Annotated in this window: 108 protein-coding genes, 1 tRNA gene and 1 other RNA gene (2 of these 110 cut by a window edge); 72 read left to right on the top strand and 38 right to left on the bottom strand. The window is 64.1% G+C overall.

Annotation, left to right across the window (positions count from 1 at the left end):
• Positions 1–15, bottom strand: the beginning of a protein-coding gene (locus EKN06_RS10825) for an RluA family pseudouridine synthase (RefSeq protein ID WP_127612920.1). It extends 939 nt beyond the left edge of the window; the window shows 15 of its 954 coding nt (coding positions 1–15); its start codon is at positions 13–15; its stop codon lies off the left edge, out of view.
• Positions 16–32: 17 nt separating this feature from the next.
• On the opposite strand from EKN06_RS10825, the gene EKN06_RS10820 reads away from it, so the two are divergent.
• The 5 genes from EKN06_RS10820 (at position 33) to EKN06_RS10800 (ending at position 3,523) form a co-directional block, all read left to right on the top strand.
• A complete protein-coding gene (locus EKN06_RS10820; protein WP_127612919.1) occupies positions 33–473 on the top strand; it encodes a M67 family metallopeptidase in 441 nt (146 codons plus the stop codon).
• Positions 474–937: 464 nt separating this feature from the next.
• Complete coding sequence (locus EKN06_RS10815; protein ID WP_127612918.1) at positions 938–1,615, top strand: histidine phosphotransferase family protein; 678 nt, start codon at positions 938–940, stop codon at positions 1,613–1,615.
• A complete protein-coding gene (locus tag EKN06_RS10810) occupies positions 1,608–2,336 on the top strand; it encodes an N-acetylmuramoyl-L-alanine amidase (RefSeq protein ID WP_127612917.1) in 729 nt (242 codons plus the stop codon). The genes EKN06_RS10815 and EKN06_RS10810 overlap by 8 nt, the downstream gene beginning before the upstream one ends.
• 27 nt (positions 2,337–2,363) lie before the next feature.
• Positions 2,364–2,804, top strand: an RNA gene (gene rnpB, locus EKN06_RS10805) — RNase P RNA component class A.
• A 125-nt stretch (positions 2,805–2,929) separates the two neighbouring features.
• On the top strand, positions 2,930–3,523 hold the full coding sequence (locus EKN06_RS10800) for an enoyl-CoA hydratase-related protein (RefSeq protein ID WP_338068093.1): 594 nt from the start codon (positions 2,930–2,932) through the stop codon (positions 3,521–3,523).
• Between the two features lie 115 nt (positions 3,524–3,638).
• Here the strand turns inward: EKN06_RS10800 and EKN06_RS10795 are convergent, their stop codons facing one another.
• Entirely contained in the window at positions 3,639–4,952 is a 1,314-nt protein-coding gene (locus EKN06_RS10795) for a UDP-glucose dehydrogenase family protein (RefSeq protein WP_127612916.1), read from the bottom strand.
• A gap of 60 nt (positions 4,953–5,012) precedes the next feature.
• A complete protein-coding gene (locus tag EKN06_RS10790) occupies positions 5,013–5,798 on the bottom strand; it encodes a metallophosphoesterase family protein (RefSeq protein ID WP_240654807.1) in 786 nt (261 codons plus the stop codon).
• A 282-nt stretch (positions 5,799–6,080) separates the two neighbouring features.
• Here EKN06_RS10790 and EKN06_RS10785 point away from each other — a divergent pair, with 282 nt between their 5' ends.
• Together EKN06_RS10785 and EKN06_RS10780 are read left to right on the top strand one after the other, a co-directional pair.
• Positions 6,081–6,815: a TorF family putative porin gene (locus EKN06_RS10785; protein ID WP_127612915.1), complete on the top strand. Its 735-nt coding sequence runs from the start codon at positions 6,081–6,083 to the stop codon at positions 6,813–6,815.
• Positions 6,816–6,953: 138 nt separating this feature from the next.
• Positions 6,954–7,391: a VOC family protein gene (locus EKN06_RS10780; RefSeq protein WP_127612914.1), complete on the top strand. Its 438-nt coding sequence runs from the start codon at positions 6,954–6,956 to the stop codon at positions 7,389–7,391.
• A 66-nt stretch (positions 7,392–7,457) separates the two neighbouring features.
• On the opposite strand, the gene nhaA is transcribed toward EKN06_RS10780, so the two are convergent.
• Positions 7,458–8,690: a Na+/H+ antiporter NhaA gene (gene nhaA / locus EKN06_RS10775; protein WP_127612913.1), complete on the bottom strand. Its 1,233-nt coding sequence runs from the start codon at positions 8,688–8,690 to the stop codon at positions 7,458–7,460.
• Positions 8,691–8,864: 174 nt separating this feature from the next.
• Here nhaA and EKN06_RS10770 point away from each other — a divergent pair, with 174 nt between their 5' ends.
• The 6 genes from EKN06_RS10770 to EKN06_RS10745 all read left to right on the top strand — a co-directional run bounded on the left by EKN06_RS10770 (position 8,865) and on the right by EKN06_RS10745 (position 16,905).
• Complete coding sequence (locus tag EKN06_RS10770) at positions 8,865–10,328, top strand: glycosyl transferase family protein (protein WP_127612912.1); 1,464 nt, start codon at positions 8,865–8,867, stop codon at positions 10,326–10,328.
• On the top strand, positions 10,328–11,443 hold the full coding sequence (locus EKN06_RS10765; protein ID WP_127612911.1) for a hypothetical protein: 1,116 nt from the start codon (positions 10,328–10,330) through the stop codon (positions 11,441–11,443). The genes EKN06_RS10770 and EKN06_RS10765 overlap by 1 nt, the downstream gene beginning before the upstream one ends.
• An 83-nt stretch (positions 11,444–11,526) precedes the next feature.
• Positions 11,527–12,444 carry a sulfite exporter TauE/SafE family protein gene (locus tag EKN06_RS10760; protein WP_127612910.1) on the top strand — a complete coding sequence of 306 codons (918 nt, stop codon included), beginning with the start codon at positions 11,527–11,529 and terminating at the stop codon, positions 12,442–12,444.
• Between the two features lie 5 nt (positions 12,445–12,449).
• Positions 12,450–13,223: a TIGR02186 family protein gene (locus EKN06_RS10755; protein ID WP_127613035.1), complete on the top strand. Its 774-nt coding sequence runs from the start codon at positions 12,450–12,452 to the stop codon at positions 13,221–13,223.
• Positions 13,224–13,616: 393 nt separating this feature from the next.
• Positions 13,617–15,485 (top strand): ATP-binding protein, encoded by a 1,869-nt coding sequence (locus tag EKN06_RS10750; RefSeq protein ID WP_420810792.1) that lies wholly within the window; start codon positions 13,617–13,619, stop codon positions 15,483–15,485.
• Between the two features lie 397 nt (positions 15,486–15,882).
• Positions 15,883–16,905 carry a sensor histidine kinase gene (locus EKN06_RS10745; protein WP_127612909.1) on the top strand — a complete coding sequence of 341 codons (1,023 nt, stop codon included), beginning with the start codon at positions 15,883–15,885 and terminating at the stop codon, positions 16,903–16,905.
• 92 nt (positions 16,906–16,997) lie between these two features.
• Here the strand turns inward: EKN06_RS10745 and EKN06_RS10740 are convergent, their stop codons facing one another.
• Positions 16,998–17,744 carry a 7-carboxy-7-deazaguanine synthase QueE gene (locus EKN06_RS10740; protein WP_127612908.1) on the bottom strand — a complete coding sequence of 249 codons (747 nt, stop codon included), beginning with the start codon at positions 17,742–17,744 and terminating at the stop codon, positions 16,998–17,000.
• A complete protein-coding gene (locus EKN06_RS10735) occupies positions 17,745–20,480 on the bottom strand; it encodes a valine--tRNA ligase (protein WP_127612907.1) in 2,736 nt (911 codons plus the stop codon).
• A gap of 128 nt (positions 20,481–20,608) precedes the next feature.
• On the opposite strand from EKN06_RS10735, the gene EKN06_RS10730 reads away from it, so the two are divergent.
• From EKN06_RS10730 to EKN06_RS10715, 4 genes are read left to right on the top strand one after another with little or no spacing between them, the layout of a single operon-like run.
• Positions 20,609–21,715, top strand: coding sequence for an MlaE family ABC transporter permease (locus tag EKN06_RS10730; protein WP_127612906.1), 1,107 nt, complete (start codon positions 20,609–20,611; stop codon positions 21,713–21,715).
• 26 nt (positions 21,716–21,741) lie between these two features.
• Entirely contained in the window at positions 21,742–22,590 is an 849-nt protein-coding gene (locus EKN06_RS10725) for an ABC transporter ATP-binding protein (RefSeq protein WP_127613033.1), read from the top strand.
• Between the two features lie 22 nt (positions 22,591–22,612).
• Positions 22,613–23,551 (top strand): MlaD family protein, encoded by a 939-nt coding sequence (locus EKN06_RS10720; RefSeq protein WP_127612905.1) that lies wholly within the window; start codon positions 22,613–22,615, stop codon positions 23,549–23,551.
• Between the two features lie 14 nt (positions 23,552–23,565).
• Positions 23,566–24,180: an ABC-type transport auxiliary lipoprotein family protein gene (locus EKN06_RS10715; RefSeq protein WP_127612904.1), complete on the top strand. Its 615-nt coding sequence runs from the start codon at positions 23,566–23,568 to the stop codon at positions 24,178–24,180.
• A 35-nt stretch (positions 24,181–24,215) separates the two neighbouring features.
• Here EKN06_RS10715 and EKN06_RS10710 read toward each other — a convergent pair whose 3' ends face one another.
• The 6 genes from EKN06_RS10710 to crcB are packed head-to-tail and all read right to left on the bottom strand — an operon-like array spanning position 24,216 to position 28,265.
• The gene (locus EKN06_RS10710) at positions 24,216–24,917 is read right to left on the bottom strand and encodes an ATP12 family chaperone protein (protein WP_127613032.1); all 702 of its coding nucleotides are present in this window, start codon (positions 24,915–24,917) and stop codon (positions 24,216–24,218) included.
• Positions 24,914–25,141 (bottom strand): hypothetical protein, encoded by a 228-nt coding sequence (locus tag EKN06_RS10705; RefSeq protein WP_127612903.1) that lies wholly within the window; start codon positions 25,139–25,141, stop codon positions 24,914–24,916. Before EKN06_RS10705 ends, EKN06_RS10710 begins: the two co-directional genes overlap by 4 nt.
• Positions 25,138–25,809: an HAD-IA family hydrolase gene (locus EKN06_RS10700; RefSeq protein ID WP_127612902.1), complete on the bottom strand. Its 672-nt coding sequence runs from the start codon at positions 25,807–25,809 to the stop codon at positions 25,138–25,140. The genes EKN06_RS10705 and EKN06_RS10700 overlap by 4 nt, the downstream gene beginning before the upstream one ends.
• A 16-nt stretch (positions 25,810–25,825) precedes the next feature.
• Complete coding sequence (locus tag EKN06_RS10695; protein ID WP_127612901.1) at positions 25,826–26,422, bottom strand: FMN-binding negative transcriptional regulator; 597 nt, start codon at positions 26,420–26,422, stop codon at positions 25,826–25,828.
• Entirely contained in the window at positions 26,422–27,852 is a 1,431-nt protein-coding gene (locus EKN06_RS10690) for an RluA family pseudouridine synthase (protein ID WP_127612900.1), read from the bottom strand. The genes EKN06_RS10695 and EKN06_RS10690 overlap by 1 nt, the downstream gene beginning before the upstream one ends.
• On the bottom strand, positions 27,849–28,265 hold the full coding sequence (crcB, locus tag EKN06_RS10685) for a fluoride efflux transporter CrcB (RefSeq protein WP_127612899.1): 417 nt from the start codon (positions 28,263–28,265) through the stop codon (positions 27,849–27,851). Before crcB ends, EKN06_RS10690 begins: the two co-directional genes overlap by 4 nt.
• Positions 28,266–28,519: 254 nt before the next feature.
• On the opposite strand from crcB, the gene rpsU reads away from it, so the two are divergent.
• The 6 genes from rpsU (at position 28,520) to gatB (ending at position 32,937) form a co-directional block, all read left to right on the top strand.
• A complete protein-coding gene (gene rpsU, locus EKN06_RS10680) occupies positions 28,520–28,726 on the top strand; it encodes a 30S ribosomal protein S21 (RefSeq protein ID WP_127612898.1) in 207 nt (68 codons plus the stop codon).
• 164 nt (positions 28,727–28,890) lie between these two features.
• On the top strand, positions 28,891–29,424 hold the full coding sequence (locus EKN06_RS10675; protein ID WP_127612897.1) for an FKBP-type peptidyl-prolyl cis-trans isomerase: 534 nt from the start codon (positions 28,891–28,893) through the stop codon (positions 29,422–29,424).
• Positions 29,425–29,496: 72 nt separating this feature from the next.
• Positions 29,497–29,799, top strand: a complete 303-nt coding sequence (gene gatC, locus EKN06_RS10670; protein WP_127612896.1) for an Asp-tRNA(Asn)/Glu-tRNA(Gln) amidotransferase subunit GatC — start codon at positions 29,497–29,499, stop codon at positions 29,797–29,799.
• On the top strand, positions 29,799–31,295 hold the full coding sequence (gene gatA / locus EKN06_RS10665; protein WP_127612895.1) for an Asp-tRNA(Asn)/Glu-tRNA(Gln) amidotransferase subunit GatA: 1,497 nt from the start codon (positions 29,799–29,801) through the stop codon (positions 31,293–31,295). The genes gatC and gatA overlap by 1 nt, the downstream gene beginning before the upstream one ends.
• Positions 31,289–31,450 carry a hypothetical protein gene (locus EKN06_RS15690; RefSeq protein WP_164844043.1) on the top strand — a complete coding sequence of 54 codons (162 nt, stop codon included), beginning with the start codon at positions 31,289–31,291 and terminating at the stop codon, positions 31,448–31,450. The genes gatA and EKN06_RS15690 overlap by 7 nt, the downstream gene beginning before the upstream one ends.
• Positions 31,447–32,937 carry an Asp-tRNA(Asn)/Glu-tRNA(Gln) amidotransferase subunit GatB gene (gatB, locus tag EKN06_RS10660; protein WP_127612894.1) on the top strand — a complete coding sequence of 497 codons (1,491 nt, stop codon included), beginning with the start codon at positions 31,447–31,449 and terminating at the stop codon, positions 32,935–32,937. Before EKN06_RS15690 ends, gatB begins: the two co-directional genes overlap by 4 nt.
• 101 nt (positions 32,938–33,038) lie before the next feature.
• Here the strand turns inward: gatB and EKN06_RS10655 are convergent, their stop codons facing one another.
• Positions 33,039–33,344 (bottom strand): hypothetical protein, encoded by a 306-nt coding sequence (locus EKN06_RS10655; RefSeq protein WP_127612893.1) that lies wholly within the window; start codon positions 33,342–33,344, stop codon positions 33,039–33,041.
• A gap of 195 nt (positions 33,345–33,539) precedes the next feature.
• On the opposite strand from EKN06_RS10655, the gene clpB reads away from it, so the two are divergent.
• A complete protein-coding gene (clpB, locus tag EKN06_RS10650; protein WP_127612892.1) occupies positions 33,540–36,125 on the top strand; it encodes an ATP-dependent chaperone ClpB in 2,586 nt (861 codons plus the stop codon).
• A gap of 93 nt (positions 36,126–36,218) precedes the next feature.
• A complete protein-coding gene (locus EKN06_RS10645) occupies positions 36,219–37,748 on the top strand; it encodes a tryptophan halogenase family protein (protein ID WP_127612891.1) in 1,530 nt (509 codons plus the stop codon).
• 121 nt (positions 37,749–37,869) lie between these two features.
• On the opposite strand, the gene EKN06_RS10640 is transcribed toward EKN06_RS10645, so the two are convergent.
• Positions 37,870–40,920: a TonB-dependent receptor gene (locus EKN06_RS10640; RefSeq protein WP_127612890.1), complete on the bottom strand. Its 3,051-nt coding sequence runs from the start codon at positions 40,918–40,920 to the stop codon at positions 37,870–37,872.
• Between the two features lie 471 nt (positions 40,921–41,391).
• Between EKN06_RS10640 and EKN06_RS10635 the strand changes: the two genes are divergently transcribed.
• The gene (locus EKN06_RS10635) at positions 41,392–41,844 is read left to right on the top strand and encodes a MarR family winged helix-turn-helix transcriptional regulator (RefSeq protein WP_127612889.1); all 453 of its coding nucleotides are present in this window, start codon (positions 41,392–41,394) and stop codon (positions 41,842–41,844) included.
• 108 nt (positions 41,845–41,952) lie between these two features.
• Here EKN06_RS10635 and EKN06_RS10630 read toward each other — a convergent pair whose 3' ends face one another.
• The 7 genes from EKN06_RS10630 to EKN06_RS10600 form a co-directional block, all read right to left on the bottom strand.
• Positions 41,953–42,954, bottom strand: a complete 1,002-nt coding sequence (locus tag EKN06_RS10630) for a type II secretion system F family protein (RefSeq protein WP_127612888.1) — start codon at positions 42,952–42,954, stop codon at positions 41,953–41,955.
• 19 nt (positions 42,955–42,973) lie between these two features.
• Complete coding sequence (locus EKN06_RS10625) at positions 42,974–43,945, bottom strand: type II secretion system F family protein (RefSeq protein WP_127612887.1); 972 nt, start codon at positions 43,943–43,945, stop codon at positions 42,974–42,976.
• A 53-nt stretch (positions 43,946–43,998) separates the two neighbouring features.
• Positions 43,999–45,309 (bottom strand): CpaE/TadZ family protein, encoded by a 1,311-nt coding sequence (locus tag EKN06_RS10620; protein ID WP_127612886.1) that lies wholly within the window; start codon positions 45,307–45,309, stop codon positions 43,999–44,001.
• A 15-nt stretch (positions 45,310–45,324) separates the two neighbouring features.
• Complete coding sequence (locus tag EKN06_RS10615; RefSeq protein ID WP_127612885.1) at positions 45,325–45,990, bottom strand: CpaD family pilus assembly protein; 666 nt, start codon at positions 45,988–45,990, stop codon at positions 45,325–45,327.
• A gap of 16 nt (positions 45,991–46,006) precedes the next feature.
• Positions 46,007–47,530: a type II and III secretion system protein family protein gene (locus EKN06_RS10610; RefSeq protein WP_127612884.1), complete on the bottom strand. Its 1,524-nt coding sequence runs from the start codon at positions 47,528–47,530 to the stop codon at positions 46,007–46,009.
• Positions 47,531–47,596: 66 nt separating this feature from the next.
• Positions 47,597–48,631 (bottom strand): Flp pilus assembly protein CpaB, encoded by a 1,035-nt coding sequence (cpaB, locus tag EKN06_RS10605; protein WP_127612883.1) that lies wholly within the window; start codon positions 48,629–48,631, stop codon positions 47,597–47,599.
• Between the two features lie 99 nt (positions 48,632–48,730).
• A complete protein-coding gene (locus EKN06_RS10600; RefSeq protein WP_127612882.1) occupies positions 48,731–49,246 on the bottom strand; it encodes an A24 family peptidase in 516 nt (171 codons plus the stop codon).
• 129 nt (positions 49,247–49,375) lie between these two features.
• On the opposite strand from EKN06_RS10600, the gene EKN06_RS10595 reads away from it, so the two are divergent.
• The 3 genes from EKN06_RS10595 to EKN06_RS10585 all read left to right on the top strand — a co-directional run bounded on the left by EKN06_RS10595 (position 49,376) and on the right by EKN06_RS10585 (position 51,698).
• Complete coding sequence (locus tag EKN06_RS10595) at positions 49,376–50,353, top strand: alpha/beta fold hydrolase (RefSeq protein WP_338068092.1); 978 nt, start codon at positions 49,376–49,378, stop codon at positions 50,351–50,353.
• Positions 50,350–51,447: an NAD(P)/FAD-dependent oxidoreductase gene (locus tag EKN06_RS10590; protein WP_205693875.1), complete on the top strand. Its 1,098-nt coding sequence runs from the start codon at positions 50,350–50,352 to the stop codon at positions 51,445–51,447. The genes EKN06_RS10595 and EKN06_RS10590 overlap by 4 nt, the downstream gene beginning before the upstream one ends.
• Positions 51,448–51,515: 68 nt before the next feature.
• A complete protein-coding gene (locus EKN06_RS10585) occupies positions 51,516–51,698 on the top strand; it encodes a YegP family protein (protein ID WP_127612881.1) in 183 nt (60 codons plus the stop codon).
• 21 nt (positions 51,699–51,719) lie between these two features.
• Here the strand turns inward: EKN06_RS10585 and rnhA are convergent, their stop codons facing one another.
• The 3 genes from rnhA to ispH are packed head-to-tail and all read right to left on the bottom strand — an operon-like array spanning position 51,720 to position 54,160.
• On the bottom strand, positions 51,720–52,160 hold the full coding sequence (gene rnhA, locus EKN06_RS10580) for a ribonuclease HI (RefSeq protein ID WP_127612880.1): 441 nt from the start codon (positions 52,158–52,160) through the stop codon (positions 51,720–51,722).
• Positions 52,157–53,158 (bottom strand): homoserine kinase, encoded by a 1,002-nt coding sequence (gene thrB, locus EKN06_RS10575; RefSeq protein WP_127612879.1) that lies wholly within the window; start codon positions 53,156–53,158, stop codon positions 52,157–52,159. The genes rnhA and thrB overlap by 4 nt, the downstream gene beginning before the upstream one ends.
• A gap of 12 nt (positions 53,159–53,170) precedes the next feature.
• Complete coding sequence (ispH, locus tag EKN06_RS10570; RefSeq protein WP_127612878.1) at positions 53,171–54,160, bottom strand: 4-hydroxy-3-methylbut-2-enyl diphosphate reductase; 990 nt, start codon at positions 54,158–54,160, stop codon at positions 53,171–53,173.
• Positions 54,161–54,394: 234 nt separating this feature from the next.
• On the opposite strand from ispH, the gene EKN06_RS10565 reads away from it, so the two are divergent.
• From EKN06_RS10565 to tatC, 9 genes are all read left to right on the top strand, one after another.
• Positions 54,395–55,051 (top strand): hypothetical protein, encoded by a 657-nt coding sequence (locus tag EKN06_RS10565; protein WP_127612877.1) that lies wholly within the window; start codon positions 54,395–54,397, stop codon positions 55,049–55,051.
• A gap of 87 nt (positions 55,052–55,138) precedes the next feature.
• Positions 55,139–56,884 (top strand): arginine--tRNA ligase, encoded by a 1,746-nt coding sequence (gene argS, locus EKN06_RS10560; RefSeq protein WP_127612876.1) that lies wholly within the window; start codon positions 55,139–55,141, stop codon positions 56,882–56,884.
• Positions 56,885–56,896: 12 nt separating this feature from the next.
• The gene (locus tag EKN06_RS10555) at positions 56,897–57,559 is read left to right on the top strand and encodes an SPOR domain-containing protein (protein ID WP_127612875.1); all 663 of its coding nucleotides are present in this window, start codon (positions 56,897–56,899) and stop codon (positions 57,557–57,559) included.
• Between the two features lie 96 nt (positions 57,560–57,655).
• Positions 57,656–58,684, top strand: coding sequence for a beta-N-acetylhexosaminidase (nagZ, locus tag EKN06_RS10550; protein WP_127612874.1), 1,029 nt, complete (start codon positions 57,656–57,658; stop codon positions 58,682–58,684).
• A complete protein-coding gene (locus EKN06_RS10545; RefSeq protein ID WP_240654802.1) occupies positions 58,681–59,523 on the top strand; it encodes a segregation and condensation protein A in 843 nt (280 codons plus the stop codon). The genes nagZ and EKN06_RS10545 overlap by 4 nt, the downstream gene beginning before the upstream one ends.
• A complete protein-coding gene (gene scpB, locus EKN06_RS10540) occupies positions 59,520–60,170 on the top strand; it encodes an SMC-Scp complex subunit ScpB (protein WP_127612873.1) in 651 nt (216 codons plus the stop codon). Before EKN06_RS10545 ends, scpB begins: the two co-directional genes overlap by 4 nt.
• Before the next feature lie 45 nt (positions 60,171–60,215).
• A complete protein-coding gene (gene tatA, locus EKN06_RS10535; protein WP_127612872.1) occupies positions 60,216–60,491 on the top strand; it encodes a twin-arginine translocase TatA/TatE family subunit in 276 nt (91 codons plus the stop codon).
• A 47-nt stretch (positions 60,492–60,538) separates the two neighbouring features.
• On the top strand, positions 60,539–60,961 hold the full coding sequence (gene tatB, locus EKN06_RS10530; RefSeq protein WP_127612871.1) for a Sec-independent protein translocase protein TatB: 423 nt from the start codon (positions 60,539–60,541) through the stop codon (positions 60,959–60,961).
• Between the two features lie 11 nt (positions 60,962–60,972).
• Positions 60,973–61,773, top strand: a complete 801-nt coding sequence (gene tatC / locus EKN06_RS10525; RefSeq protein WP_127612870.1) for a twin-arginine translocase subunit TatC — start codon at positions 60,973–60,975, stop codon at positions 61,771–61,773.
• On the opposite strand, the gene EKN06_RS10520 is transcribed toward tatC, so the two are convergent.
• Positions 61,770–63,530: an amidohydrolase gene (locus EKN06_RS10520; protein WP_127612869.1), complete on the bottom strand. Its 1,761-nt coding sequence runs from the start codon at positions 63,528–63,530 to the stop codon at positions 61,770–61,772. The genes tatC and EKN06_RS10520 overlap by 4 nt on opposite strands.
• Before the next feature lie 85 nt (positions 63,531–63,615).
• Here EKN06_RS10520 and EKN06_RS10515 point away from each other — a divergent pair, with 85 nt between their 5' ends.
• The 4 genes from EKN06_RS10515 to EKN06_RS10500 all read left to right on the top strand — a co-directional run bounded on the left by EKN06_RS10515 (position 63,616) and on the right by EKN06_RS10500 (position 72,417).
• A complete protein-coding gene (locus EKN06_RS10515) occupies positions 63,616–64,848 on the top strand; it encodes a threonine ammonia-lyase (protein WP_127613028.1) in 1,233 nt (410 codons plus the stop codon).
• Positions 64,849–65,133: 285 nt separating this feature from the next.
• Positions 65,134–66,012, top strand: a complete 879-nt coding sequence (locus tag EKN06_RS10510; protein ID WP_127612868.1) for an arginyltransferase — start codon at positions 65,134–65,136, stop codon at positions 66,010–66,012.
• Between the two features lie 34 nt (positions 66,013–66,046).
• Positions 66,047–68,215, top strand: coding sequence for an autotransporter assembly complex protein TamA (locus tag EKN06_RS10505; RefSeq protein ID WP_127612867.1), 2,169 nt, complete (start codon positions 66,047–66,049; stop codon positions 68,213–68,215).
• Entirely contained in the window at positions 68,215–72,417 is a 4,203-nt protein-coding gene (locus EKN06_RS10500) for a translocation/assembly module TamB domain-containing protein (RefSeq protein ID WP_127612866.1), read from the top strand. Before EKN06_RS10505 ends, EKN06_RS10500 begins: the two co-directional genes overlap by 1 nt.
• 59 nt (positions 72,418–72,476) lie before the next feature.
• On the opposite strand, the gene EKN06_RS10495 is transcribed toward EKN06_RS10500, so the two are convergent.
• The 7 genes from EKN06_RS10495 to EKN06_RS10465 form a co-directional block, all read right to left on the bottom strand.
• A complete protein-coding gene (locus EKN06_RS10495; protein ID WP_127612865.1) occupies positions 72,477–73,031 on the bottom strand; it encodes a fasciclin domain-containing protein in 555 nt (184 codons plus the stop codon).
• An 11-nt stretch (positions 73,032–73,042) separates the two neighbouring features.
• Positions 73,043–74,035, bottom strand: a complete 993-nt coding sequence (locus tag EKN06_RS10490; protein ID WP_127612864.1) for a hypothetical protein — start codon at positions 74,033–74,035, stop codon at positions 73,043–73,045.
• A gap of 150 nt (positions 74,036–74,185) precedes the next feature.
• Positions 74,186–75,304, bottom strand: coding sequence for a patatin-like phospholipase family protein (locus EKN06_RS10485; protein WP_127612863.1), 1,119 nt, complete (start codon positions 75,302–75,304; stop codon positions 74,186–74,188).
• Positions 75,305–75,417: 113 nt separating this feature from the next.
• Positions 75,418–76,827: a type I glutamate--ammonia ligase gene (glnA, locus tag EKN06_RS10480; RefSeq protein WP_127612862.1), complete on the bottom strand. Its 1,410-nt coding sequence runs from the start codon at positions 76,825–76,827 to the stop codon at positions 75,418–75,420.
• An 85-nt stretch (positions 76,828–76,912) separates the two neighbouring features.
• A complete protein-coding gene (locus tag EKN06_RS10475) occupies positions 76,913–77,251 on the bottom strand; it encodes a P-II family nitrogen regulator (RefSeq protein ID WP_127612861.1) in 339 nt (112 codons plus the stop codon).
• Between the two features lie 246 nt (positions 77,252–77,497).
• The gene (gene argC / locus EKN06_RS10470; RefSeq protein ID WP_127612860.1) at positions 77,498–78,445 is read right to left on the bottom strand and encodes an N-acetyl-gamma-glutamyl-phosphate reductase; all 948 of its coding nucleotides are present in this window, start codon (positions 78,443–78,445) and stop codon (positions 77,498–77,500) included.
• The gene (locus tag EKN06_RS10465) at positions 78,445–78,816 is read right to left on the bottom strand and encodes an SH3 domain-containing protein (protein ID WP_127612859.1); all 372 of its coding nucleotides are present in this window, start codon (positions 78,814–78,816) and stop codon (positions 78,445–78,447) included. The genes argC and EKN06_RS10465 overlap by 1 nt, the downstream gene beginning before the upstream one ends.
• Positions 78,817–78,933: 117 nt before the next feature.
• Here EKN06_RS10465 and EKN06_RS10460 point away from each other — a divergent pair, with 117 nt between their 5' ends.
• Complete coding sequence (locus tag EKN06_RS10460; RefSeq protein WP_127612858.1) at positions 78,934–79,398, top strand: MEKHLA domain-containing protein; 465 nt, start codon at positions 78,934–78,936, stop codon at positions 79,396–79,398.
• A gap of 26 nt (positions 79,399–79,424) precedes the next feature.
• On the opposite strand, the gene EKN06_RS10455 is transcribed toward EKN06_RS10460, so the two are convergent.
• Positions 79,425–80,810, bottom strand: coding sequence for a leucyl aminopeptidase family protein (locus tag EKN06_RS10455; RefSeq protein ID WP_127612857.1), 1,386 nt, complete (start codon positions 80,808–80,810; stop codon positions 79,425–79,427).
• 32 nt (positions 80,811–80,842) lie between these two features.
• On the opposite strand from EKN06_RS10455, the gene EKN06_RS10450 reads away from it, so the two are divergent.
• Positions 80,843–81,700, top strand: a complete 858-nt coding sequence (locus tag EKN06_RS10450; RefSeq protein WP_127612856.1) for a PdaC/SigV domain-containing protein — start codon at positions 80,843–80,845, stop codon at positions 81,698–81,700.
• 89 nt (positions 81,701–81,789) lie between these two features.
• On the top strand, positions 81,790–82,617 hold the full coding sequence (gene map / locus EKN06_RS10445) for a type I methionyl aminopeptidase (protein WP_127612855.1): 828 nt from the start codon (positions 81,790–81,792) through the stop codon (positions 82,615–82,617).
• Between the two features lie 176 nt (positions 82,618–82,793).
• Here map and EKN06_RS10440 read toward each other — a convergent pair whose 3' ends face one another.
• Positions 82,794–83,111 (bottom strand): 2Fe-2S iron-sulfur cluster-binding protein, encoded by a 318-nt coding sequence (locus EKN06_RS10440; protein ID WP_127612854.1) that lies wholly within the window; start codon positions 83,109–83,111, stop codon positions 82,794–82,796.
• Positions 83,112–83,256: 145 nt separating this feature from the next.
• Here EKN06_RS10440 and EKN06_RS10435 point away from each other — a divergent pair, with 145 nt between their 5' ends.
• Complete coding sequence (locus EKN06_RS10435) at positions 83,257–83,874, top strand: DNA-3-methyladenine glycosylase family protein (protein ID WP_127613027.1); 618 nt, start codon at positions 83,257–83,259, stop codon at positions 83,872–83,874.
• A gap of 37 nt (positions 83,875–83,911) precedes the next feature.
• Here the strand turns inward: EKN06_RS10435 and EKN06_RS10430 are convergent, their stop codons facing one another.
• Both EKN06_RS10430 and EKN06_RS10425 read right to left on the bottom strand, forming a co-directional pair.
• Entirely contained in the window at positions 83,912–84,328 is a 417-nt protein-coding gene (locus tag EKN06_RS10430; protein ID WP_164844042.1) for a cupredoxin domain-containing protein, read from the bottom strand.
• An 82-nt stretch (positions 84,329–84,410) separates the two neighbouring features.
• The gene (locus tag EKN06_RS10425) at positions 84,411–84,710 is read right to left on the bottom strand and encodes a 4a-hydroxytetrahydrobiopterin dehydratase (RefSeq protein ID WP_127612852.1); all 300 of its coding nucleotides are present in this window, start codon (positions 84,708–84,710) and stop codon (positions 84,411–84,413) included.
• Positions 84,711–84,756: 46 nt separating this feature from the next.
• Here EKN06_RS10425 and ccmA point away from each other — a divergent pair, with 46 nt between their 5' ends.
• The 19 genes from ccmA (at position 84,757) to ftsA (ending at position 104,646) form a co-directional block, all read left to right on the top strand.
• On the top strand, positions 84,757–85,353 hold the full coding sequence (gene ccmA / locus EKN06_RS10420; RefSeq protein ID WP_127612851.1) for a heme ABC exporter ATP-binding protein CcmA: 597 nt from the start codon (positions 84,757–84,759) through the stop codon (positions 85,351–85,353).
• A 25-nt stretch (positions 85,354–85,378) separates the two neighbouring features.
• Positions 85,379–86,029, top strand: a complete 651-nt coding sequence (ccmB, locus tag EKN06_RS10415; protein ID WP_127612850.1) for a heme exporter protein CcmB — start codon at positions 85,379–85,381, stop codon at positions 86,027–86,029.
• Positions 86,030–86,157: 128 nt separating this feature from the next.
• Complete coding sequence (locus EKN06_RS10410) at positions 86,158–87,159, top strand: cysteine synthase A (protein WP_127612849.1); 1,002 nt, start codon at positions 86,158–86,160, stop codon at positions 87,157–87,159.
• Positions 87,159–87,554: a hypothetical protein gene (locus tag EKN06_RS10405; RefSeq protein WP_127612848.1), complete on the top strand. Its 396-nt coding sequence runs from the start codon at positions 87,159–87,161 to the stop codon at positions 87,552–87,554. Before EKN06_RS10410 ends, EKN06_RS10405 begins: the two co-directional genes overlap by 1 nt.
• Positions 87,555–87,559: 5 nt before the next feature.
• Positions 87,560–88,354 (top strand): Gldg family protein, encoded by a 795-nt coding sequence (locus EKN06_RS10400; protein ID WP_127612847.1) that lies wholly within the window; start codon positions 87,560–87,562, stop codon positions 88,352–88,354.
• A 356-nt stretch (positions 88,355–88,710) separates the two neighbouring features.
• Entirely contained in the window at positions 88,711–89,214 is a 504-nt protein-coding gene (locus tag EKN06_RS10395) for a division/cell wall cluster transcriptional repressor MraZ (RefSeq protein WP_127612846.1), read from the top strand.
• On the top strand, positions 89,211–90,185 hold the full coding sequence (rsmH, locus tag EKN06_RS10390) for a 16S rRNA (cytosine(1402)-N(4))-methyltransferase RsmH (RefSeq protein WP_127612845.1): 975 nt from the start codon (positions 89,211–89,213) through the stop codon (positions 90,183–90,185). The genes EKN06_RS10395 and rsmH overlap by 4 nt, the downstream gene beginning before the upstream one ends.
• On the top strand, positions 90,182–90,808 hold the full coding sequence (locus tag EKN06_RS10385; RefSeq protein ID WP_127612844.1) for a hypothetical protein: 627 nt from the start codon (positions 90,182–90,184) through the stop codon (positions 90,806–90,808). Before rsmH ends, EKN06_RS10385 begins: the two co-directional genes overlap by 4 nt.
• Entirely contained in the window at positions 90,808–92,580 is a 1,773-nt protein-coding gene (locus EKN06_RS10380) for a peptidoglycan D,D-transpeptidase FtsI family protein (RefSeq protein ID WP_127612843.1), read from the top strand. Before EKN06_RS10385 ends, EKN06_RS10380 begins: the two co-directional genes overlap by 1 nt.
• On the top strand, positions 92,580–94,055 hold the full coding sequence (locus EKN06_RS10375; RefSeq protein ID WP_127612842.1) for a UDP-N-acetylmuramoyl-L-alanyl-D-glutamate--2,6-diaminopimelate ligase: 1,476 nt from the start codon (positions 92,580–92,582) through the stop codon (positions 94,053–94,055). Before EKN06_RS10380 ends, EKN06_RS10375 begins: the two co-directional genes overlap by 1 nt.
• The gene (locus tag EKN06_RS10370) at positions 94,052–94,999 is read left to right on the top strand and encodes a hypothetical protein (RefSeq protein WP_127612841.1); all 948 of its coding nucleotides are present in this window, start codon (positions 94,052–94,054) and stop codon (positions 94,997–94,999) included. The genes EKN06_RS10375 and EKN06_RS10370 overlap by 4 nt, the downstream gene beginning before the upstream one ends.
• A gap of 181 nt (positions 95,000–95,180) precedes the next feature.
• Positions 95,181–96,242: a phospho-N-acetylmuramoyl-pentapeptide-transferase gene (mraY, locus tag EKN06_RS10365; RefSeq protein ID WP_127612840.1), complete on the top strand. Its 1,062-nt coding sequence runs from the start codon at positions 95,181–95,183 to the stop codon at positions 96,240–96,242.
• 17 nt (positions 96,243–96,259) lie between these two features.
• The gene (gene murD / locus EKN06_RS10360) at positions 96,260–97,603 is read left to right on the top strand and encodes a UDP-N-acetylmuramoyl-L-alanine--D-glutamate ligase (protein ID WP_420810791.1); all 1,344 of its coding nucleotides are present in this window, start codon (positions 96,260–96,262) and stop codon (positions 97,601–97,603) included.
• Positions 97,600–98,826: an FtsW/RodA/SpoVE family cell cycle protein gene (locus tag EKN06_RS10355; RefSeq protein ID WP_127612838.1), complete on the top strand. Its 1,227-nt coding sequence runs from the start codon at positions 97,600–97,602 to the stop codon at positions 98,824–98,826. The genes murD and EKN06_RS10355 overlap by 4 nt, the downstream gene beginning before the upstream one ends.
• A 25-nt stretch (positions 98,827–98,851) precedes the next feature.
• Positions 98,852–100,024 carry an undecaprenyldiphospho-muramoylpentapeptide beta-N-acetylglucosaminyltransferase gene (murG, locus tag EKN06_RS10350; RefSeq protein WP_127612837.1) on the top strand — a complete coding sequence of 391 codons (1,173 nt, stop codon included), beginning with the start codon at positions 98,852–98,854 and terminating at the stop codon, positions 100,022–100,024.
• Complete coding sequence (murC, locus tag EKN06_RS10345; protein ID WP_127612836.1) at positions 100,021–101,457, top strand: UDP-N-acetylmuramate--L-alanine ligase; 1,437 nt, start codon at positions 100,021–100,023, stop codon at positions 101,455–101,457. The genes murG and murC overlap by 4 nt, the downstream gene beginning before the upstream one ends.
• Positions 101,457–102,425 (top strand): UDP-N-acetylmuramate dehydrogenase, encoded by a 969-nt coding sequence (gene murB, locus EKN06_RS10340; RefSeq protein ID WP_127612835.1) that lies wholly within the window; start codon positions 101,457–101,459, stop codon positions 102,423–102,425. The genes murC and murB overlap by 1 nt, the downstream gene beginning before the upstream one ends.
• The gene (locus EKN06_RS10335) at positions 102,422–103,372 is read left to right on the top strand and encodes a cell division protein FtsQ/DivIB (RefSeq protein WP_127612834.1); all 951 of its coding nucleotides are present in this window, start codon (positions 102,422–102,424) and stop codon (positions 103,370–103,372) included. The genes murB and EKN06_RS10335 overlap by 4 nt, the downstream gene beginning before the upstream one ends.
• A 5-nt stretch (positions 103,373–103,377) precedes the next feature.
• A complete protein-coding gene (gene ftsA, locus EKN06_RS10330) occupies positions 103,378–104,646 on the top strand; it encodes a cell division protein FtsA (protein WP_127612833.1) in 1,269 nt (422 codons plus the stop codon).
• Positions 104,647–104,665: 19 nt separating this feature from the next.
• Here the strand turns inward: ftsA and EKN06_RS10325 are convergent, their stop codons facing one another.
• Positions 104,666–105,763, bottom strand: a complete 1,098-nt coding sequence (locus EKN06_RS10325; protein WP_127612832.1) for an acyltransferase — start codon at positions 105,761–105,763, stop codon at positions 104,666–104,668.
• A gap of 435 nt (positions 105,764–106,198) precedes the next feature.
• On the opposite strand from EKN06_RS10325, the gene ftsZ reads away from it, so the two are divergent.
• The 7 genes from ftsZ to EKN06_RS10290 all read left to right on the top strand — a co-directional run bounded on the left by ftsZ (position 106,199) and on the right by EKN06_RS10290 (position 112,216).
• Positions 106,199–107,698 (top strand): cell division protein FtsZ, encoded by a 1,500-nt coding sequence (gene ftsZ, locus EKN06_RS10320; protein WP_127612831.1) that lies wholly within the window; start codon positions 106,199–106,201, stop codon positions 107,696–107,698.
• Positions 107,699–107,798: 100 nt separating this feature from the next.
• The gene (locus EKN06_RS10315; protein ID WP_127612830.1) at positions 107,799–108,542 is read left to right on the top strand and encodes a tetratricopeptide repeat protein; all 744 of its coding nucleotides are present in this window, start codon (positions 107,799–107,801) and stop codon (positions 108,540–108,542) included.
• 178 nt (positions 108,543–108,720) lie between these two features.
• The gene (locus EKN06_RS10310; protein WP_127612829.1) at positions 108,721–109,227 is read left to right on the top strand and encodes a type III secretion system chaperone family protein; all 507 of its coding nucleotides are present in this window, start codon (positions 108,721–108,723) and stop codon (positions 109,225–109,227) included.
• A gap of 24 nt (positions 109,228–109,251) precedes the next feature.
• Positions 109,252–110,040 carry a pyrroline-5-carboxylate reductase family protein gene (locus EKN06_RS10305; RefSeq protein WP_127613026.1) on the top strand — a complete coding sequence of 263 codons (789 nt, stop codon included), beginning with the start codon at positions 109,252–109,254 and terminating at the stop codon, positions 110,038–110,040.
• A 161-nt stretch (positions 110,041–110,201) separates the two neighbouring features.
• Positions 110,202–110,960, top strand: a complete 759-nt coding sequence (locus EKN06_RS10300) for a Bax inhibitor-1/YccA family protein (RefSeq protein ID WP_127612828.1) — start codon at positions 110,202–110,204, stop codon at positions 110,958–110,960.
• A 285-nt stretch (positions 110,961–111,245) separates the two neighbouring features.
• Positions 111,246–112,049, top strand: coding sequence for a hypothetical protein (locus EKN06_RS10295; protein ID WP_127612827.1), 804 nt, complete (start codon positions 111,246–111,248; stop codon positions 112,047–112,049).
• 91 nt (positions 112,050–112,140) lie between these two features.
• Positions 112,141–112,216 (top strand) — tRNA-Ala (locus EKN06_RS10290).
• Positions 112,217–112,409: 193 nt separating this feature from the next.
• On the opposite strand, the gene EKN06_RS10285 is transcribed toward EKN06_RS10290, so the two are convergent.
• On the bottom strand, positions 112,410–113,690 hold the 3' portion of the coding sequence (locus tag EKN06_RS10285; RefSeq protein WP_127612826.1) for a recombinase family protein. The gene runs 390 nt beyond the window's last position; only the last 1,281 of its 1,671 coding nucleotides appear in the window; the start codon falls outside the window, past its right edge; the stop codon is at positions 112,410–112,412.

The raw sequence follows: 113,690 nt of genomic DNA, 5'->3' as shown, positions 1-113,690 counted from the left end.
TTCGACTTCCCCCATCGCTAGGTAGATGGGTGATGGAAAGGCAAACGACAAGCTGGCTTCACGCGCGCCTGATCGCAGAAGCGAAAGCGGCGCATCCGCATGAATGTTGCGGCCTGTTGCTGGGCCGCGACGGGAAGGTCGGCGAAGTCCGGTCCTGTCGCAACGTGCACCCGGAACCTGCACGCCATTTCGAAATCGACCCGGCCGCGCTGATCGCCGCGCACCGGGCGGCGCGGGCGGGTGGCGTAGAAGTGATCGGTTATTATCACTCGCACCCTGTGGGTTTGCCCGAACCGTCGGCAACCGATCGCGCAATGGCGCCGGGTGACGGGAGGCTTTGGGCGATCGTGGCGGGCGAGGCGATAGGGTGGTGGCGGAACGACAAGGCCAGCATATCGGATGGCGGTTTCACACGAACCTGCGCCCCAAACTCGTACGGGAGCGGCCTATCCCCCGAGAGGCCGCTCCCGTGACATCGATCCGGACCTGACCGATGTTGTGCCGCGGCATGGAACTTGCCGCGGTTACCAACGCCGATGTTCTCGCGGGAAATCGAACGCTTGGAAACCTAGAAGAACCTATAGGAGCCTCTGGGATGCTTAATAGGATCGCTCGCGCCACTACCGAACCAGTATTTTTTACAGATACGTCCGTATCCGATCTTTCTGTCGCCGCGCGGCCTCGCCCTCGTTTCCCGGTCAGGTCCGGAGTCGGGCAGCGACGCCCGATACTTACGCGGCTTTCCTCAACTCGTAGGCGCGGCTATGGACTTGGCGATTATGGTTGAACCTGCCGCGCGCCCCATCATGACGCCGCCATCTCGGGCGATTGCCGGCTCTGGGCCGGTCACCGGCACGGAGGCGTTTTTTCTCCGGTGCACCTGGTTCGTAAACGTATTCAGGTTATCGGTCCTCGACGTGAAAAGGAGAGCCGCCGCATGAGCATCGACCCCACCCTTCTTGCCAACCTGATGTGTTCGCGGCTGTGCCACGACCTGCTTTCGCCGGTTGGTGGAATGAACAACGGGATCGAGCTGCTGGTCGACGAAACCGATCCGGACATGCGCGAACAGTGCATCGATCTTTTGGCGCGAGGGGCGCGGCGCACCGCGACGAAGCTGCGCTATTTCCGACTTGCCTTCGGGGCGGCGGGGGGCTTCGATGCCCGCTTGCCGATTACCGAGATCCGCGAACTGGTCGACGCGCTGGCCGCCGAAGGGCGCGATGTTTCGGTCCAATGGACGCTGAACGTGGACAGCCTGCCCAAGGCGGCGGTGAAGGTCCTGCTCAATTTCGCGCTGTTCGCAATCGAAGCCTTGCCCCGCGGCGGTACCGTGACACTGGCGGTGGAGGACAGCGGTTCCGCCCACGAAATCGCCATCCGCGCCGAAGGGCCCCGGATTGCCTTTGCCACCGAAGTGGGCAGGGCTCTCGACGGAGATATGCCGATGGACGAACTCAATGCTCATACGGCGCCTGCTGAACTGATCCGGCTGGTCAGCGCGGGCTGCGGCGGCGGGGTCCAGCACGCCAAGACGGAAGGCGCGCTCGTGCTTGGCGCGATCCTGCCGCACACTGGTCAAGAGCATGCAACAGGCGCGGGGCTTCATGCCTGAGCGGCGGCCGTTCCGTCCGCGCGTGGACATCGACTGGGCTGCACCTTCACCCAACTGGGATGAACGCGCGCTGCCGCTGACGATGGTGGTGCTTCACTATACCGACATGCCCGATGTCAGGGAGGCGGTTGAAAAAATGTGCAGCCCCGAAAGCAAGGTTAGCGCCCATTACTGCATAACCCGGCAGGGCGAGATCGTGCAGCTGGTCGAAGAAGACAAGCGCGCGTGGCACGCGGGCCGATCATATTGGCGCGGTCACACCGACATCAATTCGGCGAGCATCGGGATCGAGCTCGACAATCCCGGCCATACCTGGGGCTACGAAGATTTCCCGGAACCACAGATGCAGCAGCTGATCCTTTTGCTGAACGACATCGTGAAACGTCACGACATTCCGCGCGCCAACATCGTGGGCCATTCCGACGTCGCCCCGCAGCGCAAGGACGATCCCGGCGAAAAGTTCGACTGGGCCCGGCTGGCCAAGCATCGGCTGGCCCTGCCGCGCCCGACGAAGCTCGACCTTGGCAACCCGTTCGACAACGACGGGTCGTTCTACCTCGCGCTCGAGCGGTTCGGATATGACATTTCCGACGGCCACGCGGCGGTTACCGCGTTCCAGCGCCGCTTTCGCCCCGAACGGATCGACGGTGAAATCGATGGCGAATTGCGCGCTATCCTGTTCGGCCTGCTGATCGAACGGGACAGGGGCCTTGCGAGATAGCGGCGCGTCGCTAGATAGGGTGTCGCACCGGGGGGCCGGGCAGCCGCGTCATTCCGCATGGAATGCCGAGGAAAGTCCGGGCTCCACGAAACAAGGGTGGCGGGTAACGCCCGCCGGTCTGCCTCTCGGGGCGGATCAGGGACAGTGCCACAGAGAGCAGACCGCCGATGGCCCGTCAAAAGGCACAGGCAAGGGTGAAAGGGTGCGGTAAAAGCGCACCGCGCGACCGGCAACGGAAGCGGCACGGCAAACCCCACCCGGAGCAAGGCCGAATAGGGACGGCGCGTCCGGCCGAAATCCTTCGGGACAAGGCGCAGGGCAGGGGCGTTTCGCCCCGTGATCGTCCGGGTTGGCTGCTGGAGCGCTGTGGCAACGCAGCGCCGAGATGAATGGCTGCCGGCGAGGATACGGTGTCGCTTTGGCATACCGTCCGCGTCACAGAACCCGGCTTACAGGCCCCTCGGTGCAAATTGGGGATAGGAATGGAGACGATCGTGCAGGACCCGGTGCTGATCGAGGACAGGGGCGGGGGCACGATGCGCCTGCTGACGCTGAACATGCCCGAATAACGCAAGCCGCTGACAGGCGTGGTCATGCTCGACGCGCTCGAAGCGGCCATCATGACAGCCGATGCCGACCGCCGTATCCGCTGCGTCGTGCTGACGGGCGCGGGCAAGGCCTTTTCCACCGGCGGCGATCTCAGCGACATGATTCCGGGTGCGGGGCTGGTTAGCGAAGATCCAGCCGAGACGCGCGACAATTATCGCCATGGCAACCAGCGCCTGCCCCGCTTGTTCGAATCGATCGAGGTGCCCGTCATTGCCGCGGTAAACGGCGCGGCAGTCGGGGCGGGCTGCGATCTGGTCTGCATGTGCGACATCCGCATCGCGGGCGCTTCGGCGCGGTTTGCCGAAAGTTTCGTGAAGCTTGGCCTGATTTCGGGCTATGGCGGCGCATGGCTGCTGCCCGCCGTGGTCGGTTATTCCCGCGCCGCGGAAATGGCGCTGACAGGCGATTGGGTCGATGCGCAACAGGCGCTGGCCATCGGGCTGGTGTCGCAGGTCGTTGCGGACGATGAACTGATCGACCGCGCGTTCGAACTTGCCGCACGGATCGCCGCCAATCCGCCAGGCACGAAGCGGATCACCAAGCGCCTGCTGAAACGCTGGCGCGGGATGCCGCGCTAGACGACGTGCTGGATCAGGCCGCTTCGACGCAGGCGCTGATGCACATGGGCGAAGAACACCGCGCGGCGGTCGACGCTTTCCTCAAACGAACCTGAATTGCGAACCGGTCCGGCGATCAGCCGCCGCGACCCACGCCGGTATAGGCAAAGCCCGCATCGGCCATGGCGACCGGGTCGTATACGTTGCGAAGGTCGATCATCGTCGGCGAGTTGACGATCGAACGCACCCGGTCGAGGTCCAGCGCGCGGAACGCATCCCATTCGGTAACGATGACGATGGCGTCGGCATTCTGGATCGCGGCATATGGGCTGTCGGTCATTTCGACCCATGGCAACATCGGCGCGGCCAGCTTCATGCCTTCGGGATCGTATGCGGCGATGTTCACGCCGACGTCGTCCAGCGCCTGTGCGATGGCGATGGCGGGTGAATCGCGCATGTCGTCGGTATTCGGCTTGAACGTAAGGCCCAGCATGGCGACTTTCTTGCCGCGCGCTTCTGCCGATCCGCCCAGCGCATCGATGACCTTTCGGCCCATCGCCCGCTTGCGCGCCTCGTTCACCTTGACCACGGCTTCGACGATGCGGACGGGACTGTCGTAATCCTCTGCCGTTTTCAGCAGGGCGAGCGTGTCCTTGGGAAAGCACGATCCGCCATAGCCGGGTCCGGCATGGAGGAATTTCGAACCGATTCGATTGTCGAGGCCGATGCCGCGCGCCACGTCCTGAACGTCCGCGCCGACACGTTCGCAAAGGTCCGCCATTTCGTTGATGAAGGTGATCTTGGTCGCAAGGAAGGCGTTGCCCGCGTACTTGATTAACTCGCTGGTGCGTCGGCCGGTGAACAGGATCGGCGCGCGGTTCAGGAACAGCGGGCGATATACGTCGCGCATGATGTCCTGCGCAAAATCGTCTTCGGCGCCGATGACGATGCGGTCGGGGCGCTTGAAATCGCTGATCGCGGCCCCTTCGCGCAGGAATTCGGGGTTCGACACGACGGCGAAGCGGTGCGGCGTACCGGCATCCTTGAGAATGCGCTCGACCTCGTCGCCGGTGCCGACGGGCACTGTCGATTTCGTGACGATCACAGCCGGGCCGGACAGCTTTGCCCCGATCTCGCGGGCGACCTGATAGACGAAGGTCAGGTCGGCGTGGCCGTCGCCGCGGCGCGACGGGGTGCCGACCGCGATGAAGATCGCGTTTGCCCCTTCGATCGCGGAGCCCAAGTCGTTCGAAAACGATAGCTGTCCCGCGCGCACGTTCGTGGCGACCAGTTCGGCAAGGCCGGGCTCGTAGATCGGCATGATGCCAGCTTCCAACGCCTCGATCTTGGCCGGATCGTTGTCAATGCAAACGACTTCGTGTCCGAAATCGGCAAAACACGCGCCTGACACCAGGCCAACATAGCCCGAGCCAACCATGGCGATCTTCATCGCAATCCCCTGCAGATGACCGAATGCGACCGGTATATTCCGGCCCGCATGGCGGTTAGGTCAATTCGAAGACGATTCCATGAACCAGCGATCCGCTCCCTGCAACCCGACAGCGGTCAACTTGCCCGTCCGAAATGCACCGGTGTCGATGCCGATGCGGTTGGGCCAGCGTCGCGGGGCGTGGATATCGACATCGTTGCGGATCGTGTGGCCATGCACGACGCACACGTCGAGCGCGGCGGGATGGCTGAGAAATGGTTCGCGGATCCAGCGCAGGTCCGAGATCCGTTGCTCGTCCAGATCGCGTTCGGGATCGATGCCAGCATGGGCAAATACATAATCGCCGACACGGATAAGCGATTCCATCTCTTCCATGAAGGCGATGTCCGCTTGCGGGATCAACCGGGGCAGGCGGCCATGCAGTTCGTCAATCGACAGGTCGCGATAGATGTCGCGGTCGATGCCGTAGCTCAGCAGCGTTTCCTTGCCACCGACGCGCAGGAATTGCCGCAACGAGGTCGCGTCGGCCATTGCGCGCAGGAACATCTCTTCATGATTGCCGGCCAGGATGCGGACGGGGCGGCGTCGTTGCCAGTCGCGCGCCGCGGCGATGACGCCGGCGCTGTCCGGTCCACGATCGACAAGATCGCCCAACAGGATGACCAGCGTGTCCATCGAATCGCGCGCGGCATCGTCCGCCTCGATCTTTTCGATCAGGTCCTGGAACAGGTCCAGCCGGCCATGGATGTCACCCACCGCATAAACCCGCCGACCGGCCGGAACGGCGGGGCGTTCTTGCGCACGCGCGGTCGCGCGGCCGAAGAAATTGCTGATTGCTTCTAACACGGGGGAGCTTCGTTTCGGATCCGACGGCTTTCTAATGGGCGATGATCGCGTTCACAACCACGGTATAGCACAGGGAACGTAAGGTTGCGTTGCGGCATCGTATGCGTTGCAGAAAATCAACAGTCTTTCGGCACATTGCGAGCGGCGAGCGAATGTCTCTTGTGCACTGCACCACGACACTGCACTTTTGTTACGCACCTGCACATGAGTACGCAATGAACGATGCTCAGGCGGTGAAACCCGGAGGGGTCGAGGATCCTTGAAGATCATGAGGGAATATATATGACGATTTCTTTCCGCAGCCTTTTTGCTGCCACCATTCTCGCCGGTACTGCCCTAACCGCCGCTCCCGCGATGGCACAGGACAGCGATCTGACGGTTTCGGCCAACGTCGCGTACACCACCGACTACCGCTTCCGCGGCGTCTCGCTTTCGGGCGGCGACTTCGCGCTTCAGGGCGGCATGGACGTTGCTCATGCTTCGGGCTTCTATGTCGGCACCTGGGCTTCGTCGCTTGAAGAAGACGGCGGCTACGGATCGACCGAAGTCGACATCTACGGCGGCTGGAGCGGCGCACTGACCGAATCGCTGTCGGTCGATGTCGGCCTGCTGTACTATCTGTACCCCGACGCCCCCGACGGCGACTACGACTACCTCGAGCCTTACGCATCGGTGACCGGCGCCGTCGGCCCGGCCGAAGTGACCGTGGGCGTCGCCTATGCCTGGGAACAGGATTCGCTCGGCGGTGACGACAACCTGTACGTCTACACCGACCTCGGCTTCGGCATTCCGGAAACCCCGGTGTCGTTCTCGGCTCACCTCGGCTACACCGACGGCGTGCTGGCTCCGCCGCTTCTTGCCGGTTCGAATGACGAAACCGGTTTCGACTGGTCGCTCGGCGCTTCGGTTTCGGCGATGGGTCTGGAACTCGGCGTTGCTTATGTCGGCGTTGAAGGCCCGAGCATCGACGGCTTCACCGACGACACGATCGTCGCGACCCTGTCGGCAAGCTTCTAAGCTTTACCGACAGGGCGAATAGCCAAAAGGAACGGCCCGCAACTTCGGTTGCGGGCCGTTTTGCGTTGTGACGACCGCGCAGTCCTTCATCCCCTCGTGCCACTTGCGCCAGCGCCGCGATGGCTTACCTTTCGGGCCATGACCCAATATCTGCACACCATGATCCGCGTCACCGACCCGGACGCCGCCATCGCTTTTTTCACGCTGATCGGGCTGAATGAAGTCCGCCGCCATGAAAGCGAGCAGGGACGCTTCACGCTCATCTTCATGGCCGCGCCGGGCGAAGAGGGCGTGGCCGAGGTAGAGCTGACGTACAACTGGCCCGCCCAAGATGGCAGCGCGCCCGAGCAATATGCCGGCGGGCGCAATTTTGGGCATCTCGCCTATCGGGTGGACGACATCTACGCCACTTGTCAGGCGCTGAAGGATGCGGGACACACGATCCACCGCCCGCCGCGGGACGGGCACATGGCGTTCGTCAAATCGCCCGACGGCATTTCGATCGAACTGCTTCAGGCCGGCCACCTGCCGCCGCGCGAACCATGGGCCAGCATGGAAAACACCGGCAGCTGGTAATGCTGGCCGCTGGAAAGGCTGGCGGCGTTTCCGGTTTCGATAATCCGAAAATTCTGGCTGACTTGGTCAGGCGGGGTTGGTGACCGGCCTCGCCAGGTCGTCGTCGTCCTCGTCCTCCGGCACGCCCTTGGCAAAGCGAAGAATGGCATAGCCAAGCAGCGCAGAGATGAGCGATCCGCCAAGTACGCCCAGCTTCGCTTCTTCGATCAGGTGCGGATAGCCCGGGAAGGCGAGGGCGCCGATGAACAGGCTCATCGTAAAGCCGATGCCGCACAGAACGGCGGTGCCCCAGATTTGCGCCCAGGTTGCATCATCTGGCTTGGGCGCCAGCTTCAGTTTTTCGGCAGCGAAGATCGCGGCCATGATTCCGACCTGCTTGCCGATGACCAGACCGGCGGCAATGCCCAGAGGTAGCGGATCGAGGAACCCGGCAAGCCCGATCCCGGCCATCGCGACCCCTGCGTTGGCAAAGCCGAACAGCGGGACCACGAAATAGGCGTTCCACGGCAGCAAACCGTGTTCGAAACGCAGCAGCAGGCTGTCGCCCCGCGCATCGAGCCGCATCGGAATGGTGAGGGCGGCCAAGACGCCCGCGATAGTTGCGTGGACGCCTGAATTGAGTACGGCATACCACAGCACCAGCGACAGGATCGCATAAGCCCACCAGCGGTCGACGCGGAACCGGTTGAGCCCGATCATGACCGCCAGGACCAAGAGCGACACGATCAGCCACATCAACTTCAGGTTGACGGTATAGAACACGGCAATGATCGCCACCGCGCCGATGTCGTCGACAATGGCCACGGTCAGCAGGAACAGCCGCAGCGAGGATGGCACGCGATTGCCCAGAAGGCCCATCACGCCCATCGCAAAGGCGATGTCGGTAGCAGCCGGGATTGCCCAGCCGCGCGTGAGCTCGGGCGCGCCTTCGCCTGCGATTACGCTCAGGAACACGACGGCAGGCACAGCCATGCCCATTGCCGCCGCGATGACCGGCAGGCGGCGCGCGGATGGATCGGATAATGCGCCGTCGGCAACCTCGCGCTTGATCTCAAGCCCGACGACGAAGAAAAATACCGCCATCAACCCATCGTTGATCCACAGGTGCAGGTTGTCGAGCTTGGCGATCGGCGTCCACGCCAACGTTCCGTGGAACAGGTCGTGATACTCATGCGCCAACGGCGAATTGGCGACGATCATCGCCAGCACTGCGATCACGATGAGCAGGATGCCCGACGCGGCTTCGTTGTCGAAGAACGCCTTCAGCGTCTTGTTGATCACTTTGGCTGTGGATTTCATGGCTGCATTCCTCGCACGCAATGGCGAGAGGTCGGCTGGCGGTCGGGATTAAGGGCTGCCTCGGTCATGGCGGACCCTTTCCCCAAAACCTCCGGCGTTGCAACCCGGCGCTTCCTCTCATATGCCTGCAAGTTCCGCGTCGGGGGGTAAAGGCGCGGAATCTAAGGGGGAAATATGGGGGTCGCAGCCCAAGGTTGGTTACTTGAACTTTTGACATTCGTGGAGGCGGCCCGCCTCGAACTGTTGCTCTTCGCCGGGTTTTGGTTCCTGCTTGGCGCGCTGGACGAGCTTGCAATAGATGCAGCGTGGTTCTGGCTGTTGCTGACCGGTCGGGCCAGAACCGAAACGTTGGACGGGCCCACGCCGATCGACCTCGGCGGCAGGATCGCGCTGTTCGTGCCTGCATGGAATGAGGCGCGGGTGATCGGACCGATGATCCGCCATACGCTGGCTGTCTGGCCCCACCGCGATTTGCGTGTTTACGCCGGTTGCTACGTCAACGATCCGGACACCAGGGCGGCGATGCTCGCGGCGGGCGGGGACGATCCGCGCCTGCGCGTCGTCGTCAACGAAGTTCCGGGGCCGACCACCAAGGGGCAGTGCCTGAACCGCCTGTACCACGCGATGCGGGAGGACGAGGCGCGAGACGGCATCCGCGCCCGCGCCGTCCTGCTGCATGACGCCGAAGACATGGTCCATCCCGACGCGCTGACGTCGATCGATCGCGCGCTGGACGATGCGGATTTCGTCCAGATTCCGGTTCGCCCCGAAATGCAGGATCGCTCGCCGTGGGTGGGCAACCATTATGCCGACGAATTTACCGATGCCCATGCGCGCGAGATGGTCGTGCGCGACAAGCTTGGCGCCGGGCTTCCTGCCGCAGGGGTCGGCTGCGCCTTTGCCCGCGGCGCGCTGGAGCAAGTCGCCGAATGGCGCGGCAACGGTCGCGATGGCGATCCCTTCGATCCCGACGCCATGACTGAAGATTACGAGCTTGGCATGCTGATCGGCCGCAAGGGCAGCTGGCCGGGCGGCAAGGGCGGTCGCTTCTTGCGCATCCGCGTCGCCGATGGTTCGCTGGTTGCGACACGCGCCTATTTCCCGGCAAGCCTCGACGCGGCGGTGCGGCAAAAATCGCGTTGGGTTCAAGGCATTGCTTTCGACGGTTGGGACCAACTGGGATGGAGCCTGCGCCCGGTTGAATTGTGGATGCGCCTGCGTGATCGGCGCGGTCCGCTTATCGCGGTGGTGCTGGCAGCAGCGTACCTGCTGGTCGTTTTGACGGGTCTGTTGTGGCTGGCCGACGCAATGGGTTGGTACCCGGCGGGCAAGTTGCCGACGCTGGTCTATTGGGTGCTGATCGTTACGACGCTCGCCTTTGCATGGAGGGCGGCGATCCGGTTCGTGCTGGTGGGCCGGGAATATGGCTGGGCCGATGGCCTGGCCGCTGTCCTGCGCATCCCGGTTGCCAACGTCATCGCTATCATCGCCACCCGGCGCGCAGTGTTCCTCTATGCCGCCACCCTGTTCGGCAAGCCTGCCCGCTGGGACAAGACCGAGCATGACCTGCACCCGGCGGATCAACATGCGGCAGGCCGTTCTGGATCGCTTCAGCCCTCATCGCGTCGGCCAGCGTGATGGCGCGGCGACGGCGCGGGCAGCCGCTTCTGGCGCTTGCCGGGGTGCTGGTCTTGTGGGTCGCGGCCCGGGCGTGGGGTCCGGTCGACCGCGTGCTTGAAGTTCCGCTGCCGCTGCCGCCGACCGTGGCTGGTCGCGTGGAGCCGGTGCTGGCAGCTGCTCCTCCCAAGTCTATGGCGACGTCTGTGGCCGTTGTTGCGCCAAAAGCGCCGGCGATCGAAACGGTGACGGTCGCGCCAGCGCGCACGGCACAGTTAGTCGTACCTCCTCCTCGCGCCGTCACCGCTGCGCAACCCGATAAGCCGTCCCGTGCCGCCATTCCGCCGCACTGGCGCGATACGGACGCCGCCGCCGCGCAGCCCGCCCCGTCACGCGCCGTGCCCCCGCCCCAGCAAATCCCGTTCGGAGCAGTCCCGCCAGAGATTCGCGCCGGACGGCGTTGGTCCGCCGATGGATGGGCCCTTTGGCGCGACAAGGGCAAGGCGGGTGCCGCGCTGGTCGGGGGTGGAACATATGGCGCCAGCCAGGCAGGTGCGGTGCTTCGCTATAGAATTGCGCCCGACAGCCGTTTTGACCCGCGTGCATATTTCCGCGCGACGACCACGCTTTCGGGCAACCGCGAGATTGAGGGCGCGGCCGGGGTTGCCGTCAGGCCGTTGCGCGCTCTGCCCTTGGACCTGATGGCAGAGGGGCGCGTGCTGCGCTTTTTCGGCGACGCCCGCCTGCGCCCCGGCGAAACCCGCGTGAGGCCAGCCGTGATGGCGGTGCTGGGGCCGCCGTCGATGGTCCTCCCACTGGCCGTTCGGGCCGAAATCTATGCGCAGGCCGGCAATGTCGGCGGTACGGGCGCCACGGCCTTTGCCGATGGGCAGGTACGCGCCGTGCGCGATGTGTCCGTGTTCGATGGCTCGCGCTTTCGGCTGGAGGCCGGTGTTGGCGCATGGGGCGGGGCCCAGCGCGGAGTGGAGCGGTTCGACATCGGCCCCACCACCGCGATGCGGTTTCCGATCGGCGACAAGGTGTTCGGGCGCGCGAGTCTCGACTGGCGACACCGGGTTCATGGGGACGCCGAACCCGGTTCGGGGCCGGTCGTGACGATTTCTGCGGGTTTTTAGCCGGGAAATGCGCAGCAGAGGCCCTGACAGCACTTTCGCCATCTTGCATTAAGGCAGCATCCGCCTAACCCCGTTGGTAAGCTATGGACGTCTACCTTCCCATCGCCAACCTCTCGGTCAACGGCCTCGTCATCGTCCTTCTGGGCGGGATAACCGGGCTGTTGTCAGGTCTGTTCGGAGTCGGTGGAGGGTTTTTGACCACGCCGTTGCTGATATTCTACGGCGTTCCCCCAACGGTTGCCGCCGCGTCCGCCGCCTCGCAGGTTACCGGCGCCAGCGTTTCGGGCGCGATTTACCAGCACAAGCGCAACGGCATCGATTTTCAGATCGGCACGGTCATGGTCGTCGGCGGTGTGATCGGCACCGGCATCGGCGCGCTGCTGTTCCGGTTGCTGACCTCCATCGGTCAGATCGATGTCGCCATCAGCGTGCTTTACGTCGTGGTGTTGGGCAGTGTCGGCGTCATCATGGCGCGAGAGGCCATCCCCGAGCTTTTTGGCGGCCGGCTGGCCAGACTGGGGAAGGTCCCCAGCAAGCGGCGGCATCACCCGTTGGTCGCCAGCCTGCCGCTGCGTTGGCGGTTCTATCGTTCGGGGCTCTACATCTCCCCCCTCGCGCCGCTTTTGCTTGGCATGGCGGTAGGCATCCTGACGATGTTGATGGGCATCGGCGGCGGGTTCCTGCTGGTTCCGGCCATGCTCTATGTACTGGGGATGAGCGCGAATGTCGTTGTCGGTACGTCGCTGTTCCAGATCCTGTTCACCACGATCGCGACAACGATGATGCACGCATTGACGACCAATGCGGTCGACATCGTGCTGGCCGGCCTGTTGTTGTTCGGATCGGTGTCGGGCGCGCAGATCGGTTCGCGGTTTGCATCCGACGTCCGGCCGGAACTGCTGCGTTTCATCCTCGCCATGCTGGTTCTGTTGATCGCCGTTCGCATGGCGGTGGGGCTGACGTTCAGGCCGGAAGAGATCTTCACGGTGGTGCCGTTGTGATCGGGATGCGGCGGCTCCTTGTCCGGATCGCCGTGCTGGGAGCGGTGCTCGCCTGCTCCACCGCGGCCCGCGATCCCATCCTCGTTCCCGAAATCTCGCAGCACGAAGTCGTCGTGCGCACGGGATTTACCGGCGCCGACCTGCTGCTTTACGGCGCGGTCCTGCAACCCGACGGCACGCGCGCGGCACAGGGCGCCAACTACGATATCATCGTCGTGCTAAAGGGGCCGAGTCAGGCGATCTCGTTGCGCGAAAAGAAGCGGCGGCTGGGCATGTGGATCAATGCCGACAACGCTTCTTATCGCTCTGCCCCGTCGTTCTATGCGCTGGCCAGCTCGCGTCCGCTGGACGATGTGACCGACGCAAAGACGCGGGCTATCTACGAACTGGGGCTCGACTGGCTGCAACTGTCGCCGATCGGATCCATAGAGCAGTCGGAGCAGGACCATTTTGCCGCTGGGCTGGTCAAAAAGCGGGTGGCAGGTGGTCTTTACCGGCAGGACGAAACCGGGGTGACGATCAGCCAGGGCGTGCTTTACCAGGCCCGCATTCCCCTGCCGTCGAACGTGATCACCGGACGCTATCGCGCCGAGACTTTCGCTGTAAGGGATGGCCGCGTGGTTGCTTCGGCCACCAGTGAGGTCACGGTCGCCAAGCGCGGCTTCGAACGCGCGATCGAAGTCTGGAGCCACGAGGACGCGCTGCTTTACGGCATTGCCGCGGTCCTTTTGTCGGTCGGGATGGGCTGGGTCGCGGGCAGGCTGTTCGCGCTGGCCTGATCGGGTTTCCGGTCGGCGTCGCGTGATGACAGCCCAGCTATGACTTTAGCGTCACGTTAACCCTGTCGCCCTAGGATGCCGGACAAGAACCTGCGGCATGACAAGAGGCGCGCGCACATGAACGACATGAACCGGTTTCCCGGCGGTCATCCTTTCCGTCGCCCGTTCGAACGGGTTGCCCCGGGCGATCGCCGCTCCATCAGCGAAGAGGCGGACGCCGCGCCGCAAGACCGCGCGCCCCCGCCGCAGGGCGCCGAACGCTTCGCATCGCCGCCCGACGTCGCGCCGCCGTCGATCGAGCCTCCGGGTCCGCCGAGCGATCATGGCACCGATATGCCTCAGCAATCAGGCGCCGGTGCCTCGCCATCGTCAGCCCCCGCATACGGCCATTCGATCGCACCGCCGGCACCACCTTCCGAGCGATCCGCTGCGCCCGCCCATTCCGAACAGCAGGAGCGTCAGCGTCCGATCGATCCGCCGGCTCCTCCGGGCGGGTTCGCCGCCGAATCAAGGCCGGTAAAGGTACCTTCGCCCCCCGCGGACCCCGACCCCGTCGTTCGCGAAACCCCGGCATACGCCCGCGCGCCAGAACCGGAGCAGGAGCCTGCGGTCGGTGGGGATGGCGACGAAAGTCACGTTGAAGCGCCAGAAAGCCGCAAGACCACCGCGCATATCGCCATCGGCGAAGTGCTGCAGATCGCCGGTTCGTCGTCGCGCGCTGTGCTCGATCCCAAACGGCTGGCCGAATGCGCCGGCGAATTCGATCCCTCGGTCAGGCTTGCCGGCCTTGTCGGCAGCCAGATCAAGGTCCGCGTCGGGCAGATCTGGCTGCTCGCCAGCGTCCGGACACAGTCGCTGGACCGCGCGACCGGCGAGATCATCGCCGAGATCGACTTCCTCGGCGAAGGGCAGGAAGAAAAGCTGACCGGCCGCATCCGCAACTTCACCCGTGGCATCACGCATTATCCGGTGCCCGGCGCAGAGGTATTTGCCGCGACCAACGCCGACCTTGCGCAAGTCTATGCGTCCGACGGGCGGGCCAACATCCAGATCGGCAAGGTCTTCCCGACCAAGGACATCCGCGCCGGCCTGTATATCGATGCCATGCTGGGCAAGCACTTCGCGCTCTTGGGTTCGACCGGTACCGGTAAATCGACCAGCGCCGCGCTGATCCTGCATCGCATCGTCGAAGCCGCGCCCGAAGGGCACATCATGATGATCGACCCGCACGGCGAATATTCCGCCGCGTTCCGGGGCACGGGCCAGATTCTCGACGTCGGCAACCTGAAAGTGCCGTATTGGCTGATGAACTTCGAGGAGCATTGCGAGGTCTTCGTCACCAACAAGGGGACCGACCGGCAGTCCGACCTCGACATTCTTTCCAAGTGCCTGCTCAAGGCCCGTGCGAAAAACCGCATGGCCGACCAGATGAGCCGACTGACGGTCGATTCGCCGATCCCCTACCTTTTGTCGGACCTGACGAACGCGATTCAGGACGAGATGGGCAGGCTGGACAAAGCGACGAATACCGCCCCGTTCCTGCGCGTGAAAACCAAGATCGAGGAGATCAAGGCCGACCCGCGTTACCAGTTCATGTTCAGCGGCATGCTTGTCGCCGATACGATGAGCGAGGTGATCCAGCGACTGTTCCGCATGCCCAGCAACGGCAAGCCGATCTCCATCATCGACGTTTCGGGCGTGCCGTCGGAAATCACCAGCACCGTGGTCGCGATGTTGTCGCGCATGGTGTTCGACTTTGCGATCTGGGGCCGCGACGAAAAGACGCGCCCCATCCTGCTCGTCTGCGAAGAAGCGCACCGTTATGTGCCCAACGAAAAGAACGCGGACAGTTCCAGCGTCGGTCGCATCCTGTCGCGCATCGCCAAGGAAGGCCGTAAATATGGCATTTCGCTGGGTCTCATCACCCAGCGACCGTCCGATCTGGCCGAAGGCGTGCTGTCGCAGTGCGGCACGATCCTTGCCATGCGATTGAACAACGAACGAGATCAGGACTTCGTGAAAGCGGCCATGCCCGAAGGTGCGCGCGGCTTTCTCGACACGATCCCGGCCCTGCGCAACCGCGAATGCATCGTCTGCGGCGAAGGCACCGCGATCCCGATGCGCGTGACGTTCGACGATCTCGACGAACACAAGCGCCCGGCATCCGAAGATCCCAGCTTCAGCGAATTGTGGAACGAAAGCGGCGGCGAGGAAGAAGCGGTGGATCGCATCGTCACGCGGTGGCGGGCGCAGCATCGTTGATGAGTGCTCAAGCCAAAAGGTGACAAAGGCGACACGGTGTCACCCTGCGTTCGGTGCTTGAAACCTGCGTGAAGGCTGGGTTTCGGCCTGTCCGGTTGCGGGTGACAGGTTTGCGGCGAAGTTCGACGATGACAAAGAGCGGCGTGGATGATGACGCTGCAGGTGTTTGTAGGACAGCGAAATCGGCGGGCGACCGGGCGATTGACCGGGATGGCGCGGGAAGCTGACATTCGCCCTGTCGCCCTCTCCTGCCCAACCTCGATTTGGCATGCGGCACCTGCGTTCCTTATGTGCTAGGGTCCGTGTGTTCCCGTGTTCGCCGGGACAATTCAACTACATAGCGAGCGCCGGGTATGGCTTTCGCACCGCGAGTCTCCGGCCTCCGAAGGCTGCGGCCATGGAATTATTTACGCCAATGAGTCCCGAGTCGGCGAGCAGCCTTGGCATGGCGCTCGTCATGTCTTCCAGTACGCCGCTGATACTGCTTGACGACGCACTGATCGTCCAAGCCGCCAGCGGTTCTTTCTGTCGTAGTTTTTCGATCGATCCAAAAACTGCCGCCGGGATGGTGCTTTTCAGCCTTGGTGATGGCGAATGGGATATTCCTCAGTTGCGGTCACTTCTCTCGGCGACGGCCGCCGGGAAAGCCGCAATCGATGCCTACGAAATGGACTTCAAGCGGGATGGCGAGTCAGTGCGCTGCTTGATCGTCAATGCCCATGTTCTGGACCAGAGTGACCACGACGCTCCGCGCATCGTCATGGCGTTGACCGACATCACGGAAGCCCGAAAGGCTCGACGCGAGAATGACGCGCTTCTTCAAGAGAAGCATGTGCTGGTTCAGGAACTGAACCACCGCGTCGCAAACAGCCTTCAAATCATCGCCAGCGTTCTCATGCAGCGGGTGCGTAGCGTTCAATCAGAAGAAGCGCGCGGACATTTGCGCGATGCTCATCATCGGGTCATGTCCATAGCCACTCTGCAACGGCAACTCGCATCGACAGCCACCGGAGAGGTGCGCTTGCGCCATTATTTTACCGATTTGTGCTCCAGCATCGGAGCATCGATGATCGCCGAGCCAGAATTGCTGTCATTGACGGTTGAAGCGGACGAGAGCGTCACAACCGCCGAGAAGTCCGTAAGCATGGGATTGATCGTCACCGAGCTCGTAATCAATTCCCTCAAACATGCCTATCCGGACCCTTCATCGAAGGGCGCGATCAAGGTCGGTTTTCATTCGCAAGACGATGGGTGGGTATTGACGGTGGCGGACGATGGAATTGGCCTTGCAGGCGGAAACGATAGCGGCAAGCCCGGGCTGGGCACCGGGATCGTCAATGCGCTTGCTGCGCAATTGTCTGCTACGGTCGAAATGACGGACGCGGACCCCGGCTGTCTGGTGTCGATCGTTCATCGCTGACCATATCGCGCATCGATTTGTGGGGAAGGTTTCTGCGGACTGATGAAGGTCGGCGAAATTCCGCAACCGTCGCGCCAGCCCCCCATTCCCCTTCAAGTCCCGCGCGTATCGCCATAAAGGTGAATATGCAGCCGGTCCGTCATGCGTAGCCCGCGTTCCAGCGCCGCGTCCGCCAGCCATCTTTCCCGCTCGCGCAGAGTTATGCTGTCGGTGCCTTCGGGCATGACGAAAACGCGATCCTTGGGGTGGCGATGGGCTTCGATCAACGCCGTGACTTCGTCGAGGTCGGCCGGTTCGGAGACCACGAATTTCAGGAAGGCGCGCGGGTCGTCGGCCCAGAAATCCAGCATTTCGGGTATCAGCGCGAGGGTCGCCGGGTTGCCGCTGTGCGGGAGTTTGGGGCTGACGTTGTACTGGTCCACCCGCACGTCCAGCCGGGCCGTAGGCCGCACCGTGCCGTTGGTTTCGATCTCGACCTGCATGCCCGGTGCGATGGTATCGAGATGCTCCAGCATCTTGGCCAGCGCAGGGCCCTGCAACAAGGGCTCGCCGCCGGTGATGACCAGCCGACTTTGTCCCAGCGCCGCAATGCGGGCGGCGACCTCGGTTTCGTCCAGCACGACCTGATTGGCACTGCGGTCGAACGCCACGCCGTCGCGGTGGGGCCGGTTATCGCCTTCGAAATGCCAGGTATAGGCCGTGTCGCACCATGTGCAGGCAAGGTTGCAGCGCGACAGCCGGACAAAGGCGACGGGCCGCCCGATCGACGGCCCTTCACCCTGTAGCGAGGCGAAGATCTCAGGCTCGCCCGGAACGGTGGTGGCGAGCGTGAGCGTCATTCAGCCCAACCGTTCCAGCGCCGCACCCAGCCGTTCGACTTCGGCGGCGTGGTGCGCATGATCGGCGCGGGCCTTGTCGACTGCCTCTGGCTTGGCGCGTTCGACGAAGCTGGGGTTTTCCAGCCGCTTGGCGAGGCTGTCGCGTTCCTTTTCCGACACGATGCGCGCCTTGGTCAGCCGGGCCTTTTCGGCGTCGACGTCGATCAACCCTTCGAGCGGGATGACGAAGGTGTCCTCGCCCACGTTGACCTGCATCGCGGCACCAGCGGGCGCCTGTTCGAAATGCACCGCCGACAGCCGCGCGACCCGGTCGATCGCAGGGAAGTTGCGTTCGATGATCCCGTGCGCCGGACCTGCCGTGCTGGTCAGCCAAGCCTCAAGCTTTGCGCCGGGGGCAAGGCCAAGCTCGTTCTTCGCGCCGCGCAGGGCGGAAGTGAGGGCGATGAGCCATTCGACCTCGGCCTTGGCCGCGGCATCGACGGTGGCGGCAGGTTCGGGCCATTTCGCGATGATGAGTTCGTAGGGGCGCTCGCTGCCAGATACGGCGGCCTGCGCGTGCCACAATTCCTCGGTAATGAACGGCATGAACGGGTGCAGCATGACGAGGATCTGGTCGAGCACCCAGCCCGCGACGGTCTTGGTTTCCTCGTCGAAGTTGCCCTTTACCAGTTCGATGTACCAGTCGCAGAACTGGTCCCAGACAAAGTGGTAGATCGTGTTCGCCGCCGCGTCGAAGCGCAGGTCGGCCATCGCCTGATCCAGCGCGGCCGCGGTTTCGACGACTTCGCCGATGATCCACTTGTTGACGGCGCTGGTGGCCACGGGGGCCGCCAGCGTGGCCGATGCGCCGATGCCATTGGACTGGCAGAACCGCGCGGCGTTCCACAGCTTGGTCGCGAAGTTGCGGTAACCTTCGACCCGGCGCTCGTCCATTTTGACGTCGCGGCCCTGACTTTCCATTGCGGCCATGAAAAAGCGCAGCGCATCGGCGCCGTACTGCTCGATCAGGCCCAATGGATCGACGACATTGCCCTTGGACTTCGACATCTTTGCGCCGTCGGCCGCGCGGACAAGCCCGTGGAGATAGAGCTTCTTCCACGGGACTTCACCCATGAACTCCATCCCCTGCATCGCCATGCGCGCATCCCAGAAGAACAGGATGTCGAAGCCGGAAATGAGCAGATCGTTGGGGTAGTGCTTGCGTACCAGTTCGGTGTCATCGGGCCAGCCGAGCGTGGCAAAGGGCCAGAGCGCGCTGGAGAACCAAGTGTCGAGCACGTCGGGGTCGCGGGTTAGCGTCTTGCTGCCCGCCATGGCCTGCGCCTCTTCCTCGGTCTGCGCGACGAAGACTTTGCCGCCGTCGGCATACCACGCCGGGATCTGGTGCCCCCACCACAACTGCCGCGAGACGCACCAAGGCTGGATGTTTTCCATCCAGTTGAAGAACGTCTTTTCCCACGTCTTGGGCACGATCTCGATCCGGCCGTCGCGAACCGCCTGCATCGGCGGCTGGGCGAGCGTTTCGGCGTCGACGTACCATTGGTCGGTCAGCCACGGTTCGATGACCACGCCGCCGCGGTCGCCATAGGGCGTCTGGATCGTGCGCGGTTCGGCGTCGTGCTCGGTCTCGTTGCCTTCCTTGTCGCGCGTCACGTGCGAGATCAGGAAGCCCAGCGATTTCATTTCGGCGACGATCATGTCGCGCGCCTCGAACCGGTCCATGCCCAGATAGTTTTCCGGGATCAGCCCGTCGGCGGTCTGCACCACGCGCGCTTCGCCATCGAGCATGTTGAGCATGTCGCCCGCTGCGATCCCGGCGCGCCTGCCGACGTCAAAGTCGTTGAAGTCGTGCCCCGGCGTGATCTTCACCGCGCCCGAACCCAGTTCCGGGTCGGCGTGTTCGTCCGCGACGATGCGGAACCGGCGGCCCGTGATAGGCTGCAGGATATCCTTGCCGATGACAGAGCGATAACGTTCGTCGTCGGGGTGAACCGCGACCGCCATGTCGGCCAGCATCGTTTCGGGCCGCGTGGTGGCGACCTCGATGTAATCCTGTCCCGAATCCAGCGTCACGCCATCCGCCAGCGGATAGCGGAAGTGCCAGAAGCCGCCCTGAACCTCGCGCGTTTCGACCTCCAGGTCGGAAATCGCGGTCTTCAGCGCCGGGTCCCAGTTCACCAGCCGCTTGTCGCGATAGATGAGGCCCTTGTTGAACAGGTCGACGAAGACCTTCACCACCGCCTTGGTAAAGTGCGGGTCCATCGTGAACTGCTCGCGGCTCCAGTCCATCGAACAGCCGAGCCGGCGCAGCTGACGCGTGATCGTGCCGCCCGATTCCGCTTTCCATTCCCAGACATGGGCAAGGAATTCGTCGCGCGTCATGTCGGTGCGCTTGACCCCTTGGGAATTCAGGTTGCGTTCCACCACCATCTGCGTTGCGATGCCCGCATGGTCGGTGCCCACGACCCACAGCGCGTCCTTGCCCCGCATCCGTTCGTAACGGATCACGATGTCCTGCAACGTGTTGTCGAGCGCGTGGCCGATGTGCAGCGATCCGGTCACGTTGGGCGGCGGATTGACGATGGTGAAGGGCGCGGCGTCGGGGCGTGCGGGGCGGAACAGGCCGCCCTGTTCCCAATGCGCATACCACTTCGCTTCGATGCCGGCCGGATCGAAAGTCTTGGCCAGTCCGGTTTCGGTGGCCGCTTCGGGTGTCGTGTCGCTGCTGTCGCTCATGGTCGTGGCCTTTGCCAGCGCCGATGTGGCGGGGCAAGTGGCGATCGGACGCCGCGACGCCCCGCCACGGGACAAGCCGAGTGGATACGCTTGTCGAATAGAGGTTTTTCGCCCATGAGGCTGGCCATATGCGCAATTGGGCGGATTTCGAGACGGTAGAGGGCGCTGGGGGACCAGTCCTGCGCGTCAGCGGGCCTCTTGTGGTGGCCTCCATCGCGCCGCTCGACATGCGCCTGCGCGAGATGACGACGCTTGCCGCCATCGACATCAGCAAGGTGAGCGATATCGACACCGTCGGCGCTTGGTCGATCTGGCGCGCGTCGACTGAGCTTGACGCGAAGATCGAAGGCGCCAGCGACAAGGCGCAGCGGCTGATCGAGGCGGTCAGCAACGCGAAAAGCACCGCACCCATATCGCCCGTCCGGCCCAAGGCGCTGGAACGCGTGCCCGAGGCGGTCGGTGAGCGGGTCACCGAATTCGCCACCGGGGTGAAGGACATGCTGGCCTTTCTCGGCCTCACGATCATGGCCTTTGGTGCCTTGATCCGCCATCCGCGCCGTTTCCCGCATCTTGCGCTGGTGCGGCAGCTCGAACTGGTCGGCGTGTCATCGCTCGGCATCATCGGGTTGATGAGCTTCCTGATCGGCATCGTCATCGCGCAACAGGGCGCGGTGCAGCTTCAGCAGTTCGGGGCGGAAATCTACACGATCAACCTCACCGGGCGGCTGACCTTGCGCGAACTGGGCGTGCTGATGACCGCGATCATGGTCGCGGGCCGTTCGGGCAGCGCCTTTGCCGCGCAGATCGGCACGATGAAGCTGACCGAAGAGGTCGACGCGATGCGCACCATCGGCGTGTCGCCCATCGAACGGCTGGTCGTGCCGCGCATCCTTGCCGCCGTACTGATGATGCCGGTGCTGGGCTTCTATTCGTCGGTCATCGCCATCATCGGCGGCGCGTTCATCGCCAACTTCGCGCTCGACATCCCGTTCTGGACGTTCCTGTCGCGCATTCGCGAAGTCGTGCCGATGACCGATCTTTGGGTGGGGCTGATCAAGGCGCCGGTCTTCGGCCTGATCGTGGCTATGAGCGGCTGCTATCAAGGCATGCAGGTTTCCGGCAATGCCGAGGAGGTCGGCCTGCGCACGACGCTGGCGGTGGTGCAGGCGATCTTCATGGTCATCGTGCTGGACGCGTTTTTCGCGATCTTCTTCACTGAAATCGGCTGGGCGTGATGAGCAACGAACGCGCCGACGAACTGATGCATGAGGCCGATCACGAGGCCCACGAGGTTCCGCCGCAATTTGCCGGCGAATTTCCGATCGTGATCGAAAACCTGACCAACCGCTTCGGCGAACAGGTCGTGCACGAAGACCTGTCGCTTAAGGTCAGGCGCGGTGAAATCCTTGGCGTGGTGGGCGGTTCGGGGACGGGCAAGTCGGTCCTGATGCGCTCGATCATCGGATTGCAGATTCCCGAAAAAGGCTCGATCGACGTGCTTGGCCAGTCGATCACCGACGCGATGGAAGATGAGGATATCGACATCCGGTCGCGCTGGGGCGTGCTGTTCCAGGGCGGGGCGCTGTTTTCGACGCTGACCGTGGCGGAAAACGTCGAAGTGCCGCTGAAACAGTTCTATCCCGAACTCGCCAACGACCTGATGCACGAAATCGCCCGGTACAAGGTGCGTTTGTCGGGCCTGCCGGAAGAGGCGACGAGCAAATATCCCTCCGAGCTTTCGGGCGGCATGCGCAAGCGCGCCGGTCTTGCCAGGGCGTTGGCGCTCGATCCCGAACTGCTGTTCCTCGACGAACCGACCGCCGGCCTTGACCCCATCGGCGCGGCTGCGTTCGATCATCTGACGCGCGAACTTGCGGACACGATGGGACTTACCGTTTTTCTGATCACGCACGATCTCGATACGCTTTACGCGATCTGCGACCGGGTGGCGGTGCTGGCGGACCACAAGGTCATCGCGGTGGGGACCATTCCCGAACTGCTGGCGACCGACCATGCGTGGATCCAGGAATACTTCAACGGTCCGCGCGGGCGCGCGGCCGACACGACATATCATCGCGCCGACGAAGGCCGCGATGGACAAGAGCGCTAGGGGCGGGGCATAGACACGGCGAATGGAAACGCGGGCTAATCATCTTTGGGTCGGGGCGGTAACGCTGCTGCTGCTGGCCGTGCTGGCGGCATTCATCATCTGGCTCGCGCGCCTGAACGAAGGTTCGCAGGCCGAATACGACATCTTTTTCCAGCAGTCGGTCAGCGGTCTGGCCCGCGGGTCCGAAGTCGCCTTTTCGGGCGTTCCGGTGGGACAGGTGAAGCAGATCGAGCTGTGGCCGAAAGATCCGCAATTCGTGCGAGTGCGCGTTTCCATCGATTCCGCAGTACCCGTCACGACGCTGACCACCGCGTTTGTGCAGGGCAGCTTTACCGGCGTGTCGACGGTCCAGCTCGAAGGTGCGGACAAGGATGCGCCCCGGCTGTCCAAGATCGGGCCCGAAGGCGTGCCGGTCATCCCGACAAAGCGTGGCGGGCTGGGCGAACTGCTCGCCAATGCGCCGTTGCTGATGGAACGGCTGGCGACGTTGACCGAACGGTTGACGATGATGTTGTCGGACAAGAACCAGCAGTCGATCGAAGGCATCTTGGCCAATACCGAACGGATGAGCCGCGATCTTGCGAACGCGACGCCGCGGATCGACGCGACGATGGCCGAACTGCAGGCGACCTTGCGGCAAGCCAACATGACGCTTGGCGAATTCGAAAAGGTGGCGTCGTCGACCGACCAGCTCATCAACGGCGAGGGTGCTTCGCTGGCAGAACAGATGCGCAAGACGCTCAACGCCGCCGAACTCGCCGCCAACGAATTGCAGGCCGCAGCGGCGGACGCGCGCCCTGCGGTCCGGCAGATTTCCGAATCGACCCTGCCTGCGGCAGAGGCTGCGATCCGCGACTTGCGTTCGACCACGCGGTCGCTGCGCAACATTACCGAAAAGCTCGACGAAAACGGGGCCGGTGGTCTGATCGGCGGCGAGAAGCTGCCCGACTACAAGCCTTGATGGAGATGCCGTCCATGTTCCTGCGCCCCAAACTGCTCACGCTGGCGACTCCGCTCGCCATGGCCCTGGTTTTGGGCGGATGCGTATCGATCGGCGGCGGTGGCAAGCCGCCCGAGCAGCTGATCACCTTTACCCCGCGCGAAGTCGCGCCGCCGGGCACCGCCAGCGCGGGTGACGTCAACGACGCCATCGTGGTGATCGAGCCTGAGGTCGACGACCGGCTCGACGTCAATCGCGTGCCGGTACAGGTGGACCCGACGGGCGTCGCCTATCTCGCCGACGCGACTTACGTCGACCGTCCGGCGCGGCTGTTCCAGCATCTCGTCGCCGAAACCATGCGCGCCCGCACCGGCGGTCTGGTGATCGAAGGCGAAGATCCCGGCGTTCCCGTGCAGACGCGGCTTTACGGTCGCCTGATCGAGGTCGGATACAACGCCCAAGGGTCCAGCGTAACGGTAATGTACGATGCCGTGGCCGTCGCCCCCAACGGAACGATGCGCCAGCGCCGTTTCGGTGCGACAGTCACCGGCATCGCGCCGACCGCGGCGGCGGTTGCCCCTGCGCTCAACGATGCGGCCAATACGGTCGCGGGCGAAGTGGCGACGTGGTTGACGGGCAAGGCCGGCTAAAATCGCCTTTCGCCGATTGGCCTGATCCGCTGTTATTAGTCCGGCTGTCGCACCAGCCGCGCCAGTTCGGCGGCAAGCTTGAAGCCGGCAAGCCGCGAATCCCGCCGGGCCAGCGCATCGCCGTCCCAGCCCCACTGGATCGCCTGCCAGTCTTCTTCCAGATTGGCCGCGCCGAACAGGGCGTCGAGATCGACGTCATCTTCCAGCGCGGCAAGCGCGATGCACAGCGATGCGTTGATCGCCGCCATGTTGTGCACCGCCACCAGCGTGAACGGATCGAAGGTCGCGAGCCGGGCGTTCAGCCGTTCGCGGGTGGCCACGGGCTGCGGGGCGTGGAGCACGCCGCTGGCCCGGACGAAGCGCACGCCCTCGCGTGCCTCGGTCGCCGACAGGATAGGCTCCCACGCCTCGTCCTGCCGGGCGCGAAAGCTTTCGCCGTCAGCGGCGCGATAACACAGCGTGTCGGTATCGCCATATGGCAGGACCGCCACGACGGCGGCGTCCATGTCCGGCGCAACCTGATCGATCGCGTAATCGACCATGTCTCGCATCGGAAAGGTCGCGGGGTCGAGCTCTTCGCCCTGCGCGTCCCATTCGGCGGCGATGGCTTCGGCCAGCGCGCGGGTCGGCACGATTTGCGACCGCCCAGCTTGAGTCTTTAGGGCGCGCCCGTCGAGGCTGACCTGCCAACCGCCTGCCTGCGCGCCGACTTCGGGCGACTTGTAGAAACGTCTCACGTTTTGTTCGAACTCCACTTGCGCGACAGCAGGATGGGCACGACAAAAACGTCGAACATCCCGATCACGGACAGCACCATCGCCCATTCGCGCGGCACGCCGGCGAACCACGGCGCCCGCCCGTTCGCAGCCAGCAAGCCATAGATGAACAGCACCATTCCCGCAGTGCGCAGGGCCTGAATGACCAGCCAGCGGGAAAACGCCGGGTCGCGCTCGGTATTCATCCGCGCTCCTGCATGGCATCTTCCAGCATGGCCTGCAGGTCGGCGATTGTTTCCGCCACGCCGCGTGCGCCGCTGGCAAGCAGTTCGTCGTTGTCGTGATAACCCCACGCGACGCCGATCGCGGTGATGCCCGCGTTTTCGGCCATCGCCATGTCGAAGCTGGTATCCCCGATCATGACCGCCTGTGCCGGTTTTGCCGAGGTTTCGAGCAGGACTTGCTCGATCATTGCCGGGTGCGGCTTCGATGGGTGCCTGTCCGCGGTCTGCAGACTGGCGAAAAGGTCGGCGATGCCGTGTTCGGCAAGACAGTGGGCAAGTCCGCGATCCGATTTCCCCGTCGCCACCGCCAGCGTCCAGCCATCTGCGCGAAGATGGCGCAGCAAGGCTTCCATCCCGTCGAACAGCGGTTCGTAAACCAGTCCCGCCTCGCGCTGGCTGCGAAAGGCCAGGCGATAGCGTTCGGCCAGCGTATCCTGCTGCAGCGGCGTGCTTTCGGGCAGCAGCATCGCCATCGCCTGCGGCAACGACAGCCCGACGGCGCGGCGGATCAGCGCGCGGGCCGGTGCGACCATGCCGGTCGCGGCAAAGGCTTCCTCCATCGCGATGCAGACGTTGGCCTGCCCGTCGACGAGCGTTCCGTCGCAGTCGAAGATCGCGAGCCGGGTCATGATGTCGGATCCTGCATCACGCCAGTTCCCGCATCAAGGAGGCCAGCGCGCGCGAACCGCGCTGTTCCAGCGCCTCGATCACGCCCTGACGGTCGGCGTCGGGCTTGTTCTGCGACAGCTTGAAGGTTGGCCGCCACGCCTTGATTTCCATCTCGAACCCGACGATCCCGCCCAGCATCCGGGCGAAATCGTCCGCGCCCATCTTGTCCCTGGTCCATGCCGGGCCTTCGATCCGGGCTTCTTCGCGCGCCGAAAGCGTATCGAGAAAGCCGGTCAGCCCCTCAGGGTCCATCTGGCGCACCGGTCCTTCGAGTTCGAGCGCCACGTAGTTCCAGGTCGGCACTTGCGCGGTGTCGGCATACCAGCGCGGCGAGACATAGGCTTCCGGCCCGTTCACCACCGCCAGCGCGTCGTGCCCCGCGACATGGCGGGTCAGCGCGTTCCCGCGCGCAAGATGGAATTGCAGGGCCCCGTCGCCCGTCGACCATAGCGGCGTATGCGCCACGCGCGGACCGTCGGGCGTATGCGCGAAAATCGTCCCGAAACCGATCTGCTCGATCAGCGCTTCGTGCAGGGCGCGGTCGTCGCTGCGGAAGGCTGTATGGGGATGCATCAGCGGCTTTTGCTCCGCGCTCCACCGGGCTTGCCGCCCCGCGACGAAGGACCTTTGGCCGCGCCGCGCGCCGGGCTTTTTGGCGATCCCTTTGCCGGGCCCTTAGATGGTCCCTTTGCCGGTCCCTTTGGAGGTCCCTTGGCGGGGCCTCTGGATGCGGTCTTGCCCGCGCCTCTTGGTGCGCCCTTGGATGCTCCCATTTCGGCATCGCCTGACGCGCGTTTGGGCGGAGCTTTGGTGCGTTGCTGGGCGCGTTCCTTGTCGCGATCCTTGACGGTGCCCTTGGGCAGTCCCTTTGCCGTGGCCTTGCCGGCGCGCCTTGGCGCTTCTCTCTCGGCCGTTACGGTTCGCGACCGCCGCTCGCCGCGCCGGGCCTTGCGGTAATCCTTCGCATGGCGGCGGGCGGCCTGCTTCAGGTCGTCCTTATTCATCGGCGGCAGGCCGGCTTCGGGTTCGGCATCGCTCAACCCCTCGTCGAAACCGAGCTGTTCCATGCTCTGCGCGAAATGTTCGGGTAGGGGAGCGGTGACGTCGAGCTGGGTCCCGTCGGGGTGATCGATGATCAGGCGGCGCGCGTGCAGGTGCATCTTGCGGCTGATCGAACCGGTCAGGAACGCGGTCTGCCCGCCGTATTTGCCGTCGCCCACGATGGGATAGCCGATCGCGGCCATATGGACGCGAAGCTGGTGGGTGCGGCCGGTATGCGGTTCAAGCTCGACCCACGCGGCACTGTTGCCCGCGCGGTCGACGACGCGATAGCGGGTCTTGGCGGCCTGGCCTTCGTCGTCGACCATCATCTTTTCGCCGCCGGTGCCGGGTTGCTTGGCCAGCGGAAGCTCGATGATGCCCGCCGCGATGTCGGGAACGCCGACGACGAGCGCCCAATAGATCTTTTTGGCCGAACGGCCCGAGAATCGCTTGGAAAAGAACGCCGCGCTGCCGGGCGTGGCGGCGGTCAGCAGGACGCCGGAGGTATCCTTGTCCAGCCGGTGGACGAGCCGCGGGCGGGGCGCGTTCTTCGTGTCGCCGGTAAAGGCATCGAGCAGACGGTCGACGTGCTGTTTCGTGCCGGTGCCGCCCTGTGTCGCAAGTCCGGGCGGTTTGTTCAGCACGATGGCCGCGCGGTCGCGATGCAGCAGCATCGCGTCGGCCTGATCCAACTCTTCCTCGGTCAGCGGTTCGACATAAGTGCCCGACCCCTGAATCGCGGAACCGCCGGGTGGCACGCGAATCTGCTGGCCGGGCTGCAACCGGTCTTCGGGCTTGGCGCGTTTGCCGTCGACGCGGATCTGGCCGGTGCGGGCCCAGCGGCTGATGGTGGCAAAGCCGATTTGCGGCAGGTGCCGTTTGAACCAGCGATCCAGCCGTACGCCATCGTCGTCGTGCCCCACGATGAACTGGCGGACTTCGTTTTCGTCGTACGCGCTCATCCGGCGATCCTTATGACGGTTAGACCCAGGAACAGGCCGGCAATTCCGGCAGCGACCGATACGGCGGCGTAAATCGCCGCAAGCGCCGGATCGCCACGTTCCCAAAGGTTCAAGATTTCGAGAGAAAACGACGAGAAGGTGGTGAAGCCGCCCAACAGGCCAACCCCGACGAGCAAACGCCACCCTTCTGCGCCCATACCCTTGTCGCTGCCGTGCCGCGCCAGAATGCCGACGAGCAGGCCCATGCACAGGCTGCCGATGACATTGGCGGCCAGTGTCGCAAAGGGAAATGCACCGGACGCCGCCGGAAACAGCCGGCCCACCGCGCGCCCCAGATGGAAGCGCAGCAGCGCGCCCGTCCCGCCGCCCAGGGCGACGAGCAGCGAAGCGGCAACAGAGGATGGTGCAATCATTCGCGCTCCCTAGCGACCCGGGGCGATTTGCGAAAGGGTAACGACCTGTGCTATGTAAACAACGTCAAAGCGCCGCTTCGGGTTTCGAAGAGGCGCGAGGGTGCTTGCTTTTACCTGCTCCTGCTGGTAGCCGCCGCGCCGTTCTGGTCGATTCCGTGAGGGATTCGGCCTTCATGCATTTTTTCACCGTGGCGATCGGCACAGATGTTGCCGGCATGCCGTCTCGGTTTATGGATTTGAGGTAGAATCGTTTTATGCAGATCATGGTTCGCGATAACAATGTCGACCAAGCCCTCCGCGCTCTCAAGAAGAAGCTGCAGCGGGAAGGCGTCTATCGCGAGATGAAGCTGCGCCGCCACTTCGAAAAGCCGAGCGAAAAGCGCGCCCGCGAAAAGGCCGCTGCCGTGCGCCGCGCCCGCAAGCTGGAGCGCAAGCGCGTCGAGCGCGACGGTTCGCGGTAATATCGCATAACGGCATGGCCGGGCGCGCAAACATGCTTGCCGCGCCCGCCTGCTTGAGCCAAAGGGGCGCCTGACATTCGTCGGGTGCCCTTTTTGCTGCCCGCCATTCAAGTCGCCTGATGTACGAATCACGCCAGACGCACGAAACATGAAAGAGCACGATCATGACCGAAGTCACCCGCGTTCCCCTGCAGCCGATCGGCAAGGGCATTCTGGGCAAGCTTTGGCTTGGCGTCGCCTTTGCCATCCTGCTCGCCGCCGGCGCTGCCTGGGCCACGAGCTACAAGGGCGTGACTGTCGACACCCTGTCCGCCGGCACCGGCAACAGCCCGGCTGAAACCGACATCGTGCTCGTCAACTACGAAGGGCGTCTGGCCGACGGCACCGTGTTCGATTCGGGTGAGCGCGTGCCGTTCCCCGTCAACGGCGTCGTCCCCGGCTTTACCGAAGCGCTGCAGAAGATGCAGAAGGGCGGCCGTTACGAAGTCTTCATCCCCGCCGAACTCGCCTATGGCACCGAAGCGAAGGGTTCGATCCCCGCCAACAGCGACCTGACGTTTACGGTCGAACTCGTCGATTTCCGCACGCAGGCCGAGATCGAGGCGATGCAACGCCAGATGCAGCAGATGGGCATCGACCCCAGCGCGATGGGTCCGCAGGGGCCGCAGGGCATGCCCGGGGCACCCGTCGGCGAATAATTTCGCATGTGAGAGGGGGCAAGGCCACTCTCACGCTTGGCAACGGGGCGCGGGAAAGCTAACCCGCGCGCCATGTCTGTCGATAAAGCCACGGTCGCAAAGATCGCCTCGCTCGCCCGAATTCGCATGACGGATGCGGAGGTGGAGGCGATGGTCCCCGAACTGAACCAGATCCTGGGTTGGGTTGAACAACTCGGCGAGGTGGATTGCGCCGGCATCGAGCCGATGACCGCCGTCATCCCCAACACGCTGCGCCTGCGCGACGATGTCGTCGATGCCGATCCGCTGACCGGCGGCGGCGTGCGCGAAAAGGTGCTGGCCAATGCCCCCGCCGCCGAACACGGATTTTTCGGCGTGCCCAAGGTGATCGAATGATGAGCAATCTTACGGAACTGACCGTCGCCGCGATTCGCAAGGGCGTGGCCGACGGCGATTTCACCGCTGTTGAAGTGGCCGAGGCATTCAATGGCAATGTCGCCGCCGCCGATGCGCTCAACGCCTTTATCGTCGCGACGCCGGAAAAGGCGATCGCCGCGGCTGAGGCGGTGGACGCAAAACGCGCCAAGGGCGAATCGCTGGGCAAGATGGGCGGCGTGCCGATTGGCATGAAGGACCTGTTCGCCACCGACGGCGTGCAGACCACGGCGGCCAGCCACATGCTCGAAGGGTTCGTGCCGCAGTACGAATCGACTGTGTCGCAGAAACTGTGGGACGCGGGCGCGGGCATGCTGGGCAAGCTTAACCTCGACCAGTTCGCGATGGGTTCGTCGAACGAGACCAGCTATTTCGGCAATGTCATCAGCCCGTGGCGGCGCAACGACGCCAATGGCGTTCCGGGCAACGCCGCGCTGGCTCCGGGCGGTTCGTCGGGAGGTTCGTCTTCGGCCATCGCGGCGCGGCTGTGCCCGGCGGCGACCGGCACCGACACCGGCGGCTCGATCCGCCAGCCCGCCGCATTCACCGGCATTACCGGCATCAAGCCGACGTATGGCCGCTGCTCGCGCTGGGGCGTGGTGGCGTTCGCATCGTCGCTGGATCAGGCCGGGCCGATGGCGCGCGATGTAACCGACTGCGCGATCATGCTGGAGGCGATGGCGGGCTTCGATCCCAAGGATTCGACCTCGCTCGACATGCCTGTTCCCGCATGGGAAGCAGGCCTGAACCCCGACATGAAGGGCAAGAAGGTCGGCATCCCGCGCGAATACCGCATGGACGGGATGGACGACGAGATCGCCAAATCGTGGGATGACGGCATCGCGTGGCTCAAGGATGCGGGCGCCCAAGTCGTCGATATCTCGCTGCCCCACACGAAATACGCGCTTCCCGCATACTACATTATCGCGCCTGCCGAGGCATCGTCGAACCTCGCCCGCTATGATGGCGTGCGGTATGGATTGCGAGATTTGCCAGAGGGTGCAGGGCTGCAGGACATGTATGCCGCCACCCGCGCCGACGGTTTCGGGGCAGAGGTGAAGCGCCGCATCATGATCGGCACCTATGTGCTGAGCGCAGGCTTCTACGACGCATATTACAATCAGGCACAGCGGGTTCGCGCGCTGATCGCCCGCGATTTTGAACAGGCTTTCGAACAGTGCGACGTGATCCTCGCCCCCACGTGCCCCAGCGCGGCCTTCGCATTGGGCGACAAGACGAGCGATCCGCTGTCGATGTACCTGAACGACGTGTTCGCCGTGCCCGCCAGCCTTGCCGGGCTTCCGGCGATGAGCGTTCCGGCGGGCCTGAACAGCGAAGGGCTGCCGCTGGGCCTGCAGATCATCGGCAGGGCTTTCGACGAACAGGGCGTGCTGAACGCCGGGTTGGCGATTGAACAGCGCGCCGGGTTCACGGCGAAACCGGAGAAGTGGTGGTGAAATGGCTCGGTGAGCTGCTGTCTCTTCTGGCGTCACTGACCGGTCTGGTCAGTCCTGAATACAAGTCGACATCAGATCAGGCTATCGAGCGAAAGAGAAAGCGCGCCTACGAAGCGTGGAAGGCCAAGCACGGCTCGAAGTGGAACGAGAAATGAGCAACTACACGATTCAGGGCGCCACCGGCGAGTGGGAGGTCGTCATCGGCCTTGAAGTCCATGCGCAGGTCACGTCGAACGCCAAGCTGTTTTCTGGCGCCGCCACCGCGTTCGGCGCCGAACCCAATACGCAGGTCTCCCTTGTCGATGCGGCGATGCCCGGCATGTTGCCGGTGCCCAACCGCGAATGCATCCGTCAGGCCGTGCGCACCGGCATGGCAATCGACGCGCAGATCAACAAGTGGAGCCGGTTCGACCGCAAGAACTACTTCTACGCCGATCTGCCGCAGGGCTACCAGATCAGCCAGCTTTACCACCCGCTGGTGGGCGAGGGGCATCTGGACATCAGCCTTGACGACAAGAACCCCGACGCGGTCAAGCGCATCGGGGTCGAACGCATCCACGTCGAACAGGACGCGGGTAAGCTGATGCACGATCAGCATCCGACGATGTCCTATGTCGATCTCAACCGGTCGGGCGTCGCGCTGATGGAAATCGTGTCGAAGCCCGACATGCGTTCCCCTGCCGAGGCCGGGGCCTATGTCCGCAAACTGCGGGCGATCCTGCGCTATGTCGGATCGTGCGACGGCAACATGGAAGAAGGCTCGATGCGCGCCGACGTCAACGTGTCCGTGCGCAAGCCGGGCGGTGAACTGGGCACGCGCACCGAAACGAAGAACGTGAATTCGGTCCGTTTCGTGATGCAGGTCATCGAGTACGAGGCGAACCGACAGGTCGACGTGATCGAGAACGGTGGTGCGGTGAACCAGGAAACCCGCTTGTTCGACCCCGACACCGGCACGACGCGGACGATGCGGTCGAAGGAGGATGCGCACGATTATCGCTACTTCCCCGATCCCGACCTGCTGCCGCTCGAACTCGACGACGCGTTCCTCGATGCCTGCCGCGCCAGCTTGCCCGAATTGCCCGATGCCAAGCGGCTGCGGTACGAGAACGAGCTTGGCATGACCGCGTATAACGCGGGGCAGCTGACGATGGACGTCGATGTCTACAAGCGGTTCGAGGACATACTTGCCGCGACCGCGATCAAGCTCGACAAGCCCGAAAAGGCCGTGGCCACGCAAGTCGCCAATTGGGTGCTGTCGGTCGCGCCGGGCGTGAAGAACGCCGTTCCCGACGTCGACGAGGCGAATGACACCACCGGCGCCAATGCGGGCATCCTTGCCCTGTTGGCGAGCGATACGGTTTCGGGCGGTCAGGCGAAGGAGATCTACGAGATCGTCCTGAAAACCGGCCGCGAGCCGGAAGAAATCGCCGAGACCGAAGGGTTGAAGCAGAATTCTGACACCGGCGCGATCGAGGCCGTGGTCGACGAGGTTCTGGCCAACAACGCGGAAAAGGTCGCCGAATATCGCGGCGGCAAGGACAAGCTGTTCGGGTTCTTCGTCGGTCAGACGATGAAGGCCATGAAGGGGCAGGGCAATCCGGCCGTGGTCAACGAAATTCTGAAGGCCAAGCTGGGCTGACGATCAGCCGCTTCGCCCGCGAAGGGCAAGGCAAAAGGGGCCGCAGGGATCGAACCTGCGGCCCCTTTTTCATGACCGGTTTTCATGACTGGCGCCGTGCCTTAGCCGATGCGCGTTCCCGACATCTGAAGCGCGCCGAAACCGCCATCGATCATTTCGCCGGTGATCGCATCGCCATCGACACTTGCCTTGCCTTCAATCGTCATCGGCATGGGCGCGGTCATCGTCACCTTGAACGTCAGGGCGTTGCCGTCGATCACGCCGTCTTCGATATCGATGGAGCCGAGCGGGCCCGTGAACGCGCCGGTGAAGCTCTTGTCGTCATCGGACGGAACAACGCTGAATGTGCCCTTCTGGTCGCCCATCGGGGTCTTGGTGGTGATTTCGTAAGTTCCGCCTACCGACATAGCTGGCCCCTTTTGTGTTCGCCGTGGCACGGTCTACCTGCCGGATTGTCCTGCATCAATTGCATTGCACATTCGCTAGCCTATGTTTCGTGAACGGGAGAAGCGACGAACGGTCGACAGGCAAAAATTCGCGCGCCAATCCTTGTGTTGCTAATCTGCAACACCATCTGAGGTCGGCATTCAGGAGAGACGCGCATGAACCTCGAGAAATTCACCGACCGGGCCAAGGGTTTCCTACAAGCAGCGCAGACCGTGGCGATCCGCATGAACCATCAGCGGATTTCGCCAGATCATATCCTGAAAGCCCTGCTCGAAGATGGCGAGGGCATGGCTTCGGGCCTGATCCAGCGCGCCGGCGGCAACCCCGTCCTGGCGCAGCAGGAAGTCGACAAGGCGCTGGCCAAGGTGCCCGCCGTGTCGGGCGGCGGAGCGCAACAGACGCCGGGGCTCGACAACGATGCGGTGCGCATTCTGGATCAGGCCGAGCAACTCGCGACCAAGTCCAACGATGCTTACGTCACGGTCGAACGGTTGCTGCTGGCGATCGCGCTGGCGACGACGACGGCGGCCGGGCAGGCGCTCAAAGCCGCGAACCTCACGCCGCAAGCGCTCGAAGCCGCGATCACTGACCTTCGCGGCGGTCGCCGGGCCGATAGCGCGAGCGCGGAAGAAAGCTATGAAGCGATGCAGAAATACGCCCGCGACCTGACCGCCGCGGCGCGCGAAGGCAAGCTGGACCCCGTCATCGGCCGCGACGAGGAAATCCGCCGGACGGTGCAAATCCTTGCCCGCCGCACCAAGAACAATCCCGTGCTGATCGGCGAACCGGGGGTGGGCAAGACCGCGATCGCCGAAGGGCTCGCGCTGCGCATCGCCAATGGCGACGTGCCCGACAGCCTTAAGGATCGGGCGCTGATGTCGCTCGACATGGGCAGCCTGATCGCGGGCGCGAAATATCGCGGCGAGTTCGAGGAGCGGCTGAAGGCCGTGCTTGACGAAGTGAAGGCCGCCGAAGGGCACATCATCCTGTTCATCGACGAAATGCACACGCTGATCGGCGCGGGCAAATCCGAAGGCGCGATGGATGCGGGTAACCTGTTGAAGCCTGCGCTGGCACGCGGCGAACTGCACTGCATCGGCGCGACGACGCTCGACGAATATCAGAAATACGTCGAAAAGGACGCGGCGCTGCAGCGGCGGTTCCAGCCGATCTTCGTGGGTGAACCGACGGTCGAGGATACGATTTCGATCCTGCGCGGGCTGAAGGAAAAGTACGAACTGCACCACGGCGTGCGTATCACCGACGGCGCGATCGTCGCCGCGGCGCAATTGTCGAACCGCTATATCTCGGATCGTTTCCTGCCCGACAAGGCCATTGACCTGATGGACGAGGCGGCGTCGCGCATCCGCATGGAAGTGGAGAGCAAGCCCGAGGAGATCGAGAACCTCGACCGGCGCATCATCCAGTTGAAGATCGAGGAGCAGGCGCTCCAGAAAGAGACCGACCAGGCTTCCATCGACAGGCTGACGACCTTACGCGAAGACCTCGCCAATCTGGAACAGCAGTCGTCCGAACTGACCACCCGCTGGCAGAACGAGCGTGACAAGATCGCGGCCGAAGGCAAGGTCAAGGAAGAGCTGGATGCCGCGCGCATCGAGTTGGAGCAGGCGCAGCGCGGCGGCGATCTGGCCAAGGCCGGAGAGCTTTCCTATGGCAAGATCCCCGAACTGGAACGCAAGCTGGCCGAAGCCTCGGCCCAGTCCGAAAACTCGCTGCTGCGTGAGGAAGTGACCGAGGACGACATCGCCGGCGTCGTGTCCAAGTGGACCGGCGTCCCCGTCGACAAGATGATGGAAGGCGAGCGCGACAAGCTGCTCAAGATGGAGGACGCGATCGGCAAGCGCGTCATCGGGCAGGCGCAGGCGGTCGAAGCCGTGTCCAAGGCCGTGCGCCGCGCGCGTGCGGGGCTGCAGGACCCGAACCGGCCGCTGGGCAGTTTCCTGTTTCTTGGCCCCACGGGCGTCGGCAAGACCGAACTGACCAAGGCGCTCGCCGAATTCCTGTTCGACGACGACACCGCGATGGTGCGCATCGACATGAGCGAGTTCATGGAAAAGCATGCTGTCGCCCGCCTGATTGGCGCGCCTCCGGGCTATGTCGGGTATGAAGAGGGCGGCGTGCTGACCGAAGCAGTGCGGCGCAGGCCCTATCAGGTCGTGCTGTTCGACGAGGTTGAGAAGGCGCACCAGGACGTGTTCAACGTGCTTTTGCAGGTGCTTGACGATGGTCGCCTGACGGACGGTCATGGCCGCGTGGTCGATTTTTCGAACACTCTGATCATCCTGACCTCAAACCTCGGCAGCCAGTATCTCGCCAATCTTGAGGACGGGCAAAAGGTGGAGGATGTCGAGCCGCAGGTGATGGAAGTCGTGCGCGGGCATTTCCGTCCGGAATTCCTCAACCGGCTGGACGAAATCATCCTGTTCCACCGGCTGGGCGCGGAACACATGGCCCCGATCGTGGAGATCCAGGTGGGCCGGGTGCAGAAGCTGCTGAAGGACCGCAAGATCGTGCTCGAACTGACCGATGCCGCCAAGCGCTGGCTGGGCCGCGTTGGTTACGATCCGGTCTATGGCGCGCGGCCGCTGAAGCGGGCGGTGCAGCGGTACCTTCAGGACCCGATGGCGGAGATGCTGTTGCGCGGCGAAATCCCCGACGGCAGCACGGTTAGCATCGACGAGGGCGACGGCGGGCTGGCCATCGGGGTCGGCAAGGCTTGATTTCGCGCAACTGAGCGACAGTCTATCCGGGGCCGGTTGCGGCAGCGATCGGCCCCGATTGACAGCGTAGGTGCGATAGTCGAGGCATGGGGCATGCCTGCACCGATTACCAGCATCACCATCGTCGGCGGGGGTACGACCGGTTGGTTGGCCGCCGCGTTCCTCGCCACGCGTTTCGAACCGGGAATCACATCCGGAAAGATGACGATCACGGTCGTCGAATCGCCGACGATCCCGATCATCGGAGTGGGCGAATCGCTGTCGCCCGCCGCGCCCGAGACGCTGAAAACGCTTGGCGTTCCCGAACGCGCGTTCATGGTCGAGACCGATGCCACCTTCAAGCTGGCCGGTTATTTCCTTAATTGGGACGTCGGCGCGCGCGGGCAGCCGATGTCATGGGTCAATCCCTTCATCGGTTACCTGACCGCAGGGTACGAATTCGAACGATTTGAACTGGCAGGCAAGCCGTTTGGCGATGCGCCTGATTACGCCGCGACGATATCGCCGTGCCGCGATGCGATCGAACGGACCAGGGGGCCGCGCCGGATCGGGCAGGGCGATTTCGAAGCGGTGCTGCGCTATGCCTATCACACCGACGCAAGCCGTTATGCCGGGCTGTTGAAGAAGGTCGCGCTGCATCGCGGCGTTGTCCATGTCGCCGATGACGTGGTCGACGTGGCGCTGCGCGAAGACGGTTTCGTGGACAGTCTTTTGCTTGCGAAGGGCGGCCGCCATCCGGTCGAGCTGGTGATCGACGCCACGGGCTTTGCCGGCGTCATCCTGAAGAAGGCGCTCGGCATCGGGCACGTCGATTATTCGCAGACCCTGCTCAACGATCGGGCGGCCGTGATCCAGCTCGACTGGCCGGCCATGGGTGAGATCGAACCGGCCACCCGCGCCACCGCGCTGGGTCACGGCTGGGCGTTTCGCGTGCCGCTCTATCACCGTACCGGCAACGGTTACGTCTATTCCAGCCGGTTCATCAGCGACGACGATGCGCGAGTGGAATTTGCCGCGCATCTGGGCGATCCCAAGCTGGCCGAGCGGATGCGCATCATCCCGATGCGGATCGGCCGGGCCAGTCGCAACTGGGTCGGCAACTGCATCGCGATGGGGCTGAGTTCGGGCTTTGTCGAACCGCTTGAGGCTTCGGCGATCTATACGGTCGAAACCTCGCTCAAATGGCTGATGAACTATTTTCCGACGAGCGATTTTCCCCAGTCGCTGGCCGATCGCTACAACCAGCGGACCGCCGCGCTTTACGACGAAGTGGTGGAATACATCGCGCTCCACTACCACCTGTCCAATCGCGCCGACACGGCATACTGGCGCGCGCAGCGGACAGAACCGAAGCTGCCCGAACGGCTGGCCGAGAACCTCGCGATCTGGCGCCATGCGCTGCCGGTGCAGGCGGACGTGCAGCCGACCAACTACTTCGACCACAACACCTATCTCGCCGCGCTGTTTGGCAAGGGTTTCTACAAGGGTGGCGAATTGCGGCCCGAGCGGACGCTTGATCCCGGCGAATGGGCGCAATTGCGCCAGACCATCGACGACACGCATCGCCGGGCGATCAACGCGCTGCCGGGGCACCGCGAATTGCTCGATTCCTTCCGCCGCTGAGCCGTCCCCTCGGCACCGGATGACGGTGCGCGATGGGACTACCGCACGTTCATTGCAGCCATGAAAAAGGGGGCGGTGCTTTCGCACCGCCCCCGAATTTCGCGTGGATCGCGACCGGTTCTTAGAACTGGCCGGAGATGCCAAAGCGGAAGTAGCGGCCCGTCTGGAACGACGTAACGCGCTGGTAGTAAGGGTTGATCACGTCCTGATCGTCGAGGTCGCCGAACTCGTTGAAGTCGAGCTTGCTCTTGAAGTTGAAGACGTTGAACACATCCATCCGCAAGGTCACGCCACCGTCGGTCGACGGGAACGGGATCGTGTAGGCGGCGCTCAGATCGATACGCTTGGTCCAGTCACTGTCGAACACGTTGCCACGGCCAACCGGCTCGTTGAGCGTGCCTTCGACGTTACCGGCTTCGATCTGCGCGTTGCAGTACCACGAAGCGGCAAGATCGTCCGTGGCGCGACCGTCACCCACCGGGTAGGTGCCGACGCAACCGAACTTGCGGGGCGATTGAACGATCGCGTTGAAGCCGAGGTTGAAGTTGTCGACCGGCTTGACGTTGCCGAACACCTTGAAGGTGTGCGTACGGTGGTTGGGAAGGTAGCCACTGGCACCGTCCATCCAGCCGAGTTCGTCGAAGTCCTGCGTCAGGCCGGTATCGTCCTGACCGTTGTCCGATTTCACGCCGCCTTCGTAGTTGCCCTTCGAACGTGCCCAGACATAGGAGGCGTTGAGGCCCCAGATGCCGTCGAATGCACGCTCCATCTTGAACTCGGCCGCGTAGTAGTTGCGCTTGGCCTTAGGCAGATTGAAGAACGAGTTCGGGATCGTCAACTCGTGCAGTTCGCCGTTTTCGTCGACCGCATCGACGATCAGGTCCTTGCCCGGGTTCAACAGGACGTAACCGCCGCTGCCGAAGGAAGGAACTGCGTCAGGCGAGCACCACTCGAGAGTCTGCGTGGCGCAGTACGCTTCGGTGATCGAGTTGTACGAACCCGAACCGTCGAAGTCGACGTCTTCGAGAACCGCACCCAGCTTACGATAGGTGAAGTTGGCCGAGAGCTTGACCAACGACGACACGTTGTATTCGCCGCCGACGATGAATTCGTCGAGGTACTGCGGGCTCAGGTTCTTGGAAACGAGCGTCGAAGCCGGAACGACTTCGCCGTCGCCCAGGATGTTCGCCACGACCTTGGTACCCAGCGTCGGATTGACGAGGCTGCCGTTGTAGTTGCCGTTGCCGTCGACCGGAAGCGTGTAATAATCCTCGGTGAAGAACTCGGCACCCGCAAGGCGGATGTTCGTGTTTGCTGCAACGGGGATGTAATAACGACCGTAGAAGGCAGACAGACGGGCACGCTTCTCACCGGTGGGGTCGAAGTTGATGCCGATGCGCGGCTGCCACTGGTTCTTCAGCGTGGTGAAGGTGTTGCCGTTACCGTCGGAGTTTTCGAACTTGTCGTTACGAACGCCGAGCGACAGGTTGATCTGGTCGGTTACGTCCCAGTCGTCCTGGATGTAGAACGCGGTGTTCTTCGATCCGAATTCGCCACCCGATTGGAGATCGCGAACGCGGACATAGTCCGTGTTCGGATCGATCAGGCCACCCTGCGCGCCGTTGGCACCCGAACGGTAATACCGATAGTAGGTGCCACCCGAGTACTGCGTGGTGTTGATGGCGGTCAGGTTTTCGCGGTCGAAGCCCATGCGCACATTGTGCGAGCCCAGCATGTCGAAGCTGATGTCGGCATCGACACGATAGTTTTCGCGCGTGTCGCGACCGGTGTCGATAACGCCAGCGGGGTTACCGGCCTGATAGACAAGCGATCCGCTGCGTCCGTCGAGAACGTAGGGAACCGTGTCAGCGTCACCCTGCGAGGTCTGGTCGAACTTCGACTTGCCGTAGAGAGCCGAGAGGGTCAGCCAGTCGGTGAAGGCACCGGTGTACTTGAAGATCATGTTCGAACCACCGGCAAAGTTGGTGGTCCGCGTCGATTCGCCGGTATCCAGAACGGTCTGATTGACGATTTCGTCCTGGCTGTCGTTGAAGTAGGTGGCTTCAACGCGGTGACCGTCGAACAAGTTCAGGTCGAGCTTACCGCCGTAGAACGGATCGTTGGTCTTGCGGCTAGTCAAGGTAGTGTCGGTGTACGTCCCGAGCAGGTTGCCTTGCTCATCCTGATCTTCGACGCGCGCCGTGTCGGACTGCGTGAAATGGCGCGGGTTGAAGAAGCCGAAGAAGAACAGGCGGTCGGCGAGGATCGGGCCGGACAGCCAGAGGTTGCCTTCGATCTGCGTGCGCTTGTCGAGCGAGTTGTTCTGCGAATAGGTGTTGGGAACGGTTTCGCGGGTCGAATCCGGAATGTAGCTGGCGTTGAAGCCGCCATGGAATTCGTTGCCGCCCGAACGGGTCAGGGCGATAACCGCACCACCGGTGTTGCGACCGAATTCGGCCTGGTAGCCGCCGGTCTTCACCTGCACCTGGTCATAGAACTCGAACGGCACCGTCGTTCCGCCCACGAAGGTACGGAAGTTCGTGATGTTCATGCCGTTGATGTAATAAACGTTTTCGGCAACCGACGAACCGGAGATCGAAACGCCACCGAATGCCGAATCGCCCGAGGTCACGCCGGGGGTGAGCAGCTGGATGGCTTCGATGTTGCGGGGGACCGGAATGTTCTCGACAACGTTCTGGACGTTGAAGACAGCGCCGGTGGCGGTGCCCGAGAAGTCGACCGTACGCACGGCGCGACCGGTCACGACAATCACGTCACCTTCGGTCACGACGGCAGAGACGGGGAAATTGTAGTTCGAACCGCCCAGGTTCACGCCAACGTTTTCGCTGCGTGTCGTCTGGTAGCCGGGAGCGGTGATCGTCACGGCATAGTTGCCGATCGGAAGCTGCGACAGCGAGAAGTTGCCGTTAGCGTTCGTGGTGGTGGTCCGCGAAAAGCCGCGTTCGCTGGATTCGACGGAAATCGCAGCGCCCGATACCGGGTTGCCCGAATCGTCGGTGACGGTGCCCGAGAGCGAACCTGCGGTAACGTCCTGCGCCGAGGCGACAGTCGGCAGAGCGACTGACGCGAATACGCCGGCGCCGACCAGAGCGAGCACGTTAAGGGCGGAGCTCGCCTCTAGCGCACGCTTGCGAATGGTGTTGAGTTTCATGTGATGCAGTCCCTTTGCATTTCTGATCCCGACCTCTTCCCAAAAGCCGGGATATTTTCCCGCACGCGCTTCAGGGGAACGCCGGGAATAGAAGTGGCATCCAACATCGGACCGGTTAATGCAAAAGCAGATAGTCTCATTTGAGAATATTATGGACCGACTGTTGCTTAATCATCACAAAATTTGGCGGACGGACTGGCGTTCGCGCTTGCACAAACTTCTGCCGGACCCGGCGCGCTGACAATTGTGTAAAATGCGCGTTATTTCCATATTCTCTAAGCCCTTAAACTCCGGTCAAGCGCAGGCTCAGGTTTCCACTGCAACGGAGTCGGTTTCCCATGAAACGAGGGGGCGGCATGTAATCCTGCGTTTAGCCCGGCTCGGTAACTAAATGTGGTATTTCGACAACATGGCATTCTGGTTGTTACTTTTGGTTGGCGGATAGCGATCATTTGCGTATCAGGCGGGATTATGGCCCCAGTAAAACCCCGTCTGGCAGACTTTCTGCCCTATCGCCTTTCAGTAACCTCAAACGCTGTCAGCGCGCGCATTGCAGCGGATTACAAGACGCGATTTGGGGTCAACGTCCCCGAATGGCGCGTGATGGCCGTGCTGGGCGATGTCGGCGCTTTGACCCAGCGCCAGCTGGTCAGTGCCACGTTCATGGACAAGGTCGCCGTCAATCGCGCGTGCAAGGTCCTGGCGGATCGCGGGCTGGTCGCACGAAGCCCGAATGACAGCGATGGCCGCTCGCATCTGCTCGAACTCACCGAATCGGGGCGCGAAATGCACAGCCAGATCATGCCGCTTGGGCTCAGCCTGGAAGAACGGCTGGTCGAATGCCTGACCGCGGCGGAACAGCGCAGCCTGCGCCGCATCCTCGACAAGCTGTTCGCACAGGTCCGTGCCACCGACATGAATTGAACGTCTCGCACGGGTGGCCCGCGACGCCGGCGCGACAAATACGGCGGTCATAACAAAAAGGCGGCGGGGACGTGATCCCCGCCGCCTTTTTCGTTGTGCTGACGCCGCCTACGACTTCCGGTTGAGGAAGGTGTCGGAGATGGCGCAGGCCGCAGGACCCAGGATCACGATGAACAGCACCGGCAGGATGAACAGGATCAACGGCACGGTCATGATCGCAGGCAGGCGAGCCGCCTTTTCCTCGGCCCGCATCATGCGTTGGTTGCGGAATTCGGCCGAAAGCACGCGCAGCGCGCTGGCGAGCGGCGTGCCGTAACGTTCGGTTTGCACCATCGTCGTCGTCACGCCCTTCACCGCTTCGAGATCAACGCGATAGGCGAGGTTGTCGAACGCCTGCTTGCGTTCGGACAGGAACGACAGTTCGATCGAGGTCAGGGCGAATTCGTCGGCGAGTTCGGGATAGGCGCGGCCCAGTTCCTTTGACACGCGACCGAAGGCGGCGTCGACGGTCAGGCCGGCTTCGGCGCAGATCACCAACAGGTCGAGCGCATCGGGCAGGCCCTTGCGGATTGCCGTCGTGCGCTTGCCGATCACGTTCTTGAGCCAGATGTCCGGCCCCTTGTAACCGAAGATCAGGATCGCGGCGAAAGTGTTGAAGCGACGGATGCTGCCCCATCCGGGGTACATGTCGGTCCAATAGATCATGGTCGCGGCCAACAGGCCGAAAGTGATCATCAGGACCGGGCGCGCCGCCACGACGATATAGGCCAGTTCCTTGCGGCGGATGCCGGCCTGCGTCAGTTTCTGTTCGATCGTGGCCAGCTGCGAATCCTGCAACATCTTCAACGAGCCGAGGATGTCGCGGATCTTGTTCGTGACGTCGGTCTTGCGGCGGATCGAGCGGCGCACGTTGATCGTGCCCATCAATCCGGCCTTTAGGTCTTCGCGCCTTGCGGCCAGCGACTTCACGCGCTTGGCCATCGGGTCGCGGACGGTGACAGCAGCATAGACTGCCATCATCGCGGCAAGTGCGGCGATGCCGGCGAGCAGGGTTCCGACGAGGATGACGTCGAAGCCGAGAAGCGTTGGACCTGCGGGATTGTTGATCATTGCCTGTGCCCTTTCCCGCTCAGATCTCGAAACTGACCATTTTGTACATGACGAACCCGCCAAGGCTCATCCACACCAGGCCGCCAAGCCCGGTCACGATCAACCGGTCGTCGGTGAAGAAACCGCCGAGGTATTTGGGGTTGAGCATGTACACCATGGTGAACACGATGAAGGGCAGCGCGCCGACGATATAGGCCGACGCCTTGGCTTCGGAGCTCATCGCCCGGATCTTCAGCTTCATCTGCATGCGTTCGCGCAGCACCTTGGCCAGGTTCGAGAGCGTTTCGGCCAAGTTGCCGCCGGTTTCGCGCTGGATGGCCAGGCTGATGCAGAAGAACTTGAATTCGGGCAGGTCGAGCTTGTCCGATGTATCCTGCAGCGAATCGTCGAGCGACTTGCCTACCTTGACGCGATCGACGACCGCCTTGAATTCCTCGCCAACCGGGCCCGGCACTTCGCTTGCCACCACGCTCATGGTTTCTGTGACCGGAAGGCCGGAGCGCAGGCCGCGAACCAGCAGTTCGATGGCGTCGGGGAACTTGGTGTTGAACTTCTTGATCCGCTTGGCGATCAGATACTTGACTGCCATGTGCGGCACACCCGCGCCCAACATCGCCCCGACCATCAGGCCCAGCAGCGGTGCGCTGAACATCAGCATGATCGGGATCGCGGTCAGCGCGGCTATGCCGACGGAGGCATAGATGTACTGGTTGATGGTGACGTCCTTGCCCGTCCGCTGAAGCCGCAGCGCGAGCGCCGCCATCTTCGAATCCGAGCCTGCGACCATGTGGGTTTTCACCCGGCGCGCGGCGACCGCCTTCTTGAACTGGGCTTCGACCTTCGCTTCGCCGTTTTCGGAATGCCGGAAGCGGATCTGCTGAAGGCGCTTGTTCTGCGTCCTGCTCGCCGACGATCCGTAGATCATGATGTAGGCGATGAACATGATCGCGAACATGCCGAGGGCGATAATGCCGATTTGCGCCATATCCATCGTTTGCGTCCTTCAGTGTTCCGTCAAATGACCCGGTCTTCCCGCGCCTTGGCTCAGGCTTTCTGCTTGGAGCCGAGCATCGAGCGCAGGTCGAACTTGTTCATCAGCGATCCCTTGTCCGCCTTGCCCTTGCCGCCTGTCTTGCCCTTGCCCGAACCTGTGCCGACGACGGTTTCGCCGCCGCTCGACACGATTTCGCGGCTGAGTTCGCGCAGCACCATCGACGCCTTGCTGCCCCGGCTCGCTTCGACCATGACCTGACCCAGCTTGGCTGCATGGGTCGCGGCCTTGACGTCGGCGGGGATCACATAGTCGATCTTGCGTTCGATCGATGCTTCGAAGTCGGCGCGGCTGATCTCGCCCGTGCCTTGCGCAACACGGTTTGCCACGATGATCGGGCGAACGTGTTCGGCATGGCTGGACGCCCATGACAGGATGCGGATCGCATCGCGCGCCGAAGCCAGCGTCAGTTCCGTGGCGAGCACGAACACGTCCGCGCCGTTCAGGATATGCGGGAAGTTGATGAGCATGTTGCGCGGCAAGTCGACGACGGTCATGTCGAAGGCCTGCCGGAACTCGTCCTCAAGCTGCACGAACGCTGAGCCATCGGTCATCAGCGGCGTGTGGATCGGCGCTTCGGCCGACAGCACCGACAAGTGGTCGTTGGCGCGAACCATCGCGCGTTCGATGAACAATCCGTCGATGCGCGAAGGATTGTCGATGGCATCGGTCAGGCCGCGGCCCGGTTCGAGATCCATCGTCAGGGCGCCGGTGCCGAAATGCACGTCGAGGTCGAGCAGGGCGGTCGGCAACTTGTGTTCTGTGCTGAACAGCCACGCCATCGACGTCGCGATGGTCGATGCGCCGACGCCGCCACGGGTGCCGACGACCGCGGTCATCACGTGATCGCGGGCGCCGCTGGTGTCGCCCGACGAACGCGGGGCGCTGAACACGGTCTGAGCCTGGATCAGGGCATCGCGCACGGCATCTTCGGTCAGCGGTTTCAGGAGGTAATCCTGGATGCCGCTGGCGGTCAGGTCGCGGTAAAGGCGCACGTCGTTGACCTGGCCGATCGCGATGACGACCGTGCCGGGTTCGCAGACTTCGGCCAGCGCGTTGATGTCGCCCAGCGGGTCGCCGCATTCGGATAGGTCGACCAGCAGGATCGACGGGCTGGCCGATACCGAGAGGGTCTGGACTGCATTGCGCAGGCCGCCCTTGTTGCATTTTTCGTGCGACAGCCCGAGTTCGGAGGCTGCGTTGCGAACCACGTCCATCGACGCTTCGTCGCAAAGAAACGCGGCGAAACTGTCGCGATCGCTTTGGGCCGACATGCCGACGCCAGGTGTCCAGGGAGCATTCATCGGTTTCATCCTCGCTTATTTGGAGTCAGACGCGACTTCGTTGACCTTGTTGCCTTCGCCGGTGGTCTTCGCTTCGCGGTAGGCCTCGATGGCTTTGGTCGAACTCATCACGACGGTTTCGCCCGATCCGCGCTGACCGCGCAGAAGGTCTTCAGGATCGGCGATCATCGCGGCGAGATTGCCGTTGATCGCGCACCCGTAACCGGGGCTGGTGGCATTGTTCGGGTTCGAATCGGACTGCGCGCTCCAATTGGGGCAGTTCGGCACGCTGGCGACCGAACGGGTCACCACCACGCGGGCGACGCCCGGTGCGACAACGCCGTCGATTACAGGCGACGTGGTGTTGAGCAGAAAACCTTCGTTGTCCGCCAGTTCGGCCAGATCGTCGCGAGCGGCGATGCTGAGGCTTCGCGCATCGACCGAAACCTTGTCGCCATAGCCGAGATCGAGTGCGTCGAACCAGTCCGTCAGCCGGCGCTGTTCGCTGGTCGGGATGCCCGAAGCGCTGGTCTGCACGTCGAACACGTAGTTCGTGCGGCTGACGACCGGCTGGTTGTCGGAATAGAGCGAACGATTGGTTGCCACGCCGCCGGCGCAGGCCGAGAGGCCGATCGTCGCGACCAGCGCGAGGGCCAGCGGGCGGACCGTCCGGGTGAACCGTTTGTCAGTGTGCAAGGTCATCACCATTGTCCTTCGATCAGAACGAGAAGCCGGGGGCGGAACCGCCCGCGTCGGCGCTACGGACCGGCTTGTCGGCCGGGTTGGCGGATTGCGGCGTGGCCGCGCTGATGCCGGGCGAAACAATGTCCTGCGTCGCGCTGGGCATCGGTCTGCGGGCGCCGGTTACGCCGTCGGTGTTCTTGTTGAGCAAGAGACGCTCGAACTCGCCGGGCGCGCGCAGGCCGTCGGTCGGCAGCACGATGTCGGCATCGTCAACCGGCTTCACCAGGTACGGCGTCACCACGATGACCAGTTCGGTCTCGCCCTTGCGGAAGTTGTTCGAGCGGAACAGATTGCCCAGGATCGGGATGTCGGCAACACCCGGCGTCTTGTCGATGGCGCTGTTCCAGTTGTTCTGCAAAAGGCCCGCGATCATGAAGCTCTGGCCCGAACCCAGCTCGATCGTCGTTTCGGCGCGCCGCACGGTGAGCGAGGGGATCTGGAAGCCGCTGACGACGACCGCGCCCTGGCTCGACAGTTCCGACACTTCGGGACGGACGCGCAGCGAGATGCGGCCATTGGCGAGCACCGTCGGGGTGTAGGACAGGCTCACGCCGAACTTCTTGTATTCGATCGAGGTCGAACCGAGGCCCGAGCTGACCGGGATGGGATATTCGCCGCCCGCCAGGAAATCCGCGGTTTCGCCCGACAGCGCGGTGAGGTTGGGTTCCGAAATGGTGGTGACGAGGCCCGAGGTTTCGCCAACGTCGAGCGCGGCGGCAAGGTCGAGGCCGAGGAACTTGCCAAGGCCGCCCAGCGTGGTTGCCGGTGCGTTCTGCTTGATCAGACTGGAATTCGCGCCGGTCGCGGTGCCGCCAACGAACAGGTCGCCGTCGACAGTCCACTTGGGCAGGAAGTCGGTGCGGCCTTGGGCCACGCCGAATTTGAAGCCGCTGGTGCTGTCATAAGTGTTGACGGTGGCGCCCAGCACGCGGACCAGCGAACGGCTGACTTCCGCAAAACGGACGCGCAGGTTGACCTGCAGCGGGGTGGCGAGGCGCAGGCGGCTGATGACGTTGGTTTCCGCGCCGACGAAAGCCGATACGAGCCGTTCGGCTTCGGCTGCGTCTTCGGGGGCGGCAACGGTGCCGGTCAAGAGGACGGTGTTGTTCATCGTCGCGGTCTGGATACGCGCTTCGGGCATCGCCAGGTCGAGCATCTGGTCGATGCTGGACAGGTTGTTGCCGACCCGGATGACCGACGACCACACGATGTTGCCACCGGCGTCGCTGGCGTAAAGCGTCGTTTCACCGGGCTTCTTGCCGAGTACGAAGACCTGGTTGGTTGACTTCACCTGCACGTCGGCGATCGATTCGTCGGCGATGAAGATGTCGGCCATGCGGCCACTGACATTGACCAGCTGCCCGGTGCCGATCGACACGACCACTTCGTTGGTCGGCTTGGCCATCGTCTGGGCCGCCGCGGTGCCGGAGATCCCGGCCATGCCGATCGACGCCAGTGCGGTGGCGGCGAAGGCGATGCTCGCGAACGTGCGTTTCATCTTGGTTCCCCCCTGGGAATGAATGATCTTGTTCATGGTCGTCCGGTCCTTGTTCGCAGGGCGGCCTTAGCGGGCCACCGACACGGCTTGCATGCTCGTGCCGCGCGTGATCCGGACGGTGGGGCCGCTCGGCATGGCCGGTGCGGTGCGGGCGGTGTTGCCGGTATCGCCACCCATGAAGGCGGGTGCCGCCGACCTAGGCGCCGCTGCCGGAGCACGCGATCCGCCGTTCGAGAAGCGCGACTGGAAGCGCGAAACGTCGCCACCGGTCTGGAACGTAGAGCGACCTTCCTGCGGCTGGTTCATGGCGAGACGAAGGATTTCCTCCTCCTCGTCGGCGCTGGCGCCTTCGGGGACGACGACTTCGCCTTTGGCGATCGCGTTGTCGAGTTCGGCGCGGGTGTCGGCAAGCGGGCGCAGCGCCAGGCTCAGCGAACCGAGCTTCTGGGCGACGGCAACCTTTTCGGCGATTCGCGGCGTGGCTTCGATGGTGACGAGGCTGGTGCGCGAGACCACCGTCTTGCCGTCCACGACTTCGCTATCGGTGCGCTGGTCGGTGGCGAGGATGCGCAAGTTGCGCAGCACGGTTTCGGTGGCGCTGAACGGTTCGCCTTCCGTCCCGCCGCTCACGCTTTGCGTCAGCAGGAGATCGACGCGGTCGCCCGGGAAGATGAAGCCGGCGACGGCGGTCTTGGCCGAAACGGGGATGGTGACGGCGCGCATGCCGGGGCCAAGCGCAGCGGCAAGGAAGCCGCGGTCACCCGGCTTTACCAGCGCGCCCTGCGTCACGGGCTGGCCCGCGGTGATGGGAAAGCGCGACACGGTGCCAAGCAGCTGGCTCATGTCGGCCTGGCCTTCGACGAAATAGGCGTCCTGCACCATTTCTTCGGGCCAGAGTTTGAACTGCAGCGCGTCGGCCGTGATGATCGTGCCGATCGGCAGCTTGCGCGTGGCGATCAGCACCCGGGGACCTTCGGGCGTCTTGTTGGCAGCCGCGACGGTAGGGGTCGCATTGCCGGCGAACATGGAACGGGCCATCAGCGCGGTTCCCACCGCGACGAACAGCGCTACCATCAGCAATATCAGCTTCTTCTTGTCCATGGCTCAAGGCCCCTTCGTCGTGTGCATCCCGGCGTCCCATTTCCGATTCTTGGATCACCGCTATGTCCGGCAAGTTGGCCGGCAATGGTTAAAATCAGGTCAAGACAGCATGGAATTCGTTGTCATCGTCGCATGAAGCCCCGGACCGTACCGCCCGGCGAGCAGCATCAGCATGCAAACCGCGACCGAAATGCCGTAGGGAACCTGCAACTGTTTTGCCTCCAGCCCCGACCGTTTGATGCGGCGGTGGCGCGCGATCATCGCCGCCGTCAGCACGCCGTTGGCGATGCAGATCATCAGCATCAGCACGCCGAACGTCGTCGGCGGCAGCCACAGCGCGATCGCGGTCAGCAACTTCACATCGCCGCCGCCCATCTGGCGCAGCCTGAACATGAGCGCACCGAACGCGAACATGCCCGCCGCCAGCAGCAATTGCACCGCGACGCCCGGCCAGATCGCCAGTCCCGACGCCCACCAGAACGCCGGGGCGAATGCCGCGACGGTCAGCGTCAGCCGATTGGTGATCTTGCGCGAACGGATGTCGGTGAACGCCCCGTAAAGCACTGCGATTGCCAATCCGGCAAGCAATCCGTAAGTGACCATTCCTGCGTTCATGTCGGGCCCCTCATGGTCCGCCCCCGGCGCGAAATCGGCCCGGGTTGGAAAAATTTACCTTGATGGGTGCGGTCTAGGCGGGATGGCTTACCAAACAGTAACCACGCGACAGGGGACGCCGTTAGCCACGTGATTCAGACAGCTTCCGAAATTCGCCGGGTCATCCCCGATGCCGCGACCGAAACAGCGTGGATCGCGGCAGACGGTCATCGATTACGCCGCATCGATTGGCGCCGCATCGATCGGGGTGGCGGGCAAGGCGACGTCGCGGCGCGCGGGTCGCTATTATTCCTGCCGGGACGGGGCGACAGTTACGAAAAATATCTGGAGTCGATGCACGAGATGTACCTTGCCGGATGGCAAGTGACGGGGCTGGACTGGCGCGGACAAGCCGGATCGGGTCGGCTGGGATTAGACGCGACGACCGGACATGTCGCGGATTTCGCCCAGTGGGTCGACGATCTCGTCGCGTTCTGGCGCGAATGGTGTCGCGAAACGCCGGGACCGCACGTGGTGCTGGGCCATTCGATGGGCGGGCATATCGTCCTGCGCGCGTTGGAGGAGCGATCGATCGATCCCGCCGCGGCGGTGCTGGTCGCGCCGATGCTGGGTTTTGCCGGCGTGCCGCTGCCCTATGCCTTGCTTCACGCGTTTGCGAAGTTGCGATCGCGCACGGGCGATAGCCGCCGCCCGGCCTGGAAGTGGAGCGAGAAGCCAGGCGAATTGCCCGCCGGGCGCGCCGCCTTGTTGACCCACGATGCCGAACGTTACGCGGACGAGGAATTCTGGCGCGAGGAACGCCCGGAACTCGTCATGGGCCCGGCAAGCTGGGGTTGGCTGGAACAGGCGTTGGCGTCGATGCGCCGGATCATGGCACCCGATTCGCTGGCGCGCGTACGCACCCCAATCCTGATCATAGCGTCGAGAGCGGACCGACTGGTTTCTCCCCGCGCGATTCGCAAGGCGGCGGCGCTGCTACCCGATGCGCAGTTGGTTGAATTCGGGCCCGAATCCGCACACGAAATCCTGCGCGAGGTCGATCCGGTGCGCGACCGGGCACTGGCGGCGATTCGCGATTTCCTCGATCAGCGGGCGCCGCGCGCATGATTCCGGACAAGGTCGATATCGTCATCGTCGGCGCAGGCATGGCGGGGGCCAGCCTTGCCGCCATGGTCGCGCCCCACGCATCGGTGCTGGTCATCGAGGGGGAAGATCAGCCCGGATACCACGCGACCGGGCGTTCGGCGGCGTTCTGGGAAGAAACCTATGGCGGACCGGGCGTCTTTCCGCTGACCGCCGCGTCGGGGCCATACTTGCGCGATGGCGGGTTCCTGTCCTTTCGCGGCGCGATGAATATCGGGCGCGAAGCCGACCGCGCGAAAGTGGAGGCGTTCGTCGCCCGATTCGCGAGGCTTGGCGCCGAGATCGAATTACTGGACCGCGCAGCCATGGAACGGCACGTGCCGTGGCTGCGCGAAGACTGGACTTGCGCATCGTGGGAGCCATCATGCTCCGACATCGACGTTGGCGCGCTTCACGCCCATTTTCTGGCCGAGGCAAAGGGGCAGGGGGCAGGAATTCGCGTGCGGTCGCGGCTGGTAGCGGCGGAACGAGGTGCAGGCGGCTGGACCCTGACGCTCGCGGACGGAGCGCGGCTGGGCTGCGACGTGCTGGTCGATGCGGCGGGGGCATGGGCAGACGATATCGCGCGCATCGCGGGTGCCGCGCCGCTGGGCATTGTGCCGCTGCGCCGCACGGTGGTGCAATTGCGCACCGAGCCCGCCGCGACGGACACGCTGCCGCTGACGCTTGACATCAACGGCGGGTTCTATTTCAAGCCCGAGAGCGGGCGCGTCTGGCTGAGCCCGCACGACGAAACGCCATCCGCACCGTGCGATGCCGCGCCCGAAGAACTTGACGTGGCGGTGGCCGTCGAACGCTTGCAGGGCGTCGTCGACTGGCGAATCGAGGCGGTGGAGCGCAAGTGGGCTGGCCTGCGCAGTTTCGCCCCCGATAGGCTGCCGGTTTACGGTTTCGACGCACGCGTGCCGGGCTTTTTCTGGTGCGCGGGGCAGGGCGGTTTCGGCATTCAGACCGCGCCCGCCGCATCGGCGCTGGCAGCGGGGCTGTTGCTGAACCGCAATTTTGCGATCGCCGATGGGATCGACCCTGCCGCCTATGCGCCTGCGCGATTTGGCTGATGCGGGGTTGCGAAGCGGCACACGCGGCTTAAAATCGGGGTCCTGACTGCAACCGGGAGTGACAATGGATGGCCCATCGTTTCGAAATCCGTAAAAACAAGAAAGGCGAGTTCGTCGCCTATTTCTGCTACAACAGCGAAACCATGTTCTGGACCGAAGGTTATTCATCGAAATCGAGCGCGAAGAATGCGATCGATTCGATTCTGAAGAACGGGCCGACCGCCGAAGTGGTCGATACCACGACCGACTGACCGGCTAACGACCGACCGTTGCTACGACGCCGCCGCGATCAGCGCCTGATCGCTGGCGAGCGCATCCACGCGTTCGTTTTCGGGATGGCCGGCGTGCCCCTTTACCCAGTGCCAGCGAATCGTGTGCGGGGCCGTGGCGTCCAGCATGGCGCGCCACAGGTCTTCGTTCAGAACGGGTTTTTTCGCCGCCGTCTTCCAGCCGCGCTTCTGCCAGTTGTGCACCCAGCTGGTGATGCCGTCGATCACGTACTTGCTGTCGGTGAACAGGTCGACTTCACACGGGCGGGTCAGTGCGTTCAGCGCTTCGATCACCGCGGTCATTTCCATGCGGTTGTTGGTCGTGTCGCGCTCGCGCCCCGAAAGCTCGCGTTCCGTCTCGCCCTTGCGCAGCAACGCCCCCCAGCCGCCTGGTCCGGGATTGCCCTTGCACGCGCCGTCGGTGTAAATTTCGATACGGCTCATGCCGCGAACGCCTGCGCGCCATGGGTGCGATAGAATTCGTACCGTTCGAAAAAGGCGCACGGATCCTTGCGCGTCACCAGCGCGTCGGCGGGCGTGTTCAACCAGTCGTAGGCGCGGGTCAGAACGAACCTGAGCGCCGCCCCTTCGGCCAAGATCGGCAGCGCCGCGCGTTCTTCGGGGCTGAGCGGGCGGACCGATTCGTAACCTGTCAGGATCGCCCGGCCGATGGCGGCGTCGTGGCGTTTGCCGTCGGGCGAAAAGCTCCACGCCGCGTGGGTCACCGCGAGATCGTAAGCCATCGGCCCGGTGCATGCGAAGTAGAAGTCGATAAGGCCCGACACCGCGTCGCCGACCAACAGGACGTTGTCGGGAAACAGGTCGGCATGGATGACCGATTGCGGCAGGCCCTGCGGCCATGCGGCGATCACTTCCTCCACCGCGGTAGGCACGACGGCGAGCCGCGCATCGATTTCGCCCCAGCGTCCGTCGCATGCCCCGGCAAAGCGGCGCCATGCTGCATGCCCCATCGAATTGGCGCGTTTGCGCGGATAGTCGAGGGCGGCAAGGTGGACCTGCGCCAGCGCGTGCCCGACCGCCTCTGCCTGCGCGGGTGTGGGTTTGTCGGCCGAAATACCGGGCAGGAATTCAATCAGGGCAAGCGATTTCATCTCACCCGTATCGGTCGCAAATTCGCGGAAAGCCGCGCCCGACCGATCGTGCATCGTGCGCGGCACCGGGCAGCCCGCCGCCGCGAGGTGATCGAGCAGTCCGAGGAAGAAGGGCAGTTCCTCCACCTCGGTCCGTTCCTCGTAAACGGTGAGGATAAAGCGCCGACTGCCTTTCGAACCGGTGCCCTTGGCCCCGCCTGTCGTCTCGATCAGCCAGTTGCTGTTGGACACGCCCTCGGCAATGCCCTTCGCGCTGGTCAGTTCGCCGACGTCGAATGCGGCGATAAGCTCGGCCATCGCCTCGGCCCCGATGCGCGTATAGACGGCCATGCGCTTCTCGCCTCAGTCCTGCAGCTGGCGGGGCAGCTTGAAGGTGATCCGTTCCTGCGCGGTGCGCACGACCTCCTCGGTCAACGGCCGGATCGCGGCTAGGGCATCGACCACTTCGCGCACCAGCACTTCGGGTGCCGAAGCCCCGGCGGTAAGCCCCAGGGTTTCGATCCCGTCAAGCCATGCGGGATCGATTTCGCTACCGCGCTGAACCAGCCTGGCGGGGGTGCCCATGCGTTCGGCCACTTCGACAAGGCGCAGCGAATTGGACGAATTGGGCGCGCCGATAACCAGCAACAGCTCGCATTCGCCCGCGATCGCCTTGACCGCGGCCTGACGGTTTGACGTCGCATAACAGATGTCGTCGGCCTTGGGCGCGACGATCTGCGGATAGCGCGCGACCAGCGCGGCGATGATCTGCGCGGTGTCGTCCACCGACAGGGTCGTTTGCGACAGATAGGCGAGTTCCTGATCTGGCCCGAAGGTGAGCTTCGCCACGTCGGCTTCGGTTTCGACCAAGGTCATCGCGCCTTCGGGCACCTGTCCGAAAGTGCCGACGACTTCGGGATGGCCCTTGTGCCCGATGAACAGGATGTGGCGTCCAGCCTCCAGCTGCCGTTCGGCCTGGCGATGCACCTTGCTGACCAGCGGGCAAGTCGCGTCGAGATAGTCGAGCCCGCGACTTTCCGCATCCGCGGGCACCGATTTGGGCACGCCATGAGCGGAAAAGACGACCGGCACGCCGTCGGGCACTTCGTCCAGTTCCTCGACGAAGATCGCGCCCTTGGCTTTCAGCGAATCGACGACAAAGCGGTTGTGCACGATTTCGTGCCGAACATAGACCGGCGCGCCATAACGGGCGAGCGCGCGGTCCACGATCTCTATCGCGCGGTCGACGCCGGCGCAGAACCCGCGGGGGGCGGCGATAAGCAGGCGCAGCGGCTTGTCGCTGTCGCCAGCGGCGGGATGTGCGTCGGTTCGGGCAAGTGGGGTGGTTTCCATCGTGCCGCCCTTTAAGCGCGTGGGGGTGCCAAGGTAAAGCGCCGGTCTGGCAAGGACCGATCTGGCGCGACGAATTTGCAAGGCAAAGGTGCGCTCGTAAACGCTGGAGACAGGTTTATCGGGCCAACAGGGGGCAAGATGCCATCCGCGCATTGCCGTTGCGGCGCTTGGCGGCTAGGGCATGCGCGCAAGAAGACCTTCTCATCTTTATCCTTGGCAGGGGTTACGCCACCGATGACTTTCCGTTTCCGTCCCGCCGCCGCGATGGCGCTGGTTGCCGCCCTTGCCCTTACCGGTTGCAAGTCCGAAGGCGATCTCGTGGTCGATCAAGGCGTGGGCATCACCGCGGTGCGTACGCTGTGTCCTGCCGTGGGCGTGCCCGATTACACCGGGAACGTGACCTTGTTCAGCCAGCCCGGCGCACAGACCGCGTCCGCACTCGACGTTACGGGGGTCATCACCAATGTCCGTCCGACGTGCAACGAAACCGGCGCGCAGGTCTATTCCGAAGCGACGTTCGACGTCATCGCCACGCGCCGCGATGCTTCTGTCGCGCGCAGCGTCGATCTGCCCTATTTCGTCACCGTGATGCAGGGCGGTTCCGCCGTCGTATCGAAACAGGTCGGCACTGCCCGCGTGAATTTCGCCGCCGGACAGGATCGCGCGACAGCCACGGCGCGGGCTGGGGCCTATGTCGATGCCGCCGCCGCGACGCTTCCGGCCGAAATCCGCGACCGCATCACCAAGCGGCGCAAGGCGGGCGACACCGACGCCGCGCTTGATCCGCTGGCCGATCCCGAGGTGAAGGCGGCGATCGCCCGCGCCACGTTCGAGGTTCTGATCGGATTCCAACTGACTCAGGAACAGCTCGCTTATAACGCCACGCGTTAAGCGACGGCCCAAAGGCGGTTTTGCCGGGGCGGCGCTTTTGCTCTTGTGCGCTTTTCCTTGGTGGCAATGTCGGCTAGGCGCGCCGGCATGACCCACACAACGACCATTCACGGCATCATGTCCCGCGCCGTCGATACCGCGCTCGACGCTCTTGTCGCCAAGGGCGCGCTGCCCGCCGATGTCAGCCGCGAAAACGTCGCGGTCGAACCGCCGCGCGATCCCGCCCATGGCGATCTTGCCACCAATGCGGCGATGGTGCTGGCTAAACCGGCCAAGACCAATCCCCGCGCGCTGGCCGAAGCACTGGTCGCCGAACTGTCGGCGCTGCCCAACGTGACAGAGGCTACGATCGCGGGGCCGGGGTTCATCAACCTGCGGCTGGCGCAGACAGCGTGGCTGGACGAAGTGGCCGCCATCGCGGAGCTGGGCGATGCCTATGGCCGGTCGGCGATGGGAGCGGGGCGCACCGTGAACATCGAATACGTCTCGGCCAACCCCACTGGCCCGATGCACATGGGCCATTGCCGCGGCGCGGTCGTCGGCGATGCGCTGGCGGGCCTGCTGGAATTCGCAGGGTTCGCGGTCATCAAGGAATACTACGTCAACGATGCCGGCGCGCAGGTCCAGACGCTGGGCCGGTCGGCGCACCTGCGCTATCGCGAGGCGCTGGGCGAGGACATCGGGGAAATCCCCGAAGGGTTCTATCCCGGCGACTACCTGATCCCCATTGGCAAGGCGCTGGCCGAGGAATTCGGCGACAAGTACATCGGCGCGCCCGAAAGCGAATGGCTCGACCTGTTCCGCACCCGCGCCGTCGCCGCGATGATGGACATGATCCGCAGCGACCTTGCGCTGCTGGGCATTCATCACGACCTGTTTTCCTCCGAAGCCGAATTGCAGGCCGCCGGCAAGCCCGAGGCTGCCGAGGCGTTCCTGCGCGAAAAGGGCCTTGTCTATGACGGCGTGCTCGAAGCGCCCAAGGGCAAGACGCTCGACGATTGGGAGCCGGTGGAACTGCCGCTGTTCCGCTCGACCCAGTTTGGCGACGACCAGGATCGCCCGATCCGCAAATCGGACGGCAACTGGACCTATTTTGGCGCCGATCTCGCCTATCACTTCCAGAAATCGCAGGGCGCCGACGCGCTGATCGACATTTGGGGCGCGGATCATGCCGGCACGGTCAAGCGGATCAAGGCCGCCGTCGCCGCGTTGACAGGCGCCGAAGGCCGCGACCTGCCCTTCGATGTCAAGCTGGTGCAGATGGTGCAGCTGCTGCGCGACGGCCAGCCGGTGAAGATGTCCAAGCGTTCGGGCAGCTTCGTCACGCTGGCCGACGTGGTGGAGGAAGTGGGCAAGGACGTCGTGCGTTTCACGATGCTGACACGCAAGCCCGAAGCGCAGATGGATTTCGATTTCGCCAAGGTGGTCGAGGCGTCGAAAGACAACCCCGTCTTCTACGTCCAGTATGCCCACGCGCGCATCTGTTCGACCCTGCACAAGGGCGCGGAGGCCGGTTTCGGACCGTCGCCCGCGCATCTCGACCTGCTGGGCGAAGAAGAAATGGAACTGGTCAAGGTCGCCGCGCAGTTCCCGCGCATGGTCGAAGCCGCCGCAAGGGCGCGCGAACCGCACCGGATCGCCTTTTTCCTCGGCGATTTGGCCGCCGCGTTCCACGCATACTGGAACATCGGTAATGACCGGGTCGACAAGCGTTTCGTGGTCGCCGACAATGCCGAATTGTCGGGCGCGCGGCTTTATCTCGCGTCGCAAGTCGGACAGGTGATTCGCAACGGCCTTGCCATTCTCGGGGTCGAAGCGGCGGAGCAGCTTTGAGCGAGGTCGCGCGTGAATACTGAGGCAGGTGACACCGAAGGTCGGCTCGCGCTGGGAGAGCCGGAACTGCGCCTGCCGTGGCTCGAATCGGCTGACGAAGACATCGACGAAGGGCTCGACTGGGGCCGCATCGGCAAGTTCGTCGGCATCGTCGCGATCATCCTGTTGGCGCTGGCCGCCATTGCCGTTGCGACAAGCGAATGGGCCAGCGCCCCGCCCGAAGGCGACGGATCGCTGATCGAGGCGCCCGACGCGCCTTATAAGGTCCGGCCGAGGGACAAGGGCGGCATGACCGTCGCGGGAACGGGCGACAGTTCGTACGAAGTGGGGCAGGGCGTCGATAACGAAGCGACGCTGGCCGAACGCGAAGCCGACGCCGTGCCCGTGGCGACGCCATCGTCGAGCGCGACACCGACCGCAACGCCCGCGCCGCCGCTATCGGGCGTAGCAGTGCAGATCGGCGCCTATTCGACCGAAGCCGACGCGCAAACGGGCTGGGATTTCCTGCGCACGCGGTACGAACCCTTGGGCGGATATGACCGGCGCATCGTGCAGGGCCGGGCCGACATCGGCGTCGTCTATCGCCTGCAGGCCATCGCCGGATCAACTGCATCGGCCTTTGCCCTGTGCGACGACATGCGCCGCAACGGGATCGAGTGCCAGGTGAAGCGCTAAGGGCGCAAAGCCACGAAGAAACGGCGCGCGAATTATGGGCATGGCGGCATCGCACCCCTTGCTTCGCGGCCATCCATGCGGGAACCTTGCGGGATTATGACGCCAGCGATCTTCGGCATGTCCGGCCTTATGCTCACGGACGCGGAACGGGCCTTTTTCGCCTCGTGCAATCCGGCGGGGTACATCCTGTTCGGACGCAACTGCGACACGCCCGATCAGATGCGCGCGCTGACCGACGATTTGCGCGGCCTGCACGGACGCGACGAGCTGCTAATCCTGATCGATCAGGAAGGCGGCCGGGTTTCGCGGATGAAACCGCCGGCATGGCCCGCCTATCCACCGCAGGGCGTGTTCGACCGGTTGTATGATGTCGCGCCGATCAGCGCGATGGAGGCGGCGCGTTGCAACGCCCGCGCCATCGGGCTCGACCTTGCCGAAGCGGGCGTCAGCAGCGATGCGCTCCCCTTGTTGGACGTCCGGCACGAAGGCGCGCACGACGTGATCGGCGACCGGGCGTTGGGGTCTGATCCGATGCGCGTCGCCGCGCTGGGCCGGGCGGTGCTGGACGGATTGGCGGACGCGGGCGTGGTCGGGATCGTCAAGCATATGCCGGGCCATGGCCGAGCGCTGTGCGACAGTCACAAGAACCTGCCCACCGTCACCGCCAGCGATGAAGAACTGGCCGTCGATCTTGCCCCGTTCGAGGTGTTGCGGAACGCGCCCATGGCGATGAGCGCGCATATCGTGTTCGAAGCGTGGGACCCGCTGCGCCCCGCGACGCAATCGCCGACGGTGATAGAAAACATCATCCGCAAGCGCATCGGTTTCGGCGGCCTGTTGATGACCGACGACATCGACATGCAGGCGCTCTCGGGCACGATCCCCGAACGGTCCGCCGCCGCGATTGCCGCCGGTTGCGACGTCGTGCTGAACTGCTGGGCAAGAATGGACGAGATGGAGGGCATATGCGCCGCCCTCCCCGAAATGAGCGCCAAATCGCGCGCCCGGCTCGATACCGCAATGGCGGGCGCGAACGTTGCTTGTCCCTTCGATGGGGCGGAGGAGCGGGCAGAGGCGATCGCCAAACGCGACGCGTTACTGGAAGCTGCGGGCGTGTCGGCATGACCGATCCGGGCGAGCCGCAGCAATTGCCGCTCGCCACGGCGGACATGCCCGATTTTGCATGGCCCGACGATGCTGCGGGCGAGCGGGCTGAACCGGACCGCGACGACCCCGCCCGGCTCTATCTCGACATCGACGGGTGGGAAGGGCCGCTCGACATCCTGCTCGATCTGGCTCGACGGCAGAAGGTCGACCTGCGCAAGATCTCGATCCTCGAACTGGTCGACCAGTACCTCGCATTCATCGACCGGGCGGGCGAAATGAAGCTGGAACTCGCCGCCGACTATCTCGTCATGGCGGCATGGTTGGCCTACCTGAAATCCGCGCTGCTGCTGCCCAAGGAGGAGCAGGAGGACCCCAGCCCCGCGGAGCTCGCCCTGCGGCTGCAACTGCGGTTGCAGCGGCTGGCCGCGATGCGAGAGGCGGCGGCGCGGCTGATGGCGCGCGACAGGCTGGGTCGCGACGTGTTTGGCCGCGACGCGCCCGAAGGGTTGCGCGTGCTGAAGAAACGGGCGTGGCAGTGTGAATGGTTCGATCTCGTGCAGGCGTACGGACAGGTAAAGGCCCGCACCGCGCCGGTCGTCCACATGGTGCGCGAACGCATGGTGATGACGCTGGAAAGCGCGCTGAACCGGGTGTCGGCCATGTTGGGCGTCGCGATCGACTGGATGGAACTGCGCCAGTTCCTGCCGCCCCATGCCGACCCGAAGCTGAAGAAATCGGCGCTCGCCTCCAGCTTCGTCGCCGCACTCGAACTCGCCAAGCAGGGGCGGGCCGAATTGGCGCAGGACGAAACGTTCGGGCCGTTGCGTCTCCGGGTGCTGAAAAAGGGCGACAAGTGAGCGAGCCCGACGACCTTGTCCGCGCGGTCGAAGCGGTGCTGTTCGCATCCGAACGCCCGTTAAGCCGCGAAGAAATCGGCGAACATCTTGGCGGCGCGGACGTGCGCGAAGCGCTGGCGGAGCTGGAGGAAACCTACCGGACCCGGGGCGTCACCCTCGTGAAGCGGGGCAGGCTCTGGCATTTCCAGACCGCGCCCGATCTTGCCCACCTATTGCGGCGTGAGCGGGAGGAGGTTCGGCGCCTGTCGCGCGCGGCGACCGAATGTCTTGCCATTGTCGCATATCACGAACCCGTCAGCCGCGCCGAAATCGAATCGATTCGCGGGGTGCAGACGGCCAAAGGCACACTGGACGTCTTGATGGAGGCGGGCTGGGTGCGCATCGCCGGGCGGCGGGACGTGCCGGGCCGTCCGGTGATCTATGCCACGACGCCCGAATTCCTCACCCACTTCGGCCTCGCCACTCGGCGCGAGCTTCCCGGATTGGCTGAATTGCGCGCTGCGGGCCTGCTGGACCCGGTGGCAGAAGCGATGGAGCGCGAAATGGACGCGCATGCAGAAGTGGCTTCGCAGTCGGCGGAATCCGTTGAAGACGATGCGATGGATGGCGACACGCCGTCACTGGATATGGGCGATCAAAGCGCCTAGATAGGGGCGGACACAAGGGCTCTTGGCCCGATTAGGAGAATTCCCGTGAACGTCGGCCCCTGGCAACTGATCATCATCGCGCTCGTGATCCTCGTCCTGTTCGGGCGCGGTCGCATTTCCGAAATGATGGGTGACTTCGGCAAAGGCATCAAGAGCTTCAAGCAGGGCATGAACGATGAAAGCAGCAAGGACATGATGCGCATTGAACAGTCACGCGAAGCGACCCCGCCGGCATCCAGCGCGCCTGTGACCCCTTCGGCGACCACTTCGAACACTGCCGTGCCTGCCGAAACGACGACGGACGGCGACAAGATCGCCTGATCTCGCGCGCTCTGCCCATTCGTCGCGACCCGGATAACCGCTGACCCATGTTCGACATCGGCGCCACCGAACTGCTGCTCATCATCGTCGTGGCGGTCATCGTCATCGGCCCCAAGGACCTGCCGCTCGCCATGCGCACCGCCGGTCGCTGGATCGGCAAGATGCGCAAGGTATCCGGCCATTTCCGCGCCGGTCTCGACGCCATCGTGCGAGAGGCGGAGATGGAGGACATGCAGAAGGAATGGGACAAGCGCAACGCCGAGATCATGGCCAAACACCCCACTGCCGACCCCGAAACCGGACGGCTTGAGCATGCTTCTGCCGAGATCGCCGAAGGCCCGGTAGCCACGCCCGAAAGCTTGGTCGATCAGCCCGCGCCTTCCGCGCCGCCCGCGCCCGACCCTGTCGCCGACCCGCAGATGGAGCCGCTGCCACTGTTCGACGACAAACGCGACGCGGCTAAGGACTGACCGGCGCACCCATGTTCAAGGTACCCGATCTCGACGAAACCGAATCGCCGCTGCTCGATCACTTGATCGAGTTGCGCCGCCGCATGATGCGCGCGGTGCTGGCGCTGATCGTCGCCTTTGCCATCTGCATGCCGCTGTCGGACAAGATCTTCGGGTTCCTCGTCCGTCCGCTGACGCAGGCTTTCCCGCCGGGGCAGGGCAAGATCATTTATACCAAGCTCTACGAAGCGTTTTTCGTAGAGATCAAGGTCGCGATCTTCGCCGCGTTCTTCCTCGCCTTTCCGATCATCGCCAACCAGCTGTGGGCCTTTGTCGCGCCGGGGCTCTATGCCAAGGAAAAGAAGGCGTTTCTGCCGTTCCTGTTCGCGTCGCCGATCCTGTTCGTAGCCGGAGCTTCCCTCGCCTACTTCGTGGTGATGCCCACCGCGTTCAAATGGTTCCTGGGCTTTGAAGGCAGCGTCGGCGGCCTGGAGCAGGAGGCCTTGCCCGCGATGGGCGAATACCTCAGCCTCGTCATGCAGTTCATCCTGGCATTCGGCATCAGTTTCCAGTTGCCCGTGCTGATGTTGTTGCTGAACCGCGCAGGAATCGTCAGCCACGTCCAGATGTCGGGCGCGCGGCGTTACATGATCGTCGCCATCTTCATCGTGGCCGCCGTGATAACGCCGCCCGACATCGTATCGCAGCTGATGCTGGCTACGCCGCTGATCCTGTTGTTCGAAGGATCGCTGCTTCTGATGCGGCTGGGCGAGTTGCGGGCAAAGTCAGAGCCGGAGCCCGAACTCGTCGAGAGTGAGAGCGAGGCTCCCTAACGCCCTTCGGGTGCCGCCGCGTTACCCGTCGGCCCGCTCGTTGCTTTACCGGTCGCCGCGCTCGTCGCCGCGCCATAGTTCAACCCGCCGCCGCTTTGCGACCACACCTTGTGCCCTGCGATCCACGTTTCCAGCACGCGCCCCTGTCGCAGCGTTGCCGGCGGGGCGAGCAAGGGGTCGACCGTGACCAGCACGAAATCGGCAAACTCGCCCTTGGCCAGCGTGCCAAAACGACCTTCGGCGCCGACGGCATAGGCACCGCCTTCAGTATAGGCGGCCAGCGCCTGTTCGCGTGAAATGATCTCTTGCGGTTGCCACCCGCCGAACGGCTCGCCGGCCTTATCCTGACGCGTGATGGCATCGGCGATCCCTTCGAACACGTCGGGCAGTTCGACCGGGGCGTCGGAGCCGAATGCTAGGTGCGCCTTGCTGTTCAGCAGCGATTTCCACGCATAGGCCCCGGCGAGCCGATCGGGCGAAAGCCGGGCTTGGGCCATCGTGCGATCGGAAACCTGGTGATGCGGCTGCATCGAGGCGATGACGCCCAATTGCGCGAAACGCGGGATATCCGCCGGGTCGATAACCTGCGCATGTTCGATCCGCCAGCGCCGGTCGCCGGGATAGCTGGCCTGCATTTCCGAAATGGCGTCCAGCGCTTCGCGGTTCGCGGCATCGCCGATGGCGTGGAGCGCGATCTGGAAATCGTCCATGGCCGCCCGGCTCATCAGGTTGCGCAATTGCGTGCCGCCGATCAGCTGCAAGCCCGTGCTGTCGCGCGCGTCGGCATAAGGCTTGGTCAGCCACGCCCCGCGCGATCCCAGCGCGCCGTCCAGCCAAAGCTTCACGCCGATCAGCTTCAGCCGGTCGCCGTAAAGCCACGGGCTCGGCCCCGGACCCGCGATCGTCACCATGTCGTCGACGCCGTTGGCATAGGATGCGATGCGCAAGTGCAACCGGTTGACGTCGGCTTCGCGGCGAACCGCCTGCCAGTCCAGCAGGGTCGTGCCCATGTCGGCCACGGCGGTGATCCCGCGCGCCAGCAGCATTTCCTGCGCCTTGCGGAATGCGATGTCGCGTTCTTCGGGCAGGGGTGGTGGCAGCTTGCTTTCGACCAGCGCGGTGGCGGCGTCGATCAGGATGCCGCTGGGCACACCGCCTGCCTGCACGATCCGGCCCCCTGTCGGCGCCTTGGTCTGCGCGGTTACGCCTGCGCGTTGCAGGGCGAGGCCGTTGGCCCAACCGGCATGGCCATCGGCCCGCAGCAGCCAGACGGGGCGGTCTGGCACGGCCGCGTCCAGCTCTGCCGCGGTGGGCAGGCGGCCGAGATTCCACGCAACCTCGTTCCAGCCGCGCCCGATGATCCACGGCTTGGTCGGGTTGCGCTGCGCGTAATCGGCGATCCGGGTCAGCGCCTCTGCCATGGAAGTCGTGTCCGACAGGTCCAGCCCCATCGCGTTGAAGCCGATGGCGGACAGGTGGACATGCGAATCGATGAAACCAGGCAGCAGCACGCGGCCCTTGCCTTCGACGCGATAGTCGACGTCCTTGTCCTTGGGCTTTTTCGCGCCCTGCCGATATGTGGCCTTTACCCGCCCGGCATCGTCGATCAGCATCGCGGCAAAGCGTTCGACCGTGCCGTCGGGTGCGACCCTGATGCCCTGAACGTCGTCGACAAGCGTGTCCGCCCATGCCGCGATGGGCGCGGTGGCAAGGACAGTGGCGGCAAGGAGGGCGGAAATCTTGGTGCGACCGATCATGGCCGCCGCCTTAAACGGCATTTCAATCGGGCGCCATATCCGATAGGGGCCGCCTTCTATGACAAACACCAATACAGCGACGAACATGGCGGCACCGGGCGATGCCCTGCCGTTCGATGCCAACGACGTTCGGGCCGCGGCGAAAAGCATCGCCGGGCAGGTCGTGCGAACGCCGATCATGTATTCGAAGACGCTGTCCGCCATTACCGGAGCGGATATCTGGCTAAAATTCGAAAACCAGCAGTTCACCGCCGCCTACAAGGAGCGCGGCGCGTTGAACGCGCTGTTGAAGCTGACTGCCGAACAACGCGCGCGCGGCGTCATCGCGGCGTCGGCGGGCAATCATTCGCAAGGGCTGAGCTATCATGGCACGCGGCTGGGCGTTCCGGTCACGATCGTCATGCCGCGCACGACCCCGACGGTAAAGATCATGCAGACCGAATCCGTCGGCGGCAAGGTCGTGCTGGAGGGTGAGACGTTCGACGAGGCTTCGGCCCATGCGCGCAGACTCGAGATCGAACTGGGCCTGACCTTCATCCATCCGTTCGACGATCCGGTCGTCGCGGCGGGACAGGGCACCGTCGGGCTGGAAATGATGGAAGACGTTCCCGAACTCGACACGCTGGTCGTGCCGATCGGCGGCGGCGGCCTGATTTCCGGCATCGCGACCATTGCCAAGGATATGAAGCCCGACATCGAGATCGTCGGCGTGCAAGCGGCGCTCTACCCGTCGATGTTCGCACGGATGCGGGGCGAGGACCTCGAATGCGGCGGTGACACTTTGGCAGAGGGCATCGCGGTGAAGGCGCCGGGCGAAATCACATCGCAGGTCATTCGCCGGCTGGTCGACGACATCGTGCTGGTCGACGAAGGCTCGCTGGAAAACGCGGTGGCGATGCTGTTGCAGATTGAAAAGACGGTCGTCGAAGGCGCGGGCGCAGCCGGGCTGGCTGCGGTGATGAGCCACCGGGCGCGCTTTGCCGGGCGCAAGGTCGGGCTCGTGCTGTGCGGCGGGAACATCGATACGCGGCTGCTGGCCAACGTGCTGTTGCGCGATCTTGCCCGTTCGGGCCGCCTTGCGCGGTTGCGGATCACGTTGCAGGACCGTCCGGGCGCCTTGTTCAAGGTGATGCACGCCTTCAACGCGCATCACGTGAACATCATCGAAATCTATCACCAGCGGATCTTTACGACCCTGCCGGCCAAGGGGCTGATCACCGATATCGAGTGCGAGGCGCGCGATCGCGATCAGATCGACTCGCTGATCGCATCGCTGACCGAGCAGGGCTATACGGTGACAGAGGCCGAACTCGCCTAGGTAATTGCCCTTAGCGGCAGAGCCGATCGAGCAAGGCGTTTGCGCCGCTTGGCATCGCGTAATTTGCTTCGCCGACCCGTTTCGGGACAGGGGCGCATCGGCTCGGCCGCAATCGCGCAATCGTGGTTAAGGGTCTTTAACACTTTCGCCTTTCGGGGCATAAGAGGGGCGAGCGCTGCGTTCGCGACTGTCCTGGTTGTCGCACGGGCGCTGGTTGGTGGGTCGGCCCAATGCCCGGGCCGGCCACGCCGCTCTGGTTTCTGGTAAGAGGATGCAGGTAACTTCGTGACGGCTCCTGTGCGTTTCCCCCGATTTTACGTGACCGCGCCCGCGCCGTGTCCGTACCTGCCGGGACGACAGGAACGGAAGGTTTTTACTGAGCTTTCGGGTTCCGATTCCGATGCGCTTAACGATGCGCTGGGCCGGATCGGTTTTCGTCGCAGCCAGACCGTCGCTTATCGCCCTTCGTGCGCGGGCTGCAATTCGTGCGTTTCGGTGCGGGTCGTCGCTTCGGAATTCAAACCTTCTAAATCGCAGGCGCGGACGATTGCCCGCAATACGGATCTGGTCGCTACGGCGTGCCGCCCGTGGTCGACCGTCGAACAGTTCGAGCTGCTGCAAACCTATCTCGCATCGCGCCATCCGGGCGGCGGCATGTCCGCGATGGACGAGATGGATTATGCCGACATGGTCGAGCAGACGCCCGTCACCAGCTACGTTATCGAATATCGTGAACCATCGGATGGCGACACGCCCGGCCGATTGGTGGGTGCGTGCTTGACGGATCGTCAAAACGATGGTCTTTCAATGATCTATTCGTTCTACGACCCCCATCACGAAACGCGCTCCGGGCTTGGCAATTACATCATTCTCGATCACATCCAGAGATCGGCCGGAGCGGGGCTGTCTTACGTGTACCTCGGGTACTGGATCGAGGGGTCGTCGCGGATGCAGTACAAGGTGCGTTATCGCCCGCTCGAACGGCTGGGCGCCGACGGCTGGGAACGGTTCGACGCCGATCGCCAAGGCTCGCTTATCGCCAGTGTCGCTGCCAGTCCCAGTCGCGCCGTCGAGGGTGACGGATTGTCCAAGGACAATATCGTCGATCAGCGATCGTTGCAGCCGTCCGGGCCGTTCGCTCCCGACTCCGTCCCGCAGAACTGAAATCGCGCGCCGCGCCGCATTGCTTGGCGGCGTCATGGCGCTCGCCGTGTCGGGGCTTGCTCCGCATGTCGCGCATGCGCAGTCCTTGAATGCGGACGCCGAGCTGGAGGACCTGATCCCCGATTCGGCGATTGCCGATCCGGAAAGCTGGGCGCTCGACACTCTCGCCGCGCAAGCGCCTGAGGATATCGGCCCGGACCCGGACACGCCGATGACCGACGATCCGTTGTTCACCATCGACTGGCCCGAAGACGATCTGGTGATCGCGATCGAGCCGTTGGAGGAAGACCCTGCGCTGACCGAGGCGCTGTCGGCTGGCGCGCCGCGCCCCGCACAGGATATCGCACTGCCCGAAATGGCCCGCGACAATCGCGGGGCGAACGCCAACGGGCAGGTCAGCGACGAACTGGCGAAGCAGATCACGCTGCGATACCCATCGGAATTCGCGAAGTTCGAAAAGAAGGACGAATTCGAACAGCGCTTCCGCGACTTGTCCGACATCGTGCAGCTAGCGGACAAGGACGACAACCTCGCCCAGCTGACCAACCGGGCGCAGGCCGATCAGGAACTGCTCGAAACCCTGCTGTCCGCCTATGGCTTCTACGACGGCGAAGTGACGCAGCGGGTGAGCACCCCGCCGCCGGGCGAAGGTTCAGGCGAAGCGGGCGCGGTCATGGCCAGCGATGCCCGCTTTACCTTTACCATCGATCCCGGCCCGCAATTCACGTTCGGCGCGATCGATCTTGGCAAGCTGGCGCAAGTCGGCGCGGATTACGACGTGTTGCGCGCCGCGTTCGGCATTCAATCCGGCGATCCGGTTTATGAGGACGCGATCGTCTTCGAACGCATCGATCTCGACGTGGCGCTCGGCGAAAATGGCTATGCCTTTGCCGAAGTCGGCGCGGCAGACCTGCTGGTCGACCACGCCCGCGATCAGGCCGACCTGAACCTACCGGTCGAACCGGGCGGGAAATACGTGTTCGGATCGGTCATCAGTTCGATGCCGAAATTCCTTTCGGGCAAACACCTTGGCGAAATCGCCCGCTTCGATGCGGGAGAGGTCTACAAGGAAAGCGACGTTGAAGACCTGCGCCGCGCGATCCTCGCCACGGGGCTCATCTCGACCCTGGCGATCCAACCGCGCGAAGTGAAGGCGCCCGCCAACGGCGAACCGGGCATCGTCGACATCGACGTCGACCTGACGAAGGCGCCGCTGCGCACCATCGCGGGCTCCGTCGGCTATGCCTCGACCGATGGCATCCGCACCGAGGTGAGCTGGGAACATCGCAACTTCTTCCCGCCCGAAGGCTTGCTGCGCGTGCGGGCCATCGCGGGCACGCAAGAACAGCTGCTTGGGGCGACGGTGCGGCGCAACAACTGGCGCGGGCGCGACAAGGTGCTGTCGTTGGACGTGTTCGCCAACACCATCGACCGCGATGCTTATGAAGCGCGGACGATTTCCGCGATCGCCAAGTTCGAGCGTCTGTCGACACTGATCTACCAGAAGGAAGTGTCCTACTCGATCGGCGTGGAGCTGGTCGCGACGCAGGAACGCGAAGGCACGCTAGGCGGAGAGACCGGCCCGCGCGAGACCTATTTCGTGGCCGCGCTGCCGGGATCGGTGCTGCTGGACCAGAGCGACAGCCTGCTCGACCCGACCAAGGGCTGGCGGCTGGAGGCCTGGGCTTCGCCCGAGGTTTCGGCAAACGAAGGCGTGACATCGACTTATGCGCGCACCTTCCTTGAAGGCCGCTATTACCAGCCGTTCAGCGACAGCATCGTGCTGGCCGGTCGCGCCAAGCTGGGCATGATTCAGGGCGCGGCGCTTGGCAGTATCGCGCCATCGCGCCGGTTCTATGCCGGTGGCGGCGGTTCGGTGCGCGGCTATGGCTATCAGCAGATCGGGCCAAAGGACGACCTTGGTGAACCGACCGGCGGACGTGCGCTGTCCGAACTCTCGTTGGAGGCGCGGGTGCGCACCGGGATGTTCGACGGCGCGCTTTCGGTCGTGCCGTTCATCGATGCGGGCGCGGTCGATACGACGACGACGCCGCGACTGCGCGACTTGCAATTCGGCGCAGGGGTCGGCGTCCGCTATCACACCAGCTTCGGCCCGCTGCGCATCGATCTGGCCACCCCACTCAACCGGCGGCCTGGTGATGGCCGCATCGCGGTCTATGTCGCGCTGGGCCAGGCGTTCTGATGGCCGGCGACGAACCGATGGGTGCCGACACGGCGATCGACGCCGCGCCCGAAGCGGTGCAGGCTCGCCCCAAACGCGACTGGGGCCAGTACTGGCGTCGGCGCATATTGGCTGGTTTTGTTGGCCTGATCCTGCTTATCGGCGCGGGCGCTTTGATGATCGACAGCCCGATCGGCCATCGCTTAATCGTCGACAATATCGCTTCCTATGCCCCGGCTTCGGGGCTCAGGGTCAAGATCGGCCGGATCGACGGCTCGATCATGTCGCGCGCGACCTTGCACGATGTCGAATTCTACGATGCCAAAGGCAAGTTCCTGTCGTTTCCCGAAGTCGAGCTGGATTGGCGACCGCTGAAATGGTTCAGCCGCGGGCTCGACGTGCGCAAGGTGGTCGCCCATCGCGGCACGCTGACGCGGTTGCCGAAGCTGAAGCCGGGCGATCCCGATGCGCCGATCCTGCCCGATTTTCCGATCCGCATCGACCGTTTCGAGCTCGACCGGCTGTATGTCGACAAAGCGGTGGCGGGCGTCGGGCGCTACGTGAACCTGAAAGCCAGCGCCGACATTGCCGATGGCCGGGCCAAGCTCAACATCATCAGCGAACTGGGCGGGGCGGATCAGCTGTTCGTCCGGCTCGACGCTTCGGAGCCGAAGAACCGGTTCGACGTAACCGCCCGTTACAACGCCCCGGCGGGCGGCTTGCTGGCCGAGATGGTCGGGGCCAAGGACGATATTGCCGCGCTGGTCTCGGGCGAGGGAAGCTGGAACGACTGGAAGGGCAATTTCAGCATCGTGAAGGGCGGCGATCCTTTCGCGCTTCTGCTGCTGACCAAGAAGGACGAGATTTACGGCGCACTGGGGCAGCTTTTCCCAGGCGACCTGCTGACCGGCATCCCGGCCAGCGCGGTCGGCGACACGCTATCGGTCAAGCTATCGACCACGTTCGACAGCAGCGTGTTCGACGGCAAGGCGATCCTTGTCGGGCGCGGGGCGTGGCTGGCCGCCGACGGTGTGCTCGATCTCGCTGACAATGCGTTCGACGCCATGTCGGTGAAGGCGCGGGTCACCGATCCCGACCTGTTGGGCATCAGGACAGAGGGGCTGTTCGCCGAACTCGAACTCGACGGACCGTTCGGCGATCTTGAAATCGGTTACGACGTCACCGGTTCGCGGATTGCCATCGGCACGACGCAGCTTGCCGGGATCGACGCGCGCGGCACGGCGACATGGGATGGGGCCAAGCTGGTCCTACCAGTCGAAATGACAGCCGACACCATCGATACCGGCATCGAACTGGTGGACACCCGCCTGAAGGGCGCCGCGCTGACCGGCACCGTCGTTTACGGCGCGGGGCGGGTGCGTTCCGAAAATCTCGTACTCGTTGCGCCAGGAACAGAGGCGCGCATGACGCTGGACGGCGACGTTTCGGCGGGTCGCTATGCGTTGAACGGGCCGGTCGCGGTGCAGGGACTTCCGCTCGAAGGGCTGGGCTTGGCCAACGCGCGGGCCGATATCAGCGCGGTCATCGGCGGGCCGCAGGGTTGGAGCATCGATGCGCGCGTCGACGGCAAATTGACGAAAGTCACCAACGCCACGCTCGCCAACCTTGCGGGTCCGGCCATTGCGATCACCGCGAATATTTCCACTGCCGGTAATGCTCCCCTGCTGGTGCGCAGCGCTCGGCTGACTTCGCGTGATTTGCGCATGACGCTTGCGGGCAGTCGCGCGCTGGACGGTACGGTGAAACTGACCGGGCGCGGCGATCAGGCGACTTATGGCGCGTTCACGGTGGATGGCACCATCGACGGGACCGGTCCGCACGCGGTGCTGGTCTTTGCCAATCCTTATCCCGCCGCCGGGCTGAAGGATGTGCGCGTCGCCCTGAATCCCAGTGGCGACGGTTTTGGCATCGTCGCCAACGGCGGTAGCACGCTGGGACCGTTCGATGGCGAATTCTTCGTCGTCATGCCCGCAGGCGGGCCGACGCGGGTCGATATCCAGCGGCTGACGATCTCGAACACCTCCGTCGCCGGCAGCATCGAATTGCGCGATGGCGGCGCGGCAGGCAATCTGGCGCTGACCGGCGGCGGGGCAGAGGGCACGATTGCCCTGACGCCCACACCCGCAGGACAGGGCGTCGCGGCCGACGTCATCCTGCGCAATGCCCGTTTCGAAGGGCCGACGCCGATCACCGTGCGCATCGCCCATATCGTGGCCGACGGCACGCTGGGCAAAGGCGGCACGATCAAGGCCGCGATCAATGCGCAAGGCGTGCAGCGCGGCAACCTGTTCCTTGGCCGGCTCGCCGCCGAAGGGCAAATGCGCGACGGCGTTGGCAGTTTCCGGGCGCAAGTGTCGGGACGTCGCACGGCACGCTTCAACTTGCGGCTTGTCGGCGACATCGCGCCCGAACGCGTCACGCTGGGCGTCAGGGGGCGCTATGCCGGTGAGGCTATATCCATGCCGCGGCGCGCGGTGTTGACCAAGGAGGGCGGCGACTGGGTGCTCCAGACCAGCCAGGTCAATTTCGCAGGGGGCGCGATACAGGCCGAAGGGCGATTGGGCGATGCCACGCGGCTGACGGTAAAGGTCGCGAAAATGCCGCTTGAAATCGCGGACCTGTTCGTGCCCGACCTTGGATTGGGCGGTTCGGTTTCGGGCGTCGTCGAATATGCCGATGCGCCGAACCAGTTGGCGACCGGCACGGCCAAGCTGAAATTCGACGACTTGACGCGGTCTGGCCTCGTGCTCACGTCGCGGCCCGTCGACATCGCGCTCGTCGCCGAACTCGCGCCGGGCAATGCGCAGGCCCGGGCGGTCTTTACCGACGACGGCAAGCGCAACGGCAGGCTTCAGGCGCGCATCTCGAACCTTCCCGCCAGCGGTTTACTTGTCGATCGGCTGCGGGCGGGCGATCTGTATGGGCAGATGCGCTATTCCGGTCCCGCCGATGCACTGTGGCGGCTTGCCGCGATCGAAATCTTCGACCTCACCGGCCCGATCGCGGTTGCCGGCGACGTGCGCGGGACGCTGGACAACCCGGTCGTGCGCGGCACGCTGCGCGCCAGCGACTTGCGGTTGCAATCGACCCTGACGGGCACCGATATCACCGGCCTTTCGGCGCGGGGTAGTTTTGACGGTTCGGTCCTGCGGTTGTCGCGGTTCGCCGGAACGGCCGCGAACGGCGGCACGGTATCGGGCAGCGGCTCGATCGATTTGTCCAACATCCTGACCAGCGGGCTGACGATGGATTTGCGCGCCGCCGCCCGAAACGCGCGGCTGTTGGATCGCGACGACATGGCCGCGACCGTTACGGGGCCGCTGCGGATCGTTGCCAAGGACAGTGCCGGCATCATCGCCGGGCGGCTCGATGTGGTGAGCGGGCGCTGGGCACTTGGCAACGCGGAGGCGCTGGCGACCCTGCCCAACATCGCCAAGCGTCAGATCAACACGCCGCCCGACCGCGCCACGCGCGTGGCAAGAACCGCGCCGTGGCGGTATCTGATCGACATTACCGCAAACAATCGGTTCGTGGTTAAGGGAATGGGTCTCGACAGCGAATGGGGCGCCGACGTGCAGCTTCGCGGCAATGTCGACGCGCCGCGCATCATCGGCGAGGCGAACCTCGTTCGTGGCGGCTATGAATTTGCCGGCAAGCGTTTCGAACTGGTCCGCGGCCGCATCCGTTTTTCAGGCGAAAGTCCGCCCGCCCCGCGGCTCGACATCGTGGCAGAAGCGGACATCAACGACATCAACGCCAAGATCTCCATCGCGGGCACCGCGCTCGCACCGCAGATCACGTTCAGTTCGATCCCGGCCCTGCCCGAAGAAGAAGTGCTGTCGCGGCTCCTGTTCGGGGATTCAATCTCCAACATTTCTGCGCCCGAAGCGCTGCAGCTTGGGGCGGCGCTGGCGTCGATGCGCGGCGGTGGGGGCGGGCTGGACCCGATCAACAAGCTGCGCGGCGCCATCGGGCTGGACCGGCTGCGCGTCGTTGGCGCGGACAAGGCGCTGGGCCGGGGGACGAGCGTTGCGGTGGGCGAATACCTTGGCCGCGATTTCTATGTCGAATTGGTCACTGACGGTCAGGGCTATAGCGCGACCGAACTGGAATATCGCGTGACCGCGTGGCTGTCGCTGCTGGCGACAGTGTCCTCGCTCGGCAACAATGCAATCGAAGCCGAAATCAGCAAGGATTACTGATACGAAAACGCCGGCCACTGGGGCCGGCGTTCGTAGTCGGTAATTTGCCGAAATGCGCGTCAGGGTTTGCGCAAGACCGCATCGATGGGCAGCGCAGCGCCGTTACTGGCCAGCACTTCTTCGCCCGCAACATGAGCACTGGTGCCATCTGCGCCGGTGACGGTCAGCTTGTCGCCGTCCATGCTGAAGGTGACGGTAGTGTCGCCCATCGTCGTCATCTCGACCGGACCGCCGCTGGTTTCGATGGCCTTGGCGATGTCCTTTGCGCTGATGGCGCCGGGCAATACGTGATCGCGCAGGATTTCAGCGACAAGCGCGCGGTTCTCGGGCTTGTCGAGATCCTTGTCGGCCAAGGCCCCGAACGCAGCGTCGGTTGGCGCAAGCAGCGTGTAGCTGGCTGTGCCGTCGAAGACCTGCGCAAGACCGCTGTCCTTCATCGCACTGCTCACCGTCGACAGGGTGTCGACCGAGCCAAGTTCGCCTGCCAGCGTATCGTTGCTGACGGTTTCGCCCGTCGCCGCCTGTTCGCTTTGCGAACAAGCAGCCAAGGGCAAGGCAAGCGCCAAGGTCGCGGCGATCATCACGCCACTGCGAAGTCGATTTTTCCGGTTCATCTCATGTCCCCTTAGATAATCGCTTCGATGACTGAGCTGACGAGCATAGTCGTCGGATCGATCTCATAGACGTAGCCGTCGCTGTAACGATACATCGAGTTCGGACCGTCAGCGTAACGATCACGATAACCATAGGGCACGTTGTAAACGCTATAGCCCGACGGCATCGGCTGCCCGACCTTTATGTTGTCGCCGGTCAGCAAGGCGGCAATTGCGGTGATCGCGCTGGTTTCCGGATCGACGCGGTAAAGCGCGTTGTCGGCGTAACGATAGCTATTTGACGAACCGAGGCCATAGTAGCTCTCGTAATAGCTTGGAACCGGCTGGTAATCGAACCAGTTCGGCCAGACGTTGCCGGCTGAAAGCGCACCGCCGAGCAGCGGATAGTAGCCGAGAATCGAACCGGTGTCGGAAAGACGGACGAGATTGTTGTCGTAATAACGATAACGCCCGTCGCTCAGACCCGGCAGGCCCCAGTAATTCGCGCGGTCGTACCGATAGTCCTCACGCTTGGCGAGGCCCGGAGGTGTACAGCCGTTGTTCTTCTTGGCCAGACCCGGGGGACACCCGTCGACGAGGCCATATTCGCGTGCCATTGAATCGCGGCGGCCATAGGAAAACAGGCCGTCGTCGTCGCGATCCATGCGCATGGCCTTATTGCCGTTGCCGTTGTCGTTTTTCTTGCCCTTTTCGGCGTAATCGGAACGCTCGTAACCATCACGGTCGGCTTTCGACCCGCCATTGCCATGATTGACAGGTTTGACCTTATTGTCGTTGCCGTTCGACTGGACAACGCGATCCGCGCCGTTGCCCTTCATCGCGGGCGACTTGTCGTTGCCGTGGCCACTGCCGCCGTTGGCAGCCTTGCCGGCATGGCCGCTCGCTTCGGACTTGGCCTTGCCGCCGCCGTTATCGTCGTTTTTGCCGTTACCGTTTCCGGGTTGGGCGTGGGCCCCGCCAGCGGCCAGAGCGATGGCCGCAACACCCATCAGAAAGTTGCGCATGTGAATTCTCCTTTCCCCCACAACGTCGTGGGGGGCGCGGCGTTCCGAAGTGCGTGCGTTCTGGGATGGGCGCACGACAGAGCGAGAGCGCACCGGGATGGCCGGAGCGTGGCTAAAATCGAGCTTCAGAGGAGGTCGAAAAACTGTGGGTCAAAGGTCGCTGGTCAGATCGAAAGTCGCGATGCCGCTGGCGTGGACATCGCGCCCTTTCCAGCGATCATCGTGAAGCGAGCGGTGCGCGTCCTTGTGGCCGGTCGCCCAATGTTCGTCGATCGTATAGCGTGAAAATTCGTAATCCTTCGAATGGCTTTCGTTCATTTCGCTGCGATTGATGAGATGCATGATCGAAACCCCGCCGTGTGTCGGCAGTTCGGCCAGCATCCGCGCATCGGCGTCATCGCGCAATTCGTCAGGCAGCTTTTCGACCAGCCGCCGCGCTGCGTCGCGCAAGCGTTCCATCTGTTTGTTGAGATCGGTGTTGAGCCGGGTCCGGCTGGAATAGCGAATGTCCTTTTCGCGCTGCAACGCATCGGGCAGCGTCAGCGGCATCCGCCCGCGCGCGCTGAACAGATCGACCTGAAAGATGGTGAGCCCGCCGTTGGGACTGGTGTCGAGCACGTATTGCAGCGGCGTGTTGGAAACGAGCCCGCCATCCCAATAGGGCTCTCCTTCGATGAACACCGGCGGAAATCCGGGCGGTAGCGCGCCGCTCGCCATAATGTGTTCGGGAATGATTTCGCGTTCGCGATTGTCGAAATAGACGAAATTGCCGGTCAGCACGTTGACCGCGCCGACGCTGAACCGCACGCCCTTTTTCGCGTTGAGCAGGTCGAAATCGACCAGATCGAGCAGCGTCTGGCGCAGAGGTGCGGTGTCGTAGAAACTGATCGCCTGCGGAATGTCGGGCCACAGCATGCCGGGCGGGATAAGGCGCGGTTCGAAAAAGCCGGGAATGCCGGTCATCGCGACGATGCCCGCCGACATTTCGTTGAACCAGCGCCGCACTTCTCCATCGCGGGTAAGCGACGGGATCGTCACGCGCGACGATGCAAGGTCCCAGAACGCGCGCAGCCGTTCGATGCGGCGTTCGGGCGGGTTGCCCGCGATGATCGCGGCATTAATCGCGCCGATGGAAATCCCCGCGACCCAGCACGGTATCTCGCCGCATTCGGCCAAGGCTTCGTAAACCCCGGCCTGATAGGAGCCGAGTGCCCCGCCGCCCTGAAGCACGAGGACCGTCGTTGCGGTCCTGGATTTCGGTTTCGCCATGCGCGTCAATATGGCCTGATCGTGCTGCGATGCAACAAGCGCTGTCGGGCGCTTAACGAGAAAGGGCGCCCGGTTGCCCGGACGCCCTTTCCCAATTCAGATGATCGCGTAGATCAGCCCGAGTAATACAGGTCGTATTCGACCGGGCTCGGCGTCTGTTCGACGTTGTACACGTCCTGCCACTTGATCTCGATGTAAGCGTCGATCTGGTCCTTGGTGAACACGCCGCCTTCGAGCAGGAAGTCGTGGTCGGCAACCAGCGAATCGAGAGCCTCGCGGAGCGAACCGCAGACGGTCGGAACTTCGGCGAGCTCTGCCGGTGGCAGGTCGTAGAGGTTCTTATCCATGGCTTCGCCCGGGTGGATCTTGTTCTTGATCCCGTCGATGCCGGCCATCAGCAGCGCGGCGAACGACAGATAGGGGTTCGCGAGCGGATCGGGGAAGCGGAACTCGACGCGCTTCGCCTTGTCGCCGGAACCGTACGGAATGCGGCACGACGCCGAACGGTTGCGGGCCGAATAGGCCAGCAGCACCGGTGCTTCGAAGCCCGGGACGAGACGCTTGTAGCTGTTCGTCGTCGGGTTGGTGAAGGCGTTGAGCGCCTTGGCGTGCTTGATGACACCGCCGATGTAGTAAAGGCAGGTTTCCGACAGGCCGGCGTAACCGTTACCGGCGAAAGTCGGCTTGCCATCCTTCCAGATCGACATGTGTGTGTGCATGCCCGAACCGTTGTCCATGCGGATCGGCTTGGGCATGAAGGTCGCGGTCTTGCCATAGGCCTGCGCGACCATCTGCACGACGTACTTGTAGATCTGCACGCGGTCGGCGGTTTCGGTCAGCTTGCCGAAAGTGATGCCGAGTTCATGCTGCGCGGCGGCCACTTCGTGGTGGTGCTTATCCATGGGCAAGCCCATTTCCACCATGGTCGAAACCATTTCGGCGCGGATGTCCATGCAGCTGTCGACCGGCGGCACGGGGAAGTAGCCGCCCTTGGCACGCGGACGGTGACCGAGGTTACCGCCTTCGTAGTCCTTGTTGGTGTTGCCCGGCAGTTCGATGTCGTCGATGCGGAAGCCCGAACCGTCGTAGCCGTCGTAGAATTTCACGTCGTCGAACATGAAGAATTCCGGTTCCGGGCCGACATAGATCGTGTCGCCAAGGCCGGTGGACTTCAGGAATTCTTCGGCGCGCTTTGCGGTCGAACGCGGGTCGCGGGCATAAAGTTCGCCGGTCGACGGTTCGACGATGTCGCAGAACAGCACCATCATCGGCGTGGCCGAGAACGGATCGATATAGGCGGCGTCAAGGTCGGGCTTGAGGATCATGTCCGACTCGTTGATGGCCTTCCAGCCTTCGATCGAGGAGCCGTCGAACATCAGGCCCTGTTCGAGCTGATCTTCGTCAAGCGGGCCGGCGAGCATCTGGAGGTGCTGCCACTTGCCCTTGGGGTCCGTAAAGCGGAGATCGACCCACTCGATCTCTTCGTCCTTGATCCTTTTGAGGATGTCCTTTGCAGAGGCCATTTTCATCCCTTTCGACTGAACTTGCCCGGCGCTTGCCGGGGGATGGCTATGATGATGGGGCCGTCACGGCCCCTTGCGTGGAAAATCAGACCGCGTCGGCGTCGCGTTCGCCCGTGCGGATGCGGATGGCGGTTTCGATGGGCGACACGAAAATCTTGCCGTCGCCGATCCGCCCGGTCTGCGCCGCGCCGGCAATTGCTTCGATCACCCGTTCGGCGAGGTCGTCGTTAACAACCACCTCCAGCTTAACCTTGGGCAGGAAATCGACGACATATTCGGCGCCGCGGTAAAGTTCGGTATGGCCCTTCTGGCGGCCGAAGCCTTTCGCCTCTGTCACGGTGATCCCGGTGACGCCGACTTCGTGAAGGGCTTCCTTCACTTCGTCGAGCTTGAACGGCTTGATGATCGCTTCGATCTTTTTCACGTCCGTACTTCTTGAGCCCCCGCGTTACAAACCGTCCCGGCGACGCCGTCGCGCCCATCCGTTCAAACAAGAATCGTGCCACACTTGCGTGCAGTGCAACCTAGGCGATGGGAACACCCCGCGAAAGGGGGAAGAGGGCGTTTGCGAAGGTTTTTGCTGCGCGATTTGCCGCGATTGCGAAACGTATCGGCAGCGTTGACCAGACCGCGGGCAACTTTTGCCTGTTTTTCAGGCTATGCCCAAAAATTAGGCAGTTATTTCCCGGTCCAGCCGCAGCCCCGTTTCGCCCGGAAGGCCCGCCATGACATTAAGATTCTGCAGTGCGGCGCCGCTGGCCCCCTTGCCCAGATTGTCGAGCACGGCGATCAGGCGCGCCTGTTCCGCACGCTTGCCGCCAAAGACGTAGAGGTCGATCCCGTCCCAGGGTTCGACCGTGGCGGGCAGCAATAGCTCGCCCATGGCCGGGTCCGGCGCCCTGACGTTTACGATGGGGCTACGCGCATAGAATGCCGACAGCGCGTTGCGCAGCGTGTCGGGATCGTGTCCGATGAATGCGGACGCGGGCAGCGCGACTTCGACGATCATGCCGCGAAAGGTCGGCACGACCGCGGGCGAAAACAGCGGCGGGCGGACAAGCCCTGCGTGCACCTGCATTTCGGGCAAGTGTTTGTGCCCGCCGTGCAGGCCATAGGCGCGGAAAGCAGGAGCGGGCGCGCCGCTTTCATAGGTTGCGATCATCGCCTTGCCGCCGCCGGAATAGCCCGACACGGCGTGACAGCCATAGGGCCAGTCGGCCGCGATCAGCCCTGCGCGCACCAGCGGAGCGATCAGGGCGAGGAAACCAGTGGGATAGCAACCCGGGTTCGAAACGAAGCGGGCATCGCGCACCGCCCCAACGCCGACCAATTCGGGGAAACCGTAGGTCCAACCGTCGGCCACGCGATGCGCTGTCGACGCATCGACGACGCGCGTACGGTCGTTGCGGATCATGCCGACCGCCGCGATGGCCGCATCGTCGGGCAGGCACAGCACCGCGAAGTCGGCATCGTTCAACGCTTCGGCGCGGGCTTCATCGTCCTTGCGCCGGTCGTCGGGGAGGGTGATGATCGAAAATTCGGACCGCGCCGCCAGCCGTTCGGCGATTTCGATGCCGGTCGTGCCCGCCGCGCCGTCGATGAATACGCTTTTCGCCATCAGGCCTGCTCCAATTTCCCGGATTCCAGCCCCCCGGACTCCAACCCCGCAATCGGCAGGTAACCGACCGGGCCGTTTTCGCCCACGACGCCCCAGGCCCATGCCCCTGCCATGTCCAGCACGTCGAATGAGGTTCCGGCTGGCACATCGGCAATCGCCGCGGCGTCGTCGCGCGACGCGGCGACCAACACAGCATCGGCGATGACCCGATGCGGCATCGGCACGGCGTAGTGCGGCACGAACACTTCACCCGCCAGGCGAATGTGCGCAAGATCGCCACGCACCGGCAAGTTACCGTCGCGAACGTGACGCGACGGGCCGGAGAGCGAGAAACTGGCAAACTCGAGGTTGGCGGGGGACGAATTGGTCAAGGGTGTCGTTTGCGATCTTGTGTCGAAGGAAGTCGCGCGCTTAAACCGCGAGCGAGCGCGAGGCAAGGCGGCAGATGGTCGCCCACTGTCGGCGGGCCCGCAGGCTGGGGACAAGGCATGCCGGATCGCGATCTGATCGAACGCCACGCAAGGCCCGAACGCATCGCGCTGATCGCGCAAAGTCACGCCGCGCTGACGGGCAAGGCGCTGGTTGCGCGGTGCGATGGCGATGTGGCCGATGCGCTTTGGCATTTGCCAGCCGTCGTGCTTGCCCACGGGATAGAGGACGACCCGGTGTTTTTCTATGCCAATCGCGCCGCGCTCGACCGCTTTGCGCTGACGGGACGGGCGCTGATGGCCATGCCGTCACGGCTGTCGGCAGAGGCGCCGGAAAGGGGGGAGCGCGACAGGTTGCTGGCCCGAGTGGGCGCAAACGGGTTCATCGACGATTATTCTGGCGTGCGCATCGCCGCGACAGGACAGCGATTCCGCATCGGCCGCGCGACGGTGTGGAACCTGATCGACGCGGCGGGCCACCGGCACGGTCAAGCCGCGACCTTTGCCGAATGGACCGACCTTTGACCTGACCCGGCGACAGGTGCGCGGGATCAGCCGGCGTAGCGCTTGCGCAGCATGTGCCACGCCGCGCGCAGGCCCAGTGCCGCGCCGCCCTTGGGCCGCCCCGGCTTGTCCACCGGACGCCAGCCGAAAGTGTCGAAATGGACCCAGTCGACATCGTCGGCGACGAACCGGTCGAGGAACAGCGCGGCGGTCGTTGCGCCCGCAAAACCGCTGCTGGCGGAATTGACCAGATCGGCAATGTCGCTGTTCAGCATGTCGCGATACCCGTCGTGCAGCGGCAGGCGCCAGCTGGGGTCGTCGACGCTGTCACCCGCCGCCAGCAAGGCGTCGGCAGTTTCATCCTTGCGGGCAAACAGCGCGGGCAAGTCGGGGCCTAGCGCCACGCGCGCCGCGCCGGTCAGCGTGGCAAAGTCCATGACCAATTCCGCGCCGTCCTCGCACGCCTTGGTCAGCGCGTCGCCGAGCACGAGGCGGCCTTCCGCGTCGGTGTTGGTGACTTCGACAGTCAGCCCCTTGCGGCTGGCGAGCACGTCGCCGGGGCGGAAAGCGTTGCCCGACACCGCGTTTTCCACCGCCGGAACCAGCAGGTGCAGCCGCACCTTCAGGCCCTGACCCATGATGAGCGAGGCGAGCGCCAGTGCGTGGGCCGCGCCGCCCATGTCCTTTTTCATCAGCGCCATGCCGCTGGTCGGCTTGATATCAAGCCCGCCCGAATCGAAACAAACGCCCTTGCCAACGATGGCGACGCGCGGCGCATCGGCCGCGCCCCATTCCAGCTCGATCATGCGCGGCGCATGGCTGCGCGCGGCGGCACGGCCCACGGCGTGGACCATCGGGAAACCTTTTTCGAGCGCGTCGCCGCGCGTCACCGTCAGCTTCGCGCCGTGCGCCTTGGCAAGGTGCGCGGCTTCCGCCTCCAGCTGTTCGGGGCCCATGTCCTCTGCCGGGGTGTTGATCAGCGTGCGGACGAGGTTCGTCGCCTCCGCCTCCGCCACGATGGCGGCAATCGCGGCCACGTCCTGCGTCAACAGGATGCGCGGCCCTTCGCTGTCACCATCTTCCTTGTACCGGTCGAACCTGTATTGCGCGGTATGCCAGCCGAACAGGGCCGGGCCGGGCTGTCCGCCCGCAAGGCGATAGGTCCCCGCCGGAAGCGCGCCGGCAAGCTTGGCCATGCACCAGCTGGAGAGTTTTGCCGTATCGGCCACGCCGCAGGCCGCGAACCAGCCGTCGCCGTTGGGCACGATGGCGGTCTGGTAACCCTTGCCGGTGAATTTCTGTCCGGCCAGCGCGGCGCGCTGCGGGGCGGACAGAGTTTTTGCCCAAGCCTCGAAACCGTCGCCGTCGACGAGGTGGATGGTGATGGCGTCCTGCCCGCGATCAGGCTGGATCAGCGCTTCTTTGTCGTTCATGCTGGAAGTCGTTAGCCTTTCGGAGATCGTTTTTGCGAGTTAATTCTATCAAGTTCGTAACGCTTGTCGCGTGCGCGCTGTTCCTGTCCGCTTGCAATACGGCCAGCGCGCCGCCCACCGACGCGACGACCGATGGCTCCGGCTCCGATCCGGTCGCTGCACCTGTCAATGCTGCCTCGACCGGAGCGCCGGAAAATGCCGCCAGGGCCGAGCCGTTCGTCCAGAACGAGACGGCCGGCGGTGACAACGGGCGATTTGAATTCACTTATTCCTGGCCCGCCGCGGTCAGCGTTATTCCCGCCCTTGCCGCCCGCCTCGATGCCGAACGCAAGGCGGCATACGCGAAATGGCGCGGCGAATGGGACCAGGCGCAGGGCGATTCGCCGCCCGATTGCGTGCCATGCCGAAGCCGGGGATATGAAAAGGAATGGAAGGTCGTTGCCGATCTGCCGCGCTGGCTGTCGTTATCGGCGTCGGTCTATTCCTACACCGGGCGCGCGCATGGGGGTACGGTGTTCGATGCGCTGGTCTGGGACCGCGAAGGCGGCAAGTGGGTGAAACCGGTCGACATGTTTCGATCGCCCGGCGCCATCGACGAGGTGACGCAGGCCGCGTTCTGCCGCGAATTGGACAAGATGCGCGAACGCCGGCGTGGGACGAAGGTCGTGCGCAGCGGCGATCCGTTCAACGACTGCATCGCGCCTGTGGCGAACAGCACGGTCATCGTGGGTTCGGCCAGCGGCAGGGCATTCGACCGGATCGGCTTTCTCGTCCCGGCTTACAACGCGGGGCCTTATGCCGAAGGACCCTACGACATCACCGTGCCGGTTACGCCCGCGCTGCTGGATGCGGTGCGGCCCGAATACCGGCGGGCATTTCAGGTACCCTGAAAAGCAAGTGGCCCGAATCCCGAGTGGCCTCAAATCTCGCGCGCAGCACCCCCTCGCAATTCCCACCATGCGACGCTACATGACTTTCCATGACCGAATACATGGTAGTCGACGAACACGACATGCTGCCGCGCGACGGCACGATAAAGCTGCACGGACCTTCGGCCTTCGAAGGGATGCGCAAGGCCGGGCGCCTTGCCGCCGAGATTCTCGATGCGATGGTGCCCTTGATCCGTCCCGGCGTGACGACCGGAGAAATCGACGACGAAGTGCGCCGCCTGACGGTGCGGGGCGGGGCAGTGCCCGCGACGATGGGTTATCGCGGCTACGCGCATTCGTGCTGCATCTCGATCAACCATGTCGTTTGCCACGGCATCCCGGGGTCGAAAGCGCTCAAGGAAGGCGACATCCTTAATATCGACGTGACCCCGCTGCTGGACGGCTGGCACGGCGATTCGAGCAGGATGTACATCGTCGGCGAAGCCTCGCTGAAAGCGAAGCGGCTGGTCGACGTGACGCACGAATGCCTGATGATCGGCATAGAGCTGGCCAAGCCGGGCAACCGGCTGGGCGACATCGGCGCGGCGATCCAGAAGCATGCTGAAAGCCAGCGTTACGGCGTGGTGCGCGATTTTTGCGGCCATGGCCTTGGCCGCCTGTTCCACGACGCGCCCGAAGTGATCCACGCAGGCCGTCCCGGTACCGGTCCCGAATTGAAACCCGGCATGTTCTTTACGATTGAGCCGATGATCAACCTGGGCAAGGCTTCGGTGAAACTGCTCGACGATGGCTGGACGGCGGTGACGCGCGACCGATCGCTTTCGGCGCAGTTCGAACATTCGATCGGGATTACCGAAGACGGCTGCGAGATTTTCACGCAAAGCCCCACCGGTCTGGACAAGCCTCCCTACGCCTGACGGGCTGCGCTTCGCCTAACGCGATACCCTGCGGCCAACACGCCGGGGCCGAAGTTCGGTTGCATTTCAGGATTCCTGAAAAAGAGAGCCCCGGCGCTGCGCGGCACCGGGGCTTCCCTCCTCTCCAAACTTTTCAGGGACAGCGCGAAGCTGCCCCGTAAATCGTCGATCGCGCCTCAGTCTTCGGGCGCGATAGTCACCTTCAACCCGTCCAGATCGTCGGTCAGCGGGATCTGGCAGGACAGGCGCGAATTTTCATTGCGGTGGTCCGAACTGTCGAGCAGATCGTCCTCGTCCTCGCTCACTTCAGGAAGCTTGTCCTTGAAGGAGGGGTCGACATAGATGTGGCAAGTTGCGCACGAACAGCAGCCGCCGCAAAGGGCGAGCAGTTCGTCGAAACCGTTGTCGCGGATCGCTTCCATTACGGAAAGTCCTTCGGCCGCATCGACGGTCGATTCTTCGCCTTCGCGGTTCACAACGATCAGTTTCGGCATACGAAGCGCAATTCCCGGTCATTTGGACCCCGCTTCCGCGCAAGCCCGTTTCACGTCATGGTCGGGGCTGCTACTGGCTGAAACTCGAATTGGCAAGACCTTGCTGCACGGCATTGCCGCAAGCGGCTGTTACGGGAGCATGATCTTGGGCCTTACACGCGCGCAACTTGAAACCGGGCTGGACGCCATCGCGGCGATAGAGCCGGCCATGGCCCGCGCGCTGGACCAAGTCGGCTATCCCGCCGCACGGATTCGCGACCGTGGATATCGCACGATGCTGCGTACAATCGTGGGGCAGCAGGTGTCGGTCGCGGCGGCCGATTCGGTATGGCGCAAGCTTGAAGGGCTGTTGGGCGAAACGATCCCGCCCGAAGAATTGCTGGCCGCCGAATTCGACGCGCTGCGCGCCTGCGGCCTGTCGCGTCAGAAACAGGGCTATGCTCGCTCGCTCTGCGAATTGGTGACGGCGGGCGAGGTTGATTTCACTTCGTTGCCCCACGATGACGAACAGGCGATCGAACAGCTGACCCGGATCAAGGGCATTGGGCGCTGGTCGGCGGAAATATACCTGCTGTTCGCCGAAGGACGCGAGGACATCTGGCCCGCCGGCGATCTTGCGGTGCAGATCGGCGCGGGCAAGCTGCTGGGCCTGCCCGAACGGCCAAGCGAAAAGGAAACCCGCACACTGGCCGAACCCTGGCACCCCCACCGTGGCGCCGCGGCGGTGTTCATCTGGCACTACTATCAGAACGCTGCGCTCTAGCGCGCGACACTCAAGTCCGCATTTCTTCCGGCAAGCGTCAGTCGACGACAAGTTCGCCGGTCATGCCCAGCGCGGCATGGCCGAAGTGGCCGCAGACCAGATCGTATGTGCCCGTTGTGGGGATCAGTACGACCGTTTCGGTCGCATTGCCCGCAATGTCGATCGTGCCGTCCGACACCTTATCCGCATCGGCCGGGGCGATTTGCGCCGACTCGAAAAAATCCGGCGCGGCGAAACTGTGCCCGCCTGAAGTTTCGTTGAACAGGACAAGCCGATAGGCGCGGCCTGCTTTCAAGTGGATATCGGACGGTTTGAAGCTGAAGTTCGCAAGCCGGATTTCCACCGATTCGGCGTTGGCCAAGACGGCGCTGTCCGCAGTCGTGTGAACTTCTATCGGTCGGGAAGATGCGCACGCCGAAAGCAATACCAGCGAGACTATAAAGAGGTGGCGCATGACCATTCTCCTTCCTTTGCTGACCTCCTAAACGATTGAAACGCCCTTTTGATCCTGAGCGGCAGAAACAATGCCCGAAGCGTCAGGCCACCAGCGCCGCAATCGCCTTTGCCATCGCGATGTCGCGTTGTGACACGCCGCCCGCGTCGTGGGTCGTCAGCGTGATTTCCACCCGGTTATAGACGTTGAACCATTCGGGGTGGTGATCGGCCTTTTCGGCCATAATCGCGACGCGCGTCATGAAGCCGAAAGCCTCGATGAAATCGGCGAACGCGTATTTGCGTTCGATGGCCAGCCCGTCGCCGCGCAATTCCCATCCCGTCAATTCCGCGATTGCGCCGTGTAATGCATCACCCGTCAGTCGTTCGATCACTGGTCCCATCCTCCTGCTTGGCAGTTTCCGCGCGATCCCATAGGGCAGCATTCGAATGAATGCGAGCGAGCCATCCCTGCGAGCCCAAAACGTCGCCTGTCGGCGTGGCGACCGGCTGTTGTTCGCGCGGCTTTCGCTGGCGCTGGGACCGGGCGATGCGCTGCATCTGGCCGGTGCCAACGGGATTGGGAAATCGAGCCTGATGCGCATCCTTTGCGGATTGCTGCGACCCTATGCGGGAAAAGTGGAACGGGACGGCGCGCTTGCGCTGCTCGACGAACGTCCTGCGCTCGACACGCATCTGCCGCTGGGCGGAGCGCTGGCGTTCTGGGGCCGGGTCGATGGCATCGCGCCTGCGCGTCTGGACGAAGTGGCCGACACGGTCGGGTTGGGCGATCTGATGGACGTGCCGGTGCGATACCTGTCGACGGGTCAGCGCAAGCGGGCGGCATTGGCGCGAACGATCCTGCAGGGTGCGCCGATCTGGTTGCTGGACGAACCGCTGAACGGGCTGGACACCGCATCGGTCGCGATGGTCGAACGGCTGGTGGCGCAACATTGCGCGGGCGGCGGGCTTTGCGTTCTCGCTTCGCACCAACCGGTGGGCGTGACCGGGCTGCGGCGGCTCGAAATCGCGGAGTTTGCGGCATGAGGGGGGCGGGCGTGAGGGCGCGGGCATGATTTGGCCGATCCTCAAACGCGATATCGCGCTTTTGCTGGGCGGCGGTCGGCGGGGCGGCGCGTTGTTGCCGGTGCTGTTCTTCCTTGCCGTCGCAATGCTCTACCCCTTTGCCGTGGGGCCCGATGCGAAACTGCTGGCGCGCACCGGCGGCGGGGTCGTGTGGGTCGCCGCGCTGCTGGCCGCGATCCTTCCGCTCGACCGATTGATAGAGCCTGATCTGGAGGCTGGTTTCTTTGACCAATGGGCATTGCGCGGGCTGGCGGAGGAATGGACCTGCGCGGTTCGCATGGTCGCGCACTGGTTGACGTTTGCCCTGCCGCTGATGCTGGCGACGCCGATTTCGGGCGTGCTGCTGGGCCTTTCGGGCGAACAGATGATGACGCTGGAATTGGGCCTGCTGGCGGGAACGCCGGGGCTCGCGGCGCTGGGCGTGGCGGTCGCGGCGGTCACTGCGGGTCTGCGCGGCGGGGCGGCGTTGGCCGGATTGTTGATCATGCCGCTGGCCGTTCCGCTGCTGATTTTCGGGGCGGGCAGCCTTTCGGCAGTGGGCGAGGGCGGGATTGCGCTGACGGCGGCGGTCAGCCTCGTGCTCGTCGCGATGTCGCCCTTTGCTGCGGGTGCGGCGTTGCGGGCCGCTCGTGAATGAGCGGGCGCGAATGATCGTCGCCTTGCGGTCGCGGAAGGTTTGGGCCCCTGCGGCAAGTTCGGCTGCTGCCGGGCGAAGCTTTTTCTTCATTGCCCTGACAGGTTCGGCGTCCTACCTCTCCGCGTGATATGCACACCGTTACTGACACCCTTTCGCTGATCGGCAACACCCCGCTCGTGCGCCTTGCCGGGCCGAGCGAGGCGGCGGGTTGCGAAATATTCGGCAAGTGCGAGTTCATGAACCCCGGTGCGTCGGTAAAGGACCGCGCGGCGCTGTGGATCGTGCGCGACGCGGAAAAGCGCGGCATCCTGCAACCGGGCGGCACCATCGTCGAAGGGACGGCGGGCAATACCGGCATCGGCATCGCGCTGGTCGCCAATGCTCTGGGCTACAAGACGGTGATCGTCATGCCGGAAACGCAAAGCCGGGAAAAGATGGACACCTTGCGCGCGCTGGGGGCCGAACTCGTGCTCGTGCCCGCGGCGCCGTTTTCCAATCCGGGCCATTTCGTCCACACCAGCCGCCGGATTGCGGAAGAAACGCAGAACGCGGTCTGGGCCAATCAGTTCGACAATATCGCCAACCGCCGCGCCCACATCGCAACCACCGCGCCCGAACTGTGGGAGCAGATGGAGCACGCCATCGACGGGTTCACTTGCGCCGTCGGCACCGGTGGCACGCTGGCGGGCGTGGGCATGGGGCTGAAGTCGTTCGACGAGAATTGCACCATTGCCCTGTCCGACCCGCACGGCGCGGCGCTCTACAGCTATTACCGCGACGGCGAATTGAAGTCCGAAGGATCTTCGGTCGCCGAAGGGATCGGGCAGGGCCGCATCACCGCCAATCTTGAAGGTGCGCCGGTCGACACGCAATATCGCATTTCGGACGAAGAAGGTATCGAATGGGTCCGTCGCCTGCTGGCCGACGAAGGGCTTTGCCTCGGCTTGTCGAGCGGCATCAACGTCGCGGGCGCGGTGATGCTGGGGCGCGAACTGACCGAACGGCTGGGCCGTCCGGCGCGGGTCGCGACGATCCTGTGCGACACCGGTTTCCGTTACTTGTCCAGCCTCTACAACCGCGCATGGCTTGAACAAAAGGGCCTGCCCGTATTTCCCTGGCTGGCCGACTGATGCTGCCGCGCCGCCGCCTTTCCCGCACTCCGGTTCCCGGCGCCACCGCTTCGGCTTCCGCCGGCGTTGAAACCGGATCGGGCCTGTTCGGCACGCGCGGCGAAGCGATGCATCGGCTCAAGGTCGGCGTCGGCGGATTGCTGTCGGTACTGTTCCTGGTCGCCATCGCCGGTTCCATCCTCGAAAGCGCGCAAAAGGCCGACGAAACCGGCACCACGACGACGCAACAGGAAACCGCGAACGAACAGTCGAGTGATCCGCTGGTCGATATCGGCGTCGCCCCCGAACTGCCGGGCAGCGAAGCTGTGGTCGTGCCCGATCTGCCCGCGGACCAGATGCCGCCCGCAGCGCAAGGCGACATGCCCGCCGCGCCGCCCGCTCCCGCCGGGAATTGACGGTCATGTCTCGGCGCATGGCGATCACGCTGGTCGTGCCTCTCCTGCTCGCGGCCTGTTCCGCGTCCCCGGTCCAAACCGATCAGTCCGTCGAAGATTCAGGCGCGCAGACCGAGGCCGAGGCAGACGCCGGAACCGACGTCGGCCCGGGTGCCGAAAAACCGGACCTGATGCTGTTCACCAGCCTGCCGATCCTGTGGTCCGAAGGGGGGCTTGGCGACATCTTGTCGCAAACGGCAGAGGTTCACTGGGCCCGCACCGCGCTGGAAAGCCGGTACGACCTTGTGCCCATCGACACGCTGGCGACTCTGCCCGAAGCGGGCACGATCGTGATGGCGCAGCCCCGCGCGCTTTCGCCAGGGGAAAATGTCGCGCTCGACGCGTTCGTCCGTGCGGGCGGCCGAGTGCTGCTGATCGTCGACCCGATGCTCGACGCGCACTCCCATTACGGATTTGGCGATCGCCGCCGACCCGAAGCTATCTCGATGCTGTCGCCTATCCTCGCCCGCTGGGGTATGAGGCTCCTGCCGGACGAGCGGGGCGATCACATCGCCCGATGGGGCTCCCGCGATTTCCCGGTCGAAGACGGCGGACGCTTCGAATTGGCCGACGGCGGCCACGACAGCAATTGCCAATCGGTCAGCGAGGGCCTTGTCGCATGGTGCCGCGTGGGCGGGGGCAAGGTCATGCTGATGGCTGACGCGACTTTCCTTGCCGACGGGGAAAACGCGGGAGCTGCGGGCGAGGGCCTGCTTTTCGACCTTATTCAAGCTGCCGAAGGGCCCGCTACGGCCACTTGAGCCTCGTTTGCCGGCCGCGTGCAATCGCGCACCGGGGAAATGACGGGACGGGCACGGGCCCAACACCGATTCTCTCGTGAAATCACGGGATTCGCCTTGAATTGAGGGGCTTGTTCGGCGATTCCTGGCATCGCAATCCAGGTGCTAATCCACGGATTTCCACCGTAGAGTGCGGTAAAACCGTATTTTCCCGTAATTTCCCCTTTCATCCCCGCTAAAGCCGGGGTATTACCATTGCTGTTCATGGAACGCTTCGTTTGCCGCACCCGCTGGGGGTGTACCGGGCCGCGCTAAGGCACGACCGGGTGCGGGGAAGCTGTGTTCCGACGGGATCGACACTAGGGCTTGGGGTATTCGTGGCGGTAAGGCCATTCAGCTACAGGGGACAGGGCTTTTCGCTTCGCGGCGAAAAGGGTCGTTTCGTGTTGCCGCCGGCCTTCCGCAAGGTCGTCCGCGACAGCTCGAACGATCAGCGCATCCTCTGCGTCGCCAAGCATGACCGTTGGGATTGCCTGACCGGTTTCGGCCTTTCGCGCATGGACGAGCTCGACGAACAGCTCGACCGCGAGGAAGAGCGCGCCTTGCGCCTCGACAAGGATTTCGACCGCGATACCCGCTCCGCACAGCTTTACGGTTTCATGGAAGTGCCGTTCGACGATTCGGGCCGCTTTATCATGCCCGACTATCTCGTCGGCCTCGGCGGGCTGGAGGAACAAGTGTTCTTTCAGGGCGGCGGCGCGTTCTTCACCATCTGGAACCCGGCAAAGCTCATGGAAATGGGCGACGACTGGGCTGCGGCAAAGGCTGCCTGCAACGCGATGATGGCCGAAACCGACAAGCCGAAGCGGGGCGGCAAGTGACGCAAGGCACCGCCACCACGGCCCCACACACCCCCGTTCTCCTGGACGAAGTCGTCGCCGCGCTTGCCCCGCGGCCCGGCTCCGTCATCATCGACGCCACGTTCGGCGCCGGCGGCTACACCCGCGCCCTGCTCGACGCCGGTGCGACGGTCCACGGGTTCGACCGCGACCCCGATGCGATCGCAGCCGGAAGCCGTTGGGAAGAAACCGTCGGGGATAACCCGCGTCTGGTGCTCCATCCCCGTCGCTTTTCCGAAATGGCCGACGCAATGCACGAAGCCGGTGTGGCGCAAGTGGATGGAGTCGTCATGGATATCGGCGTTTCTTCCATGCAGCTCGACCAGCCCGGACGGGGGTTTGCCTTCTCTTCCGACGGCCCTCTCGACATGCGCATGAGCCAGGAAGGCGAAAGCGCTGCCGATTTCCTGAACACCGCCAGCGAGGAAGCGATCGCCGACGTACTGTACAAATATGGTGAAGAACGTCAGTCGCGCCGCGTCGCCCGCGCCATCGTCGCCTCGCGCCCGCTGGAAACGACCGGCCAACTGGCCAAGGTCGTGCGCAAGGCGCTCGGATATTACCCCGGCGCGCCCAAGGATCCGGCGACTCGCAGTTTCCAGGCCATCCGCATCCATGTGAACGGCGAACTCGACGAATTGGCCGCAGCGCTGTCCGCGTCGGAGGAACTTCTGAAGGAAGGCGGACGCCTTGCCGTCGTCAGCTTTCACAGCCTCGAGGATCGCATCGTGAAGCATTATCTGCGCGACGCATCGGGCTCTGCCGCCGCGCCGTCGCGCCACATGCCCGACGTCGCGCCCGCCCATGCCCCGGTGTTTCAGCGTCCCGCCAAGGCCGTGCGCGCGGGCAAGGCCGAACTGGCGCGCAACCCGCGCGCCCGGTCCGCCGTCTTGCGCGCCGCTATCCGCACCGCTGCTCCCGCACGTCCCGCCGCCGAGAGGATCTCCGCATGACCCACCGCAACCGCCTGCATTCGCTGCTCTGGACCGGTGCCGTCGTGCTGGCTACCGCGCTCAGCCTCGTGCTCATGCTGCAGGTGAAGGCCGTGAACAGCGAGATCGCGGAGCGTGAAAAGGCGATCATCGCGACCAAGCAGCAGATCGCGGTGCTGGAAACCGAATTCCAGACTCGCGCCCGGCAGCAACAGCTGGTCCGCTGGAACGAAGTGGACTTCGGCTATGTCGCCCCGCAGGCGAGCCAGTTCCTCGACGGCCGTGCGCAATTGGCCGCGCTGGGCAAGCCGGTCCGGATCATCGAGGCTGAACCCATCCGCATGGCCGCCGCCGCGCAACTGCCCGCAGAGCCCGACGCCGGCGACGCCGCGCCGGTCCGCATGGCCAGCGCCGACAGCGCGCGGGCAGAGTTGCAGGGCGATGCCGGCAAGATCGACGCCCCGATCCGGTTGGCCCAAGGGCCGACCATGATGCGCCAGCTGGTCGCGCGCGAAATCGTCAAAGCGCCCCAAGCCATGGCGAAGACCGCGGTGAAGTCGGCGGTCAAGGCCGCGTCCGCCGCCCCGGCGTCATTTGCCGACCGGTTCGACCTCGATTCGGTGATCGCAGAGGGCCAGCGCTGATGGCATCGATACCGCTCGGAACGGCCCAGGGCCTTTCCGGGCATGGCCACGGCCACCGCATTTCGGTTCACGCATCGCCGCCCGCGCCGTCGCGCCGGGCGGATCTTCGTGCGACGACCCTGACACTGGCGCGCAAGCGCGTCGCGCTGATCGCCTTTGCCTTTGCGCTGGCGACGGCGGTGCTGGTGCTGCGCGTGGCGATGATCGGGGTGTTCGGTGGCACCGGTTCGTTCACGCCCGCCGGCAATGCCCTGCTGCCCGATCGCGGCACGATCGTCGACCGCAATGGCGTGCCGCTGGCGCGCGATTTTAAATCCTATGCCCTGTGGTTCAATCCCAAGGCGATGGAAGGCGGCGATCCGCTGACCCGTTCGCCGCGCGAAGTTGCGCGCAAGCTGGTCGAGATTTTCCCCGACATGGACGAGGCCGACCTTGAAAAAAGGCTGGCCAGCGGCAAAGGGCAGTACTTGCGCCGCCGCATCCTGCCCGATGAGGCGAACCGCGTGTTCCGCATCGGCGAACCGGCGCTGTCGCCGCCCGCCGAACCCAGCCGCTATTACCCCGAAGGCAATCTTGCCGCCCACGTGCTCGGCTATGTCGGTGCGGACGGCAAGGGCCATGTCGGCATGGAAGAAGTGTTCAACACGTCGCTGAGCGATCCCGAAACGCGCGGCAGCGAACAGGTTCTTGCCATCGACACCCGCGTCCAGGCCGCGCTGGAAGATGAATTGCTGCGCGGCATGGGTCTGGCGCAGGCCAAGGGCGCGGGCGGTATCGTCATGGATGTCGATACTGGCGAAGTCGTCGCGATGGCATCGCTGCCCAGTTTCGATCCCAATCACATCGATGAAAAGGGCATGGCCCTGATGTTCAACCGGGTGACGAACCAGGTCTATGAACTCGGGTCGACGTTCAAGCCGCTGACGATCGCCGCCGCGATCGACGCAGGCGTCATCACCAATCTTGGCCGCACCTTTCCGGCGGGCGCGCCGTTGCGCGTCGGGCGCTTTTCTATCCGCGACAGTCACACCATCGGCCAGCATCTGAACGTGCCGGAAATCCTGATCCATTCGTCGAACATCGGCACCGCGCAGATCGCCGACGAACTGGGCAGCGTCCGCATGAAGAAGATGATGGAAAAGCTCGGCTTCAACGAGCGTCCCTACATCGAACTGCCCGCGCGCGGTTTCCCGATCTGGCGCAGCGGCGAATGGCCTCGCCTGACGACGATGACGGTGTCGTATGGCCACGGCATCGCGGTTACGCCTCTGCACCTGGCCAGCGCCTATGCGACGATGGTCAACGGCGGCATCTGGCGGCCGGCGACGCTGAAGAAGGTGAAGCCCGGCGAAGCGCCCAAGGGCCGCCGCGTGTTCAAGGAAGCGACCAGCGCCCGCATGCGCCAGCTGCTCCGCATGATCGTGACCGACGGCACGGGCCGCAAGGCCGACGCCCCGGGCTTCCGGCTGGGCGGCAAGACCGGCTCTGCCGAAAAGCCGGGTGCGGGTGGCTATAATCGCACATCGCTTGTCACCACGTTCGCCGCTGCCTTCCCGATGGACAATCCGCGCTTTGTCGTGATCACGATGTACGACGAACCCAAGGGCACGGCGGCAACCAGCTATCAGCGCACCGCGGCGTGGAACGCGGCTGCCGCCGTTGGCCGGATCGTCCCGCGCATCGGCCCGATGCTGGGCGTGTACCCCGACGAAAATCGCGATATCGACCTGACCGACGTGCGCCCGCTGATCGAACACGGGGGCGCGCACTGATGAAGCTTTCGGCGCTGGCGCAAAAGGCGGGCATTGCGATCGACGGCGACGCTGACGTCACCGGCTTCGCCATCGACAACCGCAAGGTCGCGCCCGGCACCGTGTTCGGCGCATTCCGGGGCAGCGAGGCCAATGGCGAGGATTTCATCCCCGCCGCTATCGCCGCCGGAGCCATCGCAATCGTCGCGCGTCCCGGTGTCGAGGTCGACGGCGCGATCCACATCGCATCCGACGAACCGCGCCAGGCTTTCGCGCGACTTGCCGCCGGGTTCTTCACCCCGCAGCCCGCCACCGTAGTTGCCGTCACCGGCACCAACGGCAAGACCAGCACCGTCGAAATGACCCGCCAGATCTGGCGCATGTGCGGATATTCCGCCGCGTCGATCGGCACGCTGGGCGTTACCACGCCCGACGAAAGCGTTTCGACCGGGCTGACCACGCCTGATATCGTCACGTTCCTGTCGAACATGACCGGATTGGCCCGCGAAGGGGTGACGCATGTCGCCTACGAAGCATCGAGCCACGGTCTATCGCAATTCCGCAACGAAGGCCTGCGCGTTGCCGCCGGGGCCTTCACCAACCTTTCCCGCGACCATCTCGACTACCATGCCGACATGGAGGCCTACTTCGCCGCCAAGATGCGCCTTTTCGATGAGGTCGTATCCGACGGTGGATCGGCTGTAGTATGGATGGACGATCCGCGCAGTGGCGCGGTCTGCGAACATGTGCGCCGGCGGGGTCTGCACTTGTTCGCTGTGGGCGAGCAGGCGGATGCCGCCAATCCGGGCATCCGCCTGCTCGATCGCACGCCGACCGAACTGGGTCAGGATCTGAAGCTGGCTTACGCAGGCGACGAATATGCCGTGCGCCTTCCGTTGATCGGCGCCTATCAGTCGGCCAACGCGCTCGTCGCGGCGGGTTTGGTGCTGGCGACGGCGGACGATGCAGGGCCGATGGCGAAGCAGGTGTTCGACTGCCTGTCCCGGCTGCAACCCGTTCGCGGGCGGTTGGAACGCGCGGCGATCAACCGGGCCGGCGCGCCCGTCTATGTCGATTACGCGCACACGCCCGACGCGCTCGAAGCCGCGATTTTTGCGCTGCGCCCCCATGTCACGGGCCGGCTCATCACCGTGTTCGGCGCAGGCGGCGACCGCGATACCGGCAAGCGCGCGCCGATGGGCGAAATCGTGGCCGCGCATTCCGAGGTCGCCATAGTGACCGACGACAACCCGCGCGGCGAAGACCCCGAAGCGATCCGCGCTGCCATCGTGGCGGGTGCGGGCGCGGCGGACAATATCGCTGAAATCGCTGGGCGGCGCGAAGCCATCGCCACCGCGATCGCACAGGCAGGCAAGGGCGACATCGTCCTGATCGCCGGCAAGGGCCACGAACAAGGCCAGATTTATGGTCGCGGAGAGGCCACCCGCGTCCACCCATTCGACGACGTCACCGTAGCCAGGGAGTGTGCCGCATGAGTGCCCAGCCTGTTCCGAACGATACCCGCCGCGCGATTATCGAGGAAAGCGAGGGGACCGCCTATCGAACGCTCTGGCGCGCGCACACGGTGGCGCTGTCTGTCGGCGGCATCGCGCATGGCGAATTCGCGGCGCATTCGATTGCGATGAGCCCGGCCAAAGTGCTCCCCGGCGCGCTATATTTCGCACGCGGCGAAGTGGACGCGGTCGCAGCACTAGCTCGCGGCGCGGTCGGTGTCGTCAGCACCCGGCCCGTGCGCGGCGCGCATGTGCAGGTCGACGATATCGATGTCGCTCTGGCGAAACTGGCCCGTGCGGCGCGGAACCGGGCGCGTGCGACCATCATCGCCCATGCTGGATTTGCCGGCGACGTGGCCCCCGACGTGCTGCTCGACGCGCTGGATCGCGCAAGCCGCGGGCTGGCTTATGCCGCGTCTGCCGAAGACGGGCTCGATGCAGGGCTCGCCGGGCTGGCCGCGGATCGCAGCCACGCGCTGTTCGCAATCGGCGGGGCGCCGTCGATCGATCGCTTGCGCCCGCACCTGTTCATGGGCGGTCGCGAACTGGGCCGGGCCGAAGGCATCCGCGCCAGCGGATCGCTGCAATCGGGCGGTGCGGCCGTGCTGCCCGCCGATCACCCCGATTTCGCAGCATGGCGCGCCGCCGCGCTTGACGCTGGCGCGCAGGTCTTCGGTTATGGCCGCAAGGCCAGCGCTGACATCTGCCTGCTCGATGCCGTGCGCGGTGCGACTGGCGGCTGGCTGGTGACGACCGAAATCATGGGCCAGCGCATGTGCTATGCTCTTGGCGACAGGTTCGGCGATGCATGTGGCAGCCTTGCCGTGTTCGGCGCGATGCGCGCGGCGGGCGCATCGCTCGGTTGTGCGGCGCTGGCCATGCAGCCGGGCGCGTCCGAACCGCAACGCCGGGCCGTCGCGGTGTGATCGCGGCGGCATGACCGGTCTGTGCCAGCCGAACCGCGAGGGAGCTAGGCCGACCCGCTGGGGAAATAGAGAGCGGCCCGCTTCACAAGGCGGGCCGCTTCGCGCATGGCAGCATGGTGATCCTGCCGCCATGTTGCGCGTGGCCCGCCGGATGTGCCCCGCCCGCACTTGAGGAGCGCCGATGCTGTACCTTCTTGCCCAGTTGTTCGAATTCGAAGGGCTGGCCAACCTAATCCGATATCAGAGCTTTCGGGCGGGCGCCTGCCTGCTGACCGCGCTGACCATCGGCATGATCATCGGCCCGCGCTTCATCGGATACCTCCGCGTCAGCCAAGGCAAGGGGCAGCCGATCCGTCTGGACGGGCCGCAGACGCATCTGGCCAAGCGCGGCACGCCGACGATGGGCGGATTGCTGATCCTGACGTCGGTGCTGATTTCGATGCTCCTGTGGATGGACCTGACCAGCTGGATGGTGTGGGCCTGCATCGCGGTGACCATCGGGTTCGGCGCGATCGGGTTCTTCGACGATTACGACAAGGTGACGAAGCGCAGCCACAAAGGCGTTTCGGGCAAGGTGCGGCTGACTTTCGAATTCGCGGTCGCCGGGCTTGCCGCGTGGCTGGTGGTCGATGACACGGTGCTGTACCTGCCGTTCATGACCTTCGGCATTCCGCTGGGGCCATTCTATTACGTTTTTGCCGCGTTCGTGATCGTGGGTGCGGGCAATGCCGTGAACCTGACCGACGGGCTGGACGGGCTGGCGATCATGCCGGTCATCATCGCTAGCGGCACGTTCGCGATCATCGCCTATCTCGTCGGCCGGACCGATTTCGCGACTTATCTCGGGATCCCCTATGTCGAAGGCGCGGGCGAACTCGCCATCCTTTGCGCCGCTATCATCGGCGCGGGGCTTGCCTTCCTGTGGTTCAATGCGCCACCCGCCGCGGTGTTCATGGGCGACACCGGTTCGCTCGCGCTTGGCGGCGCACTGGGTGTCATCGCGGTCGCGGCGCACCACGAAGTCGTGCTGGCGATCGTCGGCGGCCTGTTCGTGCTGGAGGCGGTTTCGGTCATCGTGCAGGTGTTCTGGTTCAAGCGGACCGGCAAGCGGATTTTCCGCATGGCGCCGATCCACCATCACTTCGAACAGAAGGGCTGGGCCGAAAGCACCGTGGTCATCCGGTTCTGGATCGTATCGATCGTGCTGGCGGTCATCGGCCTTGCGACGCTGAAAGTGCGATGAGCGAACACGCCGCATCGATCCTGCCGGAGGCGGTTTTTGCCGGAACGCGCTATGCGGTGCTGGGGTTGGCGCGCACGGGGCTGGCGACCATCTGCGCGCTGTGCCGTGCGGGCGCGCAGGTCGTGGCATGGGATCGCAGTGCCGATGCGCGCGAAGCGGCGCAGGCCATGCTGTCGGACAATACGGGCCTTTGCGAAATCGCGGAATTGACGGCGCAAAGCGTCAGGGGCTGCAACGGCATCGTCGTATCGCCCGGCGTGCCGATCAATGCCCATCCCATCGCAGGTGTCGCACGCAGCGCCAACGTGCCGCTGATCGGCGACATCGAACTGTTCGCACTGGCCCGTCCGCACCTGCCGCCGCACCGCGTGATCGGCATCACCGGCACCAACGGCAAATCGACCACCACCGCGCTGATCCACCACTTGCTGGAAAGCGCGGGGCAGATCGCACGGCTGGGCGGGAATATCGGCATTCCGATCTTGGGAACCGAACCATTGCCGGCCGCCGGCACCTATGTGCTCGAACTTTCGAGCTATCAGATCGACCTGACGCGCACGCTGGAGTGCGACGTTGCCATCCTTCTCAATATCTCGCCCGATCATCTCGACCGCTATGACGACGGGTTTGTCGGATATGCCGCGTCGAAAGCGCGCCTGTTCGAAATGCAGCATGGCAAGGGGCTGGCCATCGTCGACCGCCATTCGCTGATGGACATCCGCCCGGTCGCCCGCGCGCTGGAACACCGCGCACCGGTGGTGATCGAGGATGTCGCGCTGCCCGGCGATCAGTCCGACTGGCCCGCGCTGCAGGGTCCGCACAATCTCGGCAATGCTGCTGCCGCTGTCGCCACCGCGCGTCGGCTGGGGCTGGACGACAACGTGATCGCCGCAGGGTTGAAAAGCTTTCCCGGCCTGCCCCACCGGATGGAGCGGGTGGCCACCATCGGCGGCGTGCTGTTCATCAACGATTCCAAAGCGACCAATCCGGCCTCCACCGCACCGGCGCTGGCGGCGTTCGCGCCGGACGATGCGGGTCCGCGCATTCACTGGATCGTCGGCGGTCTGCCCAAGGGCGATACGCTGGGCGAAATCGAACCGCATCTGGGCCATGTCGCCACCGCCTATACCATCGGGGAAGCTGGCGCGATGTTCGCGGACCTGCTCGAAGGCCGGGTGCCGCGCGTCGTGCGCAGCGAACTGATGGCAGAGGCGGTTCGCGCCGCCGCCGCCGCCGCGCGGCCGGGCGATGTCGTCCTGCTCAGCCCGGCATGCGCCAGTTTCGACCAGTTCCGCGATTACGAAAAGCGGGGCGAGGCTTTTGTCAGCATGGTCCATTCGCTTGGGGGAGACGCGCGATGAGCGTGACGCCGCAATTCGAAAACGAAAATTTTCAGCGCGGCGCAGGCGGCGTGCATATCGCCCGTCGCCAGTCGCCCCGACGCAAGGGCCGCTGGCACGAACTCACCGTCTGGTGGCGTGAGATCGACAAGGTACTGCTCGGCATCGTTGCCGCGCTGATGATGGCGGGCGTGATCGGTGTGGCCGCAGGGTCCGCCGCCAGCGCGCGGCGCCTGTCCACGGCGGAAACTACGCTGACCGATTTGCACTTCTTCTGGATGCACCTCGCCTATCTCGTGATGGGGATCGGGGTGATGGTCGCATCGAGCCTGCTGCCACGCGAATCGGCGCGCCGGTTCGCGATCGTGCTGGCGTCGGGCATGTTCCTGCTTTTGGTCGCGGTGCCCTTTGTCGGGGCGGAAGTGAACGGCGCGCGGCGCTGGATCCGGCTAGGGGTCGGGTTCCAGCCTTCCGAATTCTACAAGCCCGCGTTCACCATTCTGTGCGCGTGGATTCTGTCGTGGCGGGTGCGCGATCCGCAATTGCCGGTGATGGTCCTGTCGGGCGCGGTGCTGGCGGTGTCGTGCATCTTGCTGATGCTGCAGCCAGACTTCGGTACCGCGATCCTGTTGTGCGGGGTGTGGTTCGTGCTGGTTGTCACGGTCGGCATGCCGTTGCAGCGGGTGGGCTGGGCAGTGGGCGGGATAGTCACGCTCGTGGTCGGGGCTTATTTCTTCTACGACAACGCGCGGCATCGCATCGACGCGTTCCTTGGCGGCAGTGAAGCCTATAGCCAGGTCGACATCGCCAACAAGACGCTGACCAGCGGCGGATGGTTCGGCCGCGGCCTGTGGATGGGCGAGCGCAAGAACATCCTGCCCGAAGCGCACACCGACTATATCCTGTCCGTGATCGGAGAGGAATTCGGGCTGGTTGCGGTGGCGGGCATCGCGCTGCTGTTCTGCGCATTGGTGGTGCGCGTCCTGTGGCGGCTGGCGGGTGAGGACGATCTTTTCACGCTGCTGTCGGGCACCGGGCTTGCCGCCTTGCTGGGCGGACAGGCGTTCATCAACATGGCCGTGAACCTGCAACTGTTCCCGTCCAAGGGCATGACCTTGCCGCTCATATCCTATGGCGGTTCGTCGATGATCGCCTTGTGCCTGACAGTGGGACTGTTGCTGGCGGTAACGCGCCGGAACCCCTATCTGACGCGCGACGGACTGCCGATGGGGCACAGGAGATAATGGTGTCGGTTTCAGGATGGATGCGATGAGCGTGTCGCGCCACTTCGTACTGGCCGCCGGGGGAACCGGCGGACACATGATCCCGGCCTTTGCGCTGGCAAGCGAACTGCTTGCGCGCGGGCACCGGGTCGCGCTTGTCACCGACGAACGGGGGCGGGCCATTCCTGGCGTGCCCGATGGACTGGACGTTCATGTCCTGCCCGCAGGCCGCATGCAGGGCGGCGTGTTCGCCCGCGTCCGCGCCTTGTTCGCGATCTGGAAGGGGCGGGGGCTGGCGCTTTCGCTGTTGCGCGAATTCGGACCCAGCGCGGTCGTCGGTTTCGGCGGCTATCCCGCGCTGCCGACATTGCTTGCCGCCCGCGCCGCGCGCGTTCCGGCAGTGATCCACGAACAGAACGCGGTGCTGGGCCGGGTGAACCGGTTCCTGGCCAAAAAAGCCGCCGCGATCGCCACCGCCTATGCCCGGGTCGAACGCATGCCCGAAGGTTGCGCGGACAAAGTGCACCTGATCGGCAATCCGGTACGCGCCGAAGTGCTGACGTTGCGCGACCGGCCCTATCCCGCATTTACCGCCAACGGCTTGCTGCGCGTGCTGGTCACCGGCGGCAGTCAGGGCGCGGCGATCCTGTCGAAGGTCGTGCCCGACGGACTGGCGCTGTTGCCCGAAAGCATCCGCCACCGGCTGCAGGTGACGCAGCAGTGCCGCGCCGCCGATATCGAAGCGGTGCGCGACGCGTACAAGCGCCACGAGATTCCCGCCGAACTGGGCACATATTTCGAAGACATGGCCGAACGTCTGGCCGATGCGCACTTGTTCATCGGGCGCGCGGGCGCGTCGACCATCGCGGAACTGACCGCCGTGGGTCGCCCCGCCATCCTGATCCCGCTGCCCATCGCAACCGACGATCATCAAGCCGCCAATGCCCGCGACATGGCCGATGCGGGCGGTGCACGCTCGATCCGGCAGGACAAGTTCACGCCCGACGAACTGGCCCGCCAGATCGAGGCGATGGCCGCCGATCCCGAAGCGTTGGGCAATGCCGCGCACATGGCGTGGAACTGCGGGCGGCCCGATGCGGCAAAGGATCTTGCAGATCTTGTCGAAAGCTTTGGCGGTGCGCCGCTGATGGACGTGATCCGGATGGGCCGCGGGGCTGCCATGGAAGCCGGCACGCGCACGGCGGGAGCAGCGGCATGAAAGGTGTTTCGAACGATATCGGCACGATCCATTTTGCCGGGATCGGCGGGATCGGCATGTCGGGCATCGCCGAAGTGATGCACAACCTCGGCTATTCGGTGCAGGGGTCGGACATCAACGAAAGTTATGTCGTCGAAGGTCTGCGCGCCAAGGGCATCCCCGTGATGATCGGGCAAAAGGGCGAGAATCTCGACGGCGTTGCGGTGCTGGTCACGTCAACGGCGGTACGGCGCGACAATCCCGAAGTGGTCGCGGCATTGGAAAACCGCATACCCGTCGTGCGCCGCGCCGAAATGCTGGCCGAACTGATGCGGCTGAAACGCACGGTCGCGGTCGCGGGCACGCATGGCAAGACGACAACCACATCGATGATCGCGGCCCTGCTGGACGCGGGCGGCGTCGACCCGACCGTCATCAACGGCGGCATCATCAATTCCTATGGCTCGAACGCCCGCGTCGGCGAAAGCGAATGGATGGTGGTCGAAGCGGACGAAAGCGACGGCTCGTTCCTGCGGCTCGATGGGCAGATCGCGGTGGTCACCAACATCGATCCCGAACATCTCGACCATTACGGCAGCTTCGACGCGGTGAAGGACGCCTTCGTCGAATTCATCGAGAACGTACCGTTCTATGGTGCGGCGGTGCTGTGCATAGATCATCCCGAAGTGCAGTCGATCCTGCCCAAGATCCGCGACCGCCGCGTCGTCACTTATGGCTTTTCGGCGCAGGCAGACGTGCGCGGCGAAAACGTTCAGCCCTATCCCGGCGGCAACCGGTTCGACGTGGCGGTGCGCCACCGCGACGGTCATATCGACCGGATCGAAGGCGTCGAATTGCCGATGGCTGGGCGGCACAACGTGCAGAACGCACTGGCCGCTATTGCCGTGGCGTTGGAAATGCAGTGCCCGCACTTCACCATTCAGGACGGGTTTTCCCGTTTCACCGGGGTCAAGCGCCGCTTCACCAAGGTGGGCGAGATCGCGACCGGAGCCGAACCCGCGCTGGTTATCGACGATTACGGCCATCACCCGGTCGAAATCCGCGCCGTGCTGGCCGCCGCGCGCGAAGGGGCATCGGGCACGGGTCATGGCGGCCGCGTCATCGCGGTGGCACAACCGCACCGGTTTACCCGCCTGCGCGATCACATGGCCGAATTCCAGCAGGCGTTCAACGACGCCGATGTCGTTTATATCACCCCGGTCTATCCGGCGGGCGAACAGCCGATAGAGGGCATTGACGCCGCCGCTCTCGTCGCCGGTTTGAAGGATCGCGGCCATCACGCCGTCAGGGTGGTGGACAGCGCCGACGCTTTGGCCGACGCGCTGGCCGGGACGGTGGAGCCGGGCGATCAGGTCGTGTGCCTTGGCGCAGGCGACATCACCAAATGGGCCGCGGGTCTTGCCGACGCCATCAACGCGCGGAAAGCGGGCTGATGGCCAAGATCGGCGAACAGGGTAACAGGCTGGCCATCACGCTCGACGGTGGGGAATTCACTATCCCTGCGCCGCGCGGGAAACTGGCCGCCAACGCCCCGCTCGCCAAACTGACCTGGTTCAAGAGCGGGGGCCCTGCCGAACTGCTTTTCGAACCCGAAGATGCCGACGATCTTGCCGCTTTCCTTGCCGCGCTGCCCGAATGGGTGCCGGTCATGGGGTTGGGCCTTGGGTCGAACATGATCGTGCGCGACGGCGGCGTTCCCGGCGTCGTGGTTCGGCTGGGCAAGCATTTTTCGGAAGCCGAAGTGCTGGGCGACAACACCCTGCGATTCGGCGGCGGCACGCCCGGTGTGCTCGCCAGTTCTTGCGCGCGGAATGCGGGCGTGGCGGGGCTCGAATTCCTGAAATCCATTCCCGGCACCGTCGGCGGATTCGTGCGGATGAACGGCGGGGCCTATGGGCGAGAGGTGAAGGACGTGCTCACCAGTTGCGGCGTCGTGCTGCGCGATGGATCGCGCAAGACTTTGGCGCTGGCCGACATGGGCTACACCTATCGCCATTCGGACCTGCCCGAAGGCGCGATCGTCGTGTCCGCCACCATGCGCGGCGAAGCGGGCGAGCCCGACGCGATCCAGGCCGAAATGGACCGCATCACCGAAGCGCGCGAAGCATCGCAGCCGCTGCGCACCAAAACCGGCGGATCGACGTTCAAGAACCCCGAAGGCACGTCTGCGTGGAAGCTGGTCGACGAAGCGGGCTGTCGCGGGCTGGTCATCGGCGATGCGCAGGTCAGCGAAAAGCACACCAACTTCCTCATCAACCGGGGCGAGGCGACCAGCGCCGACATCGAGATGCTGGGCGAAGAAGTGCGCCGCCGAGTCAAGGAACACTCGGGCATCACTCTCGAATGGGAAATTCGCCGGGTCGGCAAATTCGGCGCGACCGAAGTGGTGCCCGCCTTATGAGCACGACGATCAAGCGCGGCGGCAAGGGCGTCAGGCGCGCGGCTTCGGCCCGTGGCAAGAAACGCGCGGTCGCAGGCGCCAAGGCGCGGACCGGCGGGCTGCTCAATTCCCTGTTCGGATCGCTGGGCCTGTCGGAACGCGCGTTGCAGCGGTTGTTCACAGGGTTCATCGTCCTCGTCGCGATGGCGGTTCTGTGGGCTCTTGCGGTCGTATCGGGGCTGCCCGCCTTTGCCGACGACAAGATCGGGCGGCTTGCTGCCGACACCGGTTTTGCCGTGCGCCGAGTCGAAGTGCACGGCGTCGAACGCATGGACGAACAGGAAATCTACCGCCGCGCCATCGCCGCGCAGGCGCAGCCGATGACACGGCTCGACGTATCGGCGCTGCGTGACGAACTCGTCCTGCTGCCATGGGTGCGCGATGCGCGGGTGTCGCGGCAATTGCCCGATACGCTGGTCATCGACGTGATCGAACGCACGCCCCATGCGGTGCTGCAACAGGGCGAGAAGTTCGTGCTGATCGACCCGTCGGGCCACAGGTTGGAACCCGTGCCTGCGTCCAGGGCGGAAAATATGCTGGTAATGAAGGGTGACGGCGCGGCCGAACGGGCAGCCGATCTTGCCATCCTGTTGGATGCCGCGCCCGCCTTGCAGAAACAGGTGCGCGGGGCCGAATGGATCGGCAATCGCCGCTGGAACCTGACGTTTTCGACCGATCAGGTCATCGCCCTGCCCGAAGGAGAGGAAGAGGCCGCCGACGCGCTCGTCGCCTTTGCCCAGATGGACGGGATGAACCGCATGCTGGGCGGCAAGGTCGCGGTTTTCGACATGCGCGACACCAGCAAGATTTACATGCGTGTGCCGGGGCGGGCGGAAGAAGACCGCGCGGCGCGGGCAGAGGCAAAGCAGCTCGCGGCGGAAACGGCGCGCAAGGCAGGCGGGGACTGACGGACATGGCGAACCTCAGGATCGAAAAGGTATTCGGCGCGATCAACATCGGATCGTTCCGCATTTCGGCGATGATCGCCGGGCTGACGGGCGACGGTGAAATGATCGTGCTGGGATCGGGCCACCGCGCCGCCGACGGCATCCGACGCGGCTATGTCACCGACATGGACGCCGCGACCCATGCCATCCGCGACGCCATCGAACGCGCCGAACGCGCCGCCGATACGCAGGTGTCGAGCGTGTGGATCGGTTGCGCCAACGCCGGATTGATGAGCGAAATCCGCGAAGTCGATATCGAGATCGGCGGCCGCCGCATCGATCAGGACGACGTCGAATACCTCCTGGCCGAAGCGCGCGAACGCATCGTCCCGCAAACCGGCGAACCGCGCGTCGTGCTCCACGCCCAGCCTGCGCACTACGTGCTCGACGGGGCTCAGGGGGTGTCCAACCCGCGCGGGCTCCATGCCCAGCGGCTGGCCGTCGCGGTCCACGTGATGGAGGCTGAGGCAGGCCCGCTTCGCAACATGATGGAAGCGGTGCAGAACGCGCACCTTGAGGTTGAGGGCGTCGTCGGCGCAGCGGTCGCCAGCGGCCATGCCTGCCTGACAGAGGAAGAGCGCGAGCTTGGTGTCGCGGTCGTCGATTTCGGCGCCGAAGTCACCCACGTTTCGGTCCACGTCGGCGGGATGCTGGTGGGCGTTTCGGTGCTGCCCTATGGCTCCAACGAATTGACCGACGCCATCGCCGGCGCGTTCGGCATCCGCCGGGCGCAGGCCGAGCGGCTGAAATGCGTGTTCGGTTCGGCCATCGCCAGCCCGACTGACCATCGCGAGAAGATCCCCCTTTCCGCAGACGAGCACCATGCGGGCGAAGAAGTCCCCCGCGCCGACCTGATCAGCGTCATCAATAGCCAACTCTCGCGCTGGACCGAGGACGTGGCCAAGGCGCTGAAGGGCCTTGGCTTCGTCACCGGACGCGGCGGCAACGGGCGGCAGATTGTCCTGACCGGCGGCGGCGCGGAACTGGCCGGGCTTGCCGATTACGTGCAGCAGGCGCTGGCCAAACCGGTGCGCACGGGCCGGCCGCCTGCGATGAAGGGCTTGCCCGAAGCGCATGCGCGTCCCGGCTTTGCCGCGCTGACCGGATTGGTGCTTTACGCCGCCGCCGACCCGATCGACATCCGCACCCACGGCAGCGCATGGCAGACTTCGAGCCGCTTTGGCCGCATGAACCTTCCCGGCCGGGTGATGCGCGCGATCCGCGAATATTTCTGAGGCGGGGCGCGGGGTCCGGTCAGGCCCCGATGATCATCCGCGAACGGTGACCGAGAAGTTTCTGCATGGTCACGGATATGCCGACGCATAGCGCCAGCACGCCTGCCCACACCGCCAATGCCACAAGCCCCGCGATCAACGGCGGTGGCGGCGCTGTCACCACCTGATTGACCAGTTCGTAGAACGTCATCAGCATGAAAAAATAGATGAAATATATCGCAAAGGCGTTCACCGCGAGCAAATCCAGCCAGCGCGGCATCCATTCGCCGCGTGACCGCAGCCACAGCAGCACAATGCAGGCAAGCGCCATCTTCTGAACGTAGCTCGCCGTTTCGAACCAGTTGATCGGGCCTTCCGGATCCTCCCACGCGACCATCAGCGGTCCGTATTCGAAATAGAACAGGGCGAACGTCGCGACGCTGGCCAGCGCGGTCACCACCGTCAGCGGAACCGCCAGACGCTGCACCATCGCGATCCGGTCCTCGTACCGCGCGCCCAGCCAAATCCCGAAAGTGTAGGGCGCAAGGAACACGATCACGTTCTGGACCGAATTGTCGGGAAACGTTCGGGACACGAACATCGGCGCGATCAGCATGACGGCCAGCGCAGCCAGGGCCCATCGGCGATCCATCAGCCAGCTGAGCGCCGGGGTGAGCAGGAACAGGACGGCGAGCACCGGAATATACCAGAAATGCGCTGCTGCCCGACCCCACAGGATGTTGATCCCGCTTTCACTGACAAATTCGACTGGGCTGCCTGAAAACACCTGTAACCCATTGATGAAGTGCCAGTTGAACATCGTGAACAGCACGCTGAACAGGCAATAGGGCAGGATGACGTTCAGGAATTTGTTCTTGAAAAAGCGCGACCAGCCGCGCCCCGCAAGGATCACCGAAAACAGCAGGCCGGAAATCAGCGCGAAGAAGATCGTGCTGTTGTGGGCGATCGTCTCGCACAGAGCGAGAAGAACCATGTCGGGGTTGGGCCGGGAATGCACGCCCAGCTTCCAGAAGGTCATCGAAAGCGCGTGCGCACCGACGATCAGGATGATCGCAATGCCTCTGAATGCGTGGAGGTGGGTGATATACCCCGCCCCGCGCGTCGTTGCCGTGCCCATATTCGCCTTCGCCCCCGCGATGTGCGATCGGCGACCCGCCGCCGACGTTGGCCATCACCGGTAGCGGAGTCAAACAGGGTAACTTTTGGCCGGGTAACTTCTGGCAAGGGCGCGTGTCTTTTCTGCGGCGGTCCGGATTTGATTTTCCTACAGGTCTGCGCGCCGCCATCATCGCGCCATGACGTATCGCTCGCCCATCTGTCACCATGACGCTCCTCGCCCAAACCAGCGTAAATCCTTGGGATTTCGGGGCAGGGCGCGGGTGACACGGTGTCTCCTTTGTCACCTTATTGGCAAAAGCTCGCCGCACCGGGGCGAAAAGCCGACGACAAGTGTGGAAATCGCCGCAAAGCCTTTGCTCCGCCGAATCGATCTGTGGCACATAGGGGTTAATTTCGGGGGCACGCTGGACGCAGCGATTTTGCGGAGACGTTCATGAGCATCAATATCGGTCCACCGGCAGTTGAAGAACTGCGGCCGCGCATCACCGTCATCGGTGTCGGCGGCGCGGGTGGCAACGCCATCGCCAACATGATCCGCGCGCAGATCGAAGGCGTCGACTTTGTCGTCGCCAACACCGACGCGCAGGCATTGAACAATTCCATCGCGGAAGACCGCATCCAGCTCGGCCCTGAAATCACGCAGGGCCTTGGCGCGGGATCGCGGCCCGAAGTGGGTCGTGCGGCGGCAGAAGAAACGATGCACGAACTCGACCGGATGCTCGACGGCGTCCACATGTGCTTCATCGCCGCCGGCATGGGCGGCGGCACCGGCACCGGTGCGGCCCCCGTCATCGCCAAGGCGGCGCGTGAAAAGGGCGTGTTGACCGTCGGCGTCGTGACCAAGCCCTTCATGTTCGAAGGTTCGCGCCGGATGCGCAGCGCCGATGCGGGCATCGAAGAACTGCAAAAGCACGTCGACACCCTGATCGTCATCCCCAACCAGAACCTGTTCCTGGTCGCCAGCCCCGACACTACTTTCAAGGAGGCCTTCGGCCTCGCCGACGAAGTGCTGCAACAGGGCGTTCGTTCGATCACCGATCTGATGGTGATGCCGGGCCTCATCAACCTCGATTTCGCCGACGTGCGTTCGGTCATGGGCGAAATGGGCAAGGCGATGATGGGCACCGGCGAAGCGGAAGGTGAAAACCGCGCGTTGGAAGCTGCCGAAAAGGCGATCGCCAACCCGCTGCTCGACGGCGTGTCGATGGCGGGCGCAAAGGGCGTCATCGTGTCGATCATCGGCGGCGAAGACATGCGCCTGATGGAGGTCGACGAAGCCGCGAACCACATCCGCGAGCTCGTCGATCCTGACGCGAACATCATCTGGGGCTCTGCCTTCAATCCCGATCTTGCGGGCAAGATCCGCGTTTCGGTCGTCGCGACCGGCATCGATCATACGGCCGAGCAGGTTCAGGTCTCGCAAGGCGCACAGCCGTTCTCGCTGGGTTCGGGCCGCGCCCCGATGCGCCCCGGCATGGTTCCTGCGGCCAATCCCGTGGAAGCTCCTTCGTTCAATGATGCGGCAACGGGTAATGTTGCCGCTACCGGCGGCTTTGACGCAGAACCGTTCGATCTCCCGCTGGAACTGAGTGAAGAGGCCGAAACGCGCGCTGCACCTCAGCCTGCAGCCGCCCAGTCCGACGAATTGCTGCTCGGCGGCGATTTCGAAGCCGCTTCGCCGCGCGTCGCAGCGACGGGTGGCTGGCATCCGGCGACCGCCAACGACGAACTGACCCGGCCTGTCGTGGCTCAGGCGCCTGTCGCTCAACCGGCAGTGGCTCCATCGGCGGCACCGCAATCGGGCGGCAGCACCCTGTTCGAACGCATGGCCAGCCTGTCGCGCTCCCAGCCCGAAGGACAGAGCCAGGACGACAACGATGACGATGGTGCGGCCCTCAATATTCCGCGCTTCCTCGGCCGTCATAACCGCTGACGCAAACGCCGGCAAAACAGGACGCCGCTGCGGGTCCGGATCGATAGTCCGGCTCGCGGCGGCGTTTGTGCTGGCATGTACGCTCTTGGCCGCGCCAGCCATGGCACAGGCGGTGCGCTCGGTCCCGGGGACCAGCGAGCGCGCGCTGGAAGATGCGCGGGCAAGATTGATGCGCAACCCCGGCGATGTCGCCGCGCTGCGCGACGCGATTCAGGCCGCGATGCGAGTTGGGATGGTCGACATGGCCGCATCCTACGCCTTGCGTGCCCAACAATTGTCCCCGGGCGACCCGATCGTCACCGCCGCGCGGGGTGCGATCGAGGTGCATCGCGGCCGCCCGCGTGAGGGGCTGCTGCTGTTCGGCGAGGCGGACAAGGCAGGGGCGGGAGAGGGGCCGTTCGTTGCCGACCGTGCGCTCGGTTACGACCTGATTGGCGACCAGCCATCAGCCCAGTACTATTATGGATTGGCGCGGCGACAGTCGCCCGACGACGAAATCTCGCGTCGCTATGCGCTGAGCCTGGCGATCATCGGCGATTTTGCGACCGGCGATGCGATGTTGCGCCCGCTGCTGAACGTGCAGGACCGCGCGGCATGGCGCACACACGCCTTCATGTTGGCGATCGATGGTCGTCCGGCCGAAGCGCGCGCAGTGCTCGATCGGATACTGCCGCCCGACCTCGCAGCACAGATCGGCCCGTATATGGACACGATACCGCGGTTGTCACGGGCGCAGCAGGCGGCGGCGGCCAACCTTGGCCTATTCCCCGCATTTCCCGGCGGGGTTCAAATTTCGCCAGCGCCGCGCACCGATCAGATGCAGCGGTCCGGGGGATCGAGGTAGCGCCCGAAGTTCGAGGGACAGGCCTCTTTCCCCAGCCAATACCGGCCTTGTCCACAAGCTACGAACAATCCTGTGCACTTATGCCCACCGGCTTGCGGCTGGCGGATTGTGCTAACCGGCACTGACGATTCATGAAGGCGACGGGATCGACGACAACTTCAACGACGGACGGATAGCCATGAGAACAGGCCAGCAAGAAGAGCAGCGCGACGATGACGCAGCGCCGGTCGACATGCTCGTTGCTTTGTTCGAGGCGCGCGGCTGGCCATACGAACTGATCGGAGAGGACGAGGTTTCGGGTGAGGTGCAGGGCGCCTGGGCCAAGTACCAGCTCCGCGCGATCTGGCGGCGCGAAGACAACGTTTTGCAATTGCTGTGCCTGCCCGAAGTGCGCGTTTCCGACGACAAGCGCACGCAGATGTTCGAGCTGATGAGCCTCGTCAACGAACAGCTGTGGCTGGGGCATTTCGATCTGTGGTCGTCGGGCTCGGTCCTCCTTTACCGCCATGGCCTCATGTTGGGCGATGACGGCCTGCTCTCGATCAGCCAGGCGCAGATGGCGGTCGAACACGCAGTCGAGGAGTGTGATCGGTTCTACCCTGCGTTTCAGTTCGTCCTTTGGGGTGGCCGCAGCGCGTCCGAGGCTTTGGCCGGCGCGCTGATCGACGCAGCGGGCGAGGCCTGAGACGTGGCCGGACTTCCGCAAAAGATGCTGCTGGTCGGTTGCGGCAACATGGGTGGCGCGATGCTGGCCGGCTGGCTGCGCGGCGGCATGGCGGGCGAAAATTTCACTGTCGTCGACCCATATGTCGACGCTGTGCCCGACGGCGTTCGCTTGCTGCGCACGGTACCGGACGAGACGTTTGACGTCGTATTGTTGGCCATCAAACCACAGGGGCTGATTGATGCAGTTCCCACGATCGAGCCGGTCATGGGTCCGCAAACCGTGCTGCTTTCACTCTTGGCCGGGGTCGAATTGGCGACGCTGGCGGCTCGTTTTCCGCGAGCGGGCGCGGTGGTGCGTGTGATGCCGAACTTGTCCGCCGCGCTGGGAAAGTCGCCGGTCGCGCTGGCAGGCGATGGCGTGTCTGCGGAACGGGTCGCGATGGTCGATGCGCTGATGATGCCCTTGGGGCAGGGCGAGTGGATCGGCGAAGACAGGTTCGACCTCGTCACCGCGCTCGCCGGATCGGGGCCAGCGTTTGTCTATCGATTTATCGATGCGCTTGGCGCGGCGGCAACCGACCTTGGCCTGCCGGAGGATCAGGCGCGTCGGCTGGCGATCGCCACGGTGGATGGCGCGACTGCGCTGGCGTTGGCGAGCGAGCACGCCCCGGCGGAATTGGCGCGCAGGGTTGCATCGCCTGGCGGGGTGACGGAGGCGGGTCTTCGCACGTTGGATGCGGACGATCGCTTGCTCAAGTTGGTAACCGATACGTTGCGTGATGCCGCTGAGCGAAGCGCGGAAATGTCGGCTGAGGCCCGCAAAAAAGACTGATACCAATCGCGACAAAGGGTTAACGCGTTGTTTTCCTTTGTTTGGAGCGATTTGATCCGATTCTGCTCATGTCCGGTTTTCCTTGAATTTACCGCGTTCGATTGCGATATTGCTCGCGACGGCCCCGCCTTGTGAGGGCCACAGAGGAGCTTTGAACGACAATGGCAAACTGGAACGACCCCCAGCCCTCGAGCAGGAACGCTCAGGCGGGCTTCGGCGCGGCTCCGGGCCTTAATCCGAGCGTGCCCAGCACGCGGGCCGGCTTCGACGCGGGCCTGCGCAAGTACATGCTGTCGATCTACAACTACATGGCATCGGGCGTGCTGTTGTCTGGCCTCGTCGCAATCGCGATGGCCAACACGGCATTCGGGCTGGCGATCATCAGCTCGCCGCTGATGTTCCTGTTCATCTTCGCACCGCTGGGCATCGTCTTTGCGATGAGCTTTGGCGCGAACCGCTTTTCGCAAGGTACACTGCAGATACTGTTCTGGTCCTTTGCGGTTCTGATGGGCATCAGCATGTCGACGATCTTCCTCGTCTATACCGGGGCTTCGATCGCGGCGACGTTCTTCGCAACGGCTGGCGCCTTTGCCGGCCTCTCTCTGTTTGGCTACACCACGAAGAAGGATCTGTCGGGCCTCGGCAGCTTCCTCATCATGGGCGTCATCGGCTTGCTGATCGCTATGGTGATCAACATCTTCCTGCAGAGCAGCGCTCTGCAGTGGGCGATCAGTTTTCTGGGCGTCCTTATCTTCGCGGGCCTGACGGCATATGATACGCAGCGTCTGAAGGCGCAGTATTATCACCTTGCCGGCAGTGACTTCCTTGGGAAGGCCGTGATTTTGGGCGCGCTGACGCTGTATCTGGACTTCATCAACATGTTTCAGTTCCTGCTCGCGTTCATGGGCCAGCGCGACTGATCATTGCCAAATGGCTGGTCCTATCGGGCCAGCCAGCGGATCCGAAGCGCCCGGCCGGTTTGTCCGCGCCGGGCGTTTTTTTGTCTGAATTCATGCGGTTCGTCGGCAATTTCATGTCGTCTCGTCAACTTTCCCTGTGGATGGTGGAGGACGTGCTGATGCGCGCGATCGATCATCGATGCATGAACTGTCTTTGCCCCTTGGGGCTGTGTCTTAATCCTGCCGCAAGCAAACTTCGTGCAAAGTGGCTGGATATTCGAAGTTCGGGAAAGAGGGCCAATAGCGGTGGCAACCAAGGTCGTGAAAATTGTCCAGATTTGTGCCTTGGCGGGCATCGCGGCCTTGTCGGGCTGTACGCCGCCGCCGCCTCCCGCTCCGCCTCCCCCGCCGCCGCCGGTGGTTGAGGCATTTCCGGCCCGCCCGCTTGCGCCCGGCTACGCGCAGGAAAATCTTGCCGTGCCGCCAATCGATGCCTTCGGCGTGCGCCAGACGGTAAATACAGGGCTCACCTCTGCCCAGACGACCTGGAACCTGCGTTCGGCCTACAACGTCGCGGCGCTCAATTGCCAGGGCGCGGACCATCTGGTCATGGCCGAACGGTATGGCGAATTCCTGAAAGGGCACGCACGCGAACTGTCGGCCACCAACCGCGCTCTCGATAGCGAATTTCGTCAGAAGTACGGTCCCGGCTACAAGGACGTGCGCGACCGCTATATGACGCAGGTTTACAACTATTTCGCCATGCCGCCGGTTCTGCCCCGCTTTTGCGCCGCGGCGTTCAATGTCAGCACTGAACTGATGGCGGTGGGGAACGGCAATCTCGATGTCGCGGCGGCCACTCTGTTGCCCCAGCTCGAAACCGTATTCCTCCAATTCTTCACGGAGTACGAGGCATTCCGGATCGCGGCCACGGCATGGGATGCCAGCTATTTTGCGACCTATGGCGTGCCCTATCGTCGGCCTAGCTCCAATCCGCTCCAGCCTTCGGCCGATGTGCCGTATGGTCCGGGCGCGCCGGTGACAATGCCGGTGACAATCCCTGCGCCGATGCCGGTCGCGGGCGCTGGTGTGACCGAAACCGGCTCTTAAGGCTGGGGCGGAGCGGCGATCGTTTTGGCTTTTACTCACGCGTGCCGACTGCTAACAGCGCGCCTCGCCCGGATGGGCAAACGACTGGAACGGGGCCGTAGCTCAGTTGGGAGAGCGCGTCGTTCGCAATGACGAGGTCAGGGGTTCGATTCCCCTCGGCTCCACCACCCAGTCCTAGGTATCGAGGCGTCGAGAGACGCCTCGACCGTTCTCCCAGAATATCCCCGTATTTCCGGCGCTTTGGGCCGATGGTTTACGTCGCCGCGTGGTCAAGAGACGCGCTGACCGCGCGCTTCTGCCGAGAATATGGGCTGGTTCTCAGGTGGCGGTTTTGGTGACCACGCTTTGGATTGGGTGAAGTCAGTTGGTGGAGAAGCCAAGCGCGAACTTCTGTTCGTGCCAGGCGATGGGCAGAGTGCCGATCCGCCAGAGTTTCCGCGAAGTGAGATCGCGTGGCTGGGTGCCATCGAGGAAGGACTTGATGATCACAGGATCGAGATAGCTGACCCGCGCGATGCGCCGAAGGTGGCGGATCTCGGTAGCAGAGGTCGACGAGGCATGGACTTCATCCATCGCCAGAAGCTGGTCCCGGGCGTTGAAGGCGCGAGCCAGCAGATCGAGCAGCTGCTCGTCGAGCCTGGCTTGTTCAGACCGCAGGGGATCGAGACGTAGGCGTTGCTCGTGTCCATGGTTCTCGAAGGTGTATGGAATTTCGATCGGTATGCGATGTCCGTCGTCAGCGTCGATGCTCGCACCCTGAAGCAAGGCTGATTGGCAGATCGAAGCGGATACGCCGTCCCGATTTATTGTTGCCGTGAACCCAAGCGACTGAAGGGCTTCTCGCAGGTCTGACGGTGATGCGCTGACGATACCATCGGCGAGATAGCCTGCATGGGTGATCAAAGCTGCGAGCTGATGGGTGGGAAGGTCAGAGGCCAGTTTGCGAAGCATTCCGCTGTCGGACAGATAGCCAGCCAAGGCGGTGCGGACAGCAGCCTCGAGGTCCGGAGCGGGCAGGCTCGTCGCGACCCCGGATCCGACCTCGCTAGGCCTGGTTACGTAATAGCGGTATCGCCTGCCATGATTGCGAGTGTGCGTTGGCACCATCGGCTTGCCGGTATCATCGTAAAGCATACCGGCAAGCATACTGACAATACGATGACGCGTGGACTGGATCCGGGGCTTGGGCTGACTTGCGAGCTTCGCCTGGACCTGATCGAACAGGTCGCGATCGATGATCCCTTCATGTTCGCCGCGATAGCTGGCTCCTTTGTGGACGATCTCGCCTACGTAGATGCGGTTCGACAGGAGGCTGATGAGGCCGTCCCGACGAAAAGGCACGCCGCCACGGATCGAGCCATCGCGCTGCGCGCGCCTGGCCGTCACGATGCCGTCCTGTTCCATCTCTGCGAGTAGCTCGGTAACGGTGTCGCAAGCCAGATATCGCTGCATGATCTCGCTGACGACCGATGCCTCTTCGGGGGCAACGATCAACTTGCGGTGCTCAACCCGATACCCCAGTGGCACCGGACCGCCCATCCACATGCCCTTGGCTTTCGATGCCGCAACCTTGTCACGAATGCGCTCCGAGATTACCTCGCGTTCGAACTGCGCAAAGGAAAGCAGAACATTGAGCGTGAG

Source organism: Croceicoccus ponticola (genome assembly GCF_004004515.1).
GTDB lineage: Bacteria > Pseudomonadota > Alphaproteobacteria > Sphingomonadales > Sphingomonadaceae > Croceicoccus > Croceicoccus ponticola.
The sequence above is the reverse complement of the archived record's forward strand: the minus strand, read 5'-3'. Positions and strand labels throughout refer to the sequence as shown.

What these genes read in the sequence shown, in the direction of transcription:
- EKN06_RS10820 (WP_127612919.1), top strand. Translation starts at nt 33, where the DNA reads ATGGAAAGGCAAACGACAAGCTGGCTTCACGCGCGCCTGATCGCAGAA.
- EKN06_RS10815 (WP_127612918.1), top strand. Translation starts at nt 938, where the DNA reads ATGAGCATCGACCCCACCCTTCTTGCCAACCTGATGTGTTCGCGGCTG.
- EKN06_RS10810 (WP_127612917.1), top strand. Translation starts at nt 1,608, where the DNA reads ATGCCTGAGCGGCGGCCGTTCCGTCCGCGCGTGGACATCGACTGGGCT.
- EKN06_RS10800 (WP_338068093.1), top strand. Translation starts at nt 2,930, where the DNA reads ATGCTCGACGCGCTCGAAGCGGCCATCATGACAGCCGATGCCGACCGC.
- EKN06_RS10795 (WP_127612916.1), bottom strand. Translation starts at nt 4,952, where the DNA reads ATGAAGATCGCCATGGTTGGCTCGGGCTATGTTGGCCTGGTGTCAGGC.
- EKN06_RS10785 (WP_127612915.1), top strand. Translation starts at nt 6,081, where the DNA reads ATGACGATTTCTTTCCGCAGCCTTTTTGCTGCCACCATTCTCGCCGGT.
- EKN06_RS10780 (WP_127612914.1), top strand. Translation starts at nt 6,954, where the DNA reads ATGACCCAATATCTGCACACCATGATCCGCGTCACCGACCCGGACGCC.
- nhaA (WP_127612913.1), bottom strand. Translation starts at nt 8,690, where the DNA reads ATGAAATCCACAGCCAAAGTGATCAACAAGACGCTGAAGGCGTTCTTC.
- EKN06_RS10770 (WP_127612912.1), top strand. Translation starts at nt 8,865, where the DNA reads ATGGGGGTCGCAGCCCAAGGTTGGTTACTTGAACTTTTGACATTCGTG.
- EKN06_RS10765 (WP_127612911.1), top strand. Translation starts at nt 10,328, where the DNA reads ATGGCGCGGCGACGGCGCGGGCAGCCGCTTCTGGCGCTTGCCGGGGTG.
- EKN06_RS10760 (WP_127612910.1), top strand. Translation starts at nt 11,527, where the DNA reads ATGGACGTCTACCTTCCCATCGCCAACCTCTCGGTCAACGGCCTCGTC.
- EKN06_RS10755 (WP_127613035.1), top strand. Translation starts at nt 12,450, where the DNA reads ATGCGGCGGCTCCTTGTCCGGATCGCCGTGCTGGGAGCGGTGCTCGCC.
- EKN06_RS10745 (WP_127612909.1), top strand. Translation starts at nt 15,883, where the DNA reads ATGGAATTATTTACGCCAATGAGTCCCGAGTCGGCGAGCAGCCTTGGC.
- EKN06_RS10740 (WP_127612908.1), bottom strand. Translation starts at nt 17,744, where the DNA reads ATGACGCTCACGCTCGCCACCACCGTTCCGGGCGAGCCTGAGATCTTC.
- EKN06_RS10735 (WP_127612907.1), bottom strand. Translation starts at nt 20,480, where the DNA reads ATGAGCGACAGCAGCGACACGACACCCGAAGCGGCCACCGAAACCGGA.
- EKN06_RS10730 (WP_127612906.1), top strand. Translation starts at nt 20,609, where the DNA reads ATGCGCAATTGGGCGGATTTCGAGACGGTAGAGGGCGCTGGGGGACCA.
- EKN06_RS10725 (WP_127613033.1), top strand. Translation starts at nt 21,742, where the DNA reads ATGCATGAGGCCGATCACGAGGCCCACGAGGTTCCGCCGCAATTTGCC.
- EKN06_RS10720 (WP_127612905.1), top strand. Translation starts at nt 22,613, where the DNA reads ATGGAAACGCGGGCTAATCATCTTTGGGTCGGGGCGGTAACGCTGCTG.
- EKN06_RS10715 (WP_127612904.1), top strand. Translation starts at nt 23,566, where the DNA reads ATGTTCCTGCGCCCCAAACTGCTCACGCTGGCGACTCCGCTCGCCATG.
- EKN06_RS10705 (WP_127612903.1), bottom strand. Translation starts at nt 25,141, where the DNA reads ATGAATACCGAGCGCGACCCGGCGTTTTCCCGCTGGCTGGTCATTCAG.
- EKN06_RS10700 (WP_127612902.1), bottom strand. Translation starts at nt 25,809, where the DNA reads ATGACCCGGCTCGCGATCTTCGACTGCGACGGAACGCTCGTCGACGGG.
- EKN06_RS10695 (WP_127612901.1), bottom strand. Translation starts at nt 26,422, where the DNA reads ATGCATCCCCATACAGCCTTCCGCAGCGACGACCGCGCCCTGCACGAA.
- EKN06_RS10690 (WP_127612900.1), bottom strand. Translation starts at nt 27,852, where the DNA reads ATGAGCGCGTACGACGAAAACGAAGTCCGCCAGTTCATCGTGGGGCAC.
- crcB (WP_127612899.1), bottom strand. Translation starts at nt 28,265, where the DNA reads ATGATTGCACCATCCTCTGTTGCCGCTTCGCTGCTCGTCGCCCTGGGC.
- rpsU (WP_127612898.1), top strand. Translation starts at nt 28,520, where the DNA reads ATGCAGATCATGGTTCGCGATAACAATGTCGACCAAGCCCTCCGCGCT.
- EKN06_RS10675 (WP_127612897.1), top strand. Translation starts at nt 28,891, where the DNA reads ATGACCGAAGTCACCCGCGTTCCCCTGCAGCCGATCGGCAAGGGCATT.
- gatC (WP_127612896.1), top strand. Translation starts at nt 29,497, where the DNA reads ATGTCTGTCGATAAAGCCACGGTCGCAAAGATCGCCTCGCTCGCCCGA.
- gatA (WP_127612895.1), top strand. Translation starts at nt 29,799, where the DNA reads ATGAGCAATCTTACGGAACTGACCGTCGCCGCGATTCGCAAGGGCGTG.
- gatB (WP_127612894.1), top strand. Translation starts at nt 31,447, where the DNA reads ATGAGCAACTACACGATTCAGGGCGCCACCGGCGAGTGGGAGGTCGTC.
- EKN06_RS10655 (WP_127612893.1), bottom strand. Translation starts at nt 33,344, where the DNA reads ATGTCGGTAGGCGGAACTTACGAAATCACCACCAAGACCCCGATGGGC.
- clpB (WP_127612892.1), top strand. Translation starts at nt 33,540, where the DNA reads ATGAACCTCGAGAAATTCACCGACCGGGCCAAGGGTTTCCTACAAGCA.
- EKN06_RS10645 (WP_127612891.1), top strand. Translation starts at nt 36,219, where the DNA reads ATGCCTGCACCGATTACCAGCATCACCATCGTCGGCGGGGGTACGACC.
- EKN06_RS10640 (WP_127612890.1), bottom strand. Translation starts at nt 40,920, where the DNA reads ATGAAACTCAACACCATTCGCAAGCGTGCGCTAGAGGCGAGCTCCGCC.
- EKN06_RS10635 (WP_127612889.1), top strand. Translation starts at nt 41,392, where the DNA reads ATGGCCCCAGTAAAACCCCGTCTGGCAGACTTTCTGCCCTATCGCCTT.
- EKN06_RS10630 (WP_127612888.1), bottom strand. Translation starts at nt 42,954, where the DNA reads ATGATCAACAATCCCGCAGGTCCAACGCTTCTCGGCTTCGACGTCATC.
- EKN06_RS10625 (WP_127612887.1), bottom strand. Translation starts at nt 43,945, where the DNA reads ATGGATATGGCGCAAATCGGCATTATCGCCCTCGGCATGTTCGCGATC.
- EKN06_RS10620 (WP_127612886.1), bottom strand. Translation starts at nt 45,309, where the DNA reads ATGAATGCTCCCTGGACACCTGGCGTCGGCATGTCGGCCCAAAGCGAT.
- EKN06_RS10615 (WP_127612885.1), bottom strand. Translation starts at nt 45,990, where the DNA reads ATGACCTTGCACACTGACAAACGGTTCACCCGGACGGTCCGCCCGCTG.
- EKN06_RS10610 (WP_127612884.1), bottom strand. Translation starts at nt 47,530, where the DNA reads ATGAAACGCACGTTCGCGAGCATCGCCTTCGCCGCCACCGCACTGGCG.
- cpaB (WP_127612883.1), bottom strand. Translation starts at nt 48,631, where the DNA reads ATGGACAAGAAGAAGCTGATATTGCTGATGGTAGCGCTGTTCGTCGCG.
- EKN06_RS10600 (WP_127612882.1), bottom strand. Translation starts at nt 49,246, where the DNA reads ATGAACGCAGGAATGGTCACTTACGGATTGCTTGCCGGATTGGCAATC.
- EKN06_RS10590 (WP_205693875.1), top strand. Translation starts at nt 50,350, where the DNA reads ATGATTCCGGACAAGGTCGATATCGTCATCGTCGGCGCAGGCATGGCG.
- EKN06_RS10585 (WP_127612881.1), top strand. Translation starts at nt 51,516, where the DNA reads ATGGCCCATCGTTTCGAAATCCGTAAAAACAAGAAAGGCGAGTTCGTC.
- rnhA (WP_127612880.1), bottom strand. Translation starts at nt 52,160, where the DNA reads ATGAGCCGTATCGAAATTTACACCGACGGCGCGTGCAAGGGCAATCCC.
- thrB (WP_127612879.1), bottom strand. Translation starts at nt 53,158, where the DNA reads ATGGCCGTCTATACGCGCATCGGGGCCGAGGCGATGGCCGAGCTTATC.
- ispH (WP_127612878.1), bottom strand. Translation starts at nt 54,160, where the DNA reads ATGGAAACCACCCCACTTGCCCGAACCGACGCACATCCCGCCGCTGGC.
- EKN06_RS10565 (WP_127612877.1), top strand. Translation starts at nt 54,395, where the DNA reads ATGACTTTCCGTTTCCGTCCCGCCGCCGCGATGGCGCTGGTTGCCGCC.
- argS (WP_127612876.1), top strand. Translation starts at nt 55,139, where the DNA reads ATGACCCACACAACGACCATTCACGGCATCATGTCCCGCGCCGTCGAT.
- nagZ (WP_127612874.1), top strand. Translation starts at nt 57,656, where the DNA reads ATGACGCCAGCGATCTTCGGCATGTCCGGCCTTATGCTCACGGACGCG.
- EKN06_RS10545 (WP_240654802.1), top strand. Translation starts at nt 58,681, where the DNA reads ATGACCGATCCGGGCGAGCCGCAGCAATTGCCGCTCGCCACGGCGGAC.
- tatB (WP_127612871.1), top strand. Translation starts at nt 60,539, where the DNA reads ATGTTCGACATCGGCGCCACCGAACTGCTGCTCATCATCGTCGTGGCG.
- tatC (WP_127612870.1), top strand. Translation starts at nt 60,973, where the DNA reads ATGTTCAAGGTACCCGATCTCGACGAAACCGAATCGCCGCTGCTCGAT.
- EKN06_RS10520 (WP_127612869.1), bottom strand. Translation starts at nt 63,530, where the DNA reads ATGATCGGTCGCACCAAGATTTCCGCCCTCCTTGCCGCCACTGTCCTT.
- EKN06_RS10515 (WP_127613028.1), top strand. Translation starts at nt 63,616, where the DNA reads ATGGCGGCACCGGGCGATGCCCTGCCGTTCGATGCCAACGACGTTCGG.
- EKN06_RS10505 (WP_127612867.1), top strand. Translation starts at nt 66,047, where the DNA reads ATGGCGCTCGCCGTGTCGGGGCTTGCTCCGCATGTCGCGCATGCGCAG.
- EKN06_RS10500 (WP_127612866.1), top strand. Translation starts at nt 68,215, where the DNA reads ATGGCCGGCGACGAACCGATGGGTGCCGACACGGCGATCGACGCCGCG.
- EKN06_RS10495 (WP_127612865.1), bottom strand. Translation starts at nt 73,031, where the DNA reads ATGAACCGGAAAAATCGACTTCGCAGTGGCGTGATGATCGCCGCGACC.
- EKN06_RS10490 (WP_127612864.1), bottom strand. Translation starts at nt 74,035, where the DNA reads ATGCGCAACTTTCTGATGGGTGTTGCGGCCATCGCTCTGGCCGCTGGC.
- EKN06_RS10485 (WP_127612863.1), bottom strand. Translation starts at nt 75,304, where the DNA reads ATGGCGAAACCGAAATCCAGGACCGCAACGACGGTCCTCGTGCTTCAG.
- glnA (WP_127612862.1), bottom strand. Translation starts at nt 76,827, where the DNA reads ATGGCCTCTGCAAAGGACATCCTCAAAAGGATCAAGGACGAAGAGATC.
- argC (WP_127612860.1), bottom strand. Translation starts at nt 78,445, where the DNA reads ATGGCGAAAAGCGTATTCATCGACGGCGCGGCGGGCACGACCGGCATC.
- EKN06_RS10460 (WP_127612858.1), top strand. Translation starts at nt 78,934, where the DNA reads ATGCCGGATCGCGATCTGATCGAACGCCACGCAAGGCCCGAACGCATC.
- EKN06_RS10455 (WP_127612857.1), bottom strand. Translation starts at nt 80,810, where the DNA reads ATGAACGACAAAGAAGCGCTGATCCAGCCTGATCGCGGGCAGGACGCC.
- map (WP_127612855.1), top strand. Translation starts at nt 81,790, where the DNA reads ATGACCGAATACATGGTAGTCGACGAACACGACATGCTGCCGCGCGAC.
- EKN06_RS10440 (WP_127612854.1), bottom strand. Translation starts at nt 83,111, where the DNA reads ATGCCGAAACTGATCGTTGTGAACCGCGAAGGCGAAGAATCGACCGTC.
- EKN06_RS10430 (WP_164844042.1), bottom strand. Translation starts at nt 84,328, where the DNA reads ATGCGCCACCTCTTTATAGTCTCGCTGGTATTGCTTTCGGCGTGCGCA.
- EKN06_RS10425 (WP_127612852.1), bottom strand. Translation starts at nt 84,710, where the DNA reads ATGGGACCAGTGATCGAACGACTGACGGGTGATGCATTACACGGCGCA.
- ccmA (WP_127612851.1), top strand. Translation starts at nt 84,757, where the DNA reads ATGAATGCGAGCGAGCCATCCCTGCGAGCCCAAAACGTCGCCTGTCGG.
- ccmB (WP_127612850.1), top strand. Translation starts at nt 85,379, where the DNA reads ATGATTTGGCCGATCCTCAAACGCGATATCGCGCTTTTGCTGGGCGGC.
- EKN06_RS10410 (WP_127612849.1), top strand. Translation starts at nt 86,158, where the DNA reads ATGCACACCGTTACTGACACCCTTTCGCTGATCGGCAACACCCCGCTC.
- EKN06_RS10405 (WP_127612848.1), top strand. Translation starts at nt 87,159, where the DNA reads ATGCTGCCGCGCCGCCGCCTTTCCCGCACTCCGGTTCCCGGCGCCACC.
- EKN06_RS10400 (WP_127612847.1), top strand. Translation starts at nt 87,560, where the DNA reads ATGTCTCGGCGCATGGCGATCACGCTGGTCGTGCCTCTCCTGCTCGCG.
- EKN06_RS10385 (WP_127612844.1), top strand. Translation starts at nt 90,182, where the DNA reads ATGACCCACCGCAACCGCCTGCATTCGCTGCTCTGGACCGGTGCCGTC.
- EKN06_RS10380 (WP_127612843.1), top strand. Translation starts at nt 90,808, where the DNA reads ATGGCATCGATACCGCTCGGAACGGCCCAGGGCCTTTCCGGGCATGGC.
- EKN06_RS10375 (WP_127612842.1), top strand. Translation starts at nt 92,580, where the DNA reads ATGAAGCTTTCGGCGCTGGCGCAAAAGGCGGGCATTGCGATCGACGGC.
- EKN06_RS10370 (WP_127612841.1), top strand. Translation starts at nt 94,052, where the DNA reads ATGAGTGCCCAGCCTGTTCCGAACGATACCCGCCGCGCGATTATCGAG.
- mraY (WP_127612840.1), top strand. Translation starts at nt 95,181, where the DNA reads ATGCTGTACCTTCTTGCCCAGTTGTTCGAATTCGAAGGGCTGGCCAAC.
- EKN06_RS10355 (WP_127612838.1), top strand. Translation starts at nt 97,600, where the DNA reads ATGAGCGTGACGCCGCAATTCGAAAACGAAAATTTTCAGCGCGGCGCA.
- murG (WP_127612837.1), top strand. Translation starts at nt 98,852, where the DNA reads ATGAGCGTGTCGCGCCACTTCGTACTGGCCGCCGGGGGAACCGGCGGA.
- murC (WP_127612836.1), top strand. Translation starts at nt 100,021, where the DNA reads ATGAAAGGTGTTTCGAACGATATCGGCACGATCCATTTTGCCGGGATC.
- murB (WP_127612835.1), top strand. Translation starts at nt 101,457, where the DNA reads ATGGCCAAGATCGGCGAACAGGGTAACAGGCTGGCCATCACGCTCGAC.
- EKN06_RS10335 (WP_127612834.1), top strand. Translation starts at nt 102,422, where the DNA reads ATGAGCACGACGATCAAGCGCGGCGGCAAGGGCGTCAGGCGCGCGGCT.
- ftsA (WP_127612833.1), top strand. Translation starts at nt 103,378, where the DNA reads ATGGCGAACCTCAGGATCGAAAAGGTATTCGGCGCGATCAACATCGGA.
- EKN06_RS10325 (WP_127612832.1), bottom strand. Translation starts at nt 105,763, where the DNA reads ATGGGCACGGCAACGACGCGCGGGGCGGGGTATATCACCCACCTCCAC.
- ftsZ (WP_127612831.1), top strand. Translation starts at nt 106,199, where the DNA reads ATGAGCATCAATATCGGTCCACCGGCAGTTGAAGAACTGCGGCCGCGC.
- EKN06_RS10315 (WP_127612830.1), top strand. Translation starts at nt 107,799, where the DNA reads ATGGCACAGGCGGTGCGCTCGGTCCCGGGGACCAGCGAGCGCGCGCTG.
- EKN06_RS10310 (WP_127612829.1), top strand. Translation starts at nt 108,721, where the DNA reads ATGAGAACAGGCCAGCAAGAAGAGCAGCGCGACGATGACGCAGCGCCG.
- EKN06_RS10305 (WP_127613026.1), top strand. Translation starts at nt 109,252, where the DNA reads ATGCTGCTGGTCGGTTGCGGCAACATGGGTGGCGCGATGCTGGCCGGC.
- EKN06_RS10300 (WP_127612828.1), top strand. Translation starts at nt 110,202, where the DNA reads ATGGCAAACTGGAACGACCCCCAGCCCTCGAGCAGGAACGCTCAGGCG.